This is a genomic window from Variovorax sp. 278MFTsu5.1, from assembly GCF_048305045.1.
Lineage (GTDB): Bacteria > Pseudomonadota > Gammaproteobacteria > Burkholderiales > Burkholderiaceae_C > Variovorax > Variovorax guangxiensis.
Genome location: NZ_CP157622.1, coordinates 2916672 through 3027028, shown reverse-complemented (window position 1 = coordinate 3027028; position 110357 = coordinate 2916672). Strand labels below are relative to the sequence as shown.

At 67.0% G+C, this 110357-nt stretch carries 107 protein-coding genes and 1 tRNA gene (2 of these 108 cut by a window edge); 32 read left to right on the top strand and 76 right to left on the bottom strand.

All coding sequences use genetic code 11. From position 1 onward, the window contains the following. Positions 1–2378, bottom strand: partial view of a YgiQ family radical SAM protein gene (locus tag ABL844_RS14055; protein ID WP_418131656.1) — the 5' portion only. 31 nt of this gene lie to the left of the window's left edge; only the first 2378 of its 2409 coding nucleotides appear in the window; it begins with the start codon at positions 2376–2378; the stop codon falls past the left edge of the window. 167 nt (positions 2379–2545) lie between these two features. On the opposite strand from ABL844_RS14055, the gene ABL844_RS14050 reads away from it, so the two are divergent. Then, the gene (locus tag ABL844_RS14050; RefSeq protein WP_418131655.1) at positions 2546–3487 is read left to right on the top strand and encodes a bifunctional helix-turn-helix transcriptional regulator/GNAT family N-acetyltransferase; all 942 of its coding nucleotides are present in this window, start codon (positions 2546–2548) and stop codon (positions 3485–3487) included. Between the two features lie 105 nt (positions 3488–3592). Here ABL844_RS14050 and ABL844_RS14045 read toward each other — a convergent pair whose 3' ends face one another. The 4 genes from ABL844_RS14045 to ABL844_RS14030 all read right to left on the bottom strand — a co-directional run bounded on the left by ABL844_RS14045 (position 3593) and on the right by ABL844_RS14030 (position 7024). After that, positions 3593–4375, bottom strand: coding sequence for a 3-hydroxybutyrate dehydrogenase (locus tag ABL844_RS14045; RefSeq protein ID WP_019653083.1), 783 nt, complete (start codon positions 4373–4375; stop codon positions 3593–3595). 58 nt (positions 4376–4433) lie between these two features. Next, positions 4434–5183 (bottom strand): acetoacetate decarboxylase, encoded by a 750-nt coding sequence (locus tag ABL844_RS14040; RefSeq protein WP_126018890.1) that lies wholly within the window; start codon positions 5181–5183, stop codon positions 4434–4436. Between the two features lie 106 nt (positions 5184–5289). Then, the gene (locus ABL844_RS14035) at positions 5290–6510 is read right to left on the bottom strand and encodes a patatin-like phospholipase family protein (RefSeq protein WP_418131654.1); all 1221 of its coding nucleotides are present in this window, start codon (positions 6508–6510) and stop codon (positions 5290–5292) included. Positions 6511–6574: 64 nt separating this feature from the next. Then, positions 6575–7024, bottom strand: a complete 450-nt coding sequence (locus ABL844_RS14030; protein WP_126018886.1) for a CHRD domain-containing protein — start codon at positions 7022–7024, stop codon at positions 6575–6577. Between the two features lie 116 nt (positions 7025–7140). Here ABL844_RS14030 and ABL844_RS14025 point away from each other — a divergent pair, with 116 nt between their 5' ends. Then, positions 7141–7698, top strand: a complete 558-nt coding sequence (locus ABL844_RS14025) for a DUF924 family protein (protein ID WP_418131653.1) — start codon at positions 7141–7143, stop codon at positions 7696–7698. A gap of 22 nt (positions 7699–7720) precedes the next feature. Here the strand turns inward: ABL844_RS14025 and ABL844_RS14020 are convergent, their stop codons facing one another. Next, entirely contained in the window at positions 7721–8644 is a 924-nt protein-coding gene (locus ABL844_RS14020) for a YihY/virulence factor BrkB family protein (protein ID WP_126020367.1), read from the bottom strand. A gap of 75 nt (positions 8645–8719) precedes the next feature. Here ABL844_RS14020 and ABL844_RS14015 point away from each other — a divergent pair, with 75 nt between their 5' ends. Genes ABL844_RS14015 through ABL844_RS14000 form a run of 4 tightly spaced genes read left to right on the top strand, consistent with a single transcriptional unit; the run spans position 8720 to position 11373 of the window. Continuing rightward, entirely contained in the window at positions 8720–9289 is a 570-nt protein-coding gene (locus tag ABL844_RS14015; protein WP_184638541.1) for a chromate transporter, read from the top strand. Further along, positions 9286–9885: a chromate transporter gene (locus ABL844_RS14010; protein WP_418131652.1), complete on the top strand. Its 600-nt coding sequence runs from the start codon at positions 9286–9288 to the stop codon at positions 9883–9885. The genes ABL844_RS14015 and ABL844_RS14010 overlap by 4 nt, the downstream gene beginning before the upstream one ends. A 37-nt stretch (positions 9886–9922) precedes the next feature. Next, positions 9923–10897 carry an aldo/keto reductase gene (locus ABL844_RS14005; protein WP_369658448.1) on the top strand — a complete coding sequence of 325 codons (975 nt, stop codon included), beginning with the start codon at positions 9923–9925 and terminating at the stop codon, positions 10895–10897. Further along, positions 10897–11373, top strand: a complete 477-nt coding sequence (locus ABL844_RS14000) for a DUF3237 domain-containing protein (RefSeq protein WP_418131651.1) — start codon at positions 10897–10899, stop codon at positions 11371–11373. Before ABL844_RS14005 ends, ABL844_RS14000 begins: the two co-directional genes overlap by 1 nt. A gap of 263 nt (positions 11374–11636) precedes the next feature. On the opposite strand, the gene ABL844_RS13995 is transcribed toward ABL844_RS14000, so the two are convergent. Continuing rightward, the gene (locus ABL844_RS13995; protein ID WP_126018874.1) at positions 11637–12158 is read right to left on the bottom strand and encodes a GNAT family N-acetyltransferase; all 522 of its coding nucleotides are present in this window, start codon (positions 12156–12158) and stop codon (positions 11637–11639) included. A gap of 52 nt (positions 12159–12210) precedes the next feature. Here ABL844_RS13995 and ABL844_RS13990 point away from each other — a divergent pair, with 52 nt between their 5' ends. The 3 genes from ABL844_RS13990 to ABL844_RS13980 all read left to right on the top strand — a co-directional run bounded on the left by ABL844_RS13990 (position 12211) and on the right by ABL844_RS13980 (position 14412). Continuing rightward, a complete protein-coding gene (locus ABL844_RS13990; RefSeq protein ID WP_418131650.1) occupies positions 12211–12813 on the top strand; it encodes a helix-turn-helix domain-containing protein in 603 nt (200 codons plus the stop codon). Positions 12814–12942: 129 nt separating this feature from the next. Then, positions 12943–13113, top strand: coding sequence for a hypothetical protein (locus ABL844_RS13985; protein WP_019653095.1), 171 nt, complete (start codon positions 12943–12945; stop codon positions 13111–13113). A gap of 102 nt (positions 13114–13215) precedes the next feature. After that, complete coding sequence (locus ABL844_RS13980) at positions 13216–14412, top strand: NAD(P)/FAD-dependent oxidoreductase (protein WP_418131649.1); 1197 nt, start codon at positions 13216–13218, stop codon at positions 14410–14412. On the opposite strand, the gene rlmB is transcribed toward ABL844_RS13980, so the two are convergent. Genes rlmB through ABL844_RS13960 form a run of 4 tightly spaced genes read right to left on the bottom strand, consistent with a single transcriptional unit; the run spans position 14409 to position 17467 of the window. Then, the gene (gene rlmB / locus ABL844_RS13975) at positions 14409–15155 is read right to left on the bottom strand and encodes a 23S rRNA (guanosine(2251)-2'-O)-methyltransferase RlmB (RefSeq protein WP_093201517.1); all 747 of its coding nucleotides are present in this window, start codon (positions 15153–15155) and stop codon (positions 14409–14411) included. The genes ABL844_RS13980 and rlmB overlap by 4 nt on opposite strands. A 45-nt stretch (positions 15156–15200) precedes the next feature. Further along, positions 15201–16184, bottom strand: coding sequence for a hypothetical protein (locus ABL844_RS13970; RefSeq protein WP_418131648.1), 984 nt, complete (start codon positions 16182–16184; stop codon positions 15201–15203). Positions 16185–16203: 19 nt separating this feature from the next. Beyond that, positions 16204–16704 carry a ribosomal protein L7/L12 gene (locus ABL844_RS13965; RefSeq protein ID WP_240650468.1) on the bottom strand — a complete coding sequence of 167 codons (501 nt, stop codon included), beginning with the start codon at positions 16702–16704 and terminating at the stop codon, positions 16204–16206. A 52-nt stretch (positions 16705–16756) separates the two neighbouring features. Next, positions 16757–17467 carry an ABC transporter ATP-binding protein gene (locus tag ABL844_RS13960; protein ID WP_126184329.1) on the bottom strand — a complete coding sequence of 237 codons (711 nt, stop codon included), beginning with the start codon at positions 17465–17467 and terminating at the stop codon, positions 16757–16759. 36 nt (positions 17468–17503) lie between these two features. Here ABL844_RS13960 and ABL844_RS13955 point away from each other — a divergent pair, with 36 nt between their 5' ends. Further along, entirely contained in the window at positions 17504–18154 is a 651-nt protein-coding gene (locus ABL844_RS13955; protein WP_418131647.1) for an arylesterase, read from the top strand. A gap of 66 nt (positions 18155–18220) precedes the next feature. Here the strand turns inward: ABL844_RS13955 and ABL844_RS13950 are convergent, their stop codons facing one another. Both ABL844_RS13950 and ABL844_RS13945 read right to left on the bottom strand, forming a co-directional pair. Continuing rightward, positions 18221–18424 carry a hypothetical protein gene (locus ABL844_RS13950; protein ID WP_126018857.1) on the bottom strand — a complete coding sequence of 68 codons (204 nt, stop codon included), beginning with the start codon at positions 18422–18424 and terminating at the stop codon, positions 18221–18223. Positions 18425–18551: 127 nt separating this feature from the next. Further along, positions 18552–19745, bottom strand: coding sequence for a PLP-dependent transferase (locus tag ABL844_RS13945; protein ID WP_369658454.1), 1194 nt, complete (start codon positions 19743–19745; stop codon positions 18552–18554). Positions 19746–19854: 109 nt separating this feature from the next. On the opposite strand from ABL844_RS13945, the gene ABL844_RS13940 reads away from it, so the two are divergent. Then, complete coding sequence (locus ABL844_RS13940; RefSeq protein WP_418131646.1) at positions 19855–20703, top strand: helix-turn-helix domain-containing protein; 849 nt, start codon at positions 19855–19857, stop codon at positions 20701–20703. A 107-nt stretch (positions 20704–20810) separates the two neighbouring features. Next, positions 20811–21260: a VOC family protein gene (locus tag ABL844_RS13935; protein ID WP_184638564.1), complete on the top strand. Its 450-nt coding sequence runs from the start codon at positions 20811–20813 to the stop codon at positions 21258–21260. A 21-nt stretch (positions 21261–21281) separates the two neighbouring features. Here the strand turns inward: ABL844_RS13935 and ABL844_RS13930 are convergent, their stop codons facing one another. The 20 genes from ABL844_RS13930 to ABL844_RS13835 form a co-directional block, all read right to left on the bottom strand. Further along, on the bottom strand, positions 21282–21806 hold the full coding sequence (locus ABL844_RS13930; RefSeq protein ID WP_126018851.1) for a phosphoribosyltransferase: 525 nt from the start codon (positions 21804–21806) through the stop codon (positions 21282–21284). A 131-nt stretch (positions 21807–21937) separates the two neighbouring features. Next, positions 21938–23269 (bottom strand): adenylosuccinate synthase, encoded by a 1332-nt coding sequence (locus ABL844_RS13925; RefSeq protein WP_126018849.1) that lies wholly within the window; start codon positions 23267–23269, stop codon positions 21938–21940. Between the two features lie 23 nt (positions 23270–23292). After that, positions 23293–24453 carry an ATP phosphoribosyltransferase regulatory subunit gene (locus ABL844_RS13920; RefSeq protein WP_184638566.1) on the bottom strand — a complete coding sequence of 387 codons (1161 nt, stop codon included), beginning with the start codon at positions 24451–24453 and terminating at the stop codon, positions 23293–23295. Between the two features lie 81 nt (positions 24454–24534). Continuing rightward, positions 24535–24723, bottom strand: a complete 189-nt coding sequence (locus ABL844_RS13915) for a DUF2065 domain-containing protein (RefSeq protein ID WP_126018845.1) — start codon at positions 24721–24723, stop codon at positions 24535–24537. Positions 24724–24754: 31 nt separating this feature from the next. Next, positions 24755–25654 (bottom strand): protease modulator HflC, encoded by a 900-nt coding sequence (gene hflC, locus ABL844_RS13910; RefSeq protein WP_184638568.1) that lies wholly within the window; start codon positions 25652–25654, stop codon positions 24755–24757. 17 nt (positions 25655–25671) lie between these two features. Next, on the bottom strand, positions 25672–27027 hold the full coding sequence (gene hflK, locus ABL844_RS13905) for an FtsH protease activity modulator HflK (protein WP_126018841.1): 1356 nt from the start codon (positions 27025–27027) through the stop codon (positions 25672–25674). Positions 27028–27059: 32 nt separating this feature from the next. After that, positions 27060–28271, bottom strand: a complete 1212-nt coding sequence (gene hflX / locus ABL844_RS13900) for a GTPase HflX (protein WP_184638570.1) — start codon at positions 28269–28271, stop codon at positions 27060–27062. Between the two features lie 54 nt (positions 28272–28325). Continuing rightward, positions 28326–28571 (bottom strand): RNA chaperone Hfq, encoded by a 246-nt coding sequence (gene hfq, locus ABL844_RS13895; protein WP_026346229.1) that lies wholly within the window; start codon positions 28569–28571, stop codon positions 28326–28328. A gap of 165 nt (positions 28572–28736) precedes the next feature. Beyond that, complete coding sequence (gene der / locus ABL844_RS13890; RefSeq protein WP_184638572.1) at positions 28737–30080, bottom strand: ribosome biogenesis GTPase Der; 1344 nt, start codon at positions 30078–30080, stop codon at positions 28737–28739. 69 nt (positions 30081–30149) lie between these two features. Further along, a complete protein-coding gene (bamB, locus tag ABL844_RS13885; protein WP_126018833.1) occupies positions 30150–31292 on the bottom strand; it encodes an outer membrane protein assembly factor BamB in 1143 nt (380 codons plus the stop codon). A gap of 7 nt (positions 31293–31299) precedes the next feature. Next, positions 31300–31992 carry a YfgM family protein gene (locus tag ABL844_RS13880; protein ID WP_369658458.1) on the bottom strand — a complete coding sequence of 231 codons (693 nt, stop codon included), beginning with the start codon at positions 31990–31992 and terminating at the stop codon, positions 31300–31302. A 5-nt stretch (positions 31993–31997) separates the two neighbouring features. Beyond that, positions 31998–33320, bottom strand: a complete 1323-nt coding sequence (gene hisS, locus ABL844_RS13875) for a histidine--tRNA ligase (protein WP_418131645.1) — start codon at positions 33318–33320, stop codon at positions 31998–32000. Positions 33321–33332: 12 nt separating this feature from the next. Beyond that, positions 33333–34622, bottom strand: coding sequence for a flavodoxin-dependent (E)-4-hydroxy-3-methylbut-2-enyl-diphosphate synthase (gene ispG, locus ABL844_RS13870; protein ID WP_418131644.1), 1290 nt, complete (start codon positions 34620–34622; stop codon positions 33333–33335). After that, positions 34619–35590, bottom strand: a complete 972-nt coding sequence (locus ABL844_RS13865) for a helix-turn-helix domain-containing protein (RefSeq protein WP_418131643.1) — start codon at positions 35588–35590, stop codon at positions 34619–34621. The genes ispG and ABL844_RS13865 overlap by 4 nt, the downstream gene beginning before the upstream one ends. Next, the gene (pilW, locus tag ABL844_RS13860; RefSeq protein ID WP_418131642.1) at positions 35583–36440 is read right to left on the bottom strand and encodes a type IV pilus biogenesis/stability protein PilW; all 858 of its coding nucleotides are present in this window, start codon (positions 36438–36440) and stop codon (positions 35583–35585) included. The genes ABL844_RS13865 and pilW overlap by 8 nt, the downstream gene beginning before the upstream one ends. A 4-nt stretch (positions 36441–36444) precedes the next feature. After that, positions 36445–37596: a 23S rRNA (adenine(2503)-C(2))-methyltransferase RlmN gene (gene rlmN, locus ABL844_RS13855; RefSeq protein WP_126018820.1), complete on the bottom strand. Its 1152-nt coding sequence runs from the start codon at positions 37594–37596 to the stop codon at positions 36445–36447. Positions 37597–37619: 23 nt separating this feature from the next. Next, a complete protein-coding gene (gene ndk / locus ABL844_RS13850) occupies positions 37620–38045 on the bottom strand; it encodes a nucleoside-diphosphate kinase (RefSeq protein WP_019653122.1) in 426 nt (141 codons plus the stop codon). A gap of 153 nt (positions 38046–38198) precedes the next feature. Then, positions 38199–39977: a pseudouridine synthase gene (locus tag ABL844_RS13845; protein WP_418131641.1), complete on the bottom strand. Its 1779-nt coding sequence runs from the start codon at positions 39975–39977 to the stop codon at positions 38199–38201. Continuing rightward, a complete protein-coding gene (gene scpB / locus ABL844_RS13840; protein ID WP_369658464.1) occupies positions 39974–40924 on the bottom strand; it encodes an SMC-Scp complex subunit ScpB in 951 nt (316 codons plus the stop codon). The genes ABL844_RS13845 and scpB overlap by 4 nt, the downstream gene beginning before the upstream one ends. A gap of 128 nt (positions 40925–41052) precedes the next feature. Further along, the gene (locus ABL844_RS13835) at positions 41053–42078 is read right to left on the bottom strand and encodes an RluA family pseudouridine synthase (protein ID WP_418120466.1); all 1026 of its coding nucleotides are present in this window, start codon (positions 42076–42078) and stop codon (positions 41053–41055) included. A 23-nt stretch (positions 42079–42101) separates the two neighbouring features. On the opposite strand from ABL844_RS13835, the gene ABL844_RS13830 reads away from it, so the two are divergent. Next, positions 42102–42911, top strand: a complete 810-nt coding sequence (locus ABL844_RS13830; RefSeq protein WP_126018814.1) for an outer membrane protein assembly factor BamD — start codon at positions 42102–42104, stop codon at positions 42909–42911. Between the two features lie 56 nt (positions 42912–42967). Here ABL844_RS13830 and ABL844_RS13825 read toward each other — a convergent pair whose 3' ends face one another. Both ABL844_RS13825 and ABL844_RS13820 read right to left on the bottom strand, forming a co-directional pair. Beyond that, on the bottom strand, positions 42968–45064 hold the full coding sequence (locus ABL844_RS13825; RefSeq protein WP_184638588.1) for an ATP-dependent DNA helicase: 2097 nt from the start codon (positions 45062–45064) through the stop codon (positions 42968–42970). Then, entirely contained in the window at positions 45061–45264 is a 204-nt protein-coding gene (locus ABL844_RS13820) for a YdcH family protein (protein WP_093201587.1), read from the bottom strand. Before ABL844_RS13820 ends, ABL844_RS13825 begins: the two co-directional genes overlap by 4 nt. A gap of 108 nt (positions 45265–45372) precedes the next feature. Between ABL844_RS13820 and ABL844_RS13815 the strand changes: the two genes are divergently transcribed. Next, on the top strand, positions 45373–46146 hold the full coding sequence (locus ABL844_RS13815) for a PP2C family protein-serine/threonine phosphatase (protein ID WP_126018808.1): 774 nt from the start codon (positions 45373–45375) through the stop codon (positions 46144–46146). 36 nt (positions 46147–46182) lie between these two features. On the opposite strand, the gene ABL844_RS13810 is transcribed toward ABL844_RS13815, so the two are convergent. From ABL844_RS13810 to ABL844_RS13775, 8 genes are all read right to left on the bottom strand, one after another. Continuing rightward, the gene (locus tag ABL844_RS13810) at positions 46183–46854 is read right to left on the bottom strand and encodes a hypothetical protein (protein WP_418125564.1); all 672 of its coding nucleotides are present in this window, start codon (positions 46852–46854) and stop codon (positions 46183–46185) included. Further along, complete coding sequence (gene zapE, locus ABL844_RS13805) at positions 46851–47951, bottom strand: cell division protein ZapE (RefSeq protein WP_184638592.1); 1101 nt, start codon at positions 47949–47951, stop codon at positions 46851–46853. The genes ABL844_RS13810 and zapE overlap by 4 nt, the downstream gene beginning before the upstream one ends. 13 nt (positions 47952–47964) lie before the next feature. Continuing rightward, a complete protein-coding gene (lpdA, locus tag ABL844_RS13800) occupies positions 47965–49392 on the bottom strand; it encodes a dihydrolipoyl dehydrogenase (RefSeq protein WP_418131640.1) in 1428 nt (475 codons plus the stop codon). 156 nt (positions 49393–49548) lie between these two features. Then, positions 49549–50820: a 2-oxoglutarate dehydrogenase complex dihydrolipoyllysine-residue succinyltransferase gene (gene odhB / locus ABL844_RS13795; protein ID WP_184638594.1), complete on the bottom strand. Its 1272-nt coding sequence runs from the start codon at positions 50818–50820 to the stop codon at positions 49549–49551. Positions 50821–50873: 53 nt separating this feature from the next. Then, a complete protein-coding gene (locus ABL844_RS13790) occupies positions 50874–53750 on the bottom strand; it encodes a 2-oxoglutarate dehydrogenase E1 component (RefSeq protein ID WP_369658468.1) in 2877 nt (958 codons plus the stop codon). 197 nt (positions 53751–53947) lie between these two features. Further along, a complete protein-coding gene (locus ABL844_RS13785) occupies positions 53948–55855 on the bottom strand; it encodes a propionate--CoA ligase (protein WP_418131639.1) in 1908 nt (635 codons plus the stop codon). 150 nt (positions 55856–56005) lie between these two features. After that, positions 56006–56608 (bottom strand): isochorismatase family protein, encoded by a 603-nt coding sequence (locus tag ABL844_RS13780; RefSeq protein WP_184638599.1) that lies wholly within the window; start codon positions 56606–56608, stop codon positions 56006–56008. An 18-nt stretch (positions 56609–56626) separates the two neighbouring features. Next, the gene (locus ABL844_RS13775) at positions 56627–57298 is read right to left on the bottom strand and encodes a TetR/AcrR family transcriptional regulator (RefSeq protein WP_369658471.1); all 672 of its coding nucleotides are present in this window, start codon (positions 57296–57298) and stop codon (positions 56627–56629) included. 112 nt (positions 57299–57410) lie between these two features. On the opposite strand from ABL844_RS13775, the gene ABL844_RS13770 reads away from it, so the two are divergent. Next, entirely contained in the window at positions 57411–59033 is a 1623-nt protein-coding gene (locus ABL844_RS13770) for a 4-hydroxyphenylacetate 3-hydroxylase family protein (RefSeq protein WP_418131638.1), read from the top strand. Positions 59034–59043: 10 nt separating this feature from the next. Beyond that, positions 59044–59844: an alpha/beta hydrolase gene (locus ABL844_RS13765; protein ID WP_418131637.1), complete on the top strand. Its 801-nt coding sequence runs from the start codon at positions 59044–59046 to the stop codon at positions 59842–59844. A 1-nt stretch (position 59845) separates the two neighbouring features. Here the strand turns inward: ABL844_RS13765 and ABL844_RS13760 are convergent, their stop codons facing one another. Continuing rightward, positions 59846–60976, bottom strand: a complete 1131-nt coding sequence (locus tag ABL844_RS13760) for a PQQ-dependent sugar dehydrogenase (protein ID WP_418131636.1) — start codon at positions 60974–60976, stop codon at positions 59846–59848. Between the two features lie 241 nt (positions 60977–61217). On the opposite strand from ABL844_RS13760, the gene ABL844_RS13755 reads away from it, so the two are divergent. Continuing rightward, complete coding sequence (locus ABL844_RS13755) at positions 61218–61793, top strand: C40 family peptidase (RefSeq protein WP_126018778.1); 576 nt, start codon at positions 61218–61220, stop codon at positions 61791–61793. Positions 61794–61885: 92 nt separating this feature from the next. Here the strand turns inward: ABL844_RS13755 and lpdA (ABL844_RS13750) are convergent, their stop codons facing one another. Genes lpdA (ABL844_RS13750) through aceE form a run of 4 tightly spaced genes read right to left on the bottom strand, consistent with a single transcriptional unit; the run spans position 61886 to position 68735 of the window. Beyond that, positions 61886–63712: a dihydrolipoyl dehydrogenase gene (gene lpdA, locus ABL844_RS13750; RefSeq protein WP_418131635.1), complete on the bottom strand. Its 1827-nt coding sequence runs from the start codon at positions 63710–63712 to the stop codon at positions 61886–61888. Next, positions 63709–64302, bottom strand: a complete 594-nt coding sequence (locus ABL844_RS13745) for an MFS transporter (RefSeq protein WP_369658477.1) — start codon at positions 64300–64302, stop codon at positions 63709–63711. The genes lpdA (ABL844_RS13750) and ABL844_RS13745 overlap by 4 nt, the downstream gene beginning before the upstream one ends. After that, positions 64299–65963, bottom strand: a complete 1665-nt coding sequence (aceF, locus tag ABL844_RS13740; protein ID WP_418131634.1) for a dihydrolipoyllysine-residue acetyltransferase — start codon at positions 65961–65963, stop codon at positions 64299–64301. The genes ABL844_RS13745 and aceF overlap by 4 nt, the downstream gene beginning before the upstream one ends. A 57-nt stretch (positions 65964–66020) precedes the next feature. Further along, positions 66021–68735 carry a pyruvate dehydrogenase (acetyl-transferring), homodimeric type gene (gene aceE, locus ABL844_RS13735; RefSeq protein ID WP_418131633.1) on the bottom strand — a complete coding sequence of 905 codons (2715 nt, stop codon included), beginning with the start codon at positions 68733–68735 and terminating at the stop codon, positions 66021–66023. A gap of 197 nt (positions 68736–68932) precedes the next feature. Here aceE and ABL844_RS13730 point away from each other — a divergent pair, with 197 nt between their 5' ends. The 5 genes from ABL844_RS13730 (at position 68933) to ABL844_RS13710 (ending at position 75894) form a co-directional block, all read left to right on the top strand. After that, positions 68933–71473, top strand: a complete 2541-nt coding sequence (locus ABL844_RS13730) for a PAS domain S-box protein (RefSeq protein ID WP_126018766.1) — start codon at positions 68933–68935, stop codon at positions 71471–71473. Continuing rightward, positions 71470–72102 (top strand): response regulator transcription factor, encoded by a 633-nt coding sequence (locus tag ABL844_RS13725; protein WP_012747279.1) that lies wholly within the window; start codon positions 71470–71472, stop codon positions 72100–72102. Before ABL844_RS13730 ends, ABL844_RS13725 begins: the two co-directional genes overlap by 4 nt. Before the next feature lie 79 nt (positions 72103–72181). Further along, the gene (gene folD, locus ABL844_RS13720) at positions 72182–73033 is read left to right on the top strand and encodes a bifunctional methylenetetrahydrofolate dehydrogenase/methenyltetrahydrofolate cyclohydrolase FolD (RefSeq protein ID WP_184638615.1); all 852 of its coding nucleotides are present in this window, start codon (positions 72182–72184) and stop codon (positions 73031–73033) included. A 122-nt stretch (positions 73034–73155) separates the two neighbouring features. Further along, positions 73156–75204 (top strand): M3 family metallopeptidase, encoded by a 2049-nt coding sequence (locus ABL844_RS13715; RefSeq protein ID WP_418131632.1) that lies wholly within the window; start codon positions 73156–73158, stop codon positions 75202–75204. Positions 75205–75234: 30 nt separating this feature from the next. After that, positions 75235–75894, top strand: coding sequence for a glutaredoxin family protein (locus ABL844_RS13710; protein WP_184638619.1), 660 nt, complete (start codon positions 75235–75237; stop codon positions 75892–75894). Positions 75895–75918: 24 nt separating this feature from the next. Here the strand turns inward: ABL844_RS13710 and rpiA are convergent, their stop codons facing one another. Continuing rightward, positions 75919–76632 carry a ribose-5-phosphate isomerase RpiA gene (gene rpiA, locus ABL844_RS13705; protein ID WP_418131631.1) on the bottom strand — a complete coding sequence of 238 codons (714 nt, stop codon included), beginning with the start codon at positions 76630–76632 and terminating at the stop codon, positions 75919–75921. A gap of 40 nt (positions 76633–76672) precedes the next feature. On the opposite strand from rpiA, the gene ABL844_RS13700 reads away from it, so the two are divergent. Continuing rightward, positions 76673–77758, top strand: coding sequence for a quinone-dependent dihydroorotate dehydrogenase (locus ABL844_RS13700; RefSeq protein WP_184638623.1), 1086 nt, complete (start codon positions 76673–76675; stop codon positions 77756–77758). Between the two features lie 21 nt (positions 77759–77779). On the opposite strand, the gene ABL844_RS13695 is transcribed toward ABL844_RS13700, so the two are convergent. From ABL844_RS13695 to ABL844_RS13680, 4 genes are all read right to left on the bottom strand, one after another. Beyond that, positions 77780–78493 carry a phage holin family protein gene (locus ABL844_RS13695; RefSeq protein ID WP_184638625.1) on the bottom strand — a complete coding sequence of 238 codons (714 nt, stop codon included), beginning with the start codon at positions 78491–78493 and terminating at the stop codon, positions 77780–77782. Between the two features lie 60 nt (positions 78494–78553). Continuing rightward, positions 78554–78850 carry a glycine zipper domain-containing protein gene (locus tag ABL844_RS13690; RefSeq protein ID WP_125949733.1) on the bottom strand — a complete coding sequence of 99 codons (297 nt, stop codon included), beginning with the start codon at positions 78848–78850 and terminating at the stop codon, positions 78554–78556. Positions 78851–79008: 158 nt separating this feature from the next. Then, positions 79009–80112 (bottom strand): NAD(P)/FAD-dependent oxidoreductase, encoded by a 1104-nt coding sequence (locus tag ABL844_RS13685; protein ID WP_418131630.1) that lies wholly within the window; start codon positions 80110–80112, stop codon positions 79009–79011. Positions 80113–80152: 40 nt separating this feature from the next. Beyond that, positions 80153–80275: a stereocilin gene (locus ABL844_RS13680; RefSeq protein WP_126018747.1), complete on the bottom strand. Its 123-nt coding sequence runs from the start codon at positions 80273–80275 to the stop codon at positions 80153–80155. A 261-nt stretch (positions 80276–80536) separates the two neighbouring features. Between ABL844_RS13680 and ABL844_RS13675 the strand changes: the two genes are divergently transcribed. Together ABL844_RS13675 and ABL844_RS13670 are read left to right on the top strand one after the other, a co-directional pair. Then, a complete protein-coding gene (locus ABL844_RS13675) occupies positions 80537–81139 on the top strand; it encodes an N-acetylmuramoyl-L-alanine amidase (RefSeq protein WP_418131629.1) in 603 nt (200 codons plus the stop codon). Beyond that, entirely contained in the window at positions 81130–81513 is a 384-nt protein-coding gene (locus ABL844_RS13670) for a hypothetical protein (protein ID WP_418131628.1), read from the top strand. Before ABL844_RS13675 ends, ABL844_RS13670 begins: the two co-directional genes overlap by 10 nt. Positions 81514–81605: 92 nt before the next feature. Here the strand turns inward: ABL844_RS13670 and ABL844_RS13665 are convergent. From ABL844_RS13665 to uvrB, 10 genes are all read right to left on the bottom strand, one after another. Next, positions 81606–81680, bottom strand: a tRNA-Val gene (locus ABL844_RS13665). Positions 81681–81776: 96 nt separating this feature from the next. Beyond that, the gene (gene dnaQ / locus ABL844_RS13660; RefSeq protein ID WP_418120131.1) at positions 81777–82484 is read right to left on the bottom strand and encodes a DNA polymerase III subunit epsilon; all 708 of its coding nucleotides are present in this window, start codon (positions 82482–82484) and stop codon (positions 81777–81779) included. 16 nt (positions 82485–82500) lie between these two features. Further along, the gene (fdx, locus tag ABL844_RS13655; RefSeq protein ID WP_019653159.1) at positions 82501–82839 is read right to left on the bottom strand and encodes an ISC system 2Fe-2S type ferredoxin; all 339 of its coding nucleotides are present in this window, start codon (positions 82837–82839) and stop codon (positions 82501–82503) included. 9 nt (positions 82840–82848) lie between these two features. Further along, positions 82849–84711 (bottom strand): Fe-S protein assembly chaperone HscA, encoded by a 1863-nt coding sequence (gene hscA / locus ABL844_RS13650; RefSeq protein WP_418131627.1) that lies wholly within the window; start codon positions 84709–84711, stop codon positions 82849–82851. Between the two features lie 4 nt (positions 84712–84715). Next, positions 84716–85234: a Fe-S protein assembly co-chaperone HscB gene (gene hscB, locus ABL844_RS13645; protein WP_418131626.1), complete on the bottom strand. Its 519-nt coding sequence runs from the start codon at positions 85232–85234 to the stop codon at positions 84716–84718. A 68-nt stretch (positions 85235–85302) separates the two neighbouring features. Next, the gene (gene iscA / locus ABL844_RS13640; RefSeq protein WP_026346233.1) at positions 85303–85626 is read right to left on the bottom strand and encodes an iron-sulfur cluster assembly protein IscA; all 324 of its coding nucleotides are present in this window, start codon (positions 85624–85626) and stop codon (positions 85303–85305) included. A 1-nt stretch (position 85627) separates the two neighbouring features. Further along, on the bottom strand, positions 85628–86050 hold the full coding sequence (iscU, locus tag ABL844_RS13635) for a Fe-S cluster assembly scaffold IscU (RefSeq protein ID WP_126018730.1): 423 nt from the start codon (positions 86048–86050) through the stop codon (positions 85628–85630). A gap of 55 nt (positions 86051–86105) precedes the next feature. Further along, positions 86106–87326 (bottom strand): IscS subfamily cysteine desulfurase, encoded by a 1221-nt coding sequence (locus tag ABL844_RS13630; RefSeq protein ID WP_184638635.1) that lies wholly within the window; start codon positions 87324–87326, stop codon positions 86106–86108. Between the two features lie 91 nt (positions 87327–87417). After that, positions 87418–87954 (bottom strand): Fe-S cluster assembly transcriptional regulator IscR, encoded by a 537-nt coding sequence (gene iscR, locus ABL844_RS13625; RefSeq protein ID WP_007828186.1) that lies wholly within the window; start codon positions 87952–87954, stop codon positions 87418–87420. A gap of 234 nt (positions 87955–88188) precedes the next feature. Further along, positions 88189–90306: an excinuclease ABC subunit UvrB gene (uvrB, locus tag ABL844_RS13620; protein ID WP_418131625.1), complete on the bottom strand. Its 2118-nt coding sequence runs from the start codon at positions 90304–90306 to the stop codon at positions 88189–88191. A 105-nt stretch (positions 90307–90411) separates the two neighbouring features. Here uvrB and ABL844_RS13615 point away from each other — a divergent pair, with 105 nt between their 5' ends. The 4 genes from ABL844_RS13615 (at position 90412) to ABL844_RS13600 (ending at position 94471) form a co-directional block, all read left to right on the top strand. Beyond that, complete coding sequence (locus ABL844_RS13615) at positions 90412–91608, top strand: amino acid aminotransferase (RefSeq protein WP_418131624.1); 1197 nt, start codon at positions 90412–90414, stop codon at positions 91606–91608. 157 nt (positions 91609–91765) lie between these two features. After that, positions 91766–93172: a polyhydroxyalkanoate depolymerase gene (locus ABL844_RS13610; protein WP_184638637.1), complete on the top strand. Its 1407-nt coding sequence runs from the start codon at positions 91766–91768 to the stop codon at positions 93170–93172. A gap of 25 nt (positions 93173–93197) precedes the next feature. After that, entirely contained in the window at positions 93198–93836 is a 639-nt protein-coding gene (locus tag ABL844_RS13605; protein WP_418131623.1) for an RnfABCDGE type electron transport complex subunit B, read from the top strand. Beyond that, the gene (locus ABL844_RS13600) at positions 93833–94471 is read left to right on the top strand and encodes a LysE family translocator (RefSeq protein ID WP_369658488.1); all 639 of its coding nucleotides are present in this window, start codon (positions 93833–93835) and stop codon (positions 94469–94471) included. Before ABL844_RS13605 ends, ABL844_RS13600 begins: the two co-directional genes overlap by 4 nt. Before the next feature lie 111 nt (positions 94472–94582). On the opposite strand, the gene yedA is transcribed toward ABL844_RS13600, so the two are convergent. Then, positions 94583–95494, bottom strand: a complete 912-nt coding sequence (yedA, locus tag ABL844_RS13595; RefSeq protein ID WP_418131622.1) for a drug/metabolite exporter YedA — start codon at positions 95492–95494, stop codon at positions 94583–94585. A 116-nt stretch (positions 95495–95610) separates the two neighbouring features. Here yedA and ABL844_RS13590 point away from each other — a divergent pair, with 116 nt between their 5' ends. Continuing rightward, positions 95611–96108, top strand: a complete 498-nt coding sequence (locus tag ABL844_RS13590) for an Lrp/AsnC family transcriptional regulator (RefSeq protein ID WP_126018711.1) — start codon at positions 95611–95613, stop codon at positions 96106–96108. Here the strand turns inward: ABL844_RS13590 and ABL844_RS13585 are convergent. The 7 genes from ABL844_RS13585 to scpA are packed head-to-tail and all read right to left on the bottom strand — an operon-like array spanning position 96098 to position 104967. Continuing rightward, positions 96098–96589: a VOC family protein gene (locus ABL844_RS13585; protein ID WP_418131621.1), complete on the bottom strand. Its 492-nt coding sequence runs from the start codon at positions 96587–96589 to the stop codon at positions 96098–96100. The two genes, ABL844_RS13590 and ABL844_RS13585, sit on opposite strands and share 11 nt — an antisense overlap. Continuing rightward, positions 96586–97617: a biotin synthase BioB gene (gene bioB / locus ABL844_RS13580; RefSeq protein WP_418131620.1), complete on the bottom strand. Its 1032-nt coding sequence runs from the start codon at positions 97615–97617 to the stop codon at positions 96586–96588. The genes ABL844_RS13585 and bioB overlap by 4 nt, the downstream gene beginning before the upstream one ends. Next, complete coding sequence (gene accC, locus ABL844_RS13575; protein WP_418131619.1) at positions 97617–99665, bottom strand: acetyl-CoA carboxylase biotin carboxylase subunit; 2049 nt, start codon at positions 99663–99665, stop codon at positions 97617–97619. Before accC ends, bioB begins: the two co-directional genes overlap by 1 nt. Before the next feature lie 20 nt (positions 99666–99685). Continuing rightward, on the bottom strand, positions 99686–101230 hold the full coding sequence (locus ABL844_RS13570; protein ID WP_019653176.1) for an acyl-CoA carboxylase subunit beta: 1545 nt from the start codon (positions 101228–101230) through the stop codon (positions 99686–99688). A 43-nt stretch (positions 101231–101273) separates the two neighbouring features. After that, the gene (gene meaB / locus ABL844_RS13565) at positions 101274–102272 is read right to left on the bottom strand and encodes a methylmalonyl Co-A mutase-associated GTPase MeaB (protein ID WP_418131903.1); all 999 of its coding nucleotides are present in this window, start codon (positions 102270–102272) and stop codon (positions 101274–101276) included. Between the two features lie 47 nt (positions 102273–102319). After that, entirely contained in the window at positions 102320–102793 is a 474-nt protein-coding gene (locus ABL844_RS13560) for a GNAT family N-acetyltransferase (protein WP_019653178.1), read from the bottom strand. 11 nt (positions 102794–102804) lie between these two features. Next, the gene (gene scpA, locus ABL844_RS13555) at positions 102805–104967 is read right to left on the bottom strand and encodes a methylmalonyl-CoA mutase (protein WP_418131618.1); all 2163 of its coding nucleotides are present in this window, start codon (positions 104965–104967) and stop codon (positions 102805–102807) included. A 128-nt stretch (positions 104968–105095) separates the two neighbouring features. Here scpA and ABL844_RS13550 point away from each other — a divergent pair, with 128 nt between their 5' ends. Further along, positions 105096–105737, top strand: a complete 642-nt coding sequence (locus tag ABL844_RS13550; protein ID WP_369658495.1) for a GntR family transcriptional regulator — start codon at positions 105096–105098, stop codon at positions 105735–105737. Positions 105738–105947: 210 nt separating this feature from the next. On the opposite strand, the gene ABL844_RS13545 is transcribed toward ABL844_RS13550, so the two are convergent. The 4 genes from ABL844_RS13545 to ABL844_RS13530 all read right to left on the bottom strand — a co-directional run bounded on the left by ABL844_RS13545 (position 105948) and on the right by ABL844_RS13530 (position 109546). Further along, the gene (locus ABL844_RS13545; RefSeq protein ID WP_369658496.1) at positions 105948–106733 is read right to left on the bottom strand and encodes an IclR family transcriptional regulator; all 786 of its coding nucleotides are present in this window, start codon (positions 106731–106733) and stop codon (positions 105948–105950) included. 166 nt (positions 106734–106899) lie between these two features. Continuing rightward, positions 106900–107847, bottom strand: a complete 948-nt coding sequence (gene dusA, locus ABL844_RS13540; protein ID WP_418131902.1) for a tRNA dihydrouridine(20/20a) synthase DusA — start codon at positions 107845–107847, stop codon at positions 106900–106902. A 102-nt stretch (positions 107848–107949) separates the two neighbouring features. Next, positions 107950–108777: an AraC family transcriptional regulator gene (locus ABL844_RS13535; protein WP_418131617.1), complete on the bottom strand. Its 828-nt coding sequence runs from the start codon at positions 108775–108777 to the stop codon at positions 107950–107952. A gap of 28 nt (positions 108778–108805) precedes the next feature. Then, positions 108806–109546, bottom strand: coding sequence for an acetoacetate decarboxylase family protein (locus ABL844_RS13530; RefSeq protein WP_418131616.1), 741 nt, complete (start codon positions 109544–109546; stop codon positions 108806–108808). A 278-nt stretch (positions 109547–109824) separates the two neighbouring features. On the opposite strand from ABL844_RS13530, the gene ABL844_RS13525 reads away from it, so the two are divergent. Then, positions 109825–110226 carry a response regulator gene (locus ABL844_RS13525; RefSeq protein ID WP_126018691.1) on the top strand — a complete coding sequence of 134 codons (402 nt, stop codon included), beginning with the start codon at positions 109825–109827 and terminating at the stop codon, positions 110224–110226. Position 110227: 1 nt separating this feature from the next. On the opposite strand, the gene ABL844_RS13520 is transcribed toward ABL844_RS13525, so the two are convergent. Beyond that, positions 110228–110357, bottom strand: the final stretch of a protein-coding gene (locus tag ABL844_RS13520) for a GntR family transcriptional regulator (protein WP_184641994.1). It continues 815 nt past the right edge of the window; 130 of the gene's 945 nt are visible here — the last part of the coding sequence; the start codon falls outside the window, past its right edge — the gene reads right to left on this strand; the stop codon is at positions 110228–110230.

Genomic DNA, 110357 nt, shown 5'->3' with positions numbered 1-110357 from the left:
GGACCCGCGGGCTTGCGCCCGGCCGTACCCGCGCCCGAGCCGTTGTCGCGCGGCGGCAGGCCGGTGTGCTGCGTGAGGATGCGGCCCTTCGAGGGCTTCACTGGCGCCAGCTTGACGGGGGCCGACTTGGCGGCCGGCGCGCTCGTCGAATTCTTACGCCGCGCGCTGGTGTAGCCGCCATCGGTCAGTGGCTGCCAGGTTGGGATGAGGTGGTGCTTGCCGTTGCCGATCAGGTCGGCGCGGCCCATCGACTTCAGCGCCTCGCGCAGCAGCGGCCAGTTGTTGGCGTCGTGGTAGCGCAGGAAGGCCTTGTGCAGGCGGCGGCGCTTGTCGCCGCGCACGATGTCCACCGTCTCGCTCTCGCGCGTGATCTTGCGCAGCGGGTTGCGGTTGGAGTGGTACATCGCGGTGGCCGTGGCCATCGGGCTCGGGTAGAAGGTCTGCACCTGGTCGGCGCGGAAGCCGTTCTTCTTGAGCCAGATCGCGAGGCTCATCATGTCCTCGTCGCTCGTGCCCGGATGCGCGGCGATGAAGTACGGGATGAGGTACTGCTTCTTGCCCGCCTCGGCCGAGTACTTCTCGAACATCTGCTTGAACTTGTCGTAGCTGCCGATGCCGGGCTTCATCATCTTCGTGAGCGGGCCCTGCTCGGTGTGCTCGGGTGCGATCTTGAGATAGCCGCCGACGTGGTGCTGCACCAGCTCCTTCACGTACTCGGGCGACTGCACGGCCAGGTCGTAGCGCAGGCCGGAACCGATCAGGATCTTCTTGATGCCCCTGAGCGCGCGCGCCCGGCGGTAGATCTTGATGAGCGGGTCGTGGTTGGTGTTGAGGTTCTGGCAGATGCCCGGGTACACGCAGCTCGGCTTGCGGCAGGCGGCCTCGATCTCGGGCGACTTGCAGCCGATGCGGTACATGTTGGCCGTGGGGCCGCCGAGGTCGGAGATGGTGCCGGTGAAGCCCTTCACCGAATCGCGGATGGCCTCGACCTCCTTGATGATCGAGTCTTCCGAGCGGCTCTGGATGATGCGGCCCTCGTGCTCGGTGATCGAGCAGAAGGTGCAGCCGCCGAAGCAGCCGCGCATGATGTTCACGCTGAAGCGGATCATCTCCCATGCGGGGATCTTGGTCGCGCCGTCGTGGCTGCCGTTCTCGTCGGCGTAGCGCGGATGCGGGCTGCGCGCGTACGGCAGGTCGAACACGTGGTCCATCTCGGCCGTGGTCAGCGGAATGGGCGGCGGGTTGATCCACACGTCGCGCGCCGTGGTGCCTTCGCCGTGCGCCTGCACCAGCGCGCGGGCGTTGCCGGGGTTGGTCTCCAGGTGCAGCACGCGGTTGGCGTGGGCGTAGAGCACCGGGTCTGCGCGCACCTGCTCGTACGACGGCAGGCGGATCACCGAGCGTTCGCGCGGCGGCACCTTGGTCTTGCCCTTGCCCTGCAGCGCAGGGTTGGGCACGAAGGTCAGCGGCTTGATGGCGGGGTTGACCACACTGCCGAGGACAGGCGAGCCGGCGGCTTCGGCGGCCTTCGCCACCGCCTCGGCCTCGTCTTCCTTCGCGCAGGTGGCGCCGTTGGCCTTGGCCTGGTCGGACACCATCAGGTACGGGTTGACGTGCGCCTCGACGCGGCCGGGCTCGTCGACGCTGGTGGAGTCGATCTCGAACCAGCCTTCGGGCGTCTCGCGCCGCACGAAGGCGGTGCCGCGCACGTCGGTGATCTGCTGCACCGGCTCCCTGGCGGCCAGGCGGTGCGCGATCTCGACGATGGCGCGCTCGGCGTTGCCGTACAGCAGCAGGTCGCACTTGGCGTCGACCACGATGGAGCGGCGCACCTTGTCCGACCAGTAGTCGTAGTGGGCGATGCGGCGCAGGCTGCCTTCGATGCCGCCGAGGATGATCGGCACGTCGTTCCAGGCTTCCTTGCAGCGCTGCGAATACACGATGGCCGCGCGGTCGGGGCGCGAGCCGCCGACGTCGCCGGGGGTGTAGGCATCGTCGCTGCGGATCTTCCGGTCGGCCGTGTAGCGGTTGATCATCGAATCCATGTTGCCGGCGGTGACGCCGAAGAACAGGTTCGGCTTGCCCAGCACCTTGAAGGGCTCGGCACTCTGCCAGTCGGGCTGCGCGATGATGCCGACGCGGAAGCCCTGCGCCTCCAGCATGCGGCCGATCACTGCCATGCCGAAGCTGGGGTGGTCGACGTAGGCGTCGCCCGTGACCACGATGATGTCGCAGCTGTCCCAGCCGAGCGCTTCCATCTCCTTGCGCGAGGTCGGCAGGAACTTCGCCGTGCCGAAACGGGCCGCCCAGTACTTGCGGTAGCTGGTCAGCGGCTTGGCGGCACGCGCGAAAAGGGAGACGTCGACGGGGGCGTTCATCGGTGGGAGTTGACAGCGCCGCGGGAGCGCCGTTGTGGGCAACCCTCGATTTTAGGGTTTTCCACCATGCCTGTCGCCCCGTGTGACCTGTGACCGGACTTTCCCGAAGGACTCATGCCCCGCCAATTTGATTGCCAAAGTCAAATAACTGAATGACAATGGCAACCATGTCCACATCTTCGCCGCCCATCGATACCGCTGCCGTCAAGGCGGTCCGGCAGTTCAACCGCTTCTACACCCGCCGCATCGGCGCCTTGGACCCCTACCTTGGCAGCGCCATGTCGCTGACCGATGTACGCGTGCTGTACGAGCTGGCGCACCGCGAAATGCCCGTCGCGAGCGAGATCGGGCGAGACCTCGGGCTGGACGCCGGCTACCTCAGCCGCATCCTGCGCCGCTTCGAGAACGAGGGCTGGCTGGTGCGCGAGCCGCATCCGCGCGACGCGCGCCAGAGCGTGCTGCGCCTGACCGACGCGGGCCATGCCGCGTTCGCGCCGCTGCAGCAGAAATCACGCGAGGAGGCTGCCGCCCTGCTCGCCACGCTCGCACCTGCGCAGCGCCAGCAGCTGGTGCACGCCATGGGCACGGTGCAGTCGCTGCTCGACCCCGAGGCGCCGCCCGCGAAGCCACAGGCTGCCGTCCTGCGCGACCCCGGCCCCGGCGACATCGGCTGGGTGGTGCAGCAGCACGGCGAAATCTACGCACGTGAATACGGCTGGAACAGCACCTTCGAGGCGCTCGTGGCGAGCATCGCAGGCGAGTTCCTGCTCAAGTTCCAGCCCGAATGGGAGCGCTGCTGGATCGCCGAGCTCAATGGCGAGCGGGTCGGCTCGATCTTCGTGGTGCGCAAGTCGGCCACGGTGGCGCAACTGCGGCTTCTCATCCTCACGCCCGGCGCGCGCGGGCTCGGACTGGGCGGCAAGCTGGTGGACGAGTGCATCGCCTTCGCGCGCCTGAAGGGCTACCGCAAGATGGTGCTGTGGACCAACAGCTGCCTGCTGGCCGCGCGCGGCATCTATGCCAGCCGCGGCTTCGAGCTCACAGGTTCCGAGCCGCATGAGGGATACGGCACGCCGCTGGTGGGCGAGACCTGGGAGCTGAAGCTGTAGTGCCAGGAACACCGCGGAACCGGCTTTGCCGGGCCGCCGGTGTTGCCCCCGGTAGGGGGTTGGCGAAGCGACACGAAGTGCGCGCAGCCTGGGGGCGAGCAAAAGTTATTGCATGAACCAGCCGTGGCTCACTACCAGCGACTGCCCGGTCAGCGCATTCGTCGGGAACCCTGCGAACAGCAGCGCCACGCGCGCCACGTCTTCCGTGGTCGTGAACTCGCCGTCGACCGTCTCCTTCAGCATCACGTTCTTGATGACTTCCTGCTCGGTGATGCCCAGCGTCTTCGCCTGTTCGGGAATCTGCTTCTCGACGAGCGGCGTGCGCACGAAGCCCGGGCAGATCACGTTGGCGCGAACGCCGTGCTTGGCGCCTTCCTTCGCGACCGTCTTGGCCAGGCCGATGAGGCCGTGCTTGGCCGTCACGTAGGGCGCCTTCAGCAGCGAAGCCTCCTTGGAGTGCACCGAGCCCATGTAGATCACGCTGCCGCCGCGGCCCTGTGCGTACATGTGCTTCAGGCACGCCTTGGTGGTGAGGAAGGCGCCGTCGAGGTGGATGGCCAGCATCTTCTTCCAGTCGGCGAAGCTGAACTCCTCCACCGGATGCACGATCTGGATGCCTGCGTTGCTGATGAGGATGTCGATGCCGCCGAAGGCCGCGGCGCCCTCTTCCACCGAGGCGTTGACCTGGTCTTCGTTCGTCACGTCCACGCCCACGCCGATGGCTTGCGCGCCAGTGGCCTTGAGCTCGGCCGCGGTGGCGTCGGCCGCTTCCTTGTTGAGGTCGGCGATGATGATCTTGGCGCCTTCCTGCGCGAACAGGATGGCGATTTCCTTGCCGATGCCGCTGGCCGAGCCGGTGATGTAGGCGACCTTGTCCTTGAGTTGCATGGTGATGTCCTTGAGGGTTGGGGTTGGAAAGCCGGCGACCTGAAGCCGCCAGCAAGAATCAGGCGAGGTAATCGTGTTCGACGGTGCCAAGCGCGAGCGTCATGTCGGCGATGTAGTGCACTGCCGATTCGACCTTGCGCACCGGCAGATCGGCAACCGGCGCGAGCGCATGCGGATGCAGTTCGAGCGAGCCGGGGCCGCCCCACGCGCCGTGCAGCGTCACGTCGACCATGTGATAGCGCACCAGCTCGCAGATGCGCGCCGTGCCGTCGACGTGCGGAATGATCTTCAGCAGGAAGTTCGGCTGCGCGATGCCCGCCAGGATGGGCGCGGGGTCGAGCGTGCGGTGCTTGAAGCCCATCGTGGCCTTGGCCACGCGCACCTTGCCGTAGTCGAGCGTGCCGACCACCACGTCGGTCTCGTAGTCGAGCACCGGCGAGGCGAGCTTCTTCGGAAAGCCCCAGAGCTCGCGCCCGCCGGCAATGGGCGGATGGTCGTTCAGGTACATCGCGTGCACGTACGCGCCCTTCTCCACGCCCTTGGCGGTGCGCAGCTGCACCGGGATGACCTGGCCCGACTCGGTGTAGTCGCCGAAGCCGGTCGAATCGGGCATGCGGATGAATTCGTACTTGACCAGCGGCTCGACCACTTCGAGCGGCTCGGGCACCACCGCGCGCAGGGCGTCCATGTCGGTGCGGTACGTGATGATCAGGAATTCGCGCCTGATGAAGCGGTAAGGCCCTGGCGGAAAGGCCGGACTGGTCAGCGGCATCGCGAATGCCGTTCGTCGCACGTCTTCAATGTTCATGATGCAAACATTTCCTCCTGGTGAAGCTGAAGCGGTGAAATGACGGCCCAGTCTCGCGCTGGTTTCTTAGCCGGGGCTGAATCGCCGCGCGACTCGGCCCGACAAGTCAGCGCGACAACCCCGGCCGCTTGACGCGCCCCGAGCCGTGCTCGCCGAGGTCGAAGGTGGTCACGCCGTTGACCGTGGCGTCGGCGCGCAGCGTCTCCGGGTGCGCCAGCGTCACGCGCATGTCGCGCGCGCCGGCCTCCCAGTGCTCTTCCACCGCGGCGCGCGAGAACTCGTAGTCCTTCGACTCCAGCTCGTAGGGCTTGTCGCGGTAGATCAGGTGGAAGATGTCGATGGGCTCGTGCGTGAGCTGCGACTGCACCTCGTGCACGCTCGGGTCGTTGCGCAGGCTGGCGGGCAGCTTGGAAATCAGGTCGGCGATCGCCTGCTGCAGGTTCATGTTGGCGGCCAGCGCGTCGGTGTTCATGCGCGTGCGGCTCGAGTAGGTGATGTCCTTCTGCCGCTCCAGCACGCCCGCCATTGTGCGGGGCATCTCGCCGCGCGCGTTGAACAGGTCGACCTGCAGCACCACCAGCGGCTCGTTGCGCGGGTGCGTGTCGAGCACGTACTGCAGCGGCGTGTTCGAGACGATGCCGCCGTCCCAGTAGTCGTCGCCGTCGATGCTCACCGGCGCGAAGCCCGGCGGCAGCGCGCCGCTGGCCATGATGTGCTCGGGCCCGATGCACTGGCGCGTGTTGTCGAAGTACACCGAGTTGCCGGTGCGCACATTCACCGCGCCCACGCTGAAGCGGGCCTCGCAGGCGTTGATGCGGTCGAAGTCGACGAGCCGCTCCAGCGTGGACCTCAGCGGCGAGGTGTCGTAGTAGCTCAGAAGCGGCGCGGCGCCGCCCATCAGGAAGGCTGGCGAATAGCGCGGTTCGAAGAAGCCAGGAATGCCCACCAGCGAGGCCATGGTGGCGCTGTACTGGTTCTGCGTGGCCCGGTCGCCCAGCCACGAAGGCAGTCGCTGCGAAGGCCCCGAAGACACGAGGTGCCAGAACTCGCGCAGCCGGTCGACCCTGTTTTCCTGCGCGTTGCCCGCGATCAGCGCTGCATTGATGGCGCCGATGGAGACGCCCGCGATCCAGTGCGGCTGCAGCTCGGTCTCGCTGAGCGCCGCGTACACGCCGGCCTGGTAGGCGCCGAGCGCGCCCCCGCCCTGCAGCACCAGCGCCTTGCGGGCGGTGCGCATGTCCTCGCGGCGCGAGGCGAAGGGGTCGAGGGGCTTCCTGGAAGCGGTGGAGGCGGCACGGGTTTTCTTCTTCGGTGGTGTCGTCGTCATGCGTTCATTTGACACCACCCCCGAGACACAAACCTGACCAGGGGTTGTTGCCCCTGGAACGATTTCACATCTTCGGCAGCATCTGCCCGCGGATCTCGCCGCCCGGATTCGCGGCCGTATGGATGTTGGCGTACCACTTGCCCGCCGACAGGTCGGCCGCCTGTGCCGGCGTGAGCGTGGCCTGGCCCTCGATCGGGCTGGCCGGGTTGGCGAAAGGCAGCACCACGCCGGCATTGGCGCCCGCCGCGGCCGGGCCGTGGAAGTGCGCCATGGTGGCCGGGCCGCTCAGGCCGGAGTAGGTGATCTTGTACTTGAGCACGTTGGTGTCGCGGTTGAGCCAGGCCTCGGCCATGCCGGTGCCGCGCGTCATGTTCGGCGGGACTTCGCTGGCCGCGTTCATCGCACCGCTGAAGCTCGCGACGTTCGACTTCGACATCATTCCGCAGCCGGCCAGCGCGGCGCTGGCAACGCCGGCGACGAGAGCCGCACGCAAAAGAGAGCGATATTGGGTCATGAGCTTGATCTCCTGGTTGTGAAAGCGTCCACAGCATAGGCAGCTCCCTGGGCCCTTTCCTGTCGGCCATCGCCCCGACTTGGCCCGGCGTGCACAACCTGAAAGAGAATGTGTCGATGACTTCTTCAGCCCCTGCAGTCCCTTCGGCCCGCGACGTGGTCGGTTTCTGGAGCGAAGCCGGCCCCGAGCGCTGGTTCGCCAAGGACGACGCCTTCGACGCCGACTTCATCTCCCGCTTCGCCGAAGCCCACCAGGCCGCAGCCCGCGGCGAACTCGACCACTGGGCGGCCGATGCCCAGGGTGCGCTGGCCCTGCTGGTGCTGCTCGACCAGTTCCCGCGCAACGCCTGGCGCGGCAATCCGCACATGCTGGCCACCGATGGCCGGGCGCTGGCCGTGGCCAAGGCCGCGATCGAGGCGGGCTTCGATCGCCAGTGCGAGCCCGTGCTGCAACGTTTCTTCTACCTGCCCTTCATGCACTCGGAAGTGCTGGCCGAGCAGGAGCGCTCGGTGGAGCTCAACGCCGCGCTCGACGACAACACCCAGCGCTTCGCCGTGCTGCACCGCGACATCGTCGCGCGCTTCGGCCGCTTTCCGCACCGCAACAGGATGCTGGGGCGCGCCAGCACCCCGGAAGAACAGAAGTTCCTGGACGAAGGCGGCTTCGCAGGCTGAGCCGCCTGCAAGGCAGCGCCGGTCAGTCGTCGTTGTGCGGCAGCGGCGCTTCGCGCGTGGGGGACGGGTTCAGCTCGGGCAGGTCCTTCATGTCCTTCATCGAGCCATAGGTGCGCGCATAGACCCAGGTGAACTCCGCGCCCAGCAGGAAGATCTGCGCCGAGTAGTACACCCACACCAGCACCACCACCAGCGACCCCGCCGCGCCATAGCCAGAGGCCACGCTGCTCTTGCCGATGTACAGGCCGATCAGGTGCTTGCCCACGGTGAACAGCAGCGCCGTCACCGCCGCGCCCACCCACACGTCGCGCCACTGCACCTTCACGCGCGGCATGATCTTGTAGATCATCGCGAAGATCACCGTCACCATCGCGAAGCTGAAGACGAAGTTGACGACCTGCGCCGTCGTCTCCCAGGCGCCGAACATCGGCGACCACCACTTGCCCAGCGCCGCGAGCGCCGCGCTCGCCACCAGCGACACCATGAGCAGGAAGCCGATGCCCATGATCATGCTGAACGACAGCAGCCGCACGCGCAGCATGTTGAACAGCCCCTTGGTGTTGGTGCGCGCCGGCGCGCGCCAGATTCGGTCGAGCGCATCCTGCAGTTCGCCGAAGACCGTGGTGGCGCCGACCACCAGCAGCCCGATGCCGACCACCGTGGCCACGATGCCCTCGGTCGGCTTGTTCACGGCCTTGAGCATGCCCTGCACGGCGGCCGCGCCCTGCTCGCCCATCAGGCCCGAGAGCTGCGCGAAGATCTCGCCGCGCGCGGCCTCCTGCCCGAAGACCAGGCCCGCCACAGCGATCACGATCAAGAGCAGCGGCGCGATCGAGAACACCGTGTAGTAGGCCAGCGCCGCGCCCATACTCGGAGCGTAGTCGTTGGACCACGAATTGAAGGCCCGGCGGCAGAGATCGAAGAGCGCGCGCAATTGCGTGACCATTTGCGTGACCATGCTGGAATGTCCTCCGTGAAACGCTTGAAGCAGCTGGATGCCCGCCTACGATAATCGCTCGACATGCAACCGTCTCCCCCCGCAGCCCATCCCCAGTCGCCGCGCGACCTTTTTGTTTCGTTCACATGGCTCGCACTGCAGGGCTTCGGCGGGGTTCTCGCCATCGTCCAGCGCGAGATGGTCGAAAAGAAGAAATGGCTCACGCCCGAGCAGTTTCTCGAGGACTGGGCCGTGGCGCAGGTGATGCCGGGGCCCAACGTGATCAATCTTGCGCTGATGATCGGCGACCGCTACTTCGGCCTGCGCGGCGCACTGGCGGCGGTGGCGGGCATGCTGACCATTCCACTGGTGGTGATCCTCGCGCTGGCCGTGCTGTACGCGCACTACGCCGGCAACCCGCAGGTGGCGGCCGCGCTGCGGGGCATGGGGGCGGTGTCGGGCGGGCTCATCGCCGCCACGGGCGTCAAGCTGGTGCCCCAGCTGCGCAAGCACCCGCTGGGCTTCGCGACCTGCCTGGTCATCATGGCGCTGGTGTTCGTGGCCATCGCGGTGCTGAAGATTCCGCTGGGCTGGGTGCTGCTGGTGGTCGGCGGCGTGGCCTGCATCTGGACCTGGAAGAGGATCGCCCCATGACCATCGCGATGCAATGGCACGACTGGCTGGCCCTCCTCGGGCAGTACATGCTGCTGTCGCTGCTGTCGATCAGCGGCGCCATCACCACGGTGCCCGACATGCACCGCTACCTCGTCACGCAGCACGGCTGGCTCACCGATGCGCAGTTCAGCTCCTCGGTCGCCATCGCGCAGGCCGCCCCCGGACCCAACGTGCTGTTCGTGGCGCTGATGGGCTGGAACGTGGGGCTCAACGCGGGCGGCGGAATCGGCGCCGGGCCGCACGCCTGGGTGCTCGGCCTCTTCGGACTGCTGGTCACGATGCTGGGCATCATGCTGCCGAGCACCACCCTCACCTACTTCGCCACCCGCTGGGGCCACCGCAATCGCACGCGCCGCGAGGTTCGCGCCTTCAAGCAGGGCATGGCGCCCGTGGTGGTCGGGCTGCTGATCGCCACCGGCTGGGTGCTGGCGGCAGGAAACCATGCCGGCGATGCGCCCGCGTGGCACCTGTGGCTGCTCACCGGCGCCGCCGCGCTTATCGTCTGGCGCACGCGCGTCCATCTGCTCTGGCTGCTCGGCGCCGGGGCTGTGCTGGGCGCCGTGGGCTTCGTCTGACCGTTCTTCCTTCCCCTTTCATCAGGAACACATCGACATGTCGCAACTTCGCCCGCTCGGCCGCTCCGGCCTCCAGGTTTCTCCGCTCGCCTTCGGCGGCAACGTGTTCGGCTGGACCGTCGACGAGGCGGCCTCGTTCAAGCTGCTCGATGCCTGGCTGGACGCCGGCTTCAACTTCGTCGACACCGCGGACGTGTATTCGGCATGGGTGCCGGGCCATACCGGCGGCGAGTCGGAGACCATCATCGGCAAGTGGCTCAGGCAAAGCGGCAAGCGCAACCGCGTGGTTCTGGCCACCAAGGTCGGCAAGCCGATGGGCGAAGGCAAGGTGGGCCTCGCGCCCAAATACATCCGCGAAGCCGTCGAGGCCTCGCTCAAGCGCCTGCAGACGGACTACATCGACCTCTACCAGTCGCACGACGACGACGCCAGCACCCCGCTGGAAGAAACGCTCGGCGCCTTCGACAAACTGATCAAGGAAGGCAAGGTGCGCGCGATCGGCGCGTCGAACTACACGGCGCCGCGCCTGGCCGAGGCGCTCGACGTGTCGGAGCGCCTGGGCATCGCCCGCTACGAGAGCCTGCAGCCGCTGTACAACCTGTACGACCGCGCGGTGTTCGAGGACGAGTTGGAGCCGCTGTGCATCAAGCGCGAAGTGGGCGTGATCAACTTCTACGCGCTGGCGGCCGGCTTCCTCACCGGCAAGTACCGCACCGAGGCCGATGCGGCCAAGAGCGCGCGCGGTGCCAACACCACGAAGAAGTACCTCAACGAGCGCGGCCTGCGCATCCTCGACGCGCTCGACAAGGTGGCCCAGCAGTACAACGCCAAGCCGGGCCAGGTCGCCATCGCGTGGCAGATCGCGCGCCCGGGCGTGACGGCGCCCATTGCCAGCGCGACCTCCGTCGCGCAGCTCGAGGAACTCGTGGTCGCGACGCAGCTGAAGCTGGACGCAGGCACCATCGAGATGCTCGACCGCGCCAGCGCCGAGACCGCTAAGCCCGCAGCCTGATGAGCGCGTTCGATTCCATCGCCGCCCCCACGCTGGAGCATTTCGCCGACCTGCGCATCGAGGTGGGCGTGCCACAGGTGCTGGGCAACAGCCCGCGCGGATTGCGCCGCGTGGTGCCGATCATCGGCGGCGAAGCCATCGGCCACGGGTGGCGGGCGCGCGTGCTGCCGGGCGGCAGCGACTTCCAGCTGATCGTGAGCGACACGCTCTCGGAACTCGACGCGCGCTACGGTCTGGAGACCGATGCGGGCGACCTGGTCTACGTGCACAACAGCGCAATGCGCAGCGCCCCGCCCGAGGTGATGGGCAGGCTGCTGCGCGGCGAGCCGGTCGACCCGTCGCAGGTGTACTTCCGCTGCAGCCCGCGCTTCGAAACTGCCTCGGCTTCGCTGAAATGGATCAACGAGCGCATGTTCACCGGAGCCGGCGTGCGCCATCCGGCCGAGGTGGTGATGCGCTTCTTCGCGCTGAATTAGGGCCTGTTCACACTATTTCCGGGGTCGCGTTGGTGCTCCAAGGGGCTGGATGCAAGGCGCCCGTGCGCAGCAAGGCTGGCGCCTTGCAAGCGCGGGCAACGCCGCAGACGGCCCCTTGGAGCACCAACCCTGCGGGAAGGGCAGCCAGGGCGGGCCACTCGGCGTTGCACTCCTAGCGTGTGCGCATGCACACGCGTCGTCGCGCGCCTTGATTGGCCCGCCCTGGCTGCCCTTCGCGACCCCGGAAATAGTGTGAACAGGCCCTAACCGTCGACGGGGTTCAGCGGCGTCGAGAGGATGCGCTGATAGAAGGCCACGTCGAGCCAGCGCCCGAACTTGAAGCCCGCCTGGCGCACCGTGCCCGAGTGTTCGAAGCCCAGACTCTGGTGCAGCGCGATGCTGCCCGCGTTGGCCGCGTCGATGGCGCCGACCATCACGTGCACGTCGCGCGCCACCGCCTCGGCGATGACCGCCTCCATCAGCGTGCGGCCCAGTCCCTTGCCGCGGTACGCGCTGTCGACATAGACCGAGTGCTCCACCGTGTACTTGTAGGCGGGAAAGGCGCGGAAGCTGCCGTAGCTCGCAAAGCCCAGCAGCTTGCCGCTCTCGTCCTCGGCACCGATAACCGGGAAGCCGTTGGCGCGCTTGGTGGCGAACCACGTGACCATGTTCTCGGGCGTGCGAGGCTTGTAGTCGTACAGCGCGGTGGAGGTGACGATGGCCTCGTTGAGGATGGCCAGGATGGCGGCGGCGTGGGCTTCTTCGGTGCAGGAGATGAGACGCATGGTGCTGGCCTTCGTTGAAATTTTGTTCAATATAGGAGAATAATAATCTCATATGAGAAACGACTCATCTCCTGATCCATCCCCCGCCGAAGTTTCCGGCCAGAACATCGACCTGCTCATCGCCACCCGCCTGCTGGCGCTGCGCCAGTCGCAGGGGTTGAGCCTCGCGGACCTGGCCGAACGCTCGGGCGTGAGCAAGGCCATGATTTCCAAGGTGGAGCGCGCCCAGAGCAGCCCCACGGCCGTGCTGCTGGGCAAGCTGGCCGCCGGGCTCGGCGTGCCATTGGCGCAGTTGCTGACCGAGGAGAAAGGGCAGCCGAAGCGGCTGCGCACGCGCGCCGAGCAGGAGGTGTGGCGCGACCCGCAGGCCGGCTACCTGCGGCGGCAGGTAGCCGAGCGCCAGGCGGGCAGCGGCGTGGAGATGGTCGAGATCGAGCTGCCGCGCTCGGTGCAGGTCGACTACCCACGCTGGAGCGGCAAGCCATACCGGCAATGCCTGTGGATGCTCGAAGGCGAACTGCGGGTGGACTACGGCGACGAGCGCTTCGAACTCGCACCGGGCGATTGCCTGGACTTCGGCGTGGACCGGCCGCTGGTCTTCAAGGCGCTGGGGCGCGGCGCCTGCCGCTATCTGCTGGTGGCAAGCCCGGAATAGCCTACGACGCGCGAAATCGGCGTACCCACGCGGTAGGCAGGCTCCCACATGCACATCCGGCGCGCGCCGGTGCTGCGGGCGGCCTCGTCCTGAATACTGCAAGGCATCCAGACTTTCGGAGGAACGACGATGTCTTTCGCGCTTTACATGATCGGTTTCCTGATCTTCCTGGCCGGCGTCGCATGGGGCGCCTCCGTGGCCGGCGTGCCCACGCTCTACATCGGGATCGGTGCGGTGATCCTGCTGGGCATCGGCATCTTCAGCGCGGTGGGCCGCACGCGCGGCAAGGACCCGTCCTGAGCGTCCTGAGTTCACGCGGGCTTCACGCCGCCCGCACAGAGGGCCGCTAACTTCGCAGCGCGCCGCGGCAAGCGGTGCGCATTGCTTCAAGTCAGCGGCCCCATGCATACATCACCAAGCCTCTTCGCTCCGCTTCTTCCCTCCGCCGCTTCGACGGCGCCCGCACCGGCCTCTTCCGCCGGCAGCGGCACGGGCCACATCAAGGTCGACCTGCTCGTCGTCGGCGCGAGCTTCGCGGGCCTTGCCTGCGCCAGGGCCGCGGCACTCGCAGGCCTGAGCGTGGTGGTGCTGGAGAAGAAGACCGCCGCGGGCACCAAGCTTCACACCACCGGCATCATCGTCAAGGACGCGGTCGACAGCGTGCCCTGGCTGTCCGAGGTGCCGCCCGAGTTGGTGCGGCGCATCGAGGGCGTGCGGCTCTATGCCCCCGACATGCACCACGTCGACCTGCATGCGCCGGGTTACTGGTTCTGGGCCACCGATGCGCCCGCCCTGCTCGACTGGATGGTGGACTCGGCCCGGGCCTGCGGCGTCGACGTGCAACTCGGCACGCTGTTCGAGCAGGCGCTGTGGCTCAATGGCCGCTGGGAAGTGCCGCTGACGCGCGGTCCCTGCATCACGGCCACATATCTTGTCGGCGCCGACGGCCCGCATTCGCGCGTCGCGAAGGCACTGGGCCTGTCGCGCAACACGCGCTTTCTCTATGGCGTGGAGCACGAATACCAGGGCGCGAGGATGGCGCCCGACCTGCTGCACTGCTTCATCGACCGCAAGCTGGCGCCCGGCTACATCGGCTGGGCGCTCGAAGGCGTGGGCGTGAGCCAGATCGGGCTGGCGCGCCGCGTGGGGCACGGAGACCCGGGCGCGCTGAAGCTCGATCCGCTGCTTCGCAAGATCGCCCCGGCAGTTACGCCCGGCGATGCGCCGCCGGTCGCGGTGCGCGCGGGAATGATCCCCTGCGGCGGCGTGCTGCCCGTGGTGGCGCGCGAACGTGCGCTGCTGGTGGGCGATGCGGCGGGCATGGTGTCGCCGGTGACCGCAGGCGGCATCCACACCGCCCTGCTGCACGGGCAGGGCGCAGGCGAGGCGGTGGCGCGCTTCATCCGAAGGGAAGCGGGCGATCCGGCCACGTGGTTCGTGCGCGGGTATCCGGGCTTCAGGCTCAAGCGCGCACTGCGCTGGGCCTTCGACCACTTCCAGAACGACTGGATGTTCAACCACCTGCTCGGCACGCCGCAGATGCGGCGGGTGGCGGAACTGGTCTATTTCCACCGCAAGGGTGGATCGCCGGGGAGCTAGGCGCTGCGCTGGCGCAGGGCCTCGTACAGGCACACGCCGCTGGCCACCGAGACGTTGAGGCTCTCGACCGCACCCGCCATCGGAATGCTCACGAGCTCGTCGCAGGTCTTGCGCGTGAGCTGCCGCATGCCCTCGCCTTCGGCGCCCAGCACCAGCGCCAGGGGGCGCTTGAAGTCGCTCTGGTAGATGGTGCCCGGCGCGTCGTCGCTGGTGCCCACGCACCAGATGTTGCGCTCCTTGAGCTCGTTCAGCGTACGCGCGAGGTTGGTGACCATGAAGTACGGCACCGTCTCGGCCGCACCGCTCGCCACCTTGGCGACGGTGGCGTTGATGCCGGCCGCGTGGTCCTTCGGCGCGATGACCGCGTGCGCGCCGGCACCGTCGGCCACGCGCAGGCAGGCGCCGAGGTTGTGCGGATCGGTCACGCCGTCGAGCACCAGCAGCAGAGGCACGGTGCCGGCCTCTTCGAGGCCTTCGAGCAGTTCGTCGAGGGAGCGGACCTGGGCCACGGGCTCGACCCGCGCCACCACGCCCTGGTGGCCGTGGCTGCCGCTGAGCTTGGAAAGCCGCGCGCCGTCGGCCTCGATGAGCCGAACGCCTGTTTCCTGCGCGCGGGCCAGGAACTGTTTCATGCGCGCATCGCGCCGGCTGGCGTCGAACAGCACTTCGAGCACCGACTTGGGCGCGGTCTTGAGGCGCACGCCCACGGCATGGAAGCCGAAGATCACTTTGGGGGAAGACATCCGTGGATTATCCCTGCCCCCTCGGGGCCGGCCCCACCCGCCCGCTCAGGCCAGCGGCAGGCCGCTGAGCGCGCGGGTGCGCTCGTCGTGCAGTTCCTGCACCGCCAGCGCCCTCGGATGCACCTTCGCGGCGTTGCCCACGCTCTCCAGGTACTGGCAGGCGGCGTGCCCCTCGGCCGCCTTCTCGTAGCGCGCGATCCAGGCATCGCGCGCGGGCAGCTTGTCGGGCGACACCGGCCACACGCCCGGACGGGGCCGCATGTGGTCGCCGATGCCGACGCGCCAGGGCTTGGCACTCAGCCGGGCGCGAAAGCAGTTCTGGTTGCGGCACATGCGCGCGTAGACCTTGTCGACGCTCAGGGCGTGGAAGCAGTCGGCCACCGCCATGTCGGACGGGTTGAACACGTCGTGCATCGCCAGCAGCCGGAAGCCCGCCGGCGTGCGGTAGATGCGCAGGTTCCAGTCGGGATGCTGCTGCATGAAGCGCGCGATGCGCTCCGCGGCCCGCTTCTCGGGTGCCGGGTTGCCGCTGTGCTCGCCGCGCTTCTTGCGCTGGCCGATGACCCAGGCCACGGCGAAGACCACGATGCCCGCGATCAACCCGCCCAGCCAGGTCCTGGCGGCCCAGCCGCCGACCACGCCCGCGATCAGTGCAGGCACCAGCGCGAAGCCGAACACGCTGCCGCGCAGGGGCTCCTCGAAGTCGATGTCGACGAAGAGCACGTCGGGCGTGTTGAGGCAGCGCGCGCCGTAGCCGTTGCGGGTGACGACGGTATCGCCGTGCCGCTCGACGATTTCCTCGCGGATCGGCACGCCCTCGGCACCGTTGTAGGCGAGCTTGCGTTCGCGGCGCTCGAGCTTCTCGCCCTTGTGGGCGATGCGGTCGAAGGCGTCGCGGGTGCGCTGGTCGGCGTGCGCCTGTGCCGCCACGGGGCTCTCGTCGGACCAGCCGTAGCGCCGCACGGTGATCTGCTTGCCGGCCACGCGCTCCTGGATGCGGCCTTCGGCCCAGTACTGGGGAACGATCATCGATTTGTTTTTTCTTGGCTCAAGCCTTCTGTCCGAACAGCAGCCAGACCATGACCGCCGCCAGCAGGATGATGAGCACCGGCAGCCATTTGTAGCCGCCGCCGTACACACGGCCCGGCTCGTCCATGGGACGGCGGGGCATGTGCTGGGTCAGGGGGCCGAAGCCGCCCAGTGTGGGATCGTCATGGTTGTCGACCAGCCGCTTGGCCGCCGCTAGGCTCAGCCCGGTGGCCTCGCGCGTGAGGCGTATGGCCTCGATCTTGTTGCCCTGCGCAAGCGCCGTGAGCGCGGTGGAGGGCATCGATGCAAAGCCGCGGTCCTGCCTGGCCGCCGTGGGCACGCAGCGTCCGCCCATGGCGCTGCTGTCGTCGTCTCCCGCTTCCTGCCGATCGGCAAAACGATCGACGGCTTCCTTGGCCGACTTGAGGTCCATGCCCGTGCGGGCGCGCACGATCTTGATGGCCTCGATCATCCTGCCGCGCTGCAGCGCCAGGACGGCGTCGGGCGGAAGTTCCTCCATGAACATCTCCTTGAATGTGGCTTGCTATTCATTTAATAGCTTATTGCTCTTGTCAGGCAGGCGCCAGAGCCACTTTTTCATTAAGCGCGACGCGACCGGCCTCGATGGTGATACGTCGTTCGCAACGCGCGGCGATGCCACGGTCATGGGTGACGAGCACGAGCGTGGTGCCCAGCTCGCGGTTGAGGTCGAACATCAGCTGCATGACCTGCTCGCCGGTGGCGAAGTCCAGGCTGCCCGTCGGTTCGTCGGCCAGCAGCAGCGCAGGCTGCACGACGAAGGCACGGGCCAGCGCCACGCGCTGCTGTTCGCCGCCGGAGAGCACCTTCGGGTAGTGGCTCAGCCGCTGGCCCAGGCCGACACGGCCGAGCATTTCGGTGGCGGCCTTGCGGGCGTCCTTGCGGTTGGCCAGCTCCAGCGGGAGCATCACGTTTTCCAGAGCACTCAGGTTGCCCAGCAGCTGGAAACTCTGGAACACGAAGCCCACGCGCTGCGCGCGCACGGCGGCGCGCTCGTCCTCGTCGATGGCGAAGATGTCCTGCCCCGCCAGCTTCACCGTGCCGCGCGTGGGCGTATCCAGCCCGGCGATGATCGACAGCAGCGTGCTCTTGCCGGAGCCCGAGGCGCCGACGATGGCGGCGGTTTCCCGCGCGCCGAGGGTGAAATCGATGTCCTGCAGAATGTCCAGCGTGCCTGCCGAATCGGTGACGGACTTGAACACATGCTCGACGGCGACAATGGCATCAGACGGGGGTTGGGACATGGAAAGGCTCTGGTTTTGAATCGACGTGACTTTATCTTGACCACCACCGCGCTCGGCAGCGCGGGGATATGGACGACGACGGCGCAGGCCCAGGCCTCGTCTTCCACGGCGGCCTCTTCGGGCAAGCCGGTGATCCTGGTGCTGGGCGATTCGCTGAGCGCAGAGTACGGCCTCAAGCGCGGCGAAGGCTGGGTACCCTTGCTCGAGAAAAGGCTTGCGCAGCAGAAGATTTCTGCAACCGTGGTCAACGCCAGCATCAGCGGCGACACCAGTTCCGGCGGCCGTGCCCGCTTCGCGCCGCTGCTCGCGCAGCACAAGCCCAGTCTGGTGGTGCTCGAACTCGGGGCCAACGACGCGCTGCGAGGCCTGCCGCTGTCCGACACCGAAAGCAACCTGATGCAGATCACCAAGGCCGCGCAGGCCGCGGGCGCGAAGGTGCTGATCGTCGGCATCCAGGTGCCGCCCAACTACGGCGGCGACTACACGCGGCGCTTCGAGGCGGTGTTCTCCAAGGTGGCGAGCGCGACCAAGTCGGCGCTCGTGCCCTTCCTGCTCAAGGGCGTGGCGGATGCGCCCGACGCGCTCTCGCTGTTCCAGGCCGACCGCATCCACCCGACGGCGGCCGCCCAGCCGCAACTGCTGGACAACGTCTGGGCCGAGCTGCGCAAGCTGTTGCCCAAGCAATGAAAAAGCCGCCGCGGGCAAGTGCCTGCGGCGGCTTTTCTTGATGGATCGGCAAGTCTGGACGGGATATCAGCCGTTCTTGGTGGGCAGGTCCGGCACCGTGGGCGGATCGCGTTCGAGCGAGGCAACGTCGGTTTCGGGATCGCCAGGTGCCAGCCCGTCGCTGCTGGGATTGAGCTTGCGGTTCGCCTTTTCGCGGAGCTTGTCTTCCTTCTTCTTCTTCTTGGCCAGCTCTTTCTGACGCTTTTCGTAGCCGTAGTTGGGTGTTGCCACTGGATCTCCTTGAGGCGAGGCAGTCGGGTTGACTGCCGTGGCCTACTGTAAGCGATAAAGCTGCTGTCTCGAGGAGGTACCCCATGACGCGCTCGAGGCGACAGGAGCGACGGCAGGATGCGATTTCTTACATCCGAGCCAGCGCCTGCTGAAGATCGGCGCGCAGGTCTTCCACGTCTTCGAGGCCGATGGAAAAACGCACGAGCGTGCCCTTGTACGGCCAGCGCGCCACGCTGGCATCGCGCATCAGGCCGATGTCGTAGGGCACCACGAGGCTGATCGGTCCGCCCCACGAATAGCCGAGGCGGAACAACTGCAGGCTGTCGCAGAAGCGGTCGACCTGCTCGGTGCTGTAGCGCTCGTCGAACACCACCGAGAACAGGCCGGCGGCCAGGTTGGTTTCGCCGCACAGCGCGCGCCAGTGGGTATGGCCTGGGGAATCTTCGAGCGCGGGGTGCAGCACCTGCGCGATCTCTTCGCAGCCGTTGAGCCAGCCGGCCAGTTCGCGCGCCGCGCGGTCGTGCGCCGCATAGCGCAGCGCGATGCTGGGCAGCGAGCGCAGCAGCGTCTCGACGTCGCCCACGCCGATGCCGAAGCCCATGCGCATGTGCGTGAGCTTGAGCGCGCGGTGCAGACGCTCGTCGCGCGTGGTCACGCTGCCCATGAGCACATCGCCGCCGCCGCTGGGATACTTGGTGAGCGCGTGCACGGAGATGTCGACGCCCTGCCCGCTGCCGTTGAAATCGAAGGGCGCGAAGGCCAGGCCTGCGCCCCAGGTGTTGTCGAGCACGGTCATCACGCCGCGCGCACGGCAGATGCTGGCCAGCGCCGGCAGGTCGGGGAACTCCATGGTCACCGAGCCCGCCGCTTCCAGCCATACCAGCCGCGTGCGCTCCGAGAGCTTGGCCGCGAGGTCTGCCGGGTTCATCGCGTCGTACAGGCGGTGCGTGACGCCGAAGTTCGCCAGTTCGCCGGTGGCCAGCGCCTTGTTCGGGCCGTAGGCGTTGTCGGGAATCAGCACTTCGTCGCCGGTCTTCAGGAAGGCGAACGAGACCAGCGAGATGGCCGCCAGACCGCTGGGCACGAGCAGGCACTCGGTACCGCCTTCGAGCGTGGCCAGGCGCTCCTCCAGCGTGAAGGTGGTGGGCGTGCCGTGCAGGCCGTAGGTGTAGCCGGCCTTGGTGCGCCAGTCTCGCGCGCGCATGGCGGCGACGTCGGCGAAGAACACGGTCGATGCCTTGAACACGCCGGGCTGCGGCGCGGCGAAGGTGGCGGGCGGAACGTAGGGGTGGTGGATCAGGTTCGTGGAAGGCTTGCTCATGGGTGCATGCTAGCGCGACCCGCATTCGGGGCCTTGCGCGGAGCTTCCGTCGCACAATGCGCGGACCGGCCCTCCCCTTCATCCCGTTTCATGGAAGAAGCCCGAGACAGTGCAGCTGACACGCCTCGCCCCTCCCCACCTGCGGCCCTTCGTGCGGCTGATGTGGGCCTCGTCGCCCGACGGCACGCCCGTCGAGCAGCCGGGCGCACGCGAGCATGTGCTGCCCACCGGCGGCATGCATCTGGTCTTCAGGCTTTCGGGGCCGTCGTTGCGCCTCTTCCACGACGGCGCCGACGTGCAGGGATTCACAGTGGGCTATGCGATGGTGGGCGGAACCCGCTCGGCCTTCTTCGTGCGCGACGTGTCGGTGACGACGCACTCGGTCGGCGTCATGCTGCAGCCGGGGGCGGCCCGGGCCCTCCTCGGCGCTCCCGAAGACGCTCTGGCCGAGCGGCATACCCCGCTCGAAGCGCTCTGGGGCGCGGACGCGAACTTCGCGCTCGAACAGCTGCACGGCACCGACTCGCTGCCGCGGCAGCTTGCCATCGTCGTCGCGCTGCTCGAAGCACGCCTTGCCTCGTCCGCGATGCATGGCCTGCACCCCGCGGTGGCGCAGGCATTGGCGCGCATGTCCGGCGCGAGCGCCAACGACGACGACGGACAGGCCGGCGCCATCGGCCAGCTCGTGAAGCAAAGCGGCTACAGCCACCGGCGCTTCATCGCTCTCTTTCGCGGGATGACCGGGCTGGCGCCCAAGCAGTACGCGCGCATGCTGCGCTTCGACCATGTGCTCGGGCAATTCGCCATCCAGCAAGCCCGGCCCTGGGTCGAGCTGGCGCTGGAGGCCGGCTACAGTGACCAGGCGCATTTCAACCGCGACTTCCTGGCCATTGCCGGCATGTCGCCGCAGGCCTACCGGCGGGCGGCACCGGTTTCTTCACGGCACGTGCGCATCTGAGCCGAGCGCCGGAGCAGGCGCCGCGCCGCAGGTCAAATTTGTTCAAGACGACGCGGAGCGCGAGCACCAGAATCGCGCCCATCACAACCCGAAGGGACAACGACGCCATGGCCATCCACGAACTGTTTCCGTACCTCTGCGTCAACGACGCCAATGCAGCCATCGAGTTCTACTGCAAGGTCTTCGAGGTGAAGGAGATCTTCCGCCTGACCGAGCCCAGCGGCCGCATCGGCCACGCCGAGCTGGACTTCCACAACGGCGCGATCCTCATGATCTCGGAGGAATTCCCCGAGTTCGACATACTCAGCGCGAAGACGCTGGGCGGCAGCGCAGTCTCGCTGCATCTGCACGTGGACGACGCCGACGCGGTGGTGGCGCGCGCGGTCGCCGCGGGCGCCACGCTGGACATGGCGCCGCAGGACCAGTTCTATGGGGAACGCTCCGGCGTCTTCCATGACCCGTTCGGCCATCGCTGGAACGTGGGGCACAGCATCGAGAAGCTGACGCCGGAGGAAATGCAGCGGCGCTACACCGCCATGTTCACCGACGCCGGGTGATCCGGCGCCGGCATTGCCGGATCAGACCGACCACTTCTCGATCAGCTTCTCGGCGCCGAGCGAGTCGTAGCCCTCGAAGGGCTGGTGGATCCAGGGGTTGGTGGCCAGGTACTCGACCGAGTAGTCGGGCGTGAAGGTCGACAGCGCCTTGGTCCAGATCACGGCGCTGCGCAGCTCGGTGATCGGCTTGTAGTTGTTGCGCAGCATGTCCATCACCGCGTGCAGCGTGTGGCCCGAGTCGGCAAGGTCGTCCACCAGCAGCACCTTGCCGGCGATTTCGCCCTTGGGCGTGGTGATGTAGCGGGCGATGTCGAGATGGCCCTGCACCGTGCCGGCATCGGCGCGGTACGAGCTGGTCGACATGATCGCCAGCGGCTTGTCGAAGATGCGCGAGAGCACGTCGCCCGGGCGCATGCCGCCGCGCGCCAGGCACAGGATGGTGTCGAACTGCCAGCCCGACTGGTGCACCTTGATCGCGAGCTTCTCGATCAGGTTGTGGTACTCGTCGTAGCTGACGTAGAGATGCTTGCCGTCTTCAGTCAACATAGCGTGGTTTTTCCTTCAATGTCTCTTCTTCTGGGGAACACCGCGGAACCGGCTTCGCCGGGCCGCTGGTGTTGCCCCCTGCAAGGGGGTTGGCGGCCACACGAAGTGGGCAAGCCTGGGGGTTAGGCAGATCAGTCGGCCAGGTAGGGGTGGCGCATCATGATCGTGTGGTCGCGATCGGGGCTGGTGGACACCATGTGGATCGGCACGCCCGTGACCTGCTCGATGCGCTGCAGGTACAGCCGCGCATTGATCGGCAGCTTGTCGTATTGCGTGACGCCCACGGTGCTTTCGCTCCAGCCTTCCAGCGTTTCGTAGATCGGCGTGCAGCGCTCGATCTCGTCCGCGCCCATGGGCAGGATGTCGGTGGTCTCGCCGTCGAGTTCGTAGCCGGTGCACAGCTCCAGCTTCTCCAAGCCGTCCAGCACGTCGAGCTTGGTGATGCACAGGCCCGACAGGCCATTGACCTGTGCCGAGCGCTTGAGCAGCGCGGCGTCGAACCAGCCGCAGCGGCGGCTGCGGCCGGTGGTCACGCCCTTCTCGGCGCCCACGGTGCTCATGTGGTAGCCGGGGGTGCCGGGCGTGGCCCAGTCGAGTTCGGTGGGGAACGGACCGCCGCCCACGCGGGTGCAGTAGGCCTTGGTGATGCCCAGGATGTAGTGCAGCATGCCCGGGCCCACGCCCGAACCGGCGGCGGCGTTGCCGGCCACGCAGTTGCTGGAGGTGACGTACGGATAGGTGCCGTGGTCCACGTCCAGCAGCGTGCCCTGCGCACCTTCGAACAGCAGGTTGGCGCCGTCGCGGTTGGCATCGTTCAGCTCGCGCGAAACGTCGGCCATCATGGGCTTGAGCAGCTCGGCGTGCTTCATCGCCTCGTTGAAGACTTCGTCGAAGTCGATGGCGGGCGCGCCCAGCACCTGGGTCAGCACGTGGTTGTGCAGCTCGAGCAGCACGCGCAGCTTGGCGGCGAAGCGATCGGGGTGCTTCAGGTCCTGCACGCGCAGCGCGCGGCGGGCGATCTTGTCTTCATAGGCCGGGCCGATGCCGCGGCCGGTGGTGCCGATCTTCTCGATGCCGCCCTTCTCGCGGTAGGCCTCGCGCGCGATGTCCAGCGCGGCGTGGAACGGCAGGATCAGCGGGCAGGCCTCGCTGATGCGCAGGCGCGAGCGCACTTCGACACCGGCCTTTTCAAGCCCCTCGATTTCCTCGAACAGCTTGGCGGCCGAAAGCACCACGCCGTTGCCGATGTAGCACTTGACGCCGGGCCGCATGATGCCGCTCGGGATCAGGTGCAACGCGGTCTTCACCCCGTTGATGACCAGCGTGTGGCCCGCGTTGTGGCCGCCCTGGAAGCGGACCACGCCCTGGGCGCTCTCCGTCAGCCAGTCGACCAGCTTGCCCTTGCCCTCGTCGCCCCACTGGGTGCCGACGACGACCACGTTTCTTCCGGTGGTTACGCTCATGCTCGTTCCATTACTTCAAAAAATCAGATCGCACGGACACTCCACTGGCCGGCCTGCTCGACGAGCTCGCGGTCGCAGTGGAATTCATCGATTTCGCTGCCATGGCCCGGCAGCACGCAGACTACCGTTTCACCGGCCTTGCGCAATTGGGCAATGGCCTGACTCAGGCCGGCCGCGTCGCTCCAGGGCGCGCGGATGGCGGCGCGCAGCGGGCGGGCCGGCAGCACGCCGACCAGTTCGCGCACGTCGAGGCTGAAGCCGACGGCCGGGCGGTTGCGGCCGAACACGGCCCCCACCTCGTCGTAGCGGCCGCCGCGCACCAGCGAATCGGCCGCGCCGGGCACGTAGATGCCGAAGCGCATGCCGCTGTAGTACGCATAGCCGCGCAGGTCGGCCAGGTCGAAGCTGATCTGGCGGCCGGCCACGCCCTGCAGGCCGGCGGCAAGCTGCTTCAGGTCGGCCAGCGCCGCACCGACCGCGGGCGTGCCCTTCAGGGCCTTGGCGGCCTCGTCGAGCACGGCCTCGTCGCCGTAGAGCTGGATCAACGCGCGCAGCCCCTCGCGCGAGGCGGCGGGGAAGTTCCTGGTGAGCGACTCGAGCTCGCTCGCGTCCTTGGCCGCCAGTGCTGCATGCACCTGCGCCAGGGTGGCGCCGTCGACCGGCACGCCGGCGAACAGGGCACGCACGATGCGGGCATCGGCCAGGTCGACGATCACGCCCTCGCGCAAGCCGGCGGCATCGAGGCAGTCGAGCGCCAGCAGCAGGGTTTCGGTGTCGGCCTCGAGGCCGGCGTGGCCGTAGATCTCGGCGCCGAACTGCAAGGGCTCGCGGGTGGCATGCGGGCGGTCGGGCCGGGTGTGGAGCACCGGGCCGCAGTAGCACAGGCGGGCCACGCCGTCGCGGTTCAGCAGGTGGGCATCGATGCGCGCCACCTGGGGGGTGGTGTCCGCGCGAAGGCCCATGCTGCGGCCGGAAAGCTGGTCGACGAGCTTGAAAGTCTGGAGGTCGAGCGCCTCGCCGGTACCGGAGAGCAGCGATTCGAGATGCTCGAGCAGCGGCGGCATCACCAGCTCGTAGCCATAGCCACGGGCGGTATCGAGCAGCTGGCGTCGAAGTTCTTCGATGTGGCGCGCCTCGGAGGGCAGCACATCGGCAATGTGATCCGGAAGGACCCAGGCGGACATGGGGATCGGGGGCGTGGTTAAAACGGGATTCTACCGGCACCGGGCACCCGGTCCGGCACCGGCGTCAATCGGCGGGCCGGATCAGCCCAGGATCCAGAGCAGGACCAGGCCCAGAACGATGCTGCAGAGCCCGAAGAAACGCAGCTGGCCGTCGCGCAGCTGCATGAGCTGCCCGAAGCCGCGCCGCCACCCTCCCGGCGACACGAAAGGCAGGATGCCCTCGATCACCAGGACGAGCGCCAGCGCGCTCCAGAAAGTGTCGGCGCTCACGGCTCCTGAAGTCGGCTGCGGCCGGAAGTGATCAACGGCGAGGCGCGTTGGTGGTCGAGCCCGAGCCCTGCATGGCGCGGAAGAAGTCCGACGACGGGTCGAGCACCATCACGTCGCTCTTCTTGTTGAAGCTCTGCTTGTAGGCCTCGAGGCTGCGGTAGAACTGCGCGAACTGCGGGTCGCGGCCGAAGGCCTCGCTGTAGGTGGCGGCAGCCTGGGCATCCCCTTCGCCCTTGATCTTCTGGGCGTCGCGGTAGGCGTTCGCCACGATCACTTCGCGCTGGCGGTCGGCGTCTGCGCGAATCTTCTCGCCCTCGGCCGTGCCGGTGGAACGCAGTTCGTTGGCCACGCGCTTGCGCTCGGCTTCCATGCGGCGATAGACCGACTCGGTGATGGCTTCCACGTAGTCGACGCGCGTGATGCGCACATCCACCACGTCCACGCCCCAGGGCTTGCTGCCCTTCACCACCGAGAGCACCTCGCGCTGCACGTCGGCCATGAGGGCCTCGCGGCGCACCGAGATCAGATCGCGCACCGTGCGCTTGTTGATGTTTTCCTGGAAGGCGTTGCGGACCACGCGGTTGAGCTGCATGGCGCCGGCGTTCTCGTCGAGGCCGACGTTGCGGATGTAGGCCTGCGGGTCGCTGATGCGCCAGCGCACGTACCAGTCGATCACCACGCGCTGCTTCTCTGCGGTGAGCATGGGCTCGGTGTCCACGCTGGAGAGCGTCAGCAGGCGCTTGTCGATGTACGACACGTTCTGGAACGGCGGCGGCAGCTTGAAGTTGAGGCCGGGCTCGGTGATGACCTGCTTGATCTGGCCGAGGGCATAGACCACGCCGAACTGGCGCTGGTCGACCACGAAGAGCGTCGAGCTTGCCAGTACCAGCAGCACGAGGATCGAGGTTGCGATGAATCCGATTCTGTTCATGTTCTTGCGGGCCTTTCTCAACGCACGTCGCGGTCACGCGAGCGGCCGTCGCGGCCGCGCACGTCGTTCGTGGCAGGGGCCACCGGGATGACCGAGGACTGTGCCGGCGCCGTGCCGGCGACGCTGGGGCTGGCCGCATCGACCGGCGTTGCCGCGTTGCCGCCGCTCATCTGCATGAGCTTGTCGAGCGGGAGGTACAGCAGGTTCGAGCCCTGCTTGCTGTCGACCAGAACCTTGGTGGTACTGGCGTAGATCTGCTGCATGGCGTCGGTGTACATGCGGTCGCGCGTTACCTGCGGGGCCTTCTGGTACTCCGACAGCACGGCGCTGAAGCGGCCCGCATCACCCTGCGCCTGAGCCACGATCCGCGCCTTGTAGGCCTCGGACTCTTCCTTCAGGCGCGAGGCCGTACCGGTGGCCAGGGGCACCACGTTGTTGGCGTAGGCCTGCGCATCGTTCTTGGTGCGCTCGCGCTCCTGGCCGGCCTTGAGCACGTCGTCGAACGCGGCCTGCACCTGCTCGGGCGGGCGCACACCGCCTTGCTGCAGGTTGATGCCGACGACTTCGACGCCGATCTTGTAGCGGTCGAGAATGGTCTGCATCAGCGCGCGCACGCGCGGCGCGATCTGGTCGCGCTCCTCGGCGAGCGCGGCGTCCATCTTCATCTTGCCGACCACCTCGCGCACCGAAGTCTCGGCCACCTGCACGACGGTGTCGGCGGGCGACTTGCTCTCGTACAGCCAGGCGCGCGGGTCGCTCAGGCGGTACTGAACGGCGAACTTGATCTCGACGATGTTCTCGTCTTCGGTCAGCATGGCCGATTCGCGCAGGCCGGTGGAACGCACGATGGCGTCGCGGCCCACGTCGGCCGAACGGATCTGCGTGGTCACCACGACTTCGTGGCGCTGGATGGGATAAGGCAGGCGCCAGTTGAAGCCTGCGCCCACGGTGCTCTTGTACTTGCCGAACTGGGTGATGACGGCCTGCTGGCCTTCGTTCACGATGAAGAAGCCGGTGCCGAGCCAGATCAGCACGGCCACCGCGGCCACGAGGCCGATGCCGAAGCCTGCGTTCTTCATGTCGGGCTTGTAGCCGTTGCCGCCGCCGCCATTGGGACGGTTGCCGCCGCCCTTGCCGCCGAAGAAGCCGCCGAGCTTGCGGTTGAGGTCGCGCCAGAGTTCATCGAGGTCGGGCGGGCCCTGGTTGGGGCCCTGGCCGCGGGGACGGTTGTCGTTGCCGTTGTTGCCTTGGGGCGGAGGCGTGGGGCCGCCGGGGGGATTGGCATCGGGGGGCCGGTTGCCGGCCGGGCGGTCGCCGTTGGAGGAGGACGGCTCGTCGCCGCGCCCCCATCGGCCGTCGTTCAGGTTGAACATGCCCAGAAACCCTCTCCGCGCTGGCTTTGAATTCATTCGCTTCGTTCTCTTGTCAGTGGCGGGATTGTGCCCAATCCATCGGTTGCATCGTGCAATTCAGCGTCCGCAGCAGGGGTCATCGTATCGGGTGCGGAGCCCGACTGCCGGGCAAGCTCGGCTCGGAGCAGCGGCACGCCCTCGCCGGTCCTGGCGCTGAGGAAGATGCGGGGAACCTGCACGCCGTCGATTTCCATCTCGTCCTGCAGATGCAGCGGATGCTGCGTGCTTTCAAGGGCGTCGAGCTTGTTGAAGACCAGAAGCTGCGGCACGGCGTCCGCGCCGATCTCGCGCAGCACCGACTGCACCTCGGCCATCTGCTCGGGGTAGTGCGGGTTGGAGGCATCGACCACGTGCAGCAGCAGGTCGGCATCGACCGCCTCCTGCAGCGTGGCCTTGAAGGCATCGACCAGCCCGTGCGGCAGGTCGCGGATGAAACCCACCGTATCGGAGATCGACACCTGCCTGCGCGCATCGCCCAGGTAGAGATGGCGCGTGGTGGTATCGAGCGTTGCGAACAGCTGGTCGGCCGCATAGGCGCGCGCCTTGACCATCGCATTGAAGAGCGACGACTTGCCCGCGTTGGTGTAGCCCACCAGCGAGATGTTGAAGGCGTCGCGGCGCTCGCGCTGGCGGCGCTGCGTGCCGCGCTGCTTCTGCACCTTGGAGAGGCGCTCGCGCGTGCGCTTGATCGACTCGCCGATCATCCGGCGGTCGAGCTCGATCTGCTTCTCGCCCGGGCCTCCGCGCACGCCCGCGCCGCCGGTCTGGCGCTCGAGGTGCGACCAGCGACGAACCAGCCGCGTGCTGAGGTACTGCAGGCGGGCGAGCTCCACCTGCAGCTTGCCTTCGTGCGAACGCGCGCGCTGGGCGAAGATCTCGAGGATGAGGAAGGTCCGGTCGTAGACAGCGACGTCGAGCTGGCGCTCGAGGTTGCGCTGCTGCGCAGGGCTCAGGGCCTGGTCGAAGATGACCTCGCTCGCCCTGTGCAGGGCAGCCAGCTCCTTGATTTCTTCGGCCTTGCCGCTGCCAACGAACAATGCCGCGTCGGGCGCCTTGCGCTTGCACGCGAGGCGGGCGACGGGCGTGAGGCCCGCGGTCTGCGCAAGCAGGCCGAGTTCCTCGAGTTCGCTGTCGAAATGGGGCAGCCCGAAATCGACGCCGACGAGAACGGCGGCGCCTTCCTGGCGGGAAGTCAGTTCAGACAAGCGGGATCAGAAATAGGGAAAAGCGCGGCAGCGGTGCCGCCGCGCTCCGCGCGATCAGGCGGCGTTGTCGTCGTTCTCGGTAGCCGAGAAGTTGACGGCACGACCTGGCACGATGGTGGAAATGGCGTGCTTGTAGACCATCTGCGTCACCGTGTTGCGAAGCAGCACGACGTACTGGTCGAAAGACTCGATCTGGCCCTGCAGCTTGATACCGTTCACCAGGTAAATGGAGACCGGCACATGCTCGCGACGCAAGGTGTTCAGAAACGGGTCTTGTAGAAGTTGCCCTTTATTGCTCACGATATTCTCCGTGTTCAAGAGTAGTTGTTGGAGGAGAAGACCTTAACACAGGGTTTCCGCGCCGCAGCAATCGCACCCAAAAGCCTTTGAAAAATAACGTCTCTCAAAAGCCGGAACTTCCACCCCGGTCAGAACTCAACGGCGGCCATCCGCCGCCAAATTCAGTCAGTCGTCCTTGTCGACAAAGGGATTGTGGGAGCTCTTGAACTCGATGCGCAAGGGGGTACCCACGAGATCGAACTCCTTGCGGAAGCGTCCCTCGAGGAAGCGCTTGTAAGCATCGGTCACATGTTCGAGCGAATTCCCGTGGATCACGATCACCGGCGGGTTCATGCCCCCCTGGTGCGCATAACGCAGCTTGGGACGGAACATCCCGCTTCGCTTGGGCGCCTGGAACTGCACCGCCTCCAGCAACAACCTCGTCAGCACCGGCGTCGACATCTTGCGCGTGGCCGACTTGTGAGCCTGCGCGATGGCCTGCCACACCGGACCCAGGCCCTGGCGCTTGATGGCCGAGATGAAATGCAGCGCCGCGAACTTCAGGAACGCGAGGCGGGTCTCGATCTGCCGCTGGATCTGCTCGCGCTGGTAGCTGTCGACCGCGTCCCACTTGTTGATGGCGATCACCACCGCGCGGCCGCTTTCGAGGATGTAGCCTGCGATGTGCGCGTCCTGGTCGGTCACGCCCTGCGTGGCATCGAGCAGCAGCAGGACGACGTTGGCCGACTCGATGGCCTGCAGCGTCTTGACCACCGAGAACTTCTCGATCGCCTCGAACACCCTGCCCTTGCGGCGCAGGCCTGCCGTATCGATCAGCTCGAAGCGCTGGCCGTTGCGCTCGAAGGGTACGGATATTGCGTCGCGCGTGGTGCCCGGCATGTCGAAGGCCACGAGGCGCTCTTCGCCCAGCCAGGTGTTGATCAGCGTCGACTTGCCCACGTTGGGACGACCTGCCACAGCCAGCTTGATCGGCTTGTTGACGTCGTCCTCTTCCTCCTCGTCATCGGGGTCGGGAAGGTTCAGCGGCGCCAGCGCCAGCTCGACCAGGCCGCGCATGCCCTGCCCGTGCGCCGCGGACACGCCGTGCACCTCGCCCAGCCCGAGCTCGTAGAAGTCCACCAGCTTGGTGCCGTCGTGCATGCCCTCGGCCTTGTTGGCCACCAGCACGCAGGGCTTGCCGATACGGCGCAGCTCGTTGGCGATGTCATGGTCCTGCGCGGAGAGTCCTTCTCGTGCATCGACCACGAAGATCACGACGTCGGCCTCGGCGACGGCCTGTCGCGTCTGCTTGGCCATCTCCTTGTAGATGCCGCTGCCGGCGTCAGGCTCGAAACCGCCGGTATCGATGACGATGAATTCGCGCTTGCCCAGGCGGCCGTTGCCGTAGTGGCGGTCGCGCGTGAGGCCGGCGAAGTCGGCGACGATGGCGTCGCGCGTCTGCGTCAGCCGGTTGAAGAGGGTCGACTTGCCGACGTTCGGCCGCCCGACCAGGGCCACGACCGGCTTCATGGCCGGCCTTTCGAGGGCGCGGTTTTCATGGTCGGGCCTTGGAAAGAGAGAAGGAAAGAAGAAAGAGGGTTACTCGGGGCGATAGCCAAACACGCCACCCTTGGCGGTCACCACGACCACCGTGTTGCCGGCCAGTGCCGGCGCAACGGTGATGGCCGAGCCGTCCGGCGTGATGCGGTTGAGCAGCGCGCCGTCTTCACGCGAGACGAAATGCAGGGTGCCGGTGTCCTCGCCGATGATCAGCGAGCGGCCCACGGCCAGCGGCGAGGTCAGCACGCGGTTCTTGAGCCGGGACATCTGCCAGGCGCGCTCGCCGTCGGCACGGCGCCAGGCCACGACGCTGCCGTCGGACTCAGTACCGTAGATGAAGCTCTCGTTGCCGCTGACGCCGTCGGCGCCGGAGGCGGGCTTGCTCCAGACCAGCGAACCGCGCACCGTTTCGACGCAGCCGACGCTGGCATAGTACGCACGCGCGCAGATCGTGTCGCCGAAGCGGCTCACGCTGCCGGTCAGGTCGACCAGGCGCTCCACATCGTTGGTGCCGCGCGGCGCCGCAATGGGCGATTCCCAGCGCGAAGTGCCGTTGGCGGGGTTGATGCCCACCAGCCGGCCGCCGATGCCGGCCACCAGCGTATCGCCCACGGCGAGCAGCACGCCCGACTTGCGCAGCACCAGGTTCTCGCCCGCGCGCTGCTGGATCCACAGGCGGCGGCCGCTCTGGCCGTCCCAGGCGCTGATGCTGCGGTCGGCGGTCTGCACGAACACGCGGCGGCCCGCCACCAGGGGCGCGGTGAAGGCCTGCGCCGAAAGCTTCTGCTTCCAGAGCACCTTGCCGTTCTCGATGGCGACCAGCTCGTTGCCGGTGGTGACGACTGCCGCCACCGATCCGTCGCTGCCCACACCGGCCGCCAGCGGAGCGCCAGCGCTGGCGCGCCAGACTTCACGGCCGGCGCGCGCGTCGATGGCAACCACCGTGCCGTCGCTGCCGGCCACGGTGACCGTGTCGCCGCTGACGTCGGTGGTCAGGGGGAACTTCACCTCGGGGATGCGCACCGTCCACGCCTGGCGCACGCCCATCAGGGCCGGGTTGGCGGGAAGCTCGTCCGGCTTCGGCTTGGACGAACCCGAGCAGGCAGCCAGGAGCGCTACCAAAACGAGAGCTGATCCCGCACGCAAGGCGGACGATTCAGGCATGAGGCGCTTGAAATTCATGATGCGGTCAGGGAGTCTTGGGAGCTGCGGGAGTGACGGTGACTACAGGAGCCAGGCTCTTGGGGTCGACGCCGACCGCGTTGAGCTTGATCTCCACCAGGCGGCGGTAGTCGGAAGTGGCGCCGAGGCCAGTCCAGGCCTTGCGGTATTCGGTCTGAGCCTCTGCGCGCTTGCCCTGGGCCAGGTAGATGTCGCCCTTGCGGTCGGCCACCAGGGGTTCGAATTCCTTCGGCACGCCGCCGTCGAGCTGCTTCAGGGCCTCGTCGTAGGACTTTCCGTCGAGCAGTTCGGCCGCCAGCCGCAGCCGGGCAACGGCCTTGTAGCCGGGGTCGATGGCGTTCTGGGCCACCCATTCGAGCTCGGCGCGCGAACCCGCGGCATTGCCCTTCTCGTACAGCGTCTTGGCGACCAGCAGGCCGGCCTGCTGCGCGTAGGTGGTGCCCGCGAAGCGCTTCTTCATGTCGTCGAGCACGAGCGCGATGCGCGCCGGGTCGCCCGCCTGCGCGGTCTTCTCGATCTCGTCGTAGAGCGACGAGGCCTGCGCCGCCTTGTTGCGGCCATACCATTGCCAGCCGTTCCAGGCCACGAAGGCGCCGGCAACGAGCAGCACGACCGAGGTGATCAGGGTGCCGTAGGTATTCCAGAAATGCTTGAGCTGGTCGAGCTGTTCCTGTTCTTCGAGGTCGAGATGGGTTGCCATGCGTGTCAGGTATTGGGAGCCGGCGATTGTAGGGTGGCGGCCCAGGCGGCCACTTCCGAAAGAGACCGGGCGACTTGGGCACCGCCTGCGTCGCGCAGCGACTTGACGGTGACCTCGCCGCGCGCCAGTTCGTCTTCGCCGAAGATCAGTGCGTAGCGCGCACCGCTCGCGTCGGCCTTCTTGAACTGCGCCTTCATGTTGCCGCCGCCCGCGTGCTGCAGCACGCTGACGCCCGCGGCGCGCAGTTGCTCGAGCACCACCATGACCTGCGGCAGCACCGCGGCCGAGGGAACGACGGCATAGGCCGCGGGCGCCGCGGACGGCACCGGCAGGCCCAGTTCCTGGATCAGCAGCAGCAGCCGCTCGATGCCGAGGCCGAAGCCCACGGCCGGCGCCGGCTTGCCACCCATCTGTCCGATGAGCCCGTCGTAGCGCCCGCCTCCGCAGACGGTGCCCTGCGAGCCGAGCTGGTCGGTGACCCACTCGAAGACGGTGAGGTTGTAGTAGTCCATGCCGCGCACCAGGCGCGGATTCACGCGATAGGCCAGGCCCGCGGCGTCGAGCACGGCCCGAACGGCGTCGAAGTGAGCGCGCGATTCCTCGCCGAGGAAGTCCATCAGCTGGGGCGCGGCCTCGACGATGGCCTGCATCGCCGGATTCTTCGTGTCGAGGATGCGCAGCGGGTTGCTGTGAAGGCGCCGCTTCGCATCGGCGTCGAGCACGTCGGCATGCGACTCGAAATGGCGGATCAGCGCATCACGGTGCGCCTGGCGCTCCGCCGGCTGGCCGAGGCTGTTGATCTCTAGGCGCACGTGCTCGCCCTCGACCAGGCCGAGCTCGCGCCAGAGCGCGCGCACCATGAGGATCAGTTCGGCGTCCACGTCGGGGCCCGGGAAGCCGAGCGCTTCGACGTCGAGCTGGTGGAACTGGCGGTAGCGCCCCTTCTGCGGCCTCTCGTGGCGGAACATCGCCCCCATGGTCCACAGGCGCAGCGGGCCGTTGTAGAGCGCGTTGTGCTCGACCATCGCGCGCACGATGCCGGCCGTGGCCTCCGGGCGCAGCGTGAGCTTGTCGCCGTTCATCGAGTCGGTGAAGGAGTACATCTCCTTCTCGACGATGTCGGTGACCTCGCCGAGACCGCGCACGAACAGTGCGGTAGGTTCGACCACGGGCGTCACGATGTAGTGGTAGCCGTAGCGGGCCAGCAGTTGCCGCACCTTCTGTTCGAACCACGACCACAGCGCCGAATCGGGCAGGCGGTCGGTGCGCGGCACGCTCGCCGGCAATATGTCGTTCATGCCTTTGACGGCATTGATCTTGTCAGCCATAGGAGAAAGCGGTCAGGCGACGTCGGCAGCCAGCGGCTGGCCGAAGCGCTTTTCAATGTAGTTTTCGACGAGCTGATGGAACTCGTTGGCGATATTGTCGCCGCGCAGCGTGAGGGCCTTTTCGCCGTCGATGAAGACCGGTGCCGCAGGCGCCTCGCCCGTGCCGGGCAGGCTGATGCCGATGTCGGCGTGCTTGCTCTCGCCAGGGCCGTTGACGATGCAGCCCATGACGGCCACCTTCAGCGTCTCCACGCCCGGATATTTCTTGCGCCAGACCGGCATCTGCATGCGCAGGTAGTCGTCGATCTGCTTGGCAAGCTCCTGGAAGGTGGTGCTGGTGGTACGGCCGCAGCCCGGGCAGGCGGTGACGCTCGGCACGAACACGCGCAGGCCGAGCGCCTGCAGGATCTCGGAGGCAATCACCACCTCCTGCGTGCGCGACTCGCCCGGCTGCGGCGTGAGCGACACGCGGATCGTGTCGCCGATGCCCTCCTGCAGCAGGATCGACAGCGCCGCGGCCGACGCCACGGTGCCCTTGGTGCCCATGCCGGCCTCGGTGAGGCCCAGGTGCAGCGGATAGTCGCAGCGGCGGGCCAGTTCACGGTAGACCGAGATCAGGTCCTGCACGCCGCTCACCTTGCACGAAAGAATGATCTGGTTGCCGGCCATGCCCATCGACTCGGCCAGCCTGGCGGACTCGATGGCAGAGGTGATCAGCGCCTCGTACATCACCTGCTTGGCGTCCCAGGGCTCGGCCCGCCGGCTGTTGGCGTCCATCAGGCTGGCGAGCAGCTCCTGGTCGAGGCTGCCCCAGTTGACGCCGATGCGCACGGGCTTGTTCCAGCGCATGGCGGCGTCGATCATCTGGCCGAACTGCCTGTCCTTCTTGTCGCCCTTGCCCACGTTGCCGGGGTTGATGCGGTACTTGCTCAGCGCCTCGGCGCAGGCCGGATAGTCGGTCAGCAGGCGGTGGCCGTTGTAGTGGAAATCTCCCACCAGCGGCACGTCGATGCCCATGCGGTCGAGCTGCTCGCGGATGTAAGGGACCTGCGCGGCGGCCTCGGGCGTGTTGACCGTGATGCGGACCATCTCGGAGCCGGCCTGGGCCAGCTCCTTCACCTGGATCGCCGTGCCGATGGCATCGACGGTGTCGGTGTTGGTCATCGACTGCACGCGCACCGGGGCGTCGCCGCCCACGGTGACCACGCGCGGCCCCCAGACCACGCTGGCCTGGCGCGAGCGGCGGGCCTTGGGAGCCGCGGCCTCGATCGGAACGGGAAGGCAATTGCCAGTGGAGGTCACGACTTCACCTCGAAACGCGCCACGCCACCACCCTTGGTGAAGGGCTTCAGGTCAAAGGGCTGGCCACGGACCTGCACGTCGACGCTCGAAGCGCGGCCGACCACGACCGACAGCGGCAGCGTGCCCGACAGCCCCACCGTTTCGCCTGCCTGCAGGCTGCGGCGCAGCAACTGCTTGCCGCCGGCTTCGGTCACGGTGATCCAGCATTCCTCGCGAGCCACGAAGACCAGCTGCTGGCTGCTCGAGGCTGCAGCCACGGGCGTGGCCGCAGGTGCAGCTGCTGCCGTGGCAGCCGGCGCGGCAGCGGTAGCCGCGGGCGCACCGGAAGCAGGCGCCGCGGCCGGAGCCTCGCTGGCCACCGGACCACTGGGCGCCACGGCCTGTGTGGGCACGGTTTCGGCCACGGATCCGCCGGCCGAGGCCGGACCGTTGGTGGACGGCGATTCCGCACCGGAATCGCCGCGCGCCGCAAGGCGCGACACGGAAGCGCCGAGCTGGTCGAACACCGACTGCGGCAGCCAGAACAGCGCACCCGCGCCGATCAGCAGCAGCAGCACGACGATCAGCAGCGGCCGCGAAGGCAGCCCGCTGGAGCGGCCGTTGCCGTTCCAGCGCGGCGTGCCCGAATTGATGTTCGAGCGGAGGGTGCGGTCGGTTTCGGCGAGCGACACCTTCTGCGTGCTGGGCAGCTTCGCGAGCACAGGGGCCGGGTCGATGCGCAGGGCGCGGCAGACGCTGCTGGCCAGTGCGCGGGCGAAGACCGGGTCGGGCAACGAGGCGATGTCGTCCGCCTCGAGCGCCATGAGCTTCTGCGGCGGGACCTTCAGGGCCGCGGCCACCATCTCGATGTGCAGGCCGTGGGCCTCGCGCGCCTCGCGCAGCAGGTCACCGGCCGTCTTGTTCGCGATATCGCCAGCTTCCAGTGGCAATGCTGCGGAAGTGCCGAACTCCGAAACCCGATCAGTCATTGAAATTCCCGCGCTCGTACGCTGTTGTCTCCCGCGACTGGGGGAAGCGTCGTTGCAGTTGGCCTCCCAACTGCGCGACTGCCTCGCGGTTGTTCAGCTTACGTTCGATCTTGATGCCCAGCCAGAGCGTCTCTGCGCTGGCCGCGGCGCTGTTGTTGACGCGGCGGATGTAGAACTGCGCGCGCGACCATTCCTCGCGCTGCGCCAGCACGGAAGCCAGGTTGAAGGCGACCACCGGGTTGCTGGCGTCGATCTCGTAGGCCTGCATGAGGGTGCGCTCGGCCTTGTCGCGCTGGCCGGCCTTGAGCTCGCACACGCCCTGTGTCATGAGCGTCTTGGCGCGCTCGGTGTAGGTCGGTACGGCCAGGGCCTCGCCGAACTGGGCGGCCGCGTCGCCATAGCGGTTCTGCTGGCACAGCAGCCAGCCATAGTTGTGGCGCGTGTTCGGGTCGCGCGGATTGATCGCGATGGCACGGCGGAAGCTGTCTTCGGCCAGGGCGGCGTCGTCGAGCCGCATGTAGACCAGGCCGCGCAGGTTGTAGGCGTCGGCGTTGTTCGGGTCGGCGGCCAGCGCCTGCTTGATTTCGTCGAGCGCGACGGTGGTCTGGCCGTGCTCGAAGTAGCCGGCGGCCAGTTCCATGCGCAAGCGCGCGCGGCGCTGGCGGCTGGACTCGTCGGACTCGGTGACGATCTCGGTGCCCTTGGACGAGTTGCTGCTGTCGGCCAGGCTGGTGGTGGTGGTGCGCGTGCTCACGCAGCCCCCAAGCAGCAGCGACACGGCGACGCCCGCGAAACCCACCGTCAGCATCCGCTGCACGTTCGCGGTCGTCATCGAAATGGCCATGCTCATCGGTTCAATGCTCCTGGGAGGCGGTCTTGCGGACCGGATGCAAAACAACGGGGCGCTGCTCGGCCGCACGGCGCTGCGCCATGCGCTCGGCCGCGCGGGTACGGTCCTTGACGTCGCCGGCGAGCTGGCCGCAGGCGGCATCGATGTCGTCGCCGCGCGTCTTGCGCACGGTGGTCACGAGACCGGCCTCGCTCAGCGCCTTGGCGAACGCCAGGACGCGCGGCTGCGGCGAACGCAGCAGGCCCGAGGCCGGAAACGGGTTGAACGGGATCAGGTTGAACTTGCACGAGATGCCGTGCCTGCGCACCAGTTCGACCAGTTGGCGTGCATGCTCCGGCTGGTCGTTCACGCCGTCGAGCATGCAGTACTCGAAGGTGATGAAGTCGCGCGGGGCATGGGCCAGGTAGCGCTTGCAGGCCTCGATGAGTTCGTCGATCGGGTACTTGCGATTCAGCGGAACGAGGTCGTCGCGCAGCGGATCGTTGGGCGCGTGCAGCGAAACCGCGAGCGCCACGGCGCAATCGGCGCCGAGGCGGTCGATCATCGGCACCACGCCCGAGGTCGACACCGTCACGCGGCGGCGCGACAGCCCGTAGGCGTTGTCGTCGAGCATGGTGCGCAGCGCTGGCACGAGCGCCGAGTAGTTCTGCAGCGGCTCGCCCATGCCCATCATCACCACGTTGGAAATGACGCGCTCGTCGCGCTTGAGGTGCTTGCGAAGGAAGTGTTCGGCAAACCAGAGCTGGGCGACGATCTCGCCCGTGCTGAGGTTGCGGCTGAAGCCCTGATGCCCCGTCGAGCAAAAGCGGCAACCGACCGCACAGCCGGCCTGGGACGACACGCAAAGAGTGCCGCGGTCGTCCTCGGGAATGAATACGGCTTCGACGGCATTGCCGTCACCGACGTCGAACAGCCACTTGATCGTGCCGTCCCTGGATTCGTGCTGCGTGATGACCGGCAGGGCCTCGACGCGAGCGGTGGTCGCGAGCTTCTCGCGCAGCGACTTCGCCAGATCTGTCATCTGGGTGAAGTCGCTGGCGCCACGCTGGTGGATCCAGCGGAACAGCTGCGTGGCGCGGAATTTCTTCTCGCCGAGTTTTTCGCAGAACGCAGCCAACCCCTCGAGATCGAAATCGAGCAGATTGGCCGTGGTCATGGAATCGGGGCGAGATCCGGGTTTCAGCGTGCGTAGACGTTGAGGCCGGCGAAGAAGAAGGCCACTTCGTTCGCGGCGGTTTCGGGAGCGTCCGAACCGTGAACGGCGTTGGCGTCGATGCTGTCGGCGAAGTCGGCGCGGATGGTGCCGGCGGCTGCCTTCTTGGGGTCCGTGGCGCCCATCAGGTCACGGTTCTTGGCGATGGCGTTCTCGCCTTCGAGCACTTGCACGAACACGGGACCCGAGATCATGAATTCGACGAGGTCCTTGAAGAAGGGACGCTCCTTGTGCACGGCGTAGAACTGCTCGGCTTCGTTGCGCGACAGGTGCACCAGCTTGGCGGCGACGATCTTCAGGCCGGCGGCCTCGAAGCGGGAAACGATCTTGCCGATGACGTTCTTGGCAACTGCGTCGGGCTTGATGATGGAAAGGGTACGTTCGATAGCCATTGAAATGCTTCCTGGAGCTTTGATTTTGAAGTGTTTTGTCACAACTGCAACGAGTTTGTTGCGTCACATGTCGACAAAGCCTCTGATTTTAACCGGCGCAGCCTTGCGGATTGGTGAAAACCCCGCGAAAGGCCGCGCTGAGACGGCAGACTTTCAGCGCCCGCGGCGGCGTCCGCCGCCCTGGCCTGCGAAGCCGCCCCCGCCCCCGCCGCCTCCGCGGCGCTGACCTCCTCCGCGCTGCTCCTTGCGCTGGCGCGAGAAGCTGTCGGCGCCGATGTAGCCCAGCGAGGTCTTCATCGGATCGGGCTGATTGCCACCGCCACCCTGCTGCTGGCGATCGCCGCTCTGGCGGTTGCCGTTGCCGCGGCGTCCCTGCCCCTGGGGCTGCCCGCCGCCACGGTTGGAACGTCCTCCCCGCTCGCCGCGCGGCGGACGGCCGTCGCCAAGCGGATTCGGGATCGGCGCCTCGCGCCCGCCGTCGTCACGCGCTTCGCGCATGTCGCGCGGCTGCTGCTGGCCGCCGCCGTTGCGATTGCCACGGCGCTTCTTGTTGCGGCCGCCGCGGCCGTTGCCGCCACCGCCCTCCTGCCCCGGGCCACGCTGCTGCTGGCCCGGACGGGCGACCGCGCCACCCGAGGCCTGGAACAGCGCGCGGATGTCGCGGTCGTCGAGTTCCATCCAGGCGCCGCGCTTCAGGCCGCGCGGCAGCACCATCGCGCCGTAGCGGATGCGGATCAGCCGGCTGACCGCGTGGCCCACGGACTCGAACAGCCGGCGCACCTCGCGGTTGCGGCCTTCGGAGATCGTCACGCGATACCAGCAGTTGGAGCCTTCGCCGCCACCGTCCTCGATGGCACCGAACTGCGCCATGCCATCGTCGAGGCGCACGCCGTCCAGCAGCTTCTGCTTCTCTTCGGCGGTGAGCGCACCCAGCACGCGCACCGCGTACTCGCGCTCCAGGCCGAAGCGAGGGTGCATGAGCTGGTTGGCCAGGTCGCCGGAGCTGCTGAACAGCAGCAGGCCCTCGGTATTCAGGTCGAGACGGCCCACCGACTGCCACTTGCCCTGCTGCAGGCGCGGCAGCTTGCGGAACACGGTCGGGCGGTTCTGCGGATCGTCATGCGTGACCACCTCGCCCACGGGCTTGTGATAGGCGATCACGCGCGGCGGCGGTGGCGCGATGCGATAGCGGATCGGCTTGCCATTGATCTTGACCTGGTCGCCGTACTGGATGCGCTGGCCGATGTGGGCCGGCTCGTTGTTGACGGAAATGCGGCCCTGCAGGATGAGCTGCTCCATTTCGAGCCGCGAGCCCAGGCCGGCCTGCGCCAGCACCTTGTGCAGCTTGGGCGAATCGGCCTCAGGGAGCAGCACGCGCTTGAGCGGCGGGACTTCGGGGCTTTCCTCGTCGGCGTCGAACTGGCCGGAGATGACGTCCGCGAAGCGGATCGGCTCCGGCGGCGGCGCGTTGCGCTGCTCGCGCTCGGCGGCGCGGCGGGCGCGGTCGAGGTCGTCCTCTTCCTCGTCCGGCTCTTCGTCTTCCTCGTCTTCGTCACGGGAGTCGTCGTCGCGGTCATCGAGGCGCTCGGCCCGATGCGCCTCGACAGGCTCCGGATCACGCACCACCTCCGCGACGACTGCAACAGGCGACTCTTCGACGACGGCCGCGACAACTTCCGGCTCGCCCACTTGCCGGGGCGCCTCCGCCACCGGCGCGGCCACGGCCTCGGCCTCGGTTTCGGGCGCAACCTGCTCGACCACCTTCTTCTTGCGTGGTGCACGCGGCTTCTTCGGTGCCTCGACTTCTGCCTCGGCCGGCGCTACCGCCTCGACTGCATCGACCACCTTCCTGGCCGGGGTCGCCCTTTTCTTCTTCTTGACTTCGGGCTCGACCGGCAGCATCGCTGCGTCTTCGGTGTCGGTTGTGCTCATGAGGTTTTTCCGGGGGAGGGAGCGTCAGGGTCGGTCTCGTCCTCGGACGGGGCATCGGGCTCTGACGCGGGTTCTTGTTCTGGCTCGGCGGGGGCAGATTCGGCGCCCGCTTCGTTCTCGGCGAACTGTGCCTGGGCGGCCTCGATCGCTTCGGCAGCTTCGGCTGCCTTGACTGCTTCCACGACTTCGGGCGCGGTGTCGACGACCGCGGGCTCCCGGGCAGGCATCTCCGGCGCTTCAGCCGTCTCGGCAACGGCTTCTTCGCCTTGTTGCGCAGCAGCAATCTCGGCGTCCGCCGCCGGCACGCCGGCCAAGGAGAGTTCCAGCTCCGCCGATCCGGACGCATCTGCATCGCCCTCCGGCGCCGCGTCGATCGGCAGCCCCTGCTGCTCGCCCGAGGCCTGCTCGAGCGCGTCGACCAGCGCCGCCTGCTGCGCGGGTGTCTCGATCAGCGGCAGCTGGTCGAGCGAGGCCAGGCCCAGGTCGTCGAGGAACTGGCGCGTGGTCGCGTAGAGCGCCGGGCGGCCGACCGTTTCGCGATGGCCGATGACCTCGACCCAGCCGCGATCTTCCAGCTGCTTGAGGATCAGCGAGTTGATCGTCACGCCGCGGATGTCTTCCATGTCGCCGCGCGTGGCGGGCTGTCGGTAGGCGATGATGGCCAGCGTCTCGAGCGCCGCGCGCGTGTAGCGCGGCGGCTTTTCGGGATGCAGGCGATCGAGGTGGTCGCGCATTTCCGGCCGGCTCTGGAAGCGCCAGCCGCTGCCGACGCTCACCAGCTCCAGGCCACGTTGCGCCCAGTCTTCCTGCAGTTCGAGCAGCAGCGCCTTGATGGTGTCCGCACCCAGCTCGTCGTCGAACAGCACGCGCATATCGCGCACCGGCAACGGCTGGCTCGAACAGATCAAGGCGGTTTCGAGAATGCGCTTGGCATCCGCCGTATTCATGGTTCGCGTTATCCGGGAAAAGGCGCCTGGGGGCGCTTGTTCAGATGGATGGAAGGAGTAGGCGCTGCAGGCACGCGGCGAATGCAACGCAAGGCCGGTCTCGGGCGACCGGCGCGGCCCTCGGGCCGTCAGGCGCGATTGTAATCCAGCCCCCAGGCCTGCAAAGCCTGGACGAGGTCCCCCGGCAACGGCGAGCGGAACTCCAGCGCCGCTTGCGTGACGGGATGCACGAAGGCCAGCCTGAATGCATGCAGCGCCTGCCGCGACAGCCCCGCGGCCGGCGCGCCGCCGTAGAGCGCGTCGCCCACCAGCGGATGGCCGATGGAGGCCATATGCACGCGGATCTGGTGGGTGCGCCCGGTTTCGAGCGTGCAGCGCACGGCACAACCCTCGGCGTTGCTGTCGAGCCGCTCGATCAGCGTGCGGGCGGTCTTGCCCGCATGGCGCTCCAGATCGACCACCGCCATGCGCAGCCGGTTGCGCGGATCGCGCCCGATGGGGGCGTCGACATGCCGTGCAGGGGCGCCCTCCCACTGCCTGTGGCCGATGGCCAGGTACTGCCGCTTGACCTCGCGCGCGGCGATCAGCGCCACCATCGCATCCATGGCGGGGCGCGTGCGCGCCACCACCATCAGGCCGCTGGTATCGCGGTCGAGCCGATGCACTATGCCGGCACGCGGCAGCAGCACCGCCTTGGGGTCGAGCGCCAGCAGGCCGTTCAGCAGCGTGCCGCTCCAGTGCCCCGGTGCCGGGTGCACCACGAGGCCGGCGGGCTTGTCGACGATGCGCAGATGCTCGTCCTCGTACACGGTGACGATGTCCATCGCCTCCGGCCGGAAGGCCTGGCTCTGGGGCGTGGGGCGCAATTCGATGCGCCCGGACTGCCCCGCCTTCACCGGCGCCGAGGCCTTTGTGACGGTGCGCCCCTGCAACTCGACGACGCCTGCCTCGATCAGCTGCTGCAGATAGCTGCGGGAAAACTCGGGCACCAGCGCCGCCAGGGCCCGATCGAGCCGCTGGCCGTGCTGGGCCGGGTCGATGACGAAGGGCCGCTGCTCGCTGGCCTCGGCCGGGTCGGCGCCCTCTTCGTGCTCGGCCACCTCCGGGCTGTCGGGGATATTGCCCAGAGGGTCGGTCGATATAATTGAGGGCAACTGTTTCACGAAAGCCGTATGTGATGATTCGCGCCAAATTATCGGTCCCCGCCTGGATCGCGCTCAGCGCGGCGGCTCTGCTGGCAGCTGGCTGCTCGTCGACCCCGACCGCCGACAAGACCGCCACCTGGAGCCCCAACCGCATCTATTCGGAAGCCAAGGACGAGGCCGGATCGGGCGCCTACGACAAGGCCATTCCGCTCTACGAGAAGCTCGAAGGCCGCGCAGCCGGCACCCCGCTGGCCCAGCAGGCACAGCTGGAAAAGGCCTACGCCCAGTACAAGTCCGGAGAGAAGGCGGCCGCCATCGCCACCGTCGACCGCTTCATGAAGCTGCACCCGGCGAGCCCGGCCATGGACTACGCGCTCTACCTCAAGGGCGTGATCAACTTCAACGACGACCTCGGCATGTTCGCGTTCCTGACGCGCCAGGACCTCTCGGAGCGCGACCAGAAGGCCGCCAAGGAATCGTTCGAGGCGTTCAAGGACCTGGCCACGCGCTTCCCCGACTCGCGCTATGCCCCCGACGCACGCCAGCGCATGAACTACATCGTGAACTCGCTCGCGCAGTACGAGGTTCACGTGGCGCGCTACTACTACACGCGCGGCGCCTACCTGGCGGCCATCAACCGCGCCCAGGTCGCGCTGGCCGACTACCGCGAAGTGCCGGCGCTCGAAGAAGCCCTGTACATCATGGTCAAGTCGTACGACGCACTCGGCATGAAGGATCTGCGCGACGACGCCCAGCGCGTGCTGACCACCAACTACCCGCAGAGCACCTTCCTCGCCAACGGCTTCAAGGGCAAGGACGACCCGTGGTGGAAGGTCTGGTAAGCCAGACGACCTTCCTGAACCGGTAGGGCCGCAAGCGCCCTGCCGAAGCCTCCCGCTCAGTTCCTGAGCGCCTCCAGCGCGGCATCGAAATCGGTTTCGTTCTCGAGCCGCCGCATCGGAGGCAAGGCCGCCAGCAGACGGCGGCCATAGCCCATCGCCACCAGCCGCGTATCGCAGATCGCCAGCACGCCGCTGTCGGTCTCGCGCCTGATCAGGCGCCCCGCACCCTGCTTGAGCGCCACCGCCGCCTCGGGCAGCGAATAGTCGGCGAACGAACTGCGCCCCTGCGCCTCCAGCCGCTGCGAGCGCGCCTCGACCAGCGGATCGTTGGGCGGCGGAAACGGCAGCTTGTCGATCACCACCAGCTGAAGCACGTCTCCCGGTGCATCGAACCCCTCCCAGAACGACGCCGACGCCACCAGCACGCAGCCCGCGCGCCCGGCGCTCGAGCCTTCGCGGAAGCGGTCCATCAGCACGCGCTTGGGCAGTTCGCCCTGCACGAGTACTTCGGGCCGAACTTGTGTGTCGAGCAGTTCGAACTGCTGCCTCATCTCGTCGCCGATGGTGCGCAATGCGCGCAGCGTGGTCGTCAGCACCAGCGTGCGGCCGCCAAGCTCCGCCGCCCCGCGCGCCGCGAGCTGCGCGACGCGCTGGCTGTGCGACGGATCGTTGGGCTTGGGAAAGGCGCGAGGCACGTAGATCGCGGCCTGGGAGGCGTAGTCGAAGGGGCTCTGCACGCGCAGCACTTCGGCATCCTGCAGGCCGCAGGGCTCGGTGAACCAGCGCAGCGTGGGCTCGTCGCCCAGCGTGGCCGAGGTGAAGACCCAGGCGCGGCCGCCCTCTTCGTGTGCAGCGCCCGAACGCGCCGGCTGCTCGCCGTAGGCGTCCAGGCCGTCTTCCTGCTCGTCACCGTCGATCCCGGCCTCATCGGCCTCGCCGGCCTCGTCGGCGATCTTGAGCACCCGCTTGCGCATCGCATCGGCGATGTCCAGAGGCGATTCGATGAGCCGCAGTTGCGTGCCCACATCCACCCAGCGCACGGAATCGAGTTCGCACGGCAAGGCGAAGCGCGCGGTGCGTTTCGCGAGCTGGCGAGCCCGCTCGTGCAGCCGCACGAAGTCGGGCGAGATTTCGCTGACGGTGTCCAGCCCTTCCGCTGCCGCCCGGAATGCATCCAGCAGGTCGTCGAGCGCCCCCTGCCACGCCGCCGGGTCGATGCCCTCGGGCGACGGCCCCAGCCAGCGCAGCTTCGCGCCCGGCCATTGCTTGCCGACAACCAGCCGCAGATCGCGCGCGGCGCGCTCGGTGGTGGACACCAGCTGCTGCCAGTCGACCAGGCCGCGCGCATGCTGCAGGCCCGCGGCCAGCATGTCGTGCGCGAAGTCGAGCGCCTGGCCGGTTCCGAGCTGGGCGCCCAGGAACTGCACGCCGGTCTCGTTGAGTTGATGCGCCTCGTCGAACACCACCACGCTCACCGTCGGCAGCAGCTCCGCCATGCCGGTCTCGCGCACCGCGAGGTCGGCAAAGAAGAGATGGTGATTGATGACGACGATGTCGGCCGCCAGCGCCTCGCGCCGCGCCAGGTTGACGTGGCAGGGCTTGAACTGCGGGCATTGGGCGCCCAGGCAGTTCTCGCGCGTGGAGGTGATCAGCGGAATGAGCGGCGAGCGCTCGTCGAGCCCCGGCAGCTCGGCCAGGTCGCCGGTGCGCGTGGCCTTGGACCATTGCTCGATCTTGGCGAGCGTGCGCAGGCTGCCGCGCTCTGGCAGGGAAGCATCGTGGCGCGCCATGTCGAGCCGGTGCAGGCACAGATAGCTGGCGCGGCCCTTGAGCAGCGCCGTACGCACCGGCAGGCCGAAGGCTTCGACGAGACGCGGCAGGTCGCGGCCGAAGAGCTGGTCCTGCAGGGTCTTGGTGGCGGTGGAAAGCAGCACGCGCTCGCCGCTCAGGAGCGCCGGCACGAGGTAGGAAAAGGTCTTGCCGACGCCGGTGCCGGCCTCGACCACCAGCACACCGCCCTTGTCGATGGTGCGGGCCACGGCCATCGCCATCTCGGTCTGCCCCGAGCGTTCGCGGAACTGCTCCGCGGCGCGCGAAAGGCCACCGTCCTGCGCGAAGGCGTCGCGCACCTTGTCTTCGAGCGCCCCCGTCACGCCGGCTCTTTCGGATCGAGGATGTTTTCCAGGCGGGCGATCTGGTCGCGCAGCGCGAGGCGGCGCTTCTTGAGGCGCCGAAGCAGCAGCTCGTCCTGCGGCGAGCCTTCGGCCAGACGGTCGATGGTGGCATCGAGGTCTGCGTGCTCGATGCGCAGTTCGATCAGCTGGCGGGAAAGGGAGTGAAGATTGGAGTCCAACGGTGGGGAGCGCACGCCTGGTTTTCGCGCCGCATGTTCATTCGATAATACGTCCTGACACGAATCTCCGAGAAGACAGGAACCCGCGCTTCAGGCGCCCATTGCTTCATGACCCAAGGCTTTCGACTCGCAGCGGCCACCGGACTCCACAAGGGAGACCGCCCGTACCAGCAGGACCAGGTCCTGCTGATGAGCCACCCGCGCGTGCCCGGCTGCGTGCTGGGCGTTGTGGCCGATGGCATGGGTGGGCGCAGCGGCGGGCGCAAGGCCTCCGACCAGGTGCTCATGACGGCGCGCCAGCTCTTCACGCGCTACCAGCCCGGCAAGGAAGACCCGGAAGCCCTGCTCAAGCAGATCCTCGAGGACTCGCACACGGTCATCAAGCTCACCGCCGTTTCCGCCGAGCAGGAACCGCACAGCACGATCGCGGCCTTCCTCATGAACCCGAAGGGCGACTGCGCCTGGATCCACGCCGGCGATTCGCGCATCTATCACTTCCACGACGGGGAGCTGCTCAAGCGCACGCGCGACCACTCGTACGTGCAGGTGCTGATCGACCGGGGCCAGATCACCGAGGCCGAGGCCAACATCCATCCGCAGGGCAACATCCTGCTGGGCTGCCTGGGCATGACGACCACGCCACCGCCCATCGACCCCTACTACATCCCGAAGATGGCGCCGGGCGACCTGCTGATGGCCTGCAGCGACGGGCTCTGGCACTACTTCAGCCCCGAGGAACTGGCGAGCGTGCTCTATGCGCAGCCGCCGCGCGACGCGGTGGAAATCCTGGTGGGCGAAGCGCGCCGCCGGGCCCGGGGCACGGGCGACAACATCTCGATCGCGGTCCTGAAGCTCGATCCGCTGCCCGCTGCCGCCGCCTGAGCGCGGGCAGCGGGCGCCACCCTCTCTCTTTGCCTGTCAGGGCTTGGCCGGTCCCGGCTCGGAAGGCGGCGGGGGCAACGGCGCCCCGCGCGGCTTGTCGCGCTGCTGGGCGTTGCGCCGCTCGCGATCGGCCCTGTGTTCCGCTGCACGGCGCTGCTTCTCCTCGAAGCGCCGAACGGCCTCTGGCGCTTCGGCGCGACGCTGGGCTGCCTTGGCCTGCTCGTCGGCGTGCGACTGCTGCTTGGACTGGAACTGGCGCTCGCGCTCGGCAGCTTCGGCTGCCGTGGAGGCGCGGCTGGCCGCGTGGTCGGCGGCGCGCTGCTCGCGGTCCTTCTGGTTCTGGATGGATTGCTGCTGCTTCTCGGGCGTATCCACCGAGCGCTGCGTGCCCGCCTTTTCGTCGAGCTTCCTCAGCTCGGCCGCACCGCTGCGCTGGCGCTGGATGTCGTTGATCGCGGTTTCCTGCCGCTTGATGTTGTCCGTTTCGGCGCGGCGACGGGTACGGCTCTCGCGCAGGCAGTCTTCCACCGCGAACTTCTTGTAGCAGGCGGCCCGCTCCTCGACGTAGCGCTTCTCTATGGCCTCTCGCTCGGCCGACAGCCGGCGCTTCTCGGCGTCGAGGTCGGCGTTGCCCGCCGTGGCGTTGGACTGCGCCCACAGCGGCAGGCTGGCCAACGCCATGAACAGGGCAAGAACGATTTTTTTCATGTAAGTCGGGTATCGACGACGCGGCGTTCCAGGGCAAGGAACTCGCTCGATTGCATCTCGGTGAGCCGGGAGACCGTGCGCGGAAACTCATGCGACAGCGGGCCCTCGGTGTACAACGCCTCGGGCGGAACCTCAGCCGACATGATGAGCTTGCATCGCCGGTCGTACAAGACGTCGACCAGCCATGTGAAACGGCGTGCTTCGGAAGCCATGCGCACCGGCATGTGCGGCACGTCGGACAGCAGGATGGTGTGAAACTGGCTCGCGATCTCCAGATAGTCGTTCTGCGAGCGCGGACCACCGCACAGCGTCTTGAAATCGAACCAGACCACGCCGCCGGCCTTGCGCAGCGCGCGGATCTCGCGCTGCTCGATGTGCAGGATCGGGTTCTCGTCCGCCGTCTCGGCGAGCTTCTCGAAGGCCTTGCGCATCTCCTTCTCGGCCGCCGCGTCGTTGGGCGTGAGATACATGCGCAGCTGCTCCAGCGTGCGACGCCGGTAGTCGGTGCCGTTGTCCACGCTCAGCACCTCGAGCTTTTCGTTCAGCAGCTCGATGGCAGGCAGGATGCGGTCGCGGTGAAGGCCGCCCGGATACAGGTCGTCGGGCTTGAAGTTCGAGGTGGTGACGAACCCCACGCCGTTGTCGAAGAGCGACACCAGCAGGCGATGGAGAATCATCGCGTCGGTGATGTCCGCCACGTGGAACTCGTCGAAGCAGATCAGCTTGTAGCGCTTCGAGATGCGCAGCCCCAGTTCGTCGAGCGGGTTCACCGTGCCCTGCAGCTCGCGCAGCTCGCGGTGCACCTCGCGCATGAACTCGTGGAAGTGCAGGCGCGTCTTGCGCCGCAGCGGCACGGCGTTGAAGAACAGGTCCATCAGGAAGCTCTTGCCCCGCCCGACGCCGCCGTACATGTAGACGCCGCGCGGGAGCTCCGGCCTGTTGATGAACTTCTTCAGCGCATTCGAGCGCTGGGCCTTGTACTCGGCCCATTCGCTGGCGCAGCGATCCAGCGCCTCCACGGCGCGCAGCTGCGCGGGATCGCTCTTGAACCCGCGCGCAGCGAGTTCCGCCTCGTAGGCCTGTTTGACGCTGGTCAAGAGATCGGTGGGATCAGAAGTTCAGCGTGCGCTTGTCCACGGCGAGTGCCGCTTCCTTCGTGGCTTCCGACAGCGACGGGTGCGCGTGGCAGATGCGCGCGATGTCCTCGGCGCTGGCCTTGAACTCCATCGCCACCACGGCTTCGGAGATCAGCTCGCTGGCCTGCGGGCCCACGATGTGCACGCCCAGGATCTCGTCGGTCGCGGCGTCGGCCAGGAACTTGACCATGCCGGTCGTGTCGCCCAGCGCGCGTGCGCGGCCGTTCGCGAGGAACGGGAAGGTGCCGGCCTTGTAGGCGCGGCCCGAAGCCTTGAGCTGCTGCTCGGTCTGGCCCACCCACGCGATCTCTGGGCTGGTGTAGATCACCCAAGGGATCGTGTTGAAGTTGACATGGCCGTGCTGGCCGGCAATGCGCTCGGCCACGGCAACGCCCTCTTCCTCGGCCTTGTGCGCCAGCATCGGGCCACGCACCACGTCGCCGATGGCCCACACGTTGGGCAGGTTGGTCTTGCACTCGTCGTCCACCGCGATGGCGCCGCGCTCGTCGAGCTTCAGGCCCACGGCTTCAGCGTTCAGGCCGATGGTGTTGGGCACGCGGCCGATCGACACGATCAGCTTGTCGACTTCCAGCGTCTGGGCCTCGCCCTTGGCGTCGGTCCAGGCAACGCTCACGCCATTCTTCGACGACTTGATCTCGCCGACCTTCACGCCGAGTTCGATCTTGAGCTTCTGCTTGTCGAAGGCCTTCTTGGCTTCCTTCGCGATCTGCTCGTCCACCGCGCCGAGGAAGGTCGGCAGTGCCTCGAGCACCGTGACTTCAGCGCCGAGGCGACGCCACACCGAGCCCATTTCCAGGCCGATGACACCCGAGCCGATCAGGCCCAGCTTCTTGGGCACCGCGCCGATGCGCAGCGCACCGTCGTTCGAGAGGATGTTCTCCTCGTCGAACGGCGTGCCCGGCAGCGCGCGGGCGTTGGAACCCGTGGCCACGATGATGTGCTTGCCGACGATCGACTCTTCGGCGGCGCCGGCCACCTTGATCTCGTAGCCGCCGGCGTCCGCCTTCACGAACGAGCCGCGGCCATGGAAGAACGAAATCTTGTTCTTCTTGAAGAGGTACAAGATGCCGTCGTTGTTCTGCTTCACGACCTGGTCCTTGCGGGCCAGCATCTTGTCGATGTCGAGGCCCAGGCCTTCGACCTTGATGCCGTGGTCGGCGAAGTGGTGGCCGGCCTGCTCGAAGTGCTCAGACGACTGCAGCAGCGCCTTCGAGGGAATGCAGCCCACGTTGGTGCAGGTGCCGCCCGGTGCGGGGCCGCCCTTGCCGTTCTTCCACTCGTCGATGCAGGCGACGTTGAAGCCGAGTTGCGCGGCGCGGATGGCAGCGATGTAGCCGCCAGGGCCGCCGCCGATGACGATCACGTCAAATTGTTTGGACATAGGTTCTTTCGTAATTCGGTGTACCGCCTTCCGCCACGGCCGCGCGAAGCGCAGGTCATCTCGGAGGCACCCGCGGAACCGGCTTTGCCGGGCCGCCGGATGCGCCCCCTCGAGGGGGGAGGCGGCTACACGAAGTGAGCAAGCAACGGGGGTGGGTCAGATATCGAACAGCAGGCGCGACGGATCCTCGAGCGCTTCCTTCATGGCGACCAGGCCCAGCACGGCTTCGCGGCCGTCGATGATGCGGTGGTCGTAGCTCATCGCCAGGTAGTTCATCGGACGGACCACGATCTGACCGTTCTCGACCACGGCGCGGTCCTTCGTGGCGTGCACGCCGAGGATGGCCGACTGGGGCGGGTTGATGATCGGGGTCGAGAGCATCGAGCCGAAAGTGCCGCCGTTCGAGATGGAGAACGTGCCGCCGGTCATCTCTTCGATGCCCAGCTTGCCGTCCTGTGCCTTCTTGCCGTATTCGGCGATCTTCTTCTCGATGTCGGCGAAGCTCATCTGGTCGGCATTGCGCAGGATCGGCACCACCAGGCCGCGCGGCGAACCGACGGCGATGCCGATGTCGAAGTAGCCGTGGTACAGGATGTCGTTGCCGTCCACCGAGGCGTTGAGCACCGGGTACTTCTTGAGGGCATGCACGGCAGCCTTCACGAAGAAGGACATGAAGCCGAGCTTCACGCCGTGTTCCTTGGTGAAGCTGTCCTGGAAGCGCTTGCGCAGTTCCATGACGGGCGCCATGTTGACTTCGTTGAAGGTCGTCAGGATGGCGTTGGTCGACTGCGACTGGATCAGGCGCTCGGCGATGCGGGCGCGCAGGCGGCTCATCGGCACGCGCTGCTCGGGGCGCTCGCCCAGGTCGGGGGCGCTGGCGGGAGCGGCGACCTGCGGCAGTGCAGGCTTGGCGGCCGGCACGGCGATGGTGGCGGCAGGTGCTGCAGGCTTGGCGCCCGAGGCGACTGCGGCGAGCACGTCGCCCTTGGTCACGCGACCGTCCTTGCCGGTGCCGGCCACGTCGCCCGTCTTCAGGTTGTTGTCGGCCAGCAGCTTGGCGGCGGCGGGCATCGCGACGTCGGCCTTCGAGCCGCCGGTGGCTGCAGCAGCCGCTGCGGGAGCAGCCGCGGGCGCCGGGGCCGCCGCGGCGGCGGGTGCCGCTGCGGGAGCGGCCGCGCCGGCCTTGCCTTCGGTGTCGATCTTGGCGATCAGCTGGTCGGCGACCACGGTGGCACCGTCGGGCTGGATGATTTCGGCCAGCACGCCGGCCGAGGGAGCGGGCACTTCGAGCACGACCTTGTCGGTCTCGATCTCGATCAGGATTTCATCGACGGCGACGGCTTCGCCGGCCTTCTTCTTCCAGGTGAGCATGGTGGCTTCGGCCACGGATTCGGAAAGCTGGGGGACTTTGACTTCAACGATAGACATTTGGAGTGGGCTCCGATTTGTTCTTCAGGGTGTTCGTGTGAAAGAGGACAGGTTTACTTGGTCAGCACGAAGCCCTTGAGCTTGGCGAACGCGCCGTCGACCAGCGCCTTCTGCTGTTCCTGGTGCAGGTGCGAGTAGCCCACCGCCGGCGATGCCGAGGCGGCACGGCCGGAATAGCCGAGCTTCTGGCCTTCCTGCATGTTTTCGTGGATGTAGTGCTGCACGAAGAACCAGGCGCCCTGGTTCTGCGGTTCGTCCTGGCACCACACCACGTCGACGAGATTCGGGTACTTCTTGATCTCGGCGGCGAATGCCTTGTGCGGGAACGGATAGAGCTGCTCGACGCGGATGATCGCCACGTCGTCGGCTTCCTTCTCCTCGCGCTTCTTGGCCAGGTCGTAGTAGACCTTGCCCGAGCAGGCGATCAGGCGCTTGACCTTCTCGGCCTTCAGGTCGCGGCTGTCGGGGATCACGGTCTGGAAGCCGCCCTTGACGAACTCGGACAGCGGGGAGGTCGCGTCCTTGTTACGCAGCAGCGACTTCGGCGTCATGATGATCAGCGGCTTGCGCAGGCTGCGCACCATCTGGCGGCGCAGCACGTGGAAGATCTGGCTGGCCGTGGTGGGCTGCACGATCTGCATGTTGGCGTCGGCAGCCAGCTGCATGAAGCGCTCCAGACGAGCCGAGCTGTGCTCGGGGCCCTGGCCTTCGTAGCCGTGCGGCAGCATCATGGTGATGCCGTTGACGCGGCCCCACTTCACTTCGCCCGAGGCGATGAACTGGTCGATCACCACTTGCGCGCCGTTGACGAAATCGCCGAACTGCGCCTCCCAGATCACCAGGGTGTTCGGGTCGTTCGAGGCGTAGCCGTATTCGAAGGCCAGCACCGCTTCTTCCGAGAGGATCGAGTCGATGACGACGAACGGAGCCTGGTTGTCGGCCACGTTCTGCAGCGGCACGTAGGTGCCTTCGTCGAACTTCTCGCGGTTCTGGTCGTGCAGCACCGCGTGGCGGTGCGTGAAGGTGCCGCGGCCGGAGTCTTCACCCGACAGGCGCACCGGATAGCCGCTGGCCACCAGCGAGGCGAAGGCCATGTGCTCGCCCATGCCCCAGTCGACGTTGACGTCGCCGCGGCCCATGGCAGCGCGGTCGTCCAGCACCTTCTTCACCAGCGGGTGCACGGTGAAGCCTTGCGGCACGGTGGTGATCTTCTCGGCCAGCCGCTTCCACTCGGTGGTGGGGATGGCGGTGTCGCCGGCGTCGGTCCACTTCTTGTTGAGGAAGGGGCTCCAGTCGACCGCGTACTTGCTCTTGAAGTTGGTCAGCACCGGGTCGATGGTGTGCTTGCCGGCATCCATGGCGGCGCGGTAGGCCTTGACCATGTCGTCGCCGAGCGTCTCGCCCAGGCCTTGCGCGGCCAGCTTGTCCGCGTACAGGCGGCGGGTGCCGGGGTGCTGGGCGATCTTCTTGTACATCAGCGGCTGGGTGAGCGAGGGGGTGTCCTGCTCGTTGTGGCCCAGCTTGCGGTAGCAGACGATGTCGATGACCACGTCCTTGTTGAATTCCTGGCGGAACTCCAGCGCGAGCTGCATGCACAGCACCACGGCTTCGGGATCGTCGCCGTTCACGTGCAGCACCGGCGCGTCGATCATCTTGACGATGTCCGTGCAATACAGCGTCGAGCGGCTGTCGCGCGGGTCGCTGGTGGTGAAGCCGATCTGGTTGTTGATGACGATGTGGACCGTGCCGCCGGTGTAGTAGCCGCGGGTTTCGGCCAGCGCCAGCGTTTCCATGACCACGCCCTGGCCGGCGAAGGCGGCGTCGCCGTGCACGAGCACCGGCAGCACCGAGTCGCCTTCCTTGTCGCCGCGGCGGTCCATGCGGGCGCGCACCGAGCCTTCGACGACCGGGTTGACGATCTCGAGGTGGGAGGGGTTGAAGGCCAGCGACAGGTGCACCGGGCCGCCAGGGGTGCTGACGTCGGAGCTGAAGCCCTGGTGATACTTCACGTCGCCGCTGGGCAGCTCTTCGGGGGCGGTGTGGTCGAACTCGGCGAACAGGTCGGCAGGCATCTTGCCCAGCGAGTTCACCAGCACGTTCAGGCGGCCGCGGTGGGCCATGCCGATCACGATTTCCTGCACGCCCTTCTCACCGGCGCGGTTGATGAGTTCGTCCATCGCGACGATGAAGCTCTCGCCGCCTTCGAGCGAGAAGCGCTTCTGGCCGACGTACTTGGTGTGGAGGAAGCGCTCCAGGCCTTCGGCCGCGGTCAGGCGGTCGAGAACGCGCTTCTTCTGGTCGGCGTTCAGCTTGGGATTGGTGCGGGCGCTCTCGAGCTTCTGCTGCCACCAGCGCTTGTGGTTCTGGTCGGTGGTGTACATGTACTCGGCGCCGATGGTGCCGCAGTACGTTTCGCGCAGTGCGTTGAGCAGTTCGCGCAAGGACATGGTGTCCTTGCCGAAGAAAGTGTTGCTGGTGTTGAACACCGTCTCGAGGTCGGCGTCGGCGAAGCCGTAGAACGAGGGCTCGAGTTCAGGAATGGAGGGACGCTCGGCGCGCTTGAGCGGATCGAGGTCGGCCCAGCGGGCGCCGACGTTGCGGTAGGCGGCGATCAGCTGCTGTACCGCGGTGCGCTTGCGGCCGAGTTCGGAGTCGGCGCCGCTGGCCTGCACGACCTTGGTCGTGCCCTGCTTCGCGAGTTCGGCGAAGGCGTTGATGACCGGCTGGTGGGGGACGTCGCGGGTGTTCGTGCCGTCGGCGGCGGGAACGTTCTGCAGCGCGTCGAAGTACGAACGCCAGTTGTCGGGAACGCTGCCTGGGTTGGCGAGGTAGTTTTCGTACATTTCCTCGACGTACGGCGCATTGCCGCCGAAGAGGTACGTGTTGCCTTGATAGGCGGTGTACGCCGTGGGCGTAGAAGAATCGCTCATGATCCGCTGACCTTCGCTTCCCTGAGGGAAGCACTAGCTGGTTTAAGAAACCTTCCGCGACACGGCTGAACCGATTGGCGGATGCGACTGTGGCTGGGGAAGGGCCTGAGTACCTTGGCATTGTGCCACGTCAACCATATGACGGTCCAACCCGGCTTCGCAACCCCCCGTTGTTGCTCATTCCCCGCTCATTCGGCTCAAGAAAGTAACTGTTTGATCTGCTGCAGCGTGGCGGGGTCGTCGATGGTGGTCAGGTCGCCGGGGTCGCGCTGCTCGCAGACGGCCTGGATGGCCCGGCGCAGCAGCTTGCCGCTGCGGGTCTTCGGCAGGCCGGAGACGAAACGCACGCGGGCCGGCCGGGCCAGGGCACCGAGCTGGTCGGCCACCAGCTTCATGATCTCGCCTTCGAGCTTCAGCGCCACGTCGGCATCGGTCACGGCCTTGCCGTCCCTGGGCACCACGAAGGCCATTGCGACCTGTCCCTTCAGCGCATCGGCCACGCCGACCACCGCCACCTCGGCGACGTTGGAATGCCCCGAGATGCTTTCCTCGATCTCGCGCGTGCCCAGCCGGTGGCCCGCCACGTTGATCACGTCGTCGGTGCGCCCGAGGATGTAGAAATAGCCGTCCTCGTCGCGGATGCCCCAGTCGAAGGTCGAATAGACCATCTTGCCGGGCACGCTCTTCCAGTACGTGTTGACGAAGCGCGCGTCGTCCTTCCACACGGTCTGCATGAAGCCCGGCGGGGTCGGCCCCTCGACCACGACCACGCCCTTCTCGTTCGCGCCGGTCAACTCCTCGCCGGTGGACTCGTGCACGATCCTGATGCGGTAGCCGTACATCGGCACCCCGGGGCTGCCGAACTTGCTGGGCTTGGGCTCGACGCCGTTGGCGATGGTGATCATCGGCCAGCCCGATTCGGTCTGCCAGTAGTTGTCGATGATCGGCACGCCCAGGCCCTCGCTGATCCAGCGTGCGGTCGGCTCGTCGAGCGGCTCGCCGGCCAGGAACAGCGCGCGCAACGTGGAGAGGTCGTATTTCTTCAGCAGCGCGGGGTCCTGCTTCTTGAGCACGCGCACCGCCGTGGGCGCGCTGAACATCACCGTCACTTTGTATTTCTCGACGAGGCGCCACCAGATGCCGCCGTCGGGCCCGCGGTCGATGCCCTGCGTGGGCAGGCCCTCGTACATGATCGTCGACATGCCTGCGATCAGCGGGCCGTAGACGATGTAGCTGTGGCCCACCACCCAGCCGATGTCGCTGGTCGAGAAGTAGGTCTCGCCGGGGCGGCCGTCGAAGATGTGCTTCATGCTCGCGGCCAGCGCGACCGCGTACCCGCCCACGTCGCGCTGCACGCCCTTGGGCTTGCCGGTGGTGCCGCTGGTGTAGATGGTGTAGCTGATGTCGGTAGAGGCCAGCCAGGTGCAGGGCACCTTGGCGTCGAGGTGCTTGCGGCGCAGCTCGGCGGCCAGGTGGTCGCGCCCCGCCGTCAGGTCCATCGGCGCCAGCCCCCGATCGGTGAGCAGCACGGCCGATGGCTTGTGCTTCGACAGCCGGATCGCCTCGTCGAGCAGCGGCTTGTACGCGATGACCTTGTTGCCGCGCGATCCCGCGTCGGCGCTCACGATCACCTTGGGCTCGGCGTCCTCGATGCGCGTGGCGAGCGAGCCGCTAGCGAAGCCGCCGAACACCACGCAGTGGATGGCACCGATGCGCGCGCAGGCCAGCATCGCGAAGGCGGCCTCCGGAATCATCGGCATGTAGATGAGCACGCGGTCGCCCTTACCCACGCCCAGCTCGAGGAGGCTGGCGGCGGTGCGCTGCACCTCGGCGTGCAGCTCGGCGAAGCTGTAGCTCTTCTCAACGCCGGTTTCGGTGGACACGAAGATCAGCGCCGGCTGGTCGCCACGCCCCGGCAGATGCCGGTCGACGGCGTTGTGGCAGAGGTTGGTGGTGCCGCCGACGAACCAGCGCGCGAAAGGCGGCTGGCTGGCGTCGAGGATCTGTTGCGCGGGCGTCTGCCAGTCGATCAGCTTCGCCTGCTCGGCCCAGAAGGCCTCGGGCGCGTCGACGGATTGGCGATAGAACTCTTCGTAGCGGCTCATCTCGGTTGTCTCCTGTTATTCGTCCAGTCCTGGCAGGCGCCAAAACTGAATTCATAATTATGGAGATCGATCTTGCAGCAAGCTGACAGCCGGGGCAAGCCAACGGCCCGGCCGCGCCGCCGCCAGCCGCTTTTCCATCTATCTATCCAACTAGCGGACGAGCGAGAGCACTTCAGGAAACGCAGGATGTTCCGCCGTACGCAGCCACTCGAAGCCGACCATCTCGGTCGTCACCAACTCGGCGCCAGCACCGGCCAGCCGGTCGAAGGCGGCATCGCGGTTGCGCTCGGTGCGCGAGCTGCAGGCGTCGGTGACGACCCAGACCTCGAACTCGTCTTCCAGCAGGTCGAGCGCCGTCTGCAGCAGGCAGACATGGGCTTCGCAGCCAGCGATGACGATGCTGTTGCGCTCCTCGGCGGGCGCCGCGGGCTTCTGCAGGTGCTTGGGCAGGCTGCGCGCATTGCCCTGCGGTGCCTTGGCCGGCACGCGCAGCCACTCGCCCAGGCCCTCTTCCACACCGCTGAAATGCATCTTCGACATGGTGCGCTGGCACTGCGCGCGGATGTCGGGCAGGTTCTGGCCCAGCTTGGAGGGGTTGTGCTCGGTGCCGAACACCGGCACCTGGAACAGCTTGGCCATCCTGCCGAGCCGCACGGCGTTCTGCGCGACCGCTTCCCCCTCGAAGATCGCCGGCATCAGGCGCGCCTGGTAATCGACCAGGACGAGTTGGGATTGCGAGGCGTCGAGCAGCATGAACGGGTTCTTTCTTTTTCAGGAATCGGTTGAATCGGGCTGAACCGTACCACCGAAAAGACCCGGTTGGCGCGCGCCGCCGGCAACGCGCTCCACGAGCTGCGCCACGTAGGCCTTGAACAGCGCGTCGGCCGACTGCCTGAACATGCGGATGCGCCCCGTGTGCTGCATCAGCAGCAGGCCGACGCCGTGCGCGAAGAGCGCGGTGTTCTCGCGCAGGGCTGCGTCGGCGTCCAGCCCCATGTCCTGCAGCGCCTCTTCGCAGGGCCGCAGGGCCTGGTAGAGATGGTCGTTCAACTCGTGGTCGAGCTCGCTGGTCAGCCCGCGCGGGCGCATGCCCTGCACCAGGTAGAAGCCCAGGTCGAGCTCGCGTGGGTTCGCGGCATAGAAGTCGAACCAGGCCTGGGCCCTCGCGGCGAGCGCCTGGCCGGGGCCGTCCTGCGGAGCGGAGGCCTCGGCCACCGCGGCCTGCAGCCGCTGGATGGACTCGTTCAGCAGGGCCGCGTAGATCGCCTCCTTGCTCTCGAAGTACGAATAGATGGCGCCCGGCGTATAGCCGGCCTTCCTGGCGATCTCCCGGACGCTGGCGCCCTCGATGCCGGCTTCCAGAAAGACCGCGCGGGCGGCATCGAGCACGAGGGTGCGGCGGGCGTCGCTGAGCGCCTGGCGGCGCTGGGTCTTGGCTTCCATGGACGGGACTATAGCCCTCGATTGATCGCACGCCAAATTTTTTGATCGTTGATTGAAAAATTGAACAATGTTTAAATCTCGATAAAACCCACCCGATCAGGAGACAGACACGATGAACGCCCCACTCCCCGGCACCTCCCTCATGTCCGGCGCCGACTACCGCGAATCGCTGCGCCGCTACAAGCCCACCGTGTTCGTCGACGGCCGCCGCGTCGACAGCGTGGCCGACGAAGCCGCCTTCCAGCCAGGCATCAATGCCATCGCCCTCACCTACGACTACGCCCGCAGGAGCGAGCACGAGCCGCTGATGACCGCCGTGCAGCACACCAGCGGCAAGCGGGTCAACCGGCTGTCCCACATCAACAGGAGCGCGGGCGACCTGCTCAACAAGCTCGAAGCCGTGCGGCTGGTCTGCCAGGAAACAGGCTGCGCCCAGCGCTACCTGACGCACGACGCGCTCAACGCCATCGCCCAGGTATCGGCCCGCATCGACGACGCGCGTGGCAGCACCGAACACACCGCGCGCTTCCACGAGTACCTCCACCGCGTGCAGGACCAGGACCTGACCCTGGGCGTGGCCATGACCGATGCCAAGGGCGACCGCAGCCGCCGGCCGCACGAGCAGGCGAACGTCGACAGCTACCTGCACGTGGTGGAGCGCAACGCGCGAGGCATCGTCATCTCGGGCACCAAGGCCATCGTGACCGGTGCGCCTTACGTGCACGAGTTGCTGGTCATGCCCTGCCGCAACATGGGCAAGGAAGACGCCGACTTCGCCGTCTGCTGCGCCGTGCCGCTGGATGCGCCCGGCCTCACCATCGTCGCGCGACCGGCGGGCCGGCCCGGAGAGAAACTGGAGCACGGCGACGCCCTCTTCAGCCGCAAGTACGGCCAGAGCACCGGCGTGTGCATGTTCGACCGCGTTTTCGTGCCCTGGGAGCGCGTGTTCTACGCGGGCGAGTGGGAGCACTCCGGCCACCTGACCTACAGCTATGCCACGCATCACCGCCACAGCTGCATCGGCGCGCGCGCCGGCTTCGGCGACCTGCTGATCGGCGCGGGGGCGCTGATGTGCGAGGCCAACGGCTTCGACCCGGGCAAGGAAAGCCACCTGCGTGAGCAGATGGTGGAGCTCATCACCATCACCGAGAGCTTCTTCGCCTGCGGCGTGGCGGCCAGCGTGTACGGCAAGGCCGATGAGCACTGCGAGGTGTTCATGCCCGACCCGGTGTTCAGCAACATCGGCAAGCTGCTGCTGGCCACGAAGATCTACGACATGCACCGCATTGCGCACTACGTGAGCGGCGGCCTGATCGTCACCCTGCCCGGCCCTGACGAAGACCACAACCCCGAGACCGCGGCCCGCCTGTCCGACGTGCTGCGCGCCAACCCGGCCATTCCCTACGAGCAGCGCATCGAGACGGCCCGATTCATCGAAGACCTGACGGCCGGCTACCAGGGCGGCTGGTACAGCGTGATCAGCCTGCACGGCGGCGGCTCGCCCGCGGCGATGAAGCAGGAGATCTGGCGCAACTACCCGGTCGGCTCCAAGGTCGAGCTGGTCGAACGCATCCTCGAACGCGGCATCGCGGCCGACGGCTCGCCCGCCGCCGCGCCGCACGACCCGGCCCGCGCCATCACCCGCAACCGCCAGCCCGGCAAGTGCTGCGACACCGGCTGCACCACGCCCGGCCAGGCCGTGATGGTCGAGCTGCCCGTCTCGCGGCGCGCCTAGACTCCGGCGGATGAAGAAGCTCTTCTCGAAACGTTTCTGCCTCGCCGCGCTGGGAATCGGCGCCGCCCTCCTCGTCACGGCCTGCGGTGCGGTGCGCAAGACCACGGTGCCAATGGCGACCTCGCTCGAAAAGAGCAGTTGCGCGCGCGGGAAGGTCGACACGCTGCTGGTCATGCTGCCGGGCGCCTATTCGACGCCAGACGAGTTCGAGCGCGAGGGCTTCGTCCGCGCGGTCGCCGACAACCGCATCGCGGCGGACGTGATGCTGGTCGACGCCCATCTCGGCTACTTCAACGACAAGACCATCCTCGACCGCCTGGGCGCCGACGTGGTGGCACCAGCGCGCAGCCAGGGCTACCGCCACATCTGGTTCGTCGGCATTTCGCTCGGCGGCTTCGGCGGCATGCTCTATGCGCAGACGCACCCCGGCGATCTTGCAGGGCTGGTGACGCTGGCCCCCTACCTCGGCGAGCGCGCGCTCGGCACGGACATCGCCAACGCCGGCGGGCTCGCCAAATGGAAGGGGCCGCTGACCGACCCGGCCGCCGAGCCTCCCCGGACACCCAACGAAACGCAGCTCTGGCAATGGCTGCGCGGCTATGCGGGCTTCACGGACACGGCGGGCGCACGGCCGCCGCTATATCTGGGCTATGGCGTGGACGACCGCTTCGCCTTCAGCAACCGGCTGCTGGCGGGCGTGCTGCCGCCCGAACGCGTCTTCACGACCGAAGGCGGCCACGACTGGCCCGAGTGGAACCGGCTCTGGCGCCGGATGCTGCCGACATTGCCGCTGCCAGGCTGCCCTGGCTGAATCAGTTCGGCCGCAGGCGCAGCAGCTTGCCGTCGGCCTCGTCGGTGAGCACGTAGAGGAGTCCGTCCGGCCCCTGCTTCACGTCGCGGATGCGGGCGCGGCCTTCGGCAAGCAGCTTGTGCTCGGCCGCCACCTTGCCGCCCTTGAGTTCGATGCGATCCAGGTAGCCGAATTTCAGCGAACCCACGAACAGGTTGCCCTTCCAGGCGGCGCCGTAGCGGTCGCTGGTCAGGAAGGCCATGCCCGATGGCGCGATCGACGGCACCCAGTAGTGCAGCGGCTGCTCCATGCCCTCCTTGGCCGTGATGCCGTCGCCGATCTTTCCGCCGCCGTAGTTCTCGCCGTAGGTGATCACGGGCCAGCCGTAGTTGCGGCCGGCCTGCGGAATATTGATTTCGTCGCCGCCTTGCGGGCCGTGCTCCGTCATCCAGAGGCGGCCGTCGGGCGCGAGCGTTGCGCCCTGCCCGTTGCGGTGGCCGTAGCTCCAGATCTCGGGCAGCGCGCCTGCCTTGCCGACAAAGGGGTTGTCCTTGGGCACCGAGCCATCCTTGCCGATGCGCACGATCTTGCCGAGGTGGTTGTCGAGCTTCTGCGCGTCTTCCTTGCGGCTGAAGCGGTCGCCGAGCGTGAGAAAGAGCGTTCCGTCGCGCGCCTCGACGATGCGGCAGCCGAAGTGGGCGCGGCTCGCCACCTTGGGCTGCTGGCTGAAGATGATCTTCAGCTCCTCCAGCCTCGTGCCGTCGGCCGACAGGTTGGCGCGCGCCAGCGCCGTGCTGTTGGCAGAGCCGCCGGCATCCGGTTCGGAGAAGCAGAAATACAGCGTGCGGTTCTTTTCGAAGCCGGAGTCGGCCAGCACGTCGAGCAGGCCGCCCTGCCCACCCGCCGCGATGGGCGGCAGGCCTGCGATGGGTGCACCGATCTTGCCGTCGGCACCGACCAGCCGCATGCGGCCCGGCCGCTCGGTCACCACGAAACGGCCGCCCGAAAGGAAGGTGACGCCCCATGGGTTTTCGAGCCCTGTCGCCACGGTTTCGGGTCGCGGCTGCGCGGCGGCGAGTCCACAGAACCCGATTACTGTGACAAATGCCCAACGACAAAGGAATGAGGAAAGAGGCAAGCGCGGCAAGTTCATGGCTTTTCCGTGAAGTTGAGGCGATCTTGACGAGAAATAGCGACCGAATCCAGCGCGAGCACCGATCCACCCGAGGTTCGACGGCCTTTCGGCCGTCAACCGTTTATGGACCATAAACGTTCGCCGTTACATTTTTTCTTTGACCGGATCGGAATTTTCTATGTAAATCAATGACTTACAGAGGGATCCGCTAATTCTGTTTAAATTGACATAACCGCGCGTCATCAATATCCTACGCGCCATGCGTTTTTTCGTCCTACCCGCATCCCTCCTCTTTGCCGTTGCAGTCCATGCAGCCCCCCAACAGGAAAAAACCGATGACGAGCTGGCACGAATGCTTGCCGACAAAGGCCTGATCGGACAACTCAAGCAGGTTCGTCAAACCGTCACGGAACGCACCTCCGATCTGGTCGTCACCGCCATCGGATTTCTCGGCGTCCCCTACCGCCGTGGCGGCAACACCGCCGAATCGGGTTTCGACTGCAGCGGCTTCGTCCGCGCCATGTACAACGAGACGGTCGGCCACATGCTCCCCCGCCGCGCCGAGGAGCAAGCCGCAGCCACCGAGAAGATCGACCGCAGCCAGCTCAAGCCCGGCGACCTCGTATTCTTCAACACCATGCGCCGCGCCTTCAGCCATGTCGGCATCTACGTCGGTGAAGGCAAGTTCATCCACTCCCCCCGCTCGGGCGCCCAGGTTCGTGTCGAAGACATGAATGGCAGCTACTGGCAGCGCCGCTTCGACGGCGCGCGCCGCGTAATGGGCGGATCGGCGGACGAAGTGAAGGCTGCGGCCGTCGCGAACACCGGCAACTGAGCCTCGCTTCCTGATCAAGGACGAAAAAAATCCCGCCTAGGCGGGATTTTTTATGGGCGCCCGATCGATCGACGGGCGCTCTTTTCGGCTTCTCAGCCCTTCTTCTGCGGCGGCAGGTCCGTGCAGGTGCCGTGCGCCACTTCCGCCGCCATGCCGATGCTTTCGCCCAGCGTCGGGTGCGGATGGATGGTCTTGCCGATGTCGATTTCGTCCGCGCCCATCTCGATGGCCAGCGCAATCTCGCCCAGCATGTCGCCGGCATGCGTGCCGACGATGCCGCCACCCAGGATACGGTGCGTCTCGGCGTCGAACAGCAGCTTGGTGAAGCCTTCGTCGCGGCCGTTGGCGATGGCGCGGCCCGAAGCCGTCCACGGGAAATGGCCCTTCTTGACCTTGATGCCTTCGGCCTTCGCCTGGTCTTCGGTCAGGCCGACCCACGCCACTTCGGGGTCGGTGTAGGCCACGCTCGGGATCACGCGGGCGTTGAAGGCCGCGCTCGACAGCTCCTTGTCGCCCTTGAGCTCGCCGGCGATGACTTCGGCCGCCACGTGCGCCTCGTGCACCGCCTTGTGCGCCAGCATGGGCTGGCCCACGATGTCGCCGATGGCGAAGATGTGCGGCACGTTGGTGCGCATCTGGATGTCGACCGGGATGAAGCCGCGGTCGCTCACCGTCACGCCGGCCTTCTCGGCGCCGATCTTCTTGCCGTTGGGGCTGCGGCCCACGGCCTGAAGCACCAGGTCGTACACCTGCGGCTCCTTCGGGGCGTTCTCGCCCTCGAAGGTGACCTTGATGCCTTCCTTCGTGGCCTCGGCGCCGACCGTCTTGGTCTTGAGCATGATGTTGTCGAAGCGCGGCGCGTTCATCTTCTGCCAGACCTTCACCAGGTCGCGATCCGCGCCCTGCATCAGGCCGTCGAGCATTTCGACCACGTCCAGGCGCGCGCCCAGCGTGGAATACACCGTGCCCATTTCGAGGCCGATGATGCCGCCGCCCAGGATCAGCATGCGCTTGGGGTCGGTGCCCATTTCCAGCGCACCGGTCGAGTCGACCACGCGCGGGTCCTTCGGCATGAAGGGCAGGCTCACGGCCTGCGAGCCGGCCGCGATGATCGCGCTGCGGAACTTGACGGTCTGCTTGCTGCCGGTGGTGTCCCAGCTGGTGCCGGAGGTTTCCTCGACCTCGATGTGGTGCGGGTCGATGAAGTTGCCGACGCCGCGCAGCACCGTCACCTTGCGCATCTTGGCCATGGCCGTGAGGCCGCTGGTGAGCTTGCCCACCACCTTGTTCTTGTGGCCGAGCAGCTTGGCGCGGTCGACCGTGGGCGCGCCGAAGCTCACACCGAGGTCGGCGAAGTGCTTGACCTCGTCCATGACCGAAGCCACGTGCAGCAGCGCCTTCGACGGGATGCAGCCGACGTTCAGGCACACGCCGCCGAGGGTGGCGTAGCGCTCGATCAGCACGACCTTCAGGCCGAGGTCGGCGGCACGGAAGGCGGCCGAGTAGCCGCCGGGGCCGGCGCCGAGCACGATCACGTCGCACTCGACGTCGACCTTGCCGCCGTAGCTGGACACAGCCACGGCCGGCGCAGCAGGGGCCGGTGCGGGTGCTGCAGCCTTAGCCGCGGGAGCGGCAGCCACCGGGGCAGGCGCAGCCGCGGCGGGCGCGGGTGCCGCGGCACCGTCGACCTCCAGCGTCAGCACCACCGAACCTTCGCTGACCTTGTCGCCCACCTTCACCGCGAGCGACTTCACCACGCCGGCGGCGGACGACGGAATCTCCATCGAGGCCTTGTCCGATTCGACCGTGATCAGCGACTGCTCGGCCTTGACCGTGTCTCCGACGTTGACCAGCACCTCGATGACCGCGACTTCGTCGAAGTCGCCGATGTCGGGCACCTTGATTTGTTGTTCGCTCATTTGGACACTTTCAGTTTGAGTGTGAGAACGTCGACCGGTGGGGCCGAATTGCGATCGAATTCGCAGGCGGCGGCGATCCCCGCCTCCGCCACTTCGCGCGAAGTGCGCGACTTGATGTCATAGGCCGCGTGCATGGCGCCGAGCGCAAAGCTGCGTCCCGAGCCGATGGCCCAGAACTCCTTGAACTCGAACACCTCGCGGTAGCTGTAGATGCCGTAGATGCCGCTGTGGTTGGCCATCAGCATCGTGAACTGGCTCGACTCATAGGGCTCGTGGTCGTCTTCCTTGGTCTGCATGAAGAACGAGTCCTTGAGCACCGGATGCAGCATCGTGAAGGTGCGGAAGATCTCGTGCTTGCTGCCGAACAGCAGTTGCTCGCGCGGCTGCGCGGCCAGCGCGTGCTGCAGCACCAGGAAGTGCGCGGCGGCGCCGGCCAGCGCGAACAGGCTGGTGCCCGCCGCGTCCTCGACGGTGAAGATCTTCTGGTTCGTCTCGGCGCGGTGCGAGAGCCGCGTGTCGCCGAAGGTCACCAGAGAATCCGCTGCCATCGTGACCTGGCCGCCCTTGCGGACGGCCACTACCGTGGTCATAGGAGGATTCGACGGTAGTCCGCGAGCACCTGGCCCAGGTAGGCGTTGAAACGCGCAGCCAGGGCGCCGTCGATCACGCGGTGGTCGTACGACAGCGACAGCGGCAGCGTCAGGCGCGGCACGAACTGCTTGCCGTCCCACACCGGCTTCATCGCGCTCTTCGAGAGGCCGAGGATGGCCACTTCGGGCGCGTTGATGATCGGCGTGAAGTGCGTGCCGCCGATGCCGCCGAGCGAGCTGATCGAGAAGCAGCCGCCCTGCATGTCGGCCGAGCCGAGCTTGCCGTCGCGCGCCTTCTTGGCGAGCTCGCCCATCTCGGCGCTGATCTGCAGGATGCCCTTCTTGTCGGCGTCCTTCAGCACGGGCACCACCAGGCCGTTGGGCGTGTCGGCCGCGAAGCCGATGTGGTAGTACTGCTTGTAGACGAGCTGGTCGCCGTCCAGGCTGGTGTTGAACTCGGGGAATTTCTTCAGCGCCGCGACCACCGCCTTGATGACGAAGGCCAGCATGGTCACCTTCACGCCCGACTTCTCGTTCTCCTTGTTGGTGGAGACGCGGAAGGCTTCGAGCTCGGTGATGTCGGCCTCGTCATTGTTGGTGACGTGCGGGATCATCACCCAGTTGCGGTGCAGGTTCGCGCCGCTGAGCTTCTTGATGCGCGACAGCTCCTTGCGCTCGACCGTGCCGAACTTGGTGAAGTCGACCTTGGGCCACGGGATGAGGCCCAGCGCCGCGCCGTCGCCACTGCCGCCACCGGCCGGCGCCTTGGCCGCCGAGGCCTTGGTGCTGGCCTGGCCGCTCATCACGGCCTTGGTGAAGTTCTGGATGTCTTCCTGCGTGATGCGGCCCTTGGGACCGGAGCCCTTGACCTCCTCGAGCGGCACGCCAAGCTCGCGGGCGAACTTGCGCACCGAAGGAGAGGCATGCGGCAGGTTGCCGCTGGGAGCGGCCGTCGGGTTGTGGGCCGGGGCTGCTGCTGCGGGCGCCGGTGACGGGGCTGCCGGGGCGGGAGCGCTCGCCGTGGCGGCTGCAGGAGCTGCGGCTGCCGCTGCCTGCGCAGGCGCCGGTGCGGCCGCACCGGCCGCGCCTTCGAGCACGGCGATCAGGTCGCCGATGTTGACCGTGTCGCCGACCTTGACCTTGAGTTCCTTGAGCACGCCGGCGGCCGACGATGGGATCTCCATCGAGGCCTTGTCCGACTCGACCGTGATCAGCGACTGCTCGGCCTTGATCGTGTCGCCCGGCTTCACCAGCACTTCGATGACGGCGACGTCCTTGAAGTCGCCGATGTCGGGCACCTTGACCTCGACCGGGCCCGAAGCCGCCGGAGTTGCCGGCGCAGGGGCCGCAGCAGCGGGTGCAGGAGCCGGTGCCGCTGCTGCCGGTGCCGCGGCGGGCGCCGGTGCCGCCGCGGCACCCGCTCCCTCGGCTTCGAGCACGAGCACCACCGAGCCTTCCTTGACCTTGCTGCCGACTTCGACCTTCAGTTCCTTGACCACACCGGCGGCCGACGACGGGATCTCCATCGACGCCTTGTCCGATTCGACCGTGATGAGCGACTGCTCGGCCTTCACCGTGTCGCCCACCTTCACGAGCACCTCGATCACCGCGACTTCATCGAAATCGCCGATGTCCGGCACCTTCACTTCCACTGCTGCCATATCGTTGTCTCCCGCCGTCAGGCGCCGTTCGTTCGTTGATTGGTTGTTGATTGGGGATCAGGCGTAGAGCGGGTTGACCTTGTCGACATTGATGCCGTACTTCTTGATCGCTTCCACCACCTTGGCCACCGGCACGGTGCCATCTTCGCTCAGCGCCTTGAGCGCCGCCACCACGATGTAGTGGCGGTTGACCTCGAAGTGCTCGCGCAGCTTGTTGCGGAAGTCGCTGCGGCCAAAGCCGTCGGTGCCCAGCACCTTGTAGTTGCGGCCCTTCGGCACGAAGGGACGGATCTGCTCGGCATAGGCCTTCATGTAGTCGGTCGATGCCACCACCGGGCCGGTCGTGGCGCCCAGCTGCTCGGCCACGAAGGGAACGCGCGGGGTCTGGTCGGGGTGCAGCAGGTTCCAGCGGTCGGCGTCCTGGCCGTCGCGGGTCAGCTCATTGAAGCTCGGGCAGCTCCACACCGAAGCCGACACGCCCCAGTCCTTCTCGAGCAGCTCCTGCGCGGCAAAGCTCTCGCGCAGGATCGTGCCGCTGCCCAGCAGTTGCACCGTGGGTGCCTTGGCCTTCAGCGCGGGGGCCTGCTTCGACAGGTACATGCCCTTGATGATCTGCTCTTCGGTGCCGGGCTGGAGGCCGGGCATCGCGTAGTTCTCGTTGAGCAGCGTGAGGTAGTAGTAGACGTTGTCCTGCTTCTCGACCATGCGCTTGAGGCCATGGTGCAGGATCACGCCGACTTCATGCGCGAAGGTCGGGTCGTAGCTCACGCAGTTCGGGATGGTGTTGGCCAGGATGTGGCTGTGGCCGTCTTCGTGCTGCAGGCCTTCGCCGTTCAGCGTGGTGCGCCCCGAGGTGCCGCCCAGCAGGAAGCCGCGCGCCTGCATGTCGCCGGCAGCCCATGCCAGGTCGCCGATGCGCTGGAAGCCGAACATCGAGTAGTACACGTAGAACGGCACCATGATGCGGTTGTTCGTGCTGTACGAGGTCGCGGCAGCGATCCAGCTCGACATGCCGCCGGCTTCGTTGATGCCTTCCTGCAGGATCTGGCCGGCCTTGTCTTCCTTGTAGTACATGACCTGGTCCTTGTCGACCGGGGTGTACTGCTGACCGTGCGGGTTGTAGATGCCGACCTGACGGAACAGGCCTTCCATGCCGAAGGTGCGGGCCTCATCCACCAGGATGGGCACGACGCGCGGGCCGAGCGCCTTGTCGCGCAGCAGCTGCGTGAGGAAGCGCACGTAGGCCTGGGTGGTCGAGATCTCGCGGCCTTCGGCCGTGGGTTCGAGCACCGCCTTGAAGGTGTCGAGCGCGGGCACGGTGAAGCTCTCGTCGCTCTTCACGCGGCGGTGCGGCAGGTAGCCGCCCAGGGCCTTGCGGCGCTCATGCAGGTACTTCATTTCCGGCGTGTCGTCGGCCGGCTTGTAGAACGGCAGCTCGGCGATCTGGCTGTCGGGAATCGGGATGTTGAAGCGGTCGCGGAAGGCCTTGATGTCCTCGTCGCCGAGCTTCTTGGTCTGGTGGACCGTGTTCTTGCCCTCGCCGATCTTGCCCATGCCGAAGCCCTTGACGGTCTTCACGAGCAGCACGGTGGGCTGGCCCTTGTGGTTCTGGGCGGCGTGGAAGGCGGCATACACCTTCTGCGAATCGTGGCCGCCGCGCTGCAGGTTCCAGATCTCGTCGTCGGTCATGTGCTCGACCATCTTCAGCGTGCGCGGATCGCGGCCGAAGAAGTTCTTGCGGACGTAGGCGCCGTCGTTGGCCTTGAACGACTGGTAGTCGCCGTCGTTGCACTCCATCATGATCTTGCGCAGCGCGCCGTCGTGGTCCTTCTCGAGCAGGGCGTCCCAGCCCTTGCCCCAGACCAGCTTGACGACGTTCCAGTTGGCGCCGCGGAACTCGCCTTCGAGCTCCTGGATGATCTTGCCGTTGCCGCGCACCGGGCCGTCCAGGCGCTGCAGGTTGCAGTTGATGACGAAGATCAGGTTGTCGAGGTTCTCGCGCGCCGCCAGGCCGATGGCGCCCAGCGATTCGACCTCGTCCATTTCACCGTCGCCGCAGAAGACCCAGACCTTGCGGTTCTCGGTGTTGGCGATGCCACGTGCGTGCAGGTACTTGAGGAAGCGCGCCTGATAGATCGCCATCAGTGGGCCCAGGCCCATCGACACGGTGGGGAACTGCCAGAACTCCGGCATCAGCTTGGGGTGGGGGTAGCTGGAGAGGCCCTTACCGTCGACTTCCTGGCGGAAGTTGAGCAGTTGCTCTTCGGAGAGGCGGCCTTCGAGGTAGGCGCGGGCATAGATGCCGGGAGAAACGTGGCCTTGGATGTAGAGCAGGTCGCCGCCGTGGTTCTCGCTCTCGGCGTGCCAGAAGTGGTTGAAGCCGGCTCCGAACATGCTGGCCAGCGAGGCGAAGGAGCCGATGTGGCCGCCCAGGTCGCCGCCTTCTGCCGGATGGTGGCGGTTGGCCTTGACCACCATGGCCATCGCGTTCCAGCGCATGTAGGCGCGCAGGCGCTGTTCGATCTCGAGGTTACCGGGGCTTCGGGCTTCCTGCGAGGGTTCGATGGTGTTGACGTAGCCGGTGTTGGCCGAGAACGGCATGTCGACCGTGTTCTGGCGGGCATGTTCGAGCAGCTGCTCGAGAAGGAAGTGAGCCCGCTCAGGCCCCTCGCTCTGGATGACGGAAGACAGTGCATCCATCCATTCACGGGTCTCCTGGGCGTCCGCGTCGTTAGCGGCCGAGCCGAACAGGTTCTCGGGATTTGCCGACATGCTTGTGTCTCCTTTTAGGGCTGTGGCAGTAATTTAAGTGCGCTGTACAGCGAACGCGGCGGAGTTTCTCATAGAAACATCGCAATTTCAAATAGTGCTCATTGATTTTTCAATGTGAAATTCAAAAGAAATCAGAGCAGGAACGGATGTCCGCACGGGACATGGCAAGCCGAGGGGGCAAGCCTAGAATCCGCCCCATGCCTCTCTCCTCCCCGCTGGCGGTTGCCCGCAGTGCCGTGAACGCCTCGCCGCTGTCCTGGTGGCGCAGGTGGTGGCGACGCCAGACTCCGGTGCTGCAGGACGCGGTCGCCATGCTCGCGCCGATGGCGGCCGTGCTGCTGTTCCTTGCCGCCATCGTTTCCGCCTTCTGGTACCTGCGCACCGAGGAGGTCGAGCGCGAGCAAGAGTCGGTGCGCCGCGACGTCGAATACGCGCAGCAGCGCATGCGCCTGCGGCTGCTCGAGCGCCAGGAACAGCTGATGCGCATCGCGCGCGACGCCTCCAACCGCGAGATCGACCCGATCGAATTCACCAGCCGCGCCGAGTCGCTGGTGAGCCAGTTCCCAGAGCTGCAGACCATCACCTGGATCGACGACCGCCGCCGCTTCAAGGCCGGCTACGCGGCGCCCAGCGTGCACCCGGCGCAGCAGCACCTGATCGGCGACGTGCTGCGCCCTGGCGACATCGAGAGCAACTATGCGCTGGCCCGCGAACTGCGCCAGCCCGTCTTCTCGCAGCCCGTGGCGGGCGGAGACCCGCCGGCGATGCTGCAGTTGCACATTCCCCTTTTCGACCAGGGCCTGTTCGCCGGCGTGGTGCTGGGCGAGTTCTCGGTCGACGGCCTGCTGCGCTACGGCATGCCCTCCGAGGTGCAGGCGCGCTACGCGGTGTCGCTGCTCGACGCCAAGGGGCATGTGATCGCCGGCAACACCGCCAACCTGAAGGAGAGCGGCACGCGTCTGCTGCCCTGGTCGGAGCGCACCAACGAATATGAAGTGCCGGTGTCGCCCGTCGGCAATGCGCTGGTGCTGCGGGCTCAGGCCTACCGCACTTCGCAGGGCGTGGTCGGCAACGGGCTCTTCTGGCTGGTCTGCGCGCTGAGCGTACTCACCAGCTGGATGCTGATCGGCACCTGGCGCCACACGCGCCGGCGGCTGCAGGCGCAGCAGCGGCTGGTGGCCGAGACCAACTTCCGTCGGGCGATGGAGAACTCCATGCTCACCGGCATGCGCGTGCTCGACCTGCAGGGCCGCATCACCTACGTCAACGCCGCCTTCTGCGCCATGACCGGCTGGAGCGAGGAAGAACTGGTCGGCCAGTCGCCGCCCTTCCCCTACTGGCTCGAATCAGACCGCGAGGTGATGAACGAGCGGCTCGAAGAAGAGCTGCATGGCCGCGCCCTGCCCGGCGGCTTCCAGGTGCGGGTGAAGCGCAAGAACGGCAGCGTGTTCAACGCCCGCCTCTATGTGTCGCCGCTGATCGACGCGCGCGGCCACCAGACCGGCTGGATGACGTCGATGACCGACATCACCGAGCCCACGCGCATCCGCGAGCAGCTCTCGGCCTCCTACGAGCGCTTCACCACCGTGCTGGAAGCGCTCGACGCGGCCGTGTCGGTGGCCCCCATCGGCAGCGAGGAACTGCTCTTTGCCAACAAGCTGTACCGGCTCTGGTTCGGTTCGGACACCGTGGGCCACCTGGGCATGGTCGCGCAGGCCGGCGTGCCGGCGTCGAACGCGCACGACGAGGGCCTGGACGACGTCGACCCGTACGCCGGCCTGCCGATCGACACCCTCACCGCCGCACAGACCGCTAACAACGAGATCTTCGTGCCCCACCTCGGCAAGTGGCTCGAAGTGCGCTCGCGCTACCTGACCTGGGTGGACGGCCGCCTCGCGCAGCTGGTGATCGCCACCGACATCACGCCGCGCCGCGACGCCGAGGAGCAGGCCGCCGCGCAGGCCGACAAGGCCCAGGCCGCCAGCCGCCTCATCACCATGGGCGAGATGGCCTCCAGCGTGGCGCACGAACTCAACCAGCCGCTGACCGCCATCACCAACTACTGCAACGGGATGATGTCGCGCATCAAGGGCCAGTCGATCGACAACGACGCCCTGCTCGCCGCGCTCGAGAAGACGTCGAAGCAGGCCCAGCGCGCGGGCCAGATCATTCAGCGCATCCGCTCCTTCGTGAAACGCAGCGAGCCCAACCGCACGCCGGCCGACGTTGCCACCATGGTGAGCGAGGCTGTCGAGCTCGCCGGCATCGAGCTGCGCCGGCGCAACGTGCGCCTTAACCACTACGTGGCGGCGCGGCTGCCGGTGGTGCGGGTCGACCCGATCCTCATCGAGCAGGTGATGGTCAACCTGCTCAAGAATGCCGCCGAATCCATCGACCTCGCCGACCGCCCGCTGGCGCGCCGCAGCGTGGAACTGCGCGTGCTGCCCAAGGTGATCGAGGGCCACAACGCCATCGAGTTCTCGGTGCAGGACACCGGCAAGGGCCTGGCCCCGGAAGTGATGGACCGGCTCTACGAAGCCTTCTTCTCCACCAAGCCCGAGGGCATGGGCATCGGGCTCAATTTGTGCCGCACCATCGTCGAGTCGCACCGCGGCCGGATGCAGGCGGAGAACATCTACAATGGCCCGGATGTGATCGGATGCCGTTTTTCCTTCTGGATTCCGGTGTTGGACGCTATCAGTTCCGTAGCTAGCGACGAGGCAAAGGTACCTGCATGAGTTTGATTCCGAAGAAGGGCACGGTCTATGTCGTCGACGACGACGAAGCCGTACGCGATTCGCTGCAATGGCTGCTCGAAGGCAAGGACTACAGAGTCCGCTGTTTCGATTCCGCCGAATCCTTTCTCTCCCGATACGACCCGCGTGAAGTCGCCTGTCTGATCGTCGACATCCGCATGGCGGGCATGACCGGCCTTGAACTGCAAGACCGGCTCATCGAGCGACGCTCCCCGCTGCCGATCGTGGTCATCACCGGCCACGGCGACGTGCCGATGGCCGTCGACAGTATGAAGAAGGGCGCGATGGACTTCATCCAGAAGCCCTTCAACGACGAGGAACTCGTCACGCTGGTCGAGCGCATGCTCGAACATGCGCGCGGCGCCTTCACGCAGCACCAGCAGTCGGCCAGCCGCGACGCGCTGCTGTCCAAGCTCACGGGCCGCGAGGCGCAGGTGCTCGAACGCATCGTCGCCGGCCGCCTGAACAAGCAGATCGCCGACGACCTGGGCATCAGCATCAAGACGGTCGAGGCGCATCGCGCCAACATCATGGAAAAGCTCAACGCCAACACCGTGGCCGATCTGCTCAAGATCGCGCTGGGGCAGGCGGCGCCAGCAGCCAAGGCCTAGAAACAGCTATCCGCCCGATAGCGACGAATGAACCCCACGCCTGCGAAAGCGGGCGTTTTTACTTGGAAAATCGAAACCGATGACCGCCCAACTGATCGACGGCAACGCCCTCGCCAAAACCATCCGCGCCGAGGTGTCCGGCCGCACCGCGGCGCTCAAGGCCCGCGGCGTGAACCCTGCCCTTTCCATCATCCTCGTGGGCGAGGACCCGGCCAGCCAGGTCTATACCAAGCACAAGGTCAACGACAGCGCGCAGACCGGCCTCGACGCCACGCTGGAGACCTACCCCGCCGACATGAGCGAGGCCGACTTGCTGGCCCGCATCCGCACGCTCAACGACGACCCGAAGGTGCACGGCATCCTGGTGCAGCTGCCGCTGCCCAAGCACATGGACAGCCAGAAAGTCATCGAGACCATCTCGCCCGCCAAGGACGTCGACGGCTTCCACGTCGCCAGCGCCGGCGCGCTGATGACCGGCGCTCCCGGTTTCTGGCCCTGCACGCCGCACGGCTGCATGAAGATGCTCGAATCGATCGGCTACGACCTGCGCGGCAAGCATGCGGTGGTCATCGGCCGCAGCAACATTGTCGGCAAGCCGATGGCCATGATGCTGCTCGCCAAGAGCGCCACCGTGACCATCTGCCACAGCGCCACCAAGGACCTGGGCGCCATCACACGCCAGGCCGACGTGATCGTCGCCGCGGTGGGCAAGCTCGACCTGCTGACTGCCGACATGGTGAAGCCTGGCGCGGTCGTCATCGACGTGGGTATGAACCGCAAGGCCGACGGCAAGCTCGCCGGCGATGTCGACTTCGACGGCGTGAAGGAAGTGGCCGGCTGGATCACGCCCGTGCCCGGCGGCGTCGGCCCAATGACGCGCGCCATGCTGCTGGTCAACACCCTTGAAGCGGCCGAGCGCGCCGCAACATGAGAACCACCCCGTTGCTTGCTCACTTCGTGTAGCCGCCTCCCCCTCGAGGGGCGCCACCGGCGGAGCCGGTTCCGCGGTGGCCCCCGAAAATGGCCTCGCCACGTTCGAACAGGATCCCCCATATGACCAACCCGCTTCTCGATTTCACCGATCTCCCGCTGTTCGACCGAGTCAAGCCCGAGCACGTCGCTCCTGCCGTCGATGCACTGCTGGCCGATGCCGAGGCCGCGCTGCAGACCGTCACCGCGCCCGACTTTCCCGCTGACTGGAACGCGATCTCCAAGGTGCTCGACGTGGCTTCCGAGCGCTTCAGCCGCGCCTGGGGCGCCGTCGGCCACCTCAACGCCGTGGCCGACACGCCCGAGCTGCGCGCCGCCTACAACGAGGCCATGCCGCGCGTTACCGCCTTCTGGACCCGCCTGGGCTCCGACGAGCGCCTGTACGCCAAGTACAAGGCCATCGACGCCACGACGCTCAATGCCGAGCAGCGCCAGGCCCACAGCAATGCGGTGCGCAACTTCGTGCTGGGCGGTGCCGAGCTGCAGGGCGAGGCCAAGACGCGCTTCGCCGACATCCAGGAACGCCTGGCCGAGCTGAGCCAGAAGTTCAGCGAGAACGCACTCGACGCGACCGACGCCTTCGCCTACTACGCCGCTCTCGGTGAGCTCGAAGGCGTGCCCGAGGATGTGGTGAGCGCCGCGCGCGCGGCCGCCGAGGCCGACGGCAAGGAAGGCTACAAGCTCACGCTGAAGATGCCCTGCTACCTGCCGGTGATGCAGTTCGCCAAAAGCAGCGCGCTGCGCGAGAAGCTCTATCGCGCCTACGTCACGCGAGCCAGCGAGTTCGGCGATACGGCCTTCGACAACACTTCCCTCATCACCGAGATCCTCGCGCTGCGCGAGGAAGAAGCCGGGCTGCTGGGCTACAAGAACTACGGCGAGCTGTCGGTCGTGCCGAAGATGGCCGAGTCGCCCGAGCAGGTCGTGAAGTTCCTGCGCGACCTCGCTGCCAAGGCCAAGCCCTACGGCGAGCGCGACCTTGCCGACTTGCGCGTCTTCGCGGCCGAGCAGCTGAGCATCACCGATCCGCAGCCCTGGGACTGGAGCTACATCGGCGAGAAGCTCAAGGAGGCGCGCTATGCCTTCAGCGAGCAGGAGGTGAAGCAGTACTTCCCGGCGCCGAAGGTCATGGCCGGCCTGTTCAAGATCGTCGAGACGCTGTTCGAGGTGTCGATCCGCCGCGACTCGGCGCCCACCTGGCACCCGAGCGTGGAGTTCTATCGCATCGAGCGCGCCGGCCAGAAGGTCGGCCAGTTCTACCTCGACCCCTCCGCCCGTGCAGCCAAGCGCGGCGGTGCCTGGATGGACGACGTGCGCGCCCGCTGGCTGCGCCCCGACAACGGCGTGCTGCAGACGCCCGTCGCTCAGCTGGTGTGCAACTTCGCCAGCGGTGTCGATGGCAAGCCGCCGCTGCTCACGCATGACGACGTGACCACCCTCTTCCACGAATTCGGCCACGGCCTGCACCACATGCTCACGCAGGTGAACGAGCGCGACGTCTCGGGCATCAGCGGCGTCGAGTGGGATGCGGTCGAGCTGCCGAGCCAGTTCATGGAGAACTTCTGCTGGGAGTGGGACGTGCTCAAGCACATGACGGCCCACGTCGACACCGGCGAGCCGCTGCCGCGCGCCCTCTTCGACAAGATGACGGCCGCGAAGAACTTCCAGAGCGGCCTGCAGACGCTGCGCCAGATCGAGTTCTCGCTGTTCGACATGCTGCTGCACACCGAGTACCGCGCCGCCAACGCCAAGCCCGGCGAAGTGATGGCCCTGCTGGGCCGCGTGCGTGCCGAAGTCGCGGTGATGCCGTCGCCGCCCTTCAGCCGTACACCGAACACGTTCAGCCACATCTTCGCGGGCGGCTATGCGGCCGGCTACTACAGCTACAAGTGGGCCGAGGTGCTGAGCGCCGATGCCTACGCGGCCTTCGAGGAAACCGTGGGCGCCGACGGCGAACCGAACATCGAGACCGGCCGCAAGTACCGCCAGGCCATCCTGGAGGCTGGCGGCAGCCGCAGCGCGATGGACTCGTTCAAGGCGTTCCGCGGCCGCGAGCCCCAGCTTGATGCGCTGCTGCGACACCAGGGCATGGCGCAGGCCCAGCCCGCTTGATGCGGCGCTGAAGCTTGCGATACTCGGGCGATGCATACGATTTACAAAATCTCACCATTGCATCGCCTGACCGGCCTTGCCCTCGTGCTCGTTGCCGCGGGCGCGATGGCGCAACCCATCTACCGCCAGGTCGACAAGAACGGCAAGGTCACCTTCTCCGACCGCGCCCCGAGCGCGAGCACCGAGCCGGCGTCGGCCGGCCAGCAAGGCGCGACGGCCCCTTCCGGCGCCAACGCCGCCGGCCTGCCCTATGAACTGCGCCAGGTGGCGCAGCGCTATCCCGTCACCCTCTACAGCGGGGACGAATGCGGCCCCTGCGGCGCGGCGCGCACCCTGCTCACGACGCGCGGCATTCCTTTCGAGGAGCGCACCGTCAAGAGCAACGCGGACATCGAAGCCCTGCAGCGCCTGAGCAACCAGAATGCGTTGCCGCTGCTGACGATCGGTTCGCAGCAGCTCAAGGGCTTCTCGGACGTGGAATGGTCGCAGTACCTCGACGCGGCCGGCTATCCCAAGAGCAACAGCCTGCCCGCGGGCTATCGCAACGGCCCGGTCCGGCCGCTGGTGGCTCAGCAGGCGACGCCGGCGCCCCGGGGGGCCGAAGCGCCTGCCCCGGCCGCGCAACCCGCACCACCGCCTCCGGCCTCGAGCGAGCCGACGCCGAGCAACCCGGCCGGCATCAAGTTCTAGGCACCCACGGCCTGGGCTTCAACCTCAGGCCGCGAACTCCATCGTCTTCACACCGGCCGCAGTGCCCAGCAGGCACACGTCGGCCTTCTGATGCGCGAAGACGCCGACCGTCACCACGCCCGGCCATTGGCTCACGGTCGACTCGAACGCCAGCGGATCGGTGATGCGCAGCCCCGTCACGTCGACGATGTGCTGGCCGTTGTCGGTCACCAGCGGCAGGCCGTCCTTCTCGCGCACCTGGGCGATGCCGCCCATGGCCGCGAACTGGCGCATCACGCGTTGCGCGGCCATCGGGATCACCTCCACCGGCAGCGGGAACGCGCCCAGCACCTGCACCAGCTTCGACTCATCCGCAATGCAGACGAACTTGCGCGACTGCGCCGCGACGATCTTCTCGCGCGTGAGCGCGGCGCCGCCGCCCTTGACCATGAAACCGCGGTGATCGATCTCGTCGGCGCCGTCGATGTAGACCGACAGTTCCTCAACCTCGTTGCTGTCGAACACCGGAATGCCCAGCGCGCGCAGGCGTTCGGTCGAGGCGACGGAGCTGGAGACGGCGCCCTTGATCTCGTCCTTGATCGTGGCCAGCGCGTCGATGAACTTGTTCACCGTCGATCCGGTACCGACGCCGACGATTTCGCCCTTGACCACGTAGGCCAGCGCGGCACGGCCGACCTGGGCCTTGAGTTCGTCCTGGGAAAGCGGTTTGGAGGGGGTTGGGGAGGCGGGTGCGGTCATCACGGACAATCCTTGGCTCATTGAAGCCCCGAATTATCCGATGCCCCTGCTGATGCCCTCCTCGCTCTACGGCCTGGCCCGCCCCTTCCTGTTCGGCTTCGACCCCGAACACGCCCATGAAATCACGCTGGACGGGCTGGCGCGCACCCAGAACACTCCCCTGGCCTGCGCCTATTCGGCACCGCGCGTCGACGATCCCGTCGAGCTCGCCGGCCTGACCTTTCCCAACCGCGTGGGCCTGGCGGCCGGGCTGGACAAGAACGCCCGCTGCATCGACGCCTTCTCCGCCATGGGCTTCGGCTTCGTCGAGGTCGGTACGGTGACGCCGAAGGCCCAGCCGGGCAACCCCAAGCCGCGCATGTTCCGGCTGCCCCAGCGCGACGCGCTGATCAACCGGCTGGGCTTCAACAACGAGGGGCTGGACGCCTTCCTGGCCAACGTGCAGAAGGCACGCTTCCGCAAGAACGCCAGCAGTGCCAAGTCGCCGATGCTGCTGGGCCTCAACATCGGCAAGAACGCCGCCACGCCCATCGAGCGCGCGGTGGATGACTACCTGGCCTGCCTCGACGGCGTGTACCCGCATGCCGACTACGTGACGATCAACATCTCCAGCCCCAACACCGCCAACCTGCGCTCGCTTCAGAGCGACGAAGCGCTCGATGCCCTGCTTGGCGCAGTGGCCGATCGGCGCGAAACCCTGACCACGCGCCATGGCGGCAAGCGCTCGCCGCTCTTCGTGAAGATCGCGCCCGACCTCGACGAAGCACAGGTATCGGTGATCGCCGCCACGCTCAAGCGCCACGGCATGGACGGCGTGATCGCCACCAACACCACGCTGGCGCGCGATGCGGTAAAGGGCTTGCCTCATGCGGAGGAAGCGGGAGGCCTGTCGGGCGCACCGGTGCGCGAGGCCAGCAACCGCGTGGTCGCGCAGCTGCGTGCGGCGCTGGGCAAGGACTTTCCGATCATCGGCGTGGGGGGCATCCTCAGCGGCGCCGATGCCAAGGCGAAGATCGCCGCAGGCGCGGACGTGGTGCAGATCTACACCGGCCTGATCTATCGCGGCCCGGCGCTGGTCCGCGAAGCGGCCCAGGCGCTGCTGCGCGATCGCGGTAGCAAGGCCTGAGCGCCTTTTCTCTTCAGTCTCTCAGCGCATGCGCCAGAGCACTGGCGCAATGACCGCAGCCCAGCGCAGCAGACGCTTCGGCCGGATCACCACCACGGCAGCCGCCGCGACGACGCCGGTGGCCACCGGGTGCGCACGCGCGATGCGCAGCGCGGCAGCGGCGGCCGACTCGTTGGGCGGAGGGGCATCCGCCTCGGGCGCGGGCTGAGTCTCGCGTCCGCCCTGCATCGTCGCGATGCGCTGGCGCTGGATCTCCATGCGAGCAAGCAGTTCTTCGCGCGTGGCCGGACGGCGGACGCGGCGCGGTGCTTCCTCGTCCTCCCCTGGATCCTTGCCGAGGCCGAAACGCTCCTGGGCCCAGGCCCAGTCACGCTCGAACTCCCGGCGAGCAGGCACGAAACTGTTGGACGCATTGCGCAGGGTCAGCAGCAGCCCGATGACGGCCGCCAGCCAGAGCGCGATCCATACGCCAGCCACCGACCATGCGGCGGTGACGCGGTGAGGCGTGTCCCAGAAGTTCACCACCACCGCCACGGACAGCAGAGCCACCGTGACCGTGGTCAGCCCCAGCACGGCCAGGCCGAGGACGAGCATCAGCTTTAGCCGCTGCTTCTCGTCTTCCCAGGCCATGCGCAGCAGTTGCACCCGGTCCTCGGCCGCTAGGGCGCCCTCGGCCGCGGCGATGCGCAGCCGGCGGATGCGGGCGTTCAGTCCGAACAGGGAGAGCAGCCTCATCGGCTGGCCCCTGTCATGCCCGGGTGAACGGGAACGCCGCTGCTGCCGTGCACTACCGGGTCAGCGGCGGCCAAGCAGCAGGCCCACCAGCACGCCGACGGCCAATGCGGCGCCGGCGATCTGCCATGGTTCGTCGTGGGCGTAGGCGTTGGCGGAGCTGGCCGCTTCGCGGGCCTTCTTGGCGGCGAGCTTGCTCTTCTCCGCCGCGAGTTCGCGTGCGATGGCCAGCTTGGTGTCGATGCGCTGGCGCAGCGCCTTGATGTGGGGAACCGAATCCAGGTCCTTGCTCGCCAGCACGCCGCGCACGTCGCTTGCAATGTCTTCGGCTGCCGCTTCAAGATTTTGGGATGCACTCATTGGAAACTTTCCTCCGTGATGACACCGGCACCGCGCCGGCGGCTTCGCGCCAGCAAGTGGCGTGCTGTCATGTTACAGGCTCGAAAGGCCCTCAGGCGCTACAGATGTGCAGACTTTGTCGCACGATGGGTATCGGCTGACGCCTGCCCCCTCCGCAGTCATGCCTCGGCCAGCAGCCGGGCGACGTACTGCCCGATGGCCAGGCTGCTCGTGAGGCCGGGCGACTCGATGCCGAACAGGTTCACCAGCCCCGGCACGCCGTGCGATGCGGGCCCGTCGATCATGAAGTCGGCGGCCGGCTCGCCGGGCCCCGAAATCTTGGGCCGCATGCCCGCATAGCCCGGAATCAGCGCGCCATCCGGCAGCGCGGGCCAGTACTTGCGGACTTCGGAGTAGAAACCCTCGCCGCGCGAGGGATCCACCACCAGTTCGCCGGGCGATGAAACCCATTGCACGTCCGGCCCGAACTTGGCCTGGCCGCCCAGGTCGATCGTGAGATGCACGCCCAGCCCGCCCGGCTCGGGCACGGGATAGACGAGCCGGCCGAACGGCGCACGTCCCGAAAGGGTGAAGTAGTTGCCCTTGGCGAAGTACTCCTTCGGCACCGACGGCGGCGGCAGGCCATCGAAGCGCCGGGCCAATGCCGGGGCCCCGAGGCCCGCCGCATTGACCACGCTGCGGCAGCGCAGCACGGTGCCGTCTTCGGCCGCCAGCACGATGGCGCCATCACCGCACTCCGCGCGCGTGATCGGCGACTTCAGCGCCAGCATCCCGCCGGCGTTCTCCAGATCGCCCAGCAAGCTCAGCATGAGGGCATGACTGTCGACGATGCCGGTGCTGGGCGAATGCAGCGCAGCCACGCAGTGCAGCTGCGGCTCCATCGCAATGGCCTGCTGTGCCGTGAGCAGGACAAGGTCATCGACGCCGTTCGCCGCCGCCTTCTGCTGGATGGCTTCGAGCTGGCCGGCCTGCTCGGGCGAGGTGGCGACGATCAGCTTGCCGCAGCGCTGGTGTGGCACGCCGCGCTCGGCAGCGTAGGCGTAAAGCAACTGCTTGCCCTCGACGCACAGCTTCGCCTTGAGCGAGCCCTGCGGGTAGTAGATGCCGGCATGAATGACTTCGCTGTTGCGCGAACTCGTTCCTGTGCCGATGGCTCCTTCGGATTCGAGCACCAGCACCTCCCGGCCCGCGAGCGCCAAGGCGCGTGCCACTGCCAAGCCCACCACACCACCGCCGATGACGGCGCAATCAATTTCGTCCATCGCGCGAGCTTAGCGCGGCTTGCGCGGGAGCTTCGCTATCTCAGTGCGCGGACGGGGGCGGCTCGGGATCGGTGGGCTCGTCGGGCGGCGTCTCGGGTCCTTCGTCAGGCTCGACGGGCAGGTCGGGCGCGACGGGCGGTGGAATGTCGGGATGAGTGGCCATGGCTGCGCTCCTTTCCAACTGGTTCTAGGTCATCGGTGCGAGAAATTCGACAGCTGCGGGCTGCATTTGCCGTCGGTGAGGGCCGACAACGGGCGACACGAGCTTCGTGACACGGTAATGACGACTGTTGCAGGATCGTCGCCCGGAGGTCGCGTTACTACTTCCTGCGACTTGGGCATCGACGGTGGATGTGTTGTACTGGCCCGTGCTGCCGGAGCACGGCAGGCAACCGTCATCGCGTCACTTTCTTCAGGGAGAGAAATGTCCACCATCGATGCAAACGGGATGCTGATCGACCCCAAGGTGATCCTGCGACGATCACCGGGAATCGAACACGGCACCCTTCCCAGCGTGCTCGCCATCGTCGTCCACCAGACCGACTCGGGCACCGCCGAATCCAGTCTCAACGGCTACCAGGTGGGCGGCAACGGCGCCCACTTCCTCATCGACAAGAACGGCCAGATCTACCAGACGGCAAGCGTTCTCGCGCGCTGCTATCACGTCGGCAAGCTGATCAAGTCGAAGTGCCTGACCATCAACAAGAGCAGCTGCGACACGGGCGCAATGGCGAAGATGCTGGCGATGTCGTGGGTCAACCAGATCAACGCCATCGACGCGCACGAGCGCGCGAAGCCGTATCCGGACCGCTATCCGGTGAACAGCGACTCGATCGGCATCGAGCTGGTCGGCATGCACATCGACGACAAGAACTACGAGGCTGTGACCGCTGCGCAGAACAGCTCGCTGCAGTGGCTCATCGAGGTGCTGTATGCGCAGTTCAATCTCAAGCCGGAAGATGTCTACCGGCATCCGACGGTGTCGTACAAGAACCCTGGCGAAGCGAGTTCGGCGATATGGAAGTGAGACTCCGCGCGGTGGGTCTCGCAATCGGGGCCGTGCTGCTTTCCTCTTGCGCGTCGACTCGCGACACCGCTTTCAGCAACATCTACGTTGCGGACTTCCACTCCGACTCGCCGGCCACCTGCCGCAGCTCCGACGTGCCACGCAGCCATGGACAGGCGCGCGAGTTCTTCTCGAAGGCACGCGAGGTCGACTACAAGACGCTGCACGACAACTACGAAGTGGCGCCCTGCTACGCCGAAGGCACGCTTGTGAGGCAGGGCAAATCGTGCGACTGGCAGATCCGCGCCGGTGCGACGGGTTCGGTGCAGTGCGCAGAGCAGAAGCTGTACTTCGCGTGCGACAACTGCGGCGACCTCTTCGGCGCCACGAAGTAGTCAACGGATAGAGAAGCAGAGAGAGGCGAACCGAAGCCCCTCTCGGCGCACAAAACAAAAAAGCGACCTGGAAATCCAAGTCGCTTTTTGATTGGTGGGCGGTGGAGGCTTCGAACCTCCGACCCCAGCAGTGTGAATGCTGTGCTCTACCCCTGAGCTAACCGCCCTCGGCACCGCTGCTTTTTGCCTCGGTGCCTAGAAAACGTATCGCGTTCTGCGAAGCCTCGGATTATGCCATAGCTTTTCAGCTGCTTTCAAGAAACTCAGACGTTTTCTCGAAACAGCGTCCGGCCGCCACTCGATTTATCGAGCTGGACCAGCACGGCCTCGTGTGCGGTGAGCTCATGCTCGGCCGCCATGATCACCGGCAACTCGAACTGGCTCAGGTCGACGGCCACCACGGTGGTGCCCTGCACCGGCTCCGCGGCTGCCACGTCGATGAGCAGCGCGTCCTGCCCGCGCGTGAGGTTGATGTAGACGTCTGCCAGCAGTTGCGCGTCGAGCTTGGCGCCGTGGAAGGTACGGTTCGAACGGTCGACGCCAAAACGGTCGCACAGCGCGTCGAGCGAGTTGCGCTTGCCCGGATACACCTGCTTGGCCATGGCCAGCGTGTCGGTCACTTCGCCGACGAAGGTGCGCAGCGGCGGCAGGCCCGCGCGCTCGAACTCCTTGTTGAGGAAGCCGACGTCGAAGGCCGCGTTGTGAATGATGATCTCGGCGTCGCGCAGGTACTCGACGATGTCGTTGGCCAGCGTGCCGAACTTGGGCTTGTCGCGCAGGAAGTCGGTCGTCAGGCCGTGGACCTTGAGCGCGTCCTCATGGCTCTCGCGCTCGGGGTTGAAGTAGATGTGCAGGTCGTTGCCGGTGAGCTTGCGGTTGAACAGCTCCACGCAGCCGAGCTCGATGATGCGGTCGCCGTTCTCGGCCGAGAGACCGGTGGTTTCGGTGTCGAGGACGATCTGGCGGGTCATGCGCACTCCCTGCTCATCAGTGGTTTTCCTTGGCGTGGTTGATCGAGTACTTTGGAATCTCGATCGTCACATTCTCCTGCGCCAGGATCGCCTGGCAACTCAGGCGCGACTGCGGCTCCAGGCCCCAGGCGCGGTCGAGCAGGTCTTCCTCGCCCTCTTCCGCCTCGTTCAGCGAGTTGAAGCCTTCGCGCACGATCACGTGGCAGGTGGTGCAGGCGCAGCTCATCTCGCAGGCGTGCTCGATGTCGATGTGGTTGTCGAGCAGCGCCTCGCAGATCGAGGTGCCGGCGGGCGCGGTGATTTCTGCGCCTTCGGGGCAGTACTCGGGATGCGGGTAGATCTTGATCGTGGGCATGCTGTTGTTCTAGAGGGATTCGACCTTGCGCCCGGCAAGCGCGCGCGCGATGCCCGCGTTCATGCGCTGTGCGGCGAAGGCTTCGGTGTCGTCGGCCAGCTTCTTGGTGGCGGCCTCGATGGCCGCGGCTTCGTTGCTGCCTTTGGCGGCTTCGCGCAGCTGCGCCATCGATGCGTCGATGGCCGCGCGCTCTTCGTCGTTCAGCAGGTCGCCATCGGCATCGAGCGCGCTCTGCGTGGCCAGCAGCATGCGATCGGCATCGACGCGCGCCTCGACCAGCGCGCGGGCCTGCATGTCCTGCTGCGCCGTGGAGAAGCTTTCCTGCAGCATGGTCGCGATCTGGTCGTCCGACAGGCCATACGAGGGCTTGACCGCCACGCTGGCCTCGACGCCGCTGCCCTGCTCCTTCGCGCTCACGCTCAGCAGGCCGTCCGCGTCGACCGTGAAGGTCACGCGGATGCGCGCCGCGCCGGCCGCCATTGGCGGAATGCCGCGCAGCGTGAAGCGCGCGAGGCTGCGGCAGTCGGAGACGAGGTCGCGCTCGCCCTGCACCACGTGCAGCGCCAGTGCGGTCTGGCCGTCCTGGTAGGTCGTGAAGTCCTGCGCCATCGCCGTCGGGATGGTCTGGTTGCGCGGCACGATGCGCTCGACGAGCCCACCCATGGTCTCGATGCCGAGCGACAGCGGGATCACGTCGAGCAGCAGCAACTCGCCCGCACCGTTGTTGCCGGCCAGTTGATTGGCCTGGATGGCGGCGCCCAGCGCCACGACTTCGTCGGGATTCAGGTTGACCAGCGGCTCGCGGCCGAAGAAATCGGCCACCGCGCGGCGGACCTGCGGCATGCGCGTGGAGCCCCCCACCAGAACGATGCCCTTGAGCTCTTCGGCCTTGAGTTTCGCATCGCGCAGCGCCTTGCGCACGGCGGCGATGGTACGGTCGGTCAGCGGCCGGGTGGCGGCGTAGAACTGCTCGCGCGTCAGGTCGAGCGAAACGGTCTTGCCTGCGACCTCTGCCTTGAACACGACCGTCGCCGAATCGGTCAGGGCTTCCTTCGCCGCACGGGCGGCCACGAGCAACGCGGCCTTGTCGGCATCGCTGCCGGCCTGCAGGCCAGTCTGCGCGAGCACGAAGTCGGCCAGCGCATGGTCGTAGTCGTCGCCGCCGAGGGCCGAGTCGCCGCCGGTCGCAATGACTTCGAAAACGCCCTGCGTGAGCCGCAGGATCGAGATGTCGAAGGTGCCGCCGCCCAGGTCGTAGACCGCGTAGACGCCTTCGCTCGCGTTGTCGAGGCCGTAGGCGATGGCAGCAGCGGTGGGCTCGCTGATCAGGCGCAGCACGTTGAGGCCGGCGAGTTGCGCGGCGTCCTTGGTCGCCTGGCGCTGGCCTTCGTCGAAATACGCGGGCACGGTGATGACGGCGCCGTAGAGTTCGTCGTCGAAGGTGTCTTCAGCGCGGAAACGCAGCGTGGCAAGGATCTCGGCGCTGATCTCGACCGGCGACTTCTCGCCCGCCAGCGTCTGCACCTTGACCATGCCGCCGTCGCCGCTGCCGATGCGGTACGACATCGATTCGCGGTTCGCGATGTCGGCCAGGCCGCGGCCCATGAGGCGCTTCACCGAAGTGATGGTGTTGGCCGGGTCCTGTGCGCGAGCGGCCAGCGCGTCGAAGCCGATCTGGCGGCGGTCGCCCTCGAGGTAGCGCACGGCCGAAGGCAGCAGCAGGCGGCCCTGGTCGTCGGGCAGGCATTCGGCCACGCCGTTGCGCACCGAGGCCACCAGCGAATGCGTGGTGCCGAGGTCGATGCCCACGGCGATGCGGCGCTGATGCGGGTCGGGCGCCTGGCCGGGTTCGGAAATCTGGAGAAGAGCCATGCCGTTATTGTCCCAACTGATCGAACTTGGCTTCGACGTCCTGCGCGAAGCGCTCAATGAACATGAGGGCTCTCACCTGCCTGGCCGCCGCCGGGTAGTCACCCTTCTCGTCGATGAGCCAGTCGAGCGACGACAGCGCACGGGTGCGGCCGGCCTCGACTTCAGCGTTGAGCTTTTCGAGAGAAGCGATATCGGCGACGTCATCGAGCGCCTCGCGCCACTCCATCTGCTGCATCAGGAAATCGGACGGCATCGCCGTGTTGTTCTCGGTATCGAGCGGCGCGCCGTTCAGCTCGCAGATGTAGCTGGCGCGGCGGATCGGGTCCTTCAGCCGCTGGTAGGCCTCGTTGATGCGCACCGACCACTGCATGGCCACGCGCTGCGCCGCGGCGCCTTGCGCGGCGAAACGGTCCGGGTGGGCCTCGCGCTGCAGTTCCTTCCAGCGCGCGTCGAGCACTGTGCGGTCCTGCGCGAAGGTCGCCGGGACGGCGAACAGTTGAAAGTCGGTGTCGTTCAGGTTCATGGCAAGAAAAAACCGCCAGCACATGACATGTTGGCGGCTGTGGTCGCAGTCAGCGACGGCGCATCAGCTCAGATGCGGAAGCTTTCCCCGCAACCGCAGCGGTCGCGCTCGTTGGGGTTGTTGAACTTGAAGCCCTCGTTCAGGCCCTCGCGCACGAAGTCGAGCTGCGTGCCGTCGATGTAGGCGAGGCTCTTCGGATCGACCAGCACCTTCACGCCGTGGTCTTCGAAGACCACGTCTTCCGGCGCCAGTTCGTCCACGTACTCGAGCTTGTAGGCCAGGCCCGAGCAACCCGTGGTCTTCACGCCCAGCCGCACACCCACCCCCTTGCCCCTCTTGCCGAGGTAGCGGGTGACATGTCGGGCAGCGGCTTCTGTCAGCGTGACGGCCATGTCAGTGGACAGCTTCGGCAGCGGCACCGGTTTCGGTCTTGACGCCGTGCTTGGCCTTGTAGTCGTTCACGGCTGCCTTGATGGCGTCTTCGGCCAGGATGGAGCAGTGGATCTTCACCGGCGGCAGCGCCAGTTCCTCGGCGATCTGCGCGTTCTTGAGCGCGGCCGCTTCGTCGAGCGTCTTGCCCTTGACCCATTCGGTCACGAGCGACGACGAGGCGATGGCCGAGCCGCAGCCGTAGGTCTTGAAGCGAGCGTCTTCGATCACGCCGGTTTCGGGGTTGACCTTGATCTGCAGCTTCATAACGTCGCCGCAAGCCGGTGCGCCGACCATGCCGGTGCCGACGGAGTCGTCGCCCTTTTCGAAGGAGCCGACGTTGCGCGGGTTTTCGTAGTGGTCGATGACCTTGGAAGAATATGCCATGGTGTACCTCTCAAACTTTGTTCAATCGTGGTGCCTGGTGCGGGTCTGACCTGCGTCAGTGGGCCGACCACTGGATCGTGCTGATGTCCACGCCGTCCTGGAACATCTCCCACAGGGGGCTCAGCTCGCGCAGCTTGGCAACGTTGTGCTTGATGGTCGAAATGGCGTAGTCGATCTCTTCTTCGGTCGTGAAGCGGCCGATGGTCATGCGAAGGCTGCTGTGGGCCAGTTCGTCGCTGCGGCCCAGGGCGCGCAGCACGTAGCTGGGCTCCAGGCTGGCCGAGGTGCAGGCCGAACCCGACGACACCGCCAGGCCCTTGATGCCCATGATCAGCGACTCGCCCTCGACGTAGTTGAAGCTCATGTTCAGGTTGTGCGGCACGCGGTGTTCGAGGTCGCCGTTGATGAACACCTGCTCGACATCCTTCAGGCCGTCGAGCAGACGCTTCTGCAGACGGCGCGCGTGTTCGATGTCCTTGTGCATCTCCAGCTTGGCGATGCGGTAGGCCTCGCCCATGCCGACGATCTGGTGCGTGGGCAGCGTGCCCGAACGCATGCCGCGCTCATGGCCGCCACCGTGCATCTGCGCCTCGAGGCGCACGCGCGGCTTGCGGCGCACGTACAGGGCGCCGATGCCCTTGGGGCCGTAAGTCTTGTGCGAGGCCAGGCTCATCAGGTCGATGGGCAGCTTCGTGATGTCGATATCGATCTTGCCGGTGGCCTGGGCCGAATCGACGTGGAAGACGATGCCCTTCTCGCGGCAGATGTTGCCGATGGAGACCACGTCCTGGATCACGCCGATCTCGTTGTTCACGAAGAGCACGCTGACCAGGATGGTGTCGGGGCGGATCGCTGCCTTGAACTTTTCGAGGTCGACGAGGCCGTTTTCCTCGACGTCGAGGTAGGTGACCTCGAAGCCCTGGCGCTCCAGTTCACGCATGGTGTCGAGCACGGCCTTGTGCTCGGTCTTCAGGGTGATGAGGTGCTTGCCCTTGCCCTTGTAGAAATTGGCTGCGCCCTTGAGCGCGAGGTTGATCGACTCCGTGGCGCCCGAGGTCCAGACGATCTCGCGCGGGTCGGCGTTGATCAGTTCGGCCACCTGGCCGCGTGCCTTCTCGACCGCCTCCTCAGCCTCCCAGCCCCATGCGTGGCTGCGCGATGCCGGGTTGCCGAAGTGCTCGCGCAACCAGGGAATCATGGCATCGACCACGCGCGGGTCGACCGGCGTGGTGGCGCCGTAATCGAGATAGATCGGAAAATGAGGAGTTACGTCCATGGCTGGCTCGTGCTGGCGTGGGGGTTGTTCTTTGATCTGGGCTGCTCAGGCCGGCGCCCGAAGGCGCCGCCGGGACTCTGACTCAGCGCTTTCAGGACTTCGCGAATGCGTTCCCGAGCGCGAACACCGAATTCGGCGCGTTCACGCGAATCGGCTTGACCACCGGCTGCGCGGAGATGGCGCGCTTGACGACCGGCTTGTTCTCGATCTGCACGCCCTTGGCGATCTGGTCGTCGACCAGCTTCTGCAGGGTGACGGAGTCGAGGAACTCGACCATGCGCTGGTTCAGAGAGGCCCAGAGCTCGTGAGTCATGCAGCGGCCGGCTTCGCCGAGGCAGTTTTCCTTGCCGCCGCACTGGGTGGCGTCGATGGGCTCATCGACGGAGACGATGATGTCGGCCACGGTGATGTCCGCTGCCTTGCGCCCGAGGCTGTAGCCGCCCCCGGGGCCGCGGGTCGACTCGACCAGCTCGTGGCGGCGCAGCTTGCCGAACAGCTGTTCGAGGTACGACAGCGAGATCTGCTGCCGCTGGCTGATCGCGGCCAGCGTGACCGGACCGGTGTTCTGACGCAACGCCAGATCGATCATGGCTGTGACCGCAAAACGGCCTTTGGTAGTGAGACGCATCGCAAGCTCCTTCAAGTGCTTACCGTTGAAATGACACCTTGGTCCAGGACCGCGGTGACCTCGTCTCCGCCCTGCCCGACCCCTGACGCTGGTGAACCAGCCGGTAGGAGTCGGTCCTTCATCGCGAAGTTCTTCTCTTTGTTGTTGAGTATTTCGCTCAAGTATAACAGAAGCCCCCGAGGTCTGCTCGGGTAAACCCCAGCGCGGGTTTGCGGGGAGATGCGAACGTCCGGCTTACTGCGCCAGACCTGCGATGTTGTCGCCGCCCGAGGCCCCGAACGCCTGTTCCCGCAGCAGCGCCAGCTGGTCGCGAACCCTGGCTGCCTTCTCGAATTCGAGGTTGCGTGCGTGCTCCAGCATCTGCTTCTCGAGCCGCTTGATTTCGCGGGCGATGTCCTTCTCGCTCATGTCCTCGACCTTGGCGCGCTCCAGGTCGAGCTTGGCCGCTTCCTTGCCGCTCTTTTCGCTGTAGACGCCGTCGATCAGGTCGCGCACCTGCTTGACGATGCTGCGCGGCGTGATGCCGTTGGCCTCGTTGTAGGCGATCTGCCGGGCGCGGCGGCGCTCGGTTTCGCCGATGGCCTTCTTCATCGAGTCGGTCATCCTGTCGGCGTACAGGATGGCCTTGCCGTTCAGGTTCCGCGCGGCGCGGCCGATGGTCTGGATCAGCGAGCGCTCCGCGCGCAGGAAGCCTTCCTTGTCGGCGTCGAGGATCGCCACCAGCGACACCTCCGGAATGTCCAGCCCCTCGCGCAGCAGGTTGATGCCCACCAGCACGTCGAAAGTGCCCAGGCGCAGGTCGCGCAGGATCTCCACCCGCTCCACCGTGTCGACGTCGCTGTGCAGGTAGCGCACCTTCACGCCGTTGTCGCCCAGGTAGTCGGTCAGCTGCTCGGCCATGCGCTTGGTCAGCGTGGTGATCAGCACGCGCTCGTTCTTCTCGACGCGGGTGCGGATTTCGCCCAGCACATCGTCCACCTGGTGCGTGGCGGGGCGCACTTCGACCTCGGGGTCGATCAGCCCGGTGGGCCGCACCAGCTGCTCGACGACGTTGCCGGCATGGTCCTTCTCGTACTGCGCCGGGGTGGCCGAGACGAAGATGCACTGGCGCACCCGGGCCTCGAACTCCTCCAGCTTGAGCGGCCGGTTGTCCAGCGCGCTCGGCAGGCGAAATCCGTACTCGACGAGCGTGACCTTGCGCGCCCTGTCGCCGTTGTACATGCCGCCGAGCTGGCCGACCATCTGGTGGCTCTCGTCGAGGAACATCAGCGCGTCCTTCGGCAGGTAATCGGTCAGCGTGGGCGGCGGATCGCCGGGGGCGGCGCCCGAGAGGTGGCGCGTGTAGTTCTCGATGCCCTTGCAGTGGCCGATTTCCGAAAGCATCTCGAGGTCGAAGCGCGTGCGCTGCTCCAGCCGCTGCGCCTCCACCAGCTTGCCGGCGCCCACCAGTTCCTTGAGCCGGTCGGCCAGCTCGAGCTTGATGGTTTCCACCGCCGCCAGCACCTTGTCGCGCGGCGTGACGTAGTGGCTCGACGGGTACACCGTGAAGCGCGGCACCTTCTGCCGGACGCGCCCGGTCAGCGGGTCGAAGAGCTGCAGCGACTCGATCTCGTCGTCGAACAGCTCGAAGCGGATCGCCAGCTCGCTGTGCTCAGCCGGGAACACGTCGATGGTGTCGCCGCGCACCCGGAACGTGCCGCGGGCGAAGTCCTGCTCGTTGCGCGTGTACTGCATGCGGATCAGCTGCGAGATCAGGTCGCGCTGGCCGACCCTGTCGCCGACGCGGGCAATCAGCCGCATCTCCATGTAGTCCTCGGGCGTGCCGATGCCGTAGATGGCGCTCACCGTGGCCACGATGACCGTGTCGCGCCGCTCCAGCACGCTCTTGGTGGCCGACAGGCGCATCTGCTCGATGTGCTCGTTGATCGACGAGTCCTTCTCGATGAACAGGTCGCGCTGGGGCACGTAGGCCTCTGGCTGGTAGTAGTCGTAGTAACTGACGAAGTATTCGACGGCGTTCTTGGGGAAGAACTCGCGGAACTCGCTGTAGAGCTGCGCCGCCAGCGTCTTGTTGGGGGCGAACACGATGGCCGGGCGGCCCAGGCGGGCGATCACGTTGGCCATGGTGAAGGTCTTGCCCGAGCCGGTGACGCCCAGCAGGGTCTGGAACGACTCGCCGTCCTTCACGCCTTCCACCAGCCCCTCGATGGCCGTGGGCTGGTCGCCAGCCGGCGGATAGGGCTGGTAGAGCTCGAAGGGGGAGCCCGGGAACTTGACGAACTCGCCCTGCTTCGCCGGCCCGATCGGGTCGAGTTTCTTCAGGTCTGCTATGGCTTCGTTGTTGTCTGGCATGGCTGTTCCCGACAGGTGGCGCTCGCGCCGGTAAAATTCAAGGCAACCGGAAAGCATAAAGCCACATCCGGTTGCAGCGCAGCTTTCATCCCAAAGGACCTTTCCATGTCTATGTTCACCGCGGTCGAAATGGCACCGCGCGACCCGATCCTCGGCCTCAACGAACAATTCGCAGCCGACACCAACCCCAACAAGGTCAATCTCGGCGTCGGCGTCTATTACGACGACAACGGCAAGCTGCCCCTGCTGCAGTGCGTGCAGGCGGCCGAGCAGAACATGATGAAGGCGCCCACCGCGCGCGGCTACCTCCCCATCGACGGCATCGCCGCCTACGACAACGCCGTCAAGGCGCTGGTCTTCGGTGCCGACAGCGAACCCGTCACCTCCGGCCGCGTGGCCACCATCCAGGCCATCGGCGGCACTGGCGGCCTGAAGGTCGGCGCCGACTTCCTGAAGAAGCTCAACCCCAACGCCAAGGTGCTGATCAGCGACCCGAGCTGGGAAAACCACCGCGCGCTCTTCACCAACGCCGGCTTCGAAGTCGAGAGCTACCCCTACTATGACGCCGCAAAGCGCGGCATCAACTTCGACGGCATGCTGGCCGCCCTCAACGCAGCCCCCGCCGGCACCATCGTCGTGCTGCACGCCTGCTGCCACAACCCGACCGGCTACGACATCACCCCGGCCCAGTGGGACCAGGTGGTCGCCGCCGTCAAGGCCAAGGGCCTGGTGCCCTTCCTCGACATGGCCTACCAGGGCTTCGGCTACGGCCTGAAGGAAGACGGCGCCGCCGTCGCCAAGTTCGTCGAAGCCGGCCTGACCTTCTTCGTCTCGACCTCCTTCTCCAAGAGCTTCAGCCTGTACGGCGAGCGCGTAGGCGCCCTGTCGGTGCTGTGCGAGAACAAGGAAGAAGCCGGCCGCGTGCTGTCGCAGCTCAAGATCGCCATCCGCACCAACTACAGCAACCCGCCCACGCACGGCGGCGCCGTGGTGGCCGCGGTGCTCGGCAACCCCGAGCTGCGCGCCCTGTGGGAGAAAGAACTGGGCGAGATGCGCGTGCGCATCAAGGCCATGCGCCAGGCGCTGGTCGACGGCCTGAAGGCCGCCGGCGTGACGGAAGACATGAGCTTCATCACCACCCAGATCGGCATGTTCAGCTACTCGGGCCTCACCAAGGACCAGATGGTCCGCCTGCGCAACGAGTTCGGCGTGTACGGCACCGACACCGGCCGCATGTGCGTGGCCGCGCTCAACAGCAAGAACATCGGGCACGTCTGCGCTTCGATCGCCAAAGTCATCTAGGTGACAGCAATGTGTGAGGGAATCCGCCCGGGGCGACGATTCCTTCACACTCCCTCCGAGAAGAGCCCCGGCGGCGGGTGAATGTAGGGGTTAGGCCTCCTGCAATGCAGCGGATGCGCTGATATATTGCGCCGCAACATTCCACTCCAAGACTCCGATGCTCTATCAACTCTACGAAGCCCAGCGTTCCCTGATGGAGCCCTTCGCGGACTTCGCACAGGCGGCCTCCAAGCTCTACAGCCCCGGTGCCGTGTGGGGCCAGCTTCCGATCTCCCAGCGCATGGCCGCGAGCTACGACCTGCTCTACCGGCTGGGCAAGGACTACGAGAAGCCCGAGTTCAACATCAAGTCCGTCAAGGTCGACGGCGCGGAGGTCGTGATCCAGGAAGCCGTCGAGCTCGACAAGCCCTTCTGCGAGCTGCGCCGCTTCAAGCGTTTCACCGACGAGCCGCACATCCTCAAGACGCTCAAGAGCCAGCCCGTGGTGCTGATCGTGGCTCCCCTGTCGGGCCACTACGCCACGCTGCTGCGCGATACGGTGCGCACCATGCTGCAGGACCACAAGGTCTACATCACCGACTGGAAGAACGCGCGCATGGTGCCGCTGGCCGAGGGCGAGTTCCACCTCGACGACTACATCAACTACGTGCAGGAATTCATCCGCCGGCTGCAGGCCGAGTACGGCAACTGCCACGTGGTGAGCGTGTGCCAGCCGACGGTGCCGGTGCTCGCTGCCGTGTCGCTCATGGCCAGCCGCGGCGAACCGCTGCCGCTCACCATGACCATGATGGGCGGCCCCATCGACGCTCGCAAGTCGCCCACGGCGGTGAACAACCTCGCGATGAACAAGAGCTTCGAGTGGTTCGAGAACAACGTGATCTATCGCGTGCCACAGGGCTTCCCCGGCGCGGGCCGCAAGGTCTACCCCGGCTTCCTGCAGCACACCGGCTTCGTGGCGATGAACCCCGACCGCCACGCCAGCAGCCACTATGACTACTTCAAGGACCTCATCAAGGGCGACGACGCCAGCGCCGAGGCCCACCGCAAGTTCTACGACGAGTACAACGCCGTGCTCGACATGGACGCCGATTACTACCTCGAGACCATCCGCACGGTGTTCCAGGAGTTCGACCTGGTCAACGGCACCTGGGACGTCCGCAACCCCAAGGGCCAGGTGGAGCGCGTGCGGCCGCAGGACATCCACGCCACCGCCTTGCTGACGGTCGAAGGCGAGCTCGACGACATCTCCGGCTCGGGCCAGACCGAGGCCGCGCACAGCCTGTGCACCGGCATCGCCGACGACAAGCGCGAGCACTACGAGGTCAAGGGCGCCGGCCACTACGGCATCTTCAGCGGCCGCCGCTGGCGCGAACTGGTCTATCCGAAGGTGCTGAAGTTCATCGCGGCCAACGACCAGCCGCAAAGCCGTGCCAGCAGCCGTGGCGGCCTGGGTGCCGAAGACACCGTCAAACCCGGCCGCAGGATCCCCGCCTCCGTGGCCGCCAAGAAGGCGCCGGTGAAGAAGGCCGCGACCGTGGCGGCGAAGAAGCGCACCGCCCGCTGAAACGGCAGCGCATCGACAACGCAAAGTGAACGGGCTCGCCGCACGCATCAACGACGCACTGCCTCAGACGCAGTGCACACGTTGCGGCTACCCGGATTGCGCAGGCTACGCGCAGGCCGTGGCCGACGGCGAGGCAGGCATCAACCAGTGCCCGCCCGGCGGCGCGGAAGGCATAGAGCGGCTCTCCCGCATCACCGGCCGCCCCGCCCTGCCCCTCGATCCCCGGTTCGGCACCGAAGGCCCGCGCGCCATGGCCGTCATCGACGAGGCCTGGTGCATCGGCTGCACGCTGTGCCTCGACGCCTGCCCCACCGACGCCATCGTCGGCATCAACAAACGCATGCATACGGTGATCGAAGCCCACTGCACGGGCTGCGAGCTGTGCATTCCGGTCTGTCCTGTCGACTGCATCTCGCTCGAAGTGGAAACGCCGGGCCTCAGCGGCTGGCAGGCCTGGTCGGCCGAGCAGGCCCGCAGCGCGCGCAGCCGCTACGAGGTGCACGGCAGGCACCGCAACACCGACGCCCGGCTGGCCGAAACCGCCCCCGAGCCCGAAAATGCGCCGCAAGACGCCGACGCCCGCAAGCGCTCCGTCGTCGAAGCCGCCCTGGCGCGCGCCCGCGCCGCCTCCCAACAACGACGACCACCGGCTGCCAAACCATGACGCTCGACACCCTGCTCATCTACGTGATCGCTTCGCTCGCGCTGGCCCTGATTCCGGGGCCGACGATGCTGCTCGCACTGTCCAACGGCATCGAAGGCGGCATGCGCCGCGCGAGCTGGGGCATTGCCGGGGCATCGCTTGGCAGCATCACGCTGATCGCGGTCGTGGCGCTCGGACTGGGTTCGCTGCTGGCGGCTTCCGAATGGCTCTTCAATGCCATCCGCGTGGCTGGTGTCGCCTACCTCGTGTGGCTGGGCATCAAGCTCTGGCGCAGCGAGGCGACCGACCTGCGCACCGCGCTGGCTAAGTCGCCGCTCGAGATGCGGCCGCAGGGGCGCATCGCCCTCGTGCGCAGCCTCGCAGTGGCGCTGTCGAACCCGAAAACGGTGCTGTTCTTCGCGGCCTTCCTGCCGCAGTTCGTCGACATCACGAAGCCGCAGGGCCCGCAATACCTGCTGCTCGGCGCCGTGTTCGTCGTGCTCGACACCTGCGTGATGCTGGCGTACGCGGGCGCCGGCACGCAGGCCGTGCGCTTCCTCTCGCAGCGGGGCATCAGGCTGATGAACCGCGGCTGCGCAGCCGGCATGTGGCTGCTCGCAGCTACTTTGGCTGTGTGGCGCCGCCCCGGCGCATAGCAAGCCTCTCCCCCAGGCTTCGCGCACTTCGTGTCGCTGCGTGCCCCCCTTCCGGGGGCAACACCTGCGGCCCGGCGGAGCCGGTTCCGCGGTGTTCCTGACCAGCCCGGTTCAACCTCTTCGCTTGAAGAGCATCAGCAGCACGCCGGCCAGCACCACGGCCACGGCGTACCACTCGAAGCGCGTCACGGCCTCGTTGGCGATCCACACGCCCAGCAGCATCGCGATCACCGGGTTGACGAAGGTGTAGCTCGCGGCGAGCGCGGCCGGAGCCCTGGCCAGCAGCACCATGTAGGCGTTGAAGGCGATCAGCGAGCCGAACACCACGAGGTAGACCCAGGCGGCGAGCGCTTCGGGCTGAGGCGGCCAGCTCATGGTTTCGCCGGACACGGCCGCCAGCCCCATCAGCACCACGCCGCCGCAGAGCATCTCGCTCGCGAAGCCCATCGCGCCGGGCGCAAGCGGCAGGCTGCGCTGGCTCAGCACGCTACCCAGCGACCAGCAGGCGGTGGCGATGCAGATCGCCACCAGCCCCTCGGGAGACGAGCGAAAGCCGCTGCCCTGCGTGAGCATCAGCACGCCGACGAGGCCGAGCGCGATGCCCGCCGCCTCCAGCTTCGACGGCTTCACGCCCCAGATCAGGTTGAGCAGCGCGATCAGCAGCGGGATCACCGCGATGAACGCCACCACCAGACCGGAGCCGATCGACACCTCCGCGTAGGCCGTGCCGCCCATGCCGCCGCCCAGCATCAGCGCGCCGACGATCAGCGCATTGCGCCACTGCACGAGCGAGGGCCACGGCGCCCCGCGCCAGCGCATCCAGGCCGCCAGCAGCGCGCCCGCGACCAGGAAGCGCGAGCCCATCTGCAGGAAAGGCGGAAAGCTGATCAGCGCGTACTTGATCGCGAGATAGGTGGAGCCCCACACCACCCATGTGGCGGCGAGGCAAAGCCACAGCAGCGGCGGCAGCCCGTGACGGGCGGTGCCGGATGCCGCTTGGGCGGGAGAAGCGAGGGTCGGCATGTCGATGGCGTCTCTTGTTGGTATCGAGTGCCGGTCATGGTATGAAAGCCATCCTCCCGCAGCCATGCAGTTTTCATGGTTCTGCCGCCGCTTCACCGTCGATTTGAAGGACTTGCATGGACTTTTCCTTGAACCCCGCCCTGGACGCCCACGACACCCGCATCCTCGCCGAGCTGCAGGCCGACGCACGCCTGACCATGGCCGAACTGGGCCGCCGCGTGCACCTGAGCCAGCCGGCCGTGACCGAGCGCGTGAAGAAGCTGGAGGCGGCCGGCGTCATCAGCGGCTACCGCGCCACCGTCAACCTCGGCAAGCTGGGCTACGGTATCCGCGCCATCATTCGCGTCGGCCGTGCCGATTACGACCTCGTCGTCAAGCTGGTGCAGGAGACGCCCGAGTGCGTCAATGCCTACAACGTGACCGGCGAGGACAGCTGGATCTTGGAGATCGCGGTGATCGACGTGAGCCACCTCGACGCGGTGGTCACCAAGTTCTGCATCCTCACCGAGACGGCGACCTCGATCATCCTGAACCCGGCGCGCGAGCACCAGCCGATGCTGCCGCCGCGCAGTTCGGACGTGAAGCCGCCCATCAAGAAGATCGTCAACGCGTAGCGGCCAGCGCTCCGAAGGCGGCCACCACCTCGGGCGGCGCCTGCACCATCTCGATGAGCACGCCCTCGCCAGCGACCGGGAACTCGTCGTTCGCCTTCGGGTGGAGGAAGCAGATGTCGAAGCCAGCCGCGCCCTTGCGGATGCCGCCCGGCGCGAAGCGCACGCCCTGCGCGGTGAGCCACTCGACGGCCTTGGGCAGGTCGTCGATCCACAGGCCGACGTGGTTCAGGGGCGTGGTGTGAACGGCCGGCTTCTTCTCGGGGTCCAGCGGCTGCATCAGGTCGACCTCGATCTTGAAGGGCCCCACGCCCATCGCGCAGATGTCTTCGTCGACGTTCTCGCGCTCGCTCCTGAAGGTGCCGGTGACTTCGAGCCCCAGCATGTCGACCCACAGCTTCTGCAGCCGCAGCTTGTCGGGCCCGCCGATGGCGATCTGCTGGATGCCCAGCACCTTGAAGGGGCGCTCGGTAGCGGCGGTCATGCTGCGCACCCTTCTTCTGCCTGCTCCTGCACCTGGCGCGAATTCAGGCCGAGCTTGCGCAGCAGCACCGTGTCGGCCTCGACGTCGGGGTTGCCGGTGACCAGCAGCTTGTCGCCATAGAAGATCGAGTTCGCGCCCGCCATGAAGCACAGCGCCTGCACCGCGTCGCCCATCTGCTGGCGGCCGGCCGACAGCCGCACGCGCGCGGTCGGCATGGTGATGCGGGCCACCGCGATCATGCGCACGAAGTCGAAGGGATCGACCGGCTCCGAGTCGGCCAGCGGCGTGCCGGGCACGCGCACCAGGCTGTTGATGGGCACCGATTCCGGATACGGATTCAGGTTGGCCAGCTGCGCGATCAGGCCCGCGCGGTGCACCGGCTGCTCGCCCATGCCGACGATGCCGCCGCAGCACACGCTGATGCCGGCGCTGCGCACGTTGGCCAGCGTGTCGAGCCGATCTTGATAAGTGCGGGTGTCGACCACGTCGGTGTAGTACTCGGGCGCGGTGTCGAGGTTGTGGTTGTAGTAGTCGAGGCCGGCGGCCTTCAGCTGGTGCGCGTGATGCGGCTCCAGCATGCCGAGCGTGGCGCAGGTCTGCATGCCCAGCCCCTTCACGGCTTCGACCAGCACCGCCACCTTCTCGACGTCGCGGTCCTTGGGCGCGCGCCATGCAGCGCCCATGCAGAAGCGCGTGGCACCGGCGTCCTTGGCGGCCTGCGCGGCGCGGACCACCTCTTCGACCTCCATGAGCTTCTGCGCCTTCACGCCGGTGTCGAACTCGGCCGACTGCGGGCAGTAGCCGCAGTTCTCGGGGCAGCCGCCGGTCTTCACCGACAGCAGCGTGGCCAGCTCGATGTCGCCTTCGGGGAAATGCTGGCGGTGCACGGTCTGCGCCTCGAACAGCAGGTCCATCAGCGGCTTGTCGAGCAGCGCCTGGATCGCCTCGACGGACCACGGGCCCTGCGGCGTCGCGATCTTGGCCGGGCGATGCAGCGTGACTGCCTGTTGAAAGTCGTTGGCCCCCATCAGTTGAACTCCAGAATGATCTGATCGACGGCGAGCGACTCGCCCTTGTTCGCCGAAATCTTGCCCACCACGCCGTCCTGCGCGGCGAACAGCACGTTTTCCATCTTCATCGCCTCGATGACGGCCAGCTTCTCGCCGGCGCGCACCTGCTGCCCCGGCTGCACCGACACCTCCACCAGCAGCCCCGGCATCGGCGACATCAGGAACTTGCTGAGGTCCGGCGGCGCCTTGTAGGGCATGAGTTCGAGCAGCCGCGCGCCCAGCGGCGACAGCACCATCGCCTCGATCTGCGTGCCGTCGTGCGACACACGAAGCGCCAGCGGGTTCTTGCCCGCGCCACGCTCCACCTGCGCGGTGAAAGGCCTGTCGTTGACGATGCCCTGCACCCGGATCGAACCCAGCGCGAGGCTGCTGTCGATCTTGTAGGTCTTGCCGTTCACGGTCACCGAGCTCGCGCCGGTCTTGCCGTGGAAGTCGGAGACGGACACCGGGTGGTGCACATGCTTGCCCTCGTGTCCCAGCTCGACCACGACGAACTGCTCGCCCACCTTCACGCCATGCCCTTCGAGCTGCCCGCTGATGCCGGAAGCCCTTGCACGGTAGCGGCGATGCACGTACGCCGCCAGCGCGACCAGGAACGAGGGATCGGCGTGCGGCACGTCTTCCGCGTGGAAGCCCTTGCCATAGTGCTCGGCGATGAAGCCGGTGTTGAAGTCGCCCGCCACGAACTTCGGATGCGCCAGCAGCGCCGCCTGGAACGGGATGTTGCTGCTGATGCCGCGGATAACGAAGCCGTTGAGCGCCTCGCGCATGCGGGCGATCGCGTGCTGGCGATCCTTTCCGTGCACGATGAGCTTGGCGATCATCGAGTCGTAGTACATCGGGATCTCGCCGCCCTCGTACACGCCGGTGTCCACGCGCACGCCGTTCAGGCGCTGCGTGTCGCTCGCGAACATGGTCTCGCCCGGCGGCTGGAACTTCACCAGCCGGCCGGTGGAAGGCAGGAAGTTGCGGAACGGGTCTTCGGCGTTGATGCGGCACTCGATGGCCCAGCCCTCGCGCTTCACCTGCTCCTGCGTGAGCGGCAGCTTCTCGCCGGCGGCCACGCGGATCATCAGCTCGACCAGGTCGAGGCCGGTGATGCACTCCGTCACCGGGTGCTCCACCTGCAGGCGGGTGTTCATTTCGAGGAAGTAAAAGCTCTGGTCCTTGCCGACCACGAACTCCACCGTGCCCGCGCTCTGGTACTTCACCGCCTTGGCCAGCGCCACGGCCTGCTCGCCCATCGCCTTGCGCGTGGCGTCGGAGATGAAGGGCGACGGCGCCTCCTCGATCACCTTCTGGTGGCGGCGCTGGATGGAGCACTCGCGCTCGTTCAGGTAGATGACGTTGCCGTGCGAGTCGCCCAGCACCTGGATCTCGATGTGGCGCGGCTCCTCTACGAACTTCTCGATGAACACGCGGTCGTCGCCGAAGCTGTTGCGCGCCTCGTTGCGGCAGGAGGTGAAGCCCTCGAAGGCCTCCTTGTCGTTGAAGGCCACGCGCAGGCCCTTGCCCCCGCCGCCGGCCGAGGCCTTGATCATCACCGGATAGCCGATGTCCTTGGCGATCTCGACCGCGCGCTCCGCCGTCTCGATGGCGTCGTTCCAGCCCGGAATGGTGTTGACCTTGGCTTCGTTCGCGAGCTTCTTCGAAGCGATCTTGTCGCCCATCGCCGCGATCGAATAGTGCTTGGGCCCGATGAAGGCGATGCCCCCTTCCTCGACCTGCCGGGCGAAGGCCTCGTTCTCCGACAGGAAGCCATAGCCCGGGTGCACGGCCTCGGCGCCGGTCTTCTTGCAGGCCGCGATGATTCGGTCGGCCTGCAGGTAGCTCTCGCGGCTGGGCGCGGCGCCGATGTGCACGGCCTCGTCGGCCAGCTCGACGTGGCGGGCTTCCTTGTCGGCGTCGGAATAGACGGCGACGGTAAGGATGCCCATCTTCTTGGCCGTTTGAATGACGCGGCAGGCGATCTCGCCACGGTTTGCGATCAGGATCTTCTTGAACATGTTCTTCTTCTCCGTTTCGCTCACAGCGGGATGTTGCCGTGCTTGCGCCACGGGTTCTCGAGCTTCTTCTCGCGCAGCATCACCAGCGAGCGGCAGATGCGCTTGCGGGTCTCGTGCGGCAGGATCACGTCGTCGATGTAGCCACGCGCGCCCGCCACGTACGGGTTGGCGAAGCGGGCCTTGTACTCGGCCTCGCGGGCAGCGAGCTTCTCGGGGTCGTTCTTGTCCTCGCGGAAGATGATTTCCACCGCGCCCTTGGCGCCCATCACCGCGATCTCGGCGCGCGGCCAGGCGAGGTTGACGTCGCCGCGCAGGTGCTTGGAGGCCATCACGTCGTAGGCGCCGCCGTAGGCCTTGCGCGTGATGACGGTGATCTTCGGCACCGTGCACTCGGCGTATGCGTACAGCAGCTTGGCGCCGTGCTTGATGATGCCGCCGTACTCCTGGCCGGTGCCGGGCATGAAGCCGGGCACGTCGACGAAGGTGACCACCGGGATGTTGAAGGCGTCGCAGAAGCGCACGAAGCGCGCGGCCTTGATGCTGCTCTTGATGTCCAGGCAGCCCGCCAGCACCAGCGGCTGGTTGGCGACGATGCCGATGGTCTGGCCTTCCATGCGGGCGAAGCCGATCACGATGTTCTTCGCGTAGTCGGGCTGCAACTCGAAGAAGTCGCCGTCGTCCACCACCTTCAGGATTAGTTCCTTGATGTCGTAGGGCTTGTTCGGGTTGTCGGGCACCAGCGTGTCGAGCGAGTAGTCGAGCCGGTCGGCCGGGTCGCCCAGGCCGTTGTTGCCCAGGCGAACCGGCGGCTTCTCGCGGTTGTTCAGCGGCAGGTAGTTGTAGAGGCGGCGCAGCATCATCAGCGCCTCCACGTCGTTCTCGAAGGCCATGTCGGCCACGCCGCTGCGGGTGGTGTGGGTGATGGCGCCGCCCAGCTCCTCGGCGGTCACGCTTTCATGCGTAACGGTCTTCACCACCTCGGGGCCGGTGACGAACATGTAGCTGGAGTCCTTCACCATGAAGATGAAGTCGGTCATGGCCGGCGAATACACGGCGCCGCCGGCGCAGGGGCCCATGATCATGCTGATCTGCGGCACCACGCCCGAAGCCATCACGTTGCGCTGGAACACGTCGGCATAGCCGCCGAGCGAGGCCACGCCTTCCTGGATGCGCGCGCCGCCGGAGTCGTTCAGGCCGATGACCGGGGCGCCAACCTTCATGGCCTGGTCCATCACCTTGCAGATCTTCTCGGCATGCGCCTCGCTGAGCGCGCCGCCGAAGACGGTGAAGTCCTGGCTGAACACGAACACCAGGCGGCCGTTGATCATGCCGTAGCCTGTGACTACGCCATCGCCCGGCACCTTCTGCTCGGCCATGCCGAAATCGACCGAGCGGTGCTCGACGAACATGTCCCACTCTTCGAAGGTGTTGTCGTCGAGCAGCAGCTCGATGCGCTCGCGCGCCGTGAGCTTGCCCTTGGCGTGCTGCGCGTCGATGCGCTTCTGCCCGCCGCCGAGACGCGCCTGGGCGCGGCGCTTTTCGAGTTGTTCGATCAGTTCTTGCATGGTGTGCTTTCGAAGCTGTGGTCCTGGATTCCGTGTCTTGTCTTCATGGCCTGGCCGCGATGGCGGCCGCGGCGAGCAGGTTGCGCGCGGCCGTGGAGGCCGGCAGCGTGCCCTGCGCCACCTGCTGCGTGAGCTGCGGCAGCAGCTCGCGCACCTGGGGGTGATGCCTGAAGGCCTGCTTGAGGCCGGCGTCGATGCGCTCCCACATCCACGCGGTGGCCTGCTTCTCGCGGCGTTTCGCGAGGCGGCCGTTGGCGGTCTGCAGCTGCCTGAACTGGGTGACTGCGTCCCAGAAGGCGTCGACACCCGTGTTGGCCAGTGCGCTGAGCTGCAGCACCTTGGGCAGCCAGAAGCGCACTTCGGCGCCGCTGTGGGCGTCGTGCGCGGCATGCGCGTGCTCGGGGTTGCCCTGGTGGCCGAAGAGCCGCAGCGCCGAGGTGATCTGCGCCTGCGCGCGGGTGGCTGCGTCCTTGTCGATGTCGGCCTTGTTGATGACGACGAGGTCGGCCAGCTCCATCACGCCCTTCTTGATGGCCTGCAGGTCGTCGCCCGCGTTGGGCAGTTGCAGCAGCACGAACATGTCGGTCATGCCGGCCACGGCCGTTTCGCTCTGGCCCACGCCGACGGTCTCGACGATCACGATGTCGTAGCCGGCGGCCTCGCAGACCAGCATGGCCTCGCGCGTCTTCTCGGCCACGCCGCCCAGCGTGCCGCTCGACGGGCTCGGGCGGATGTAGGCGCGCTCGTTGACCGAGAGGCGCTCCATGCGCGTCTTGTCGCCGAGGATGGAGCCGCCCGAAACGGTAGATGACGGGTCGATGGTGAGCACCGCCACGCGATGCCCCTTGCCGATCAGCAGCAGGCCCAGCGTCTCGATGAAGGTCGACTTGCCGACGCCCGGCACGCCCGAGATGCCGAGGCGGAACGAATTGCCGGTGCGCGGCAGCAGTGCCGTGAGCATCTCGTCGGCCTGCGCGCGGTGGTCGTCGCGCGTCGATTCGAGCAGCGTGATGGCCTTGGCGATGGCGCGCCGCTGCGGCATGCCTTCGGTGCCGGCGATCGCGTTCTCCAAAGCCTTCGCCTTGTCGCTCAGCACGCAGCCTCCGACGCCACGCGCCAGCGGTAATGCAGGTCGACGCCCTCGCCGCCTTCGAGCACGAAGCCGTGGCGCAGGTAGAAGCGGTTGGCGTCGCTCTTCACGAGCGCGGTGAGCTTGATGTCCAGCCGCTGTTCGCGCGCCTGCGACTTGGCCCATTCGAGCACCCATTCGCCGATGCCCAGGCCCTGGAAGCCGGTGCGCAGGTAGAGATGGTCGAGGCGCAGCGCGTCGCTGTCCTCGGGCTTGAGCGTGACGAAGCCGATGCGCTGGTCGCCATCGAGCACTATGTGATGCATGTAGGGCACCACGAAGCCCGCGCTCAGGCGCTCGCGCGAGCGGGCAACGTCGAAGCGGCCCACGCGCTCCAGGCTGGGGCGCATCGCGTCGATGCGCAGGGCCAGCATGGCCTCGAAATCGCTGGAATCCACCGGCTGCAGCGACAGCCGCGACAAGAGATCGCTCACGACGGCGCGCCTCAGGCCGTGACCGCCGCGCGAATCTGCTCCAGCACGTCCTTGGCGCTGGCGGGAATGGGCGTGCCCGGCCCGTAGATGCCCTTGACGCCGGCGTCGTAGAGGAACTCGTAGTCCTGCCGCGGGATGACGCCGCCGACGAACACGATGATGTCGTCGGCGCCCTGCTTGCGCAGCTCGTCGATGATGGCGGGCACAAGAGTCTTATGGCCGGCCGCGAGCGTGCTCACGCCGACGGCATGCACGTCGTTCTCGATGGCCTGGCGCGCGCATTCTTCCGGCGTCTGGAAGAGCGGCCCCATGTCCACGTCGAAGCCCAGGTCGGCGAAGGCGGTGGCGACAACCTTCGCGCCGCGGTCGTGGCCGTCCTGGCCCAGCTTGGAGATCATCACGCGCGGGCGGCGGCCCTGCTCCTCGGCGAAGGCGTTGATCTCGGTCTTGAGCGTTTCCCAGCCCTCGGCGGAGTCGTAGGCGGCGGCATACACGCCGGTGACCTTCTGCGTGTCGGCACGGTGGCGGCCGAAGGCCTTCTCGAGCGCGTCGGAAATTTCGCCCACCGTGGCGCGCAGGCGCACCGCGTCGATGCTCAGCGCCAGCAGGTTGCCGGTGTTGTTCTCGGCGGCTTCGGTGAGCGCGTCAAGCGCGGCCTGCACCTTGGCGCCGTCGCGCGAGGCGCGGATCTTCTGCAGGCGCGCGACCTGCTGCTCGCGCACCTTCATGTTGTCGATGGAAAGAATTTCCACCGGGTCTTCGTTCTTGAGCTTGTACTTGTTGACGCCGACGATCACGTCCTTGCCGGAATCGATGCGCGCCTGCTTCTCGGCGGCGGCCGCCTCGATCTTGAGCTTGGCCCAGCCGCTGTCGACCGCCTTGGTCATGCCGCCCATGGCCTCGACCTCCTCGATGATGGCCCAGGCCGCGTCGGCCATGTCCTGGGTGAGCTTCTCCATCATGTAGCTGCCGGCCCAGGGGTCGATCACGTTGGTGATGTGGGTCTCTTCCTGGATGATGAGCTGCGTGTTGCGCGCGATGCGTGCGCTGAACTCGGTGGGCAGCGCGATGGCCTCGTCGAGCGCGTTGGTGTGCAGGCTCTGCGTGCCGCCGAACACCGCAGCCATGGCCTCGACGGTGGTGCGCACCACGTTGTTGTACGGGTCCTGCTCGGTGAGGCTCCAGCCCGAGGTCTGGCAGTGGGTGCGCAGCATCAGGCTCTTGGGGTTCTTGGGCTCGAACTCCTTCATGATGCGGCACCACAGGAGGCGCGCCGCGCGCATCTTGGCGACTTCGAGATAGAAGTTCATGCCGATGGCCCAGAAGAAGCTCAGGCGGCCGGCGAAGCCGTCCACATCGAGGCCTTTGGCCAGCGCGGTCTTCACGTACTCCTTGCCGTCGGCCAGCGTGAAGGCGAGCTCCAGCGCCTGGTTGGCGCCGGCTTCCTGCATGTGGTAGCCGCTGATCGAGATCGAGTTGAACTTGGGCATCTTCTGCGCCGTGTACTCGATGATGTCCCCGATGATCCGCATGCTCGGTGCGGGCGGGAAGATGTAAGTGTTGCGGACCATGAACTCCTTGAGGATGTCGTTCTGGATGGTTCCGCTGAGCTGGTCCTGCGCCACGCCCTGCTCCTCGGCCGCGACCACGTAGCCCGCCAGCACCGGCAGCACGGCGCCGTTCATCGTCATGGACACGCTCACCTTGTCGAGCGGGATCTGGTCGAACAGGATCTTCATGTCCTCGACCGAGTCGATGGCCACGCCGGCCTTGCCGACGTCGCCGGTCACGCGCGGATGGTCGCTGTCGTAGCCGCGGTGGGTGGCAAGGTCGAAGGCCACGCTCACGCCCTGCCCGCCGGCGGCCAGCGCCTTGCGGTAGAAGGCGTTCGATTCTTCTGCGGTGGAGAAGCCGGCGTACTGGCGGATGGTCCAGGGGCGCACCGCGTACATGGTGGCCTGCGGGCCGCGCAGGTAGGGCTCGAAGCCGGGCAGCGTGTCGGTGTACTTCAGGCCCTGCAGGTCGGCGGCGGTGTACAGCGGCTTCACGGCGATGCCGTCGGGCGTGATCCAGTTCAGCGCGCTCACGTCGCCGCCGGGTGCGGACTTGGCTGCGGCCTTGGCCCAGGCTTCGAGGTCGGCTTGCTTGAAAGAGGGTTCGGGTTTGCTGCTCATGAAGGGGCCGTTCGCAGAGTCTTGCAGGGTGTTCGCAAATTCGCCTGCAGGGATTTGCAAGCCGGCCGCGAGTCTAACCGATCCATAATTATTAATTCAAACGCCATTTTTGAAGTACAGTCCGGCCCATGTCCGCCGTCACCCTCACCCCCCGCGCCCTCTACGAAGAGGTCGCCGAACTGCTGCGCCAGCGGATCTTTCGCCGCGAGCTGGAGCCCGGCAGCTGGATCGACGAACTCAAGCTGGCCGAGGAATACGGCATCAGCCGCACCCCGTTGCGCGAGGCGCTGAAGGTGCTGGCGGCCGAGGGTCTGGTGACGATGAAGGTGCGGCGCGGCGCGTACGTGACCGAGGTGTCGGAGCAGGACCTGGCCGATGTCTACCACTTGCTCTCGCTGCTGGAGAGCGATGCCGCCGGCGTGGTGGCCGAGCGCGCCACCGACGCCCAGCGTGCCGAACTGAAGGCGCTGCACGCCGAGCTGGAGGCGGCGGCCTCGCCCGAAGACCGCGAGCATTTCTTCGCCGTGAACGAGCGCTTCCACATGCAGTTGCTGGCCATCGCCAACAACAAGTGGCGCGACCAGATGGTGGCCGACCTGCGCAAGGTGATGAAGCTCAACCGGCACAACTCGCTGCTGAAGGCCGGCCGAATCGGCGAATCGCTGGCGGAGCACCGCGCGGTGATGGCTGCCATCGAAGCACGCGACGCGGAAGCCGCCATGGCCCGCATGCGCGAGCACTTCCAGAACGGGCTGGAAGCGGCGAACTAGGTCCGCCCCCAGGCTTGCGCACTTCGTGTCGCTTCGCCACCCCCTCACGGGGGCGATACCTGCGGCCCGGCGAAGCCGGTTCCGCGGTATCCCGCGAATTCTCGGGTCGCTTCGCATCCCCCGGAAAGGAAGCCAGACTGCGGCCGGGCAAAGCCGGCTCCGCGGTATTTCGCGAATCCTCGGGCGCGTTGTCTCCCTGCGGGGAGAAGGTCAATCCAGGCTGAGGGTGCCGGTTTCGTTGGCCAGGCGCTGGGCGGTTTCGAGCAGCAGCGGAGCTATGCGCCCCACCATGGTTTCCTTGGGCAGCAGGTAGGCGGGGCCTCCGCAGCTCACGGAATAACGCTCGCCGCGCGGGCCTTCCAGGGCGAAGCCGATGGCGTGGATGTGCGGATTCCATTCGCCGAAGGAGCCGCAGTAGCCCAGCGCACCGTACTCGTCCAGGCTCGAGATCAGGCCCGGCTCGATGACGCCCCAGCTTTCTCCGCTCTCGGTCCGGATCTGCGCCAGCAGCTCGGACTGCTCCGCCTCGGGCAGCGCCGCCAGGTAGGCGCGCCCGGCGGCCGAGGTCGCGATGGTCATGCGCGTGCCCACCTCGATGCGGGAGCTGATGACCACCGAGCGCGGCCGCAGCGAATCGATGACCAGCATGTCGAGCTCGTCGCGCACGCCAAGGTGCACGCTCACGCCCGCCGCTTCCGAAAGCGCCGCCAGGTGCGGCCGCGCCACGGTGCGCAGGTCGAAATGGCGCAGGTAGCGGCTGCTCATGTCGAGCAGCGCGGGGCCGAGGCTGAAGCGCTCGCTGTCCTGAGACTGTCGTAAATACCCCGCACTCACCAGCGTTGCGGTGAGCCTGGACACCGTGGCCTTGGGGATGCCGGTGGTGTCTGCCAGTTCGCGATTGCCTATCGGTGCCGATGCCATGCCGATGACTCTCAGGAGAGCCAGTCCTCTGGCGAGCGCGCTCACTTCTTCTTTGCCGCCAATCGCGTCACTCATGTATCCAAACCTTTTTATGTCCCTGATGTCCTCATTTTTCAGCAAAAAACGGTTGACGCGCCACTTATCGTGAAGTAGCGATTTCGGAACATCGTTTCAGGAAAGGCTTGGAGGCCGATTTCGCCCCCGATGCCGTGCCGGCGGAAGCGCGCGCGGCGCGACGGATTCAGGCTGCCTGCGCCGCGGCAGGCTCACGCGCCAGCGCCATGACTTCGTGCGCGGGCAGTGTCTTGAGCCGATGGTCGCTCCAGACCTGCCGCCAGCGGCGCGCACCCGCAAGACCGTTGCGCAAACCCAGCATGTGCCGCGCGATCGGCCACCAGTGCGTGCCGTGCTCGGCCGCCTCGCGGGCCATGTAGTCGCACATCCGCGACTCGACTTCCTCGCGCGTCAGCGTCTGCTCGCCGGCGCCGAAGAACTCGGCGTCCCATCCGGCCAGCCACCAGGGGTTGTGATACGCCTCTCGCCCCACCATCACGCCGTCGAGCAGCCGCAGATGCTCGTGCACCTGTGCGTCGACCGTGATGCCGCCGTTGATGGCGATGTGCAGATCGGGAAACTCGTGCTTCAGCCGGTGCACCAGCTCGTAGCGCAGCGGCGGGATCTCGCGGTTCTGCTTCGGGCTCAGCCCCTGCAGCCAGGCGTTGCGCGCATGCACGATGAAGGTGTTGCAGCCGGCCTCGCTCACCTTGCCGACGAAGTCGCGCACGAACTCGTAGCTTTCGATCCTGTCGATGCCGATGCGATGCTTGACAGTCACCGGAATGCCGACCACGTCGACCATCGCCTTCACACAATCTGCCACCAGCTGCGGCTCGTTCATGAGGCAGGCGCCGAAGGCGCCGCGCTGCACCCGCTCGCTGGGGCAGCCGCAGTTCAGGTTGATCTCGTCGTAGCCCCACTCCTCCCCGAGCTTCGCGCAGTGCGCGAGGTCGGCCGGCTCGCTGCCGCCGAGTTGCAGCGCAACGGGGTGTTCCTCGGCGTTGAAGCGCAGATGGCGCGGCACGTCGCCATGCATCAGCGCGCCGGTCGTCACCATCTCGGTGTAGAGCAGCGCGTGGCGCGACAGCAGGCGATGGAGGTAACGACAGTGTCTGTCGGTCCAGTCCATCATGGGTGCAACGGAGACGACCTTCTCTTCCAAAACGCGGGATTCCTGTGGTTGGCAGCAGTGCCCCGACCTCGATCGGGCCGGGCTGGCAAGCCCGCTAGTTTCTCACGCGCGCCTTTCCGTCCGCTCCCGCCCGGCCATGTAGTTGCCCGGCGTCACGCCGAAGCAGCGGCGGAACCAGCGCGAGAAGTGCGCCTGGTCGGTGAAGCCGCATTGCGCAGCAACCTCGGCCGCCGCGTGGCCCTCGCGCAGCAGCGCCTTGGCTCGGCCGATGCGCGCGAGCCGAGCGTAGTAGGCCGGCGTCATGCCCACGGCCAGGCGGAACAGACGATGGAAATGCTCTCGCGACACGCCCAGTCGCTGCGCCAGCCCGGCCGGATCGATGCGGCAAGCATCTTCCGTCGCCAGCGCCTCGCAGACGGCTTCCACGCGCGCATCGCTCATGTGGCGCTCGACCGGCACGAGTTCGCCATCGGCCTGCGCGCGAAGAATCTCTTCCAGCAAGCGGCCGACCTGCGCACCGTCTTGCGCCTGCGCAGCGGATGCCAGCTCGCCTGCCATGACCTCGTCGCGCCACACGCCCTGCCTCAGCGTGCCTCGCAGGCCCGGCGGCCACGCGAGGCGCCTGCTCGCCCAGGCGTGCGGCACGTAGAGCATCACCATGCGAAAGCCCTGCGCACTGACGCCGGCCGTATGCAGCATGAAGGGCGCCATCAGCACGATGTCGCCCGCCTGCGCCACCTGCCGCTCGCCGGCGCAGGTGAATTCGCAGCGGCCTTCGAGGATGGCGCCAACGCTCCACTCCGCATGCCAGTGCAGCTCGAAGCGCGCCTTGGGGTCGGCCGCGAACATGGCCTCGATCTGCGCGCCGCCTTCCATCGGCAGGCCGATCACGTGCGAAGCCGGCGGGTTCGAGGGCGGGTTGCGGGTCATCCCGCGAAGGGTAGCGCGGCCGGCCGCGTCACACGGCGATCGCACCGCGCACGGTGATGCCCATCCAGCCGGCGCTGGCGGCAGTCGCCTCCACAGGGCCGAGAGATGCCAGTTCCTCGACCGGATGTTCGTGGAACTTCAGCGTAGCGCTGCCGGCGGTCCAGCCGGGCTCGACGCGGTCGATGATGTCGGCGCGCAGGTAGCGCGGCACCGCCGCGATGCCTGGCTGTGTCAGGTCGGGCCAGCCGATGGCACCCACGGTCGGCGCGGACAGAAAACCCAGCCGCCCGGTCTGCTCGCCCGACAGTGTGACTGTCGCGTCCACCAGGCGCCGCTCCTTCACGCTGAGACTCGCCCCGAGGCGGCTTCCCGCCGCAAGCGGCGCGGCCGCCGGATGGATCAGCGGCATGCTGCGCGTGAGCCAGGTCTGCCCGATCTTCTTGGGCCAGCCCTGCAGCCAGCCGCGCAGAAGCGAGACGTCCTGGTCGACGTAGATCAGCGGGCAATAGAAGGAATGCGGCGCATCGCCGCCACCGCGCTTCTTCTGCTCGATTTCGAGCACCACGATGGTCTCGCGGTATTGCGCATACACCGGGTCGAGCAGCTCGCGCCCGTCGTCGCCGCAGAACTGCCAGTCCGCGAAATGGACGCAGCCCTTGCCGGTGGCCGTGCCCAGTCCGGCCGGCACCAGCACGGCGCCGTTCGCGGCATCGAACTCGAAGGCCACGTTGAAGAGCCATCCCGCGTAGTGCCAGGGCGGCGCTTGCACCAGCGCGCTGCGGCCGGAGGATGTGAAAGGAGGCGTAAAAGATTGCGGCGTGGCCATGCGTACCGTGCGGGCGGTTGTTGATGAAGACCCCACGATATGGCTGCGCATGCCGACGCGTCTTGTACGCCAGTGATCCTCGAGCGCAGGGTTCTACGGCAGATGAAGGCGTTGTCCGACTCGACACGCCGCCCCGGCAGGGACAATGTCTGCATCGGCCCGAGACAAGCCGGCGAGAACGAACGAAGACCGCTCAGAACGAGAAGCCCCGACTGCGAACAATGACCCGCATCTACCTGATAGAAGACAACCCCCTGATCGCCACCACGCTGACCGACGGCCTGCAGGAGTTTTCCGATTGCGACGTGATCGGCACCGCCACCACATCTGTCGACGCCATCGACTGGCTCAGGAAGAACCCGCAGGAATGGGACGCGGCGGTCATCGACATCTTCCTGGCCGAAGGCAACGGCCTCACCGTTGCGCAGTACCTGCAGGAGCACAAGTCGCCGGCGCAGCGCACGGTGGTGCTCATGAACCATGCCACATCCGAAGTGCGCGAAGGTGCGCTTTCCGCAGGGGTGGACGCGGTGTTCGACAAGTCGCTGCAGCTCGAAGCCTTCTACGACTTCTGCAGGACGCTGAACATCTCGCCGCGCCGCAAGCTGAACGCCGCAGGGTAAGTCAGTCTCCCAGCACGCCCGTCACCCGCTGCTCGACCAGGTCGCTGGCGCGGCTGAGATGCCGGCGCATGTGCCCGGCGGCGGCTTCGAGGTCGCCACGCTCCACCGCGTCGAGGATTTCCAGGTGCTCG

Excerpts from the sequence above, each read along its gene's own strand:
- ABL844_RS14050 (WP_418131655.1), top strand. The coding sequence starts at position 2,546 with ATGTCCACATCTTCGCCGCCCATCGATACCGCTGCCGTCAAGGCGGTC.
- ABL844_RS14045 (WP_019653083.1), bottom strand. The coding sequence starts at position 4,375 with ATGCAACTCAAGGACAAGGTCGCCTACATCACCGGCTCGGCCAGCGGC.
- ABL844_RS14040 (WP_126018890.1), bottom strand. The coding sequence starts at position 5,183 with ATGAACATTGAAGACGTGCGACGAACGGCATTCGCGATGCCGCTGACC.
- ABL844_RS14035 (WP_418131654.1), bottom strand. The coding sequence starts at position 6,510 with ATGACGACGACACCACCGAAGAAGAAAACCCGTGCCGCCTCCACCGCT.
- ABL844_RS14030 (WP_126018886.1), bottom strand. The coding sequence starts at position 7,024 with ATGACCCAATATCGCTCTCTTTTGCGTGCGGCTCTCGTCGCCGGCGTT.
- ABL844_RS14025 (WP_418131653.1), top strand. The coding sequence starts at position 7,141 with ATGACTTCTTCAGCCCCTGCAGTCCCTTCGGCCCGCGACGTGGTCGGT.
- ABL844_RS14020 (WP_126020367.1), bottom strand. The coding sequence starts at position 8,644 with ATGGTCACGCAATTGCGCGCGCTCTTCGATCTCTGCCGCCGGGCCTTC.
- ABL844_RS14015 (WP_184638541.1), top strand. The coding sequence starts at position 8,720 with ATGCAACCGTCTCCCCCCGCAGCCCATCCCCAGTCGCCGCGCGACCTT.
- ABL844_RS14010 (WP_418131652.1), top strand. The coding sequence starts at position 9,286 with ATGACCATCGCGATGCAATGGCACGACTGGCTGGCCCTCCTCGGGCAG.
- ABL844_RS14005 (WP_369658448.1), top strand. The coding sequence starts at position 9,923 with ATGTCGCAACTTCGCCCGCTCGGCCGCTCCGGCCTCCAGGTTTCTCCG.
- ABL844_RS14000 (WP_418131651.1), top strand. The coding sequence starts at position 10,897 with ATGAGCGCGTTCGATTCCATCGCCGCCCCCACGCTGGAGCATTTCGCC.
- ABL844_RS13995 (WP_126018874.1), bottom strand. The coding sequence starts at position 12,158 with ATGCGTCTCATCTCCTGCACCGAAGAAGCCCACGCCGCCGCCATCCTG.
- ABL844_RS13990 (WP_418131650.1), top strand. The coding sequence starts at position 12,211 with ATGAGAAACGACTCATCTCCTGATCCATCCCCCGCCGAAGTTTCCGGC.
- ABL844_RS13985 (WP_019653095.1), top strand. The coding sequence starts at position 12,943 with ATGTCTTTCGCGCTTTACATGATCGGTTTCCTGATCTTCCTGGCCGGC.
- ABL844_RS13980 (WP_418131649.1), top strand. The coding sequence starts at position 13,216 with ATGCATACATCACCAAGCCTCTTCGCTCCGCTTCTTCCCTCCGCCGCT.
- rlmB (WP_093201517.1), bottom strand. The coding sequence starts at position 15,155 with ATGTCTTCCCCCAAAGTGATCTTCGGCTTCCATGCCGTGGGCGTGCGC.
- ABL844_RS13970 (WP_418131648.1), bottom strand. The coding sequence starts at position 16,184 with ATGATCGTTCCCCAGTACTGGGCCGAAGGCCGCATCCAGGAGCGCGTG.
- ABL844_RS13965 (WP_240650468.1), bottom strand. The coding sequence starts at position 16,704 with ATGGAGGAACTTCCGCCCGACGCCGTCCTGGCGCTGCAGCGCGGCAGG.
- ABL844_RS13960 (WP_126184329.1), bottom strand. The coding sequence starts at position 17,467 with ATGTCCCAACCCCCGTCTGATGCCATTGTCGCCGTCGAGCATGTGTTC.
- ABL844_RS13945 (WP_369658454.1), bottom strand. The coding sequence starts at position 19,745 with ATGAGCAAGCCTTCCACGAACCTGATCCACCACCCCTACGTTCCGCCC.
- ABL844_RS13935 (WP_184638564.1), top strand. The coding sequence starts at position 20,811 with ATGGCCATCCACGAACTGTTTCCGTACCTCTGCGTCAACGACGCCAAT.
- ABL844_RS13930 (WP_126018851.1), bottom strand. The coding sequence starts at position 21,806 with ATGTTGACTGAAGACGGCAAGCATCTCTACGTCAGCTACGACGAGTAC.
- ABL844_RS13925 (WP_126018849.1), bottom strand. The coding sequence starts at position 23,269 with ATGAGCGTAACCACCGGAAGAAACGTGGTCGTCGTCGGCACCCAGTGG.
- ABL844_RS13920 (WP_184638566.1), bottom strand. The coding sequence starts at position 24,453 with ATGTCCGCCTGGGTCCTTCCGGATCACATTGCCGATGTGCTGCCCTCC.
- hflC (WP_184638568.1), bottom strand. The coding sequence starts at position 25,654 with ATGAACAGAATCGGATTCATCGCAACCTCGATCCTCGTGCTGCTGGTA.
- hflK (WP_126018841.1), bottom strand. The coding sequence starts at position 27,027 with ATGTTCAACCTGAACGACGGCCGATGGGGGCGCGGCGACGAGCCGTCC.
- der (WP_184638572.1), bottom strand. The coding sequence starts at position 30,080 with ATGAAGCCGGTCGTGGCCCTGGTCGGGCGGCCGAACGTCGGCAAGTCG.
- bamB (WP_126018833.1), bottom strand. The coding sequence starts at position 31,292 with ATGAATTTCAAGCGCCTCATGCCTGAATCGTCCGCCTTGCGTGCGGGA.
- ABL844_RS13880 (WP_369658458.1), bottom strand. The coding sequence starts at position 31,992 with ATGGCAACCCATCTCGACCTCGAAGAACAGGAACAGCTCGACCAGCTC.
- hisS (WP_418131645.1), bottom strand. The coding sequence starts at position 33,320 with ATGGCTGACAAGATCAATGCCGTCAAAGGCATGAACGACATATTGCCG.
- ABL844_RS13865 (WP_418131643.1), bottom strand. The coding sequence starts at position 35,590 with ATGACTGATCGGGTTTCGGAGTTCGGCACTTCCGCAGCATTGCCACTG.
- pilW (WP_418131642.1), bottom strand. The coding sequence starts at position 36,440 with ATGAGCATGGCCATTTCGATGACGACCGCGAACGTGCAGCGGATGCTG.
- rlmN (WP_126018820.1), bottom strand. The coding sequence starts at position 37,596 with ATGACCACGGCCAATCTGCTCGATTTCGATCTCGAGGGGTTGGCTGCG.
- ndk (WP_019653122.1), bottom strand. The coding sequence starts at position 38,045 with ATGGCTATCGAACGTACCCTTTCCATCATCAAGCCCGACGCAGTTGCC.
- ABL844_RS13845 (WP_418131641.1), bottom strand. The coding sequence starts at position 39,977 with ATGAGCACAACCGACACCGAAGACGCAGCGATGCTGCCGGTCGAGCCC.
- scpB (WP_369658464.1), bottom strand. The coding sequence starts at position 40,924 with ATGAATACGGCGGATGCCAAGCGCATTCTCGAAACCGCCTTGATCTGT.
- ABL844_RS13830 (WP_126018814.1), top strand. The coding sequence starts at position 42,102 with ATGATTCGCGCCAAATTATCGGTCCCCGCCTGGATCGCGCTCAGCGCG.
- ABL844_RS13815 (WP_126018808.1), top strand. The coding sequence starts at position 45,373 with ATGACCCAAGGCTTTCGACTCGCAGCGGCCACCGGACTCCACAAGGGA.
- ABL844_RS13810 (WP_418125564.1), bottom strand. The coding sequence starts at position 46,854 with ATGAAAAAAATCGTTCTTGCCCTGTTCATGGCGTTGGCCAGCCTGCCG.
- lpdA (WP_418131640.1), bottom strand. The coding sequence starts at position 49,392 with ATGTCCAAACAATTTGACGTGATCGTCATCGGCGGCGGCCCTGGCGGC.
- odhB (WP_184638594.1), bottom strand. The coding sequence starts at position 50,820 with ATGTCTATCGTTGAAGTCAAAGTCCCCCAGCTTTCCGAATCCGTGGCC.
- ABL844_RS13790 (WP_369658468.1), bottom strand. The coding sequence starts at position 53,750 with ATGAGCGATTCTTCTACGCCCACGGCGTACACCGCCTATCAAGGCAAC.
- ABL844_RS13785 (WP_418131639.1), bottom strand. The coding sequence starts at position 55,855 with ATGAGCCGCTACGAAGAGTTCTATCGCCAATCCGTCGACGCGCCCGAG.
- ABL844_RS13780 (WP_184638599.1), bottom strand. The coding sequence starts at position 56,608 with ATGCTGCTCGACGCCTCGCAATCCCAACTCGTCCTGGTCGATTACCAG.
- ABL844_RS13775 (WP_369658471.1), bottom strand. The coding sequence starts at position 57,298 with ATGGAAGCCAAGACCCAGCGCCGCCAGGCGCTCAGCGACGCCCGCCGC.
- ABL844_RS13770 (WP_418131638.1), top strand. The coding sequence starts at position 57,411 with ATGAACGCCCCACTCCCCGGCACCTCCCTCATGTCCGGCGCCGACTAC.
- ABL844_RS13765 (WP_418131637.1), top strand. The coding sequence starts at position 59,044 with ATGAAGAAGCTCTTCTCGAAACGTTTCTGCCTCGCCGCGCTGGGAATC.
- ABL844_RS13760 (WP_418131636.1), bottom strand. The coding sequence starts at position 60,976 with ATGAACTTGCCGCGCTTGCCTCTTTCCTCATTCCTTTGTCGTTGGGCA.
- ABL844_RS13755 (WP_126018778.1), top strand. The coding sequence starts at position 61,218 with ATGCGTTTTTTCGTCCTACCCGCATCCCTCCTCTTTGCCGTTGCAGTC.
- lpdA (WP_418131635.1), bottom strand. The coding sequence starts at position 63,712 with ATGAGCGAACAACAAATCAAGGTGCCCGACATCGGCGACTTCGACGAA.
- ABL844_RS13745 (WP_369658477.1), bottom strand. The coding sequence starts at position 64,302 with ATGACCACGGTAGTGGCCGTCCGCAAGGGCGGCCAGGTCACGATGGCA.
- aceF (WP_418131634.1), bottom strand. The coding sequence starts at position 65,963 with ATGGCAGCAGTGGAAGTGAAGGTGCCGGACATCGGCGATTTCGATGAA.
- aceE (WP_418131633.1), bottom strand. The coding sequence starts at position 68,735 with ATGTCGGCAAATCCCGAGAACCTGTTCGGCTCGGCCGCTAACGACGCG.
- ABL844_RS13730 (WP_126018766.1), top strand. The coding sequence starts at position 68,933 with ATGCCTCTCTCCTCCCCGCTGGCGGTTGCCCGCAGTGCCGTGAACGCC.
- ABL844_RS13725 (WP_012747279.1), top strand. The coding sequence starts at position 71,470 with ATGAGTTTGATTCCGAAGAAGGGCACGGTCTATGTCGTCGACGACGAC.
- folD (WP_184638615.1), top strand. The coding sequence starts at position 72,182 with ATGACCGCCCAACTGATCGACGGCAACGCCCTCGCCAAAACCATCCGC.
- ABL844_RS13715 (WP_418131632.1), top strand. The coding sequence starts at position 73,156 with ATGACCAACCCGCTTCTCGATTTCACCGATCTCCCGCTGTTCGACCGA.
- ABL844_RS13710 (WP_184638619.1), top strand. The coding sequence starts at position 75,235 with ATGCATACGATTTACAAAATCTCACCATTGCATCGCCTGACCGGCCTT.
- rpiA (WP_418131631.1), bottom strand. The coding sequence starts at position 76,632 with ATGACCGCACCCGCCTCCCCAACCCCCTCCAAACCGCTTTCCCAGGAC.
- ABL844_RS13700 (WP_184638623.1), top strand. The coding sequence starts at position 76,673 with ATGCCCCTGCTGATGCCCTCCTCGCTCTACGGCCTGGCCCGCCCCTTC.
- ABL844_RS13695 (WP_184638625.1), bottom strand. The coding sequence starts at position 78,493 with ATGAGGCTGCTCTCCCTGTTCGGACTGAACGCCCGCATCCGCCGGCTG.
- ABL844_RS13690 (WP_125949733.1), bottom strand. The coding sequence starts at position 78,850 with ATGAGTGCATCCCAAAATCTTGAAGCGGCAGCCGAAGACATTGCAAGC.
- ABL844_RS13685 (WP_418131630.1), bottom strand. The coding sequence starts at position 80,112 with ATGGACGAAATTGATTGCGCCGTCATCGGCGGTGGTGTGGTGGGCTTG.
- ABL844_RS13680 (WP_126018747.1), bottom strand. The coding sequence starts at position 80,275 with ATGGCCACTCATCCCGACATTCCACCGCCCGTCGCGCCCGACCTGCCC.
- ABL844_RS13675 (WP_418131629.1), top strand. The coding sequence starts at position 80,537 with ATGTCCACCATCGATGCAAACGGGATGCTGATCGACCCCAAGGTGATC.
- ABL844_RS13670 (WP_418131628.1), top strand. The coding sequence starts at position 81,130 with ATGGAAGTGAGACTCCGCGCGGTGGGTCTCGCAATCGGGGCCGTGCTG.
- dnaQ (WP_418120131.1), bottom strand. The coding sequence starts at position 82,484 with ATGACCCGCCAGATCGTCCTCGACACCGAAACCACCGGTCTCTCGGCC.
- fdx (WP_019653159.1), bottom strand. The coding sequence starts at position 82,839 with ATGCCCACGATCAAGATCTACCCGCATCCCGAGTACTGCCCCGAAGGC.
- hscA (WP_418131627.1), bottom strand. The coding sequence starts at position 84,711 with ATGGCTCTTCTCCAGATTTCCGAACCCGGCCAGGCGCCCGACCCGCAT.
- hscB (WP_418131626.1), bottom strand. The coding sequence starts at position 85,234 with ATGAACCTGAACGACACCGACTTTCAACTGTTCGCCGTCCCGGCGACC.
- iscA (WP_026346233.1), bottom strand. The coding sequence starts at position 85,626 with ATGGCCGTCACGCTGACAGAAGCCGCTGCCCGACATGTCACCCGCTAC.
- iscU (WP_126018730.1), bottom strand. The coding sequence starts at position 86,050 with ATGGCATATTCTTCCAAGGTCATCGACCACTACGAAAACCCGCGCAAC.
- ABL844_RS13630 (WP_184638635.1), bottom strand. The coding sequence starts at position 87,326 with ATGGACGTAACTCCTCATTTTCCGATCTATCTCGATTACGGCGCCACC.
- iscR (WP_007828186.1), bottom strand. The coding sequence starts at position 87,954 with ATGCGTCTCACTACCAAAGGCCGTTTTGCGGTCACAGCCATGATCGAT.
- uvrB (WP_418131625.1), bottom strand. The coding sequence starts at position 90,306 with ATGCCAGACAACAACGAAGCCATAGCAGACCTGAAGAAACTCGACCCG.
- ABL844_RS13615 (WP_418131624.1), top strand. The coding sequence starts at position 90,412 with ATGTCTATGTTCACCGCGGTCGAAATGGCACCGCGCGACCCGATCCTC.
- ABL844_RS13610 (WP_184638637.1), top strand. The coding sequence starts at position 91,766 with ATGCTCTATCAACTCTACGAAGCCCAGCGTTCCCTGATGGAGCCCTTC.
- ABL844_RS13600 (WP_369658488.1), top strand. The coding sequence starts at position 93,833 with ATGACGCTCGACACCCTGCTCATCTACGTGATCGCTTCGCTCGCGCTG.
- yedA (WP_418131622.1), bottom strand. The coding sequence starts at position 95,494 with ATGCCGACCCTCGCTTCTCCCGCCCAAGCGGCATCCGGCACCGCCCGT.
- ABL844_RS13590 (WP_126018711.1), top strand. The coding sequence starts at position 95,611 with ATGGACTTTTCCTTGAACCCCGCCCTGGACGCCCACGACACCCGCATC.
- ABL844_RS13585 (WP_418131621.1), bottom strand. The coding sequence starts at position 96,589 with ATGACCGCCGCTACCGAGCGCCCCTTCAAGGTGCTGGGCATCCAGCAG.
- bioB (WP_418131620.1), bottom strand. The coding sequence starts at position 97,617 with ATGGGGGCCAACGACTTTCAACAGGCAGTCACGCTGCATCGCCCGGCC.
- accC (WP_418131619.1), bottom strand. The coding sequence starts at position 99,665 with ATGTTCAAGAAGATCCTGATCGCAAACCGTGGCGAGATCGCCTGCCGC.
- ABL844_RS13570 (WP_019653176.1), bottom strand. The coding sequence starts at position 101,230 with ATGCAAGAACTGATCGAACAACTCGAAAAGCGCCGCGCCCAGGCGCGT.
- meaB (WP_418131903.1), bottom strand. The coding sequence starts at position 102,272 with ATGCCGCAGCGGCGCGCCATCGCCAAGGCCATCACGCTGCTCGAATCG.
- scpA (WP_418131618.1), bottom strand. The coding sequence starts at position 104,967 with ATGAGCAGCAAACCCGAACCCTCTTTCAAGCAAGCCGACCTCGAAGCC.
- ABL844_RS13550 (WP_369658495.1), top strand. The coding sequence starts at position 105,096 with ATGTCCGCCGTCACCCTCACCCCCCGCGCCCTCTACGAAGAGGTCGCC.
- ABL844_RS13545 (WP_369658496.1), bottom strand. The coding sequence starts at position 106,733 with ATGAGTGACGCGATTGGCGGCAAAGAAGAAGTGAGCGCGCTCGCCAGA.
- dusA (WP_418131902.1), bottom strand. The coding sequence starts at position 107,847 with ATGATGGACTGGACCGACAGACACTGTCGTTACCTCCATCGCCTGCTG.
- ABL844_RS13535 (WP_418131617.1), bottom strand. The coding sequence starts at position 108,777 with ATGACCCGCAACCCGCCCTCGAACCCGCCGGCTTCGCACGTGATCGGC.
- ABL844_RS13525 (WP_126018691.1), top strand. The coding sequence starts at position 109,825 with ATGACCCGCATCTACCTGATAGAAGACAACCCCCTGATCGCCACCACG.